Raw genomic sequence first — 115,343 nt, forward strand, 5'->3', positions numbered from 1 at the left:
GCATGCAGGATTGTAACTCCATTAGCTTTGTATCTAAGTACTTTGTTCGCTATTCTGGATCCAGCTTAAATGACTTGTAGAATAAGATTACATAGCAACAGCTTTTGGAATGCCTTTATTGAAAACTTATTCTTTTGTATGATGTTATAAGCTTGTAGGGCCAAATTTAATGTTGGGAAAGCTGTATTTTAAGGACCTTAATTGCGAATAAAATAATGGTGCAACGATAGAATATGTAATTTTTGGTTATCTTTGAAACTAATTTAAAACATAAAAAAACAATGAGTTTTTTCGCAGAAAAAAGACGAGAAGTGATGTTACACATCGAGGGCTATATGCTTGAGGTGATGGACACCTACTTGAAACCGATTGACACTAATTGGCAACCTTCTGATTTCTTGCCGGATTCAACCAGTGATACATTTTTCCAGGATATAAAACAGTTACGTGAGAATGCAGATGGGTTATCTTATGACCTTGTTGCTGTCTTAATCGGCGATACCATTACAGAAGAGGCTTTGCCTACTTATGAATCATGGTTAACGATGGTAGATGACATCACTAAAAATGAACAAGGTGGCTGGATGAAATGGGTGCGTCATTGGACTGCCGAGGAGAACAGACATGGAGACTTACTAAATAAATACCTTTATCTTTCAGGACGTGTTGATATGCGCCAGATGGAAATTTCCACTCAGTATCTGATTGCTGATGGATTCGATATAGGCACAGGACATGATCCATATAGAAACTTTGTATATACCAGCTTTCAGGAGTTGGCTACCAATATTTCGCACAGAAGGGTAGCTTCTATGGCTAAGAAAGATGGTGATGTTTTACTTTCCAGAATGTGTGGGGTAATTGCTTCAGATGAAGCTCGCCATGCGAAAGCATACAAAGACTTCATGGCTAAAATATTTGAAGTGGATCCAAATGAAGCAATGGTTGCTTTTGAAGATATGATGCGTAAGAAGATTGTTATGCCTGCTCATTTCCTTCGCGAAATGGGGCTTAAAATCGGACAGACCTTCGGTCACTTTACGGATGCGGCACAGCGTTTAGGCGTTTATACCGCAGTAGACTATGTGGAGATTATGCAACAACTAATTGAAGAATGGAAATTAGACAGTATGCGCGATTTAAATGAAACCGGAGAGAAAGCACGTGATTATATCATGGCTTTACCGAACAGGTTATTGCGTGTAGCAGACAGAATGAAGAATCCTACAATGGATTATAAGTTTAGCTGGATACATTCTTAAAATACCCATAGAAAACAAGAAAGCCTGAATATGATATATTCAGGCTTTCTTGTTTTTATTTCAAATTTAGGATAACCCGGTTCTTTTAGACAGATATCTACATATTTCTTCTGTATTGTCCACCAACTTCGTAAAGCGCATTTGAAATTTGTCCCAAAGAGCATATCTTACATACTTCCATAAGCTCTTCAAAGATGTTTTCGCCAGCTATGGCCGACTTTTGCAACTTTTTGAGTATAGAGGCTGTATGTTCAGCGTTTCTATCCTGGAACGTTTTTAATGCGGTAATCTGGTATTGTTTCTCTTCCTCTGTAGCGCGGATTACTTCTCCGGGAACAACGGTAGGAGAACCATTTTTGTTTAAGAAGGTATTCACCCCCACAATTGGATATTCTCCATTATGTTTTAAGGTTTCGTAGTAGAGACTTTCCTCCTGAATTTTACCTCGTTGATACATGGTTTCCATCGCGCCTAAAACACCACCTCTATCGTTGATACGTTTGAATTCCTGTAATACCGCATCCTCCACTAAATCGGTTAGGTCTTCAATGATAAATGCACCCTGTAATGGGTTCTCATTTTTTGCCAACCCTAATTCACGGTTAATAATGAGCTGAATGGCCATCGCTCTGCGAACAGATTCTTCTGTAGGCGTAGTAATTGCTTCATCGTAAGCATTGGTATGCAGGGAATTACAGTTGTCATAAATTGCATATAGGGCTTGCAATGTGGTGCGGATATCATTAAAATCAATTTCCTGTGCGTGTAATGATCTGCCGGAAGTCTGAATGTGATATTTTAATTTTTGTGAACGGTCGTTGCCTTTGTATTTGTTCTTAATGGCTTTAGCCCAGATCCGTCTGGCCACTCTTCCGATTACGGAATACTCAGGGTCAATCCCATTAGAGAAGAAAAAGGATAAGTTAGGAGCGAAATCATCAATATTCATTCCGCGGCTCAGGTAATATTCTACAAAAGTAAAACCGTTGCTTAAGGTAAAAGCAAGTTGAGATATGGGATTTGCACCTGCTTCTGCAATATGATAACCTGAAATTGATACAGAATAGAAATTACGTACTTTTTCAGTGATGAAATAACTTTGAATATCACCCATCATTCTTAAGGCAAATTCTGTAGAAAAGATACAGGTATTTTGAGCCTGATCTTCTTTAAGTATATCTGCCTGCACGGTTCCTCTGACCGTACTGATAGCGTAGGCTCTGATTTTCGCATAAACTTCTGCAGGCAATACCTGATCACCTGTTACTCCAAGCAACATCAGACCTAAGCCATTGTTGCCTTCTGGTAGTACACCACTATAGCTTGGTCTCTGAATCCCTTTTGATTTATACAGGGTATTGATTTTACCCTCTACTTCTTCCTGAAGGTTATGTTCTATGATGTATTTTTCGCATTGCTGATCTATGGCCGCATTCATAAAGAAACCGAGTAACATTGGGGCAGGACCATTAATGGTCATGGAAACTGAGGTGGATGCTGCACATAGATCAAAGCCGGAATATAGTTTTTTAGCGTCATCTAAGGTGGCAATACTGACTCCTGAGTTACCTATTTTACCATAGATATCTGGTCTGATATGTGGATCTTCACCATATAGTGTTACGGAATCGAATGCGGTAGAAAGGCGGTGTGCTGGCTGTCCCAGGGATACATAATGAAATCTTTTATTGGTTCTTTCCGGACCGCCTTCACCAGCAAACATACGTGTCGGGTCTTCTCCGTCGCGTTTTAGTGGAAAAACACCTGCAGCATAAGGGAATTCTCCAGGTACATTTTCTGTGAGTAGCCAGCGTAAGATATCACCCCAATCTTCGTAGCGGGGTAGGGATACTTTAGGTATTTTTAATTTAGATAAAGATTCATAGAATAAAGGTTGCCTGATTTCTTTATCACGGACTTTATAAACGAAGAATTCTTGTTTGTATTTGATTTTTGTATCTGGCCATTGGCGAATTAATCTTCTACATTCGCTATCCAGTTGTTCCTCCATATGTTGGTAAACATGCTGTAAGGCATCATTGATGTTTGCTGTGCCTGGAAGATCTTTATTTAACTTTTCTTCTTTAGAAAGCTGTGTTACGCCTTGTAGCTGATATAGCTTTCTGGCAATAACGCTTTGCTTTTCGACCCATTCATTATAGGATTGGCTGGCTTCAGCGATCTCTGCGAGGTACCTGATCCGGTCAGGTGGAATGATATAGATTTTCTCAGACTGCGTGGTGCTAAGTTCTATTTGTGCATTAAAATCGATCTTAGTTTTCTCTTTAATTTTATCCATAAGGGCAGAAAAGAGATTATTCATTCCAGGATCATTGAACTGGGAAGCCATGGTGCCGAAAACCGGGATGTCTTCGTCCTTTGCATCAAAGAGGTTGTGGTTGCGTTTGTACTGCTTACGCACATCGCGTAAGGCATCCAAAGCACCACGTTTATCAAATTTATTGATTGCTACCAGGTCGGCAAAATCAAGCATATCAATTTTTTCCAATTGCGTGGCTGCACCGAATTCCGGTGTCATCACATATAGGGAAACATCACAATGTTCTGTTATTTCTGTATCTGATTGGCCAATTCCAGAGGTCTCTACAATAATCAGGTCATATCCGGCAGCTTTGCAGATGTCTATACTCTCTTGTACATTTCTGGAAAGTGCTAGATTTGCCTGTCTGGTGGCCAGGGATCGCATGTAAATTCTTGGATTATTTATGGCGTTCATGCGAATCCTATCCCCAAGTAAAGCGCCACCGGTTTTGCGTTTGGATGGATCCACGGAGATAATGGCCATGGTTTTATCTTTTACTTCCATTAAGAAGCGCCTCACTAATTCATCTACCAGGGACGATTTTCCGGATCCGCCTGTTCCTGTAATACCAAGTACCGGGGCCTGATTTTTTATAGTTAGTTTTTTTAGTTCATCCACAAAAGCTTGTGCTCCTTCAGGATCATTCTCCGCAACAGTAATTGCCGAAGCAATGCTTTTTATATTCTTTTGGGGGATGGTTTTAAGTTCCCCATTCAGACTGGTTACAGTGATGTAATCTGTTTGCTCAAGCATGTTATTGATCATCCCTTGCAAGCCCATTTTCCGGCCGTCATCCGGAGAGTATATTCTTGTGATTCCATATTCCTGCAACTCTGCAATTTCCGATGGAAGGATCACACCACCACCGCCAGCAAAGATTTTGATGTGGGAAGAACCACGTTCCTGCAAGAGGTCATACATGTATTTGAAATATTCAATATGGCCTCCCTGGTAGGAGGTCATAGCAATTCCTTGTACATCTTCCTGAATGGCGCAGTTGACCACTTCTTCTACAGAACGATTGTGGCCAAGGTGTATGACTTCTGCTCCTGAGGATTGAAGGATTCGGCGCATGATGTTAATTGTAGCGTCATGTCCGTCGAATAAAGCTGCTGCAGTTACAAAACGTATTTTATTTTTAGGTTTATAAATCTTGATTTGCTCCATAGAATGGTTTTATAATTGGTAATCAAATGTAACAAAAAACGGGCTTAGGTGGTGAGCATAGCTAAATCAATACAAAAGTAGATGCATAAAAAAAGACCGCCGGGAATATTTGTTCCGGCGGTCTTTTAAATGTATTAATATGGTTAATCAATTACCTCTGAAACCTTTTTGGTTTGAAGATAAATGTTCCTCAATTTATTGGTGGGTTAGTTCTGTGATGGGTTCACCAACACAGCCACTAGGCATTTGTATGTGTAACATAGCAGCTAATGTAGCGGCGATATCTGTCATGTAATGTGTTTTATTAGTTTTTCCAGGTTTTACATTCCAGCCCATGAATACACATGGAATGTGGGAATCATAGGGATTCCATGAACCATGAGTTGTACCTGTTTTGCTACTGCTATCGAAATAATTTGATTGCAGGGTGAAATATATGTCTCCGCTTCTTCTGGCATTGTAACCATTGGCAATTCTTGTTTTGATCGGCTCAGGTAAGCTACTTGCTCCAACTTTATTTAAATCTACGGCATCCATAAAACCAGTTTGAGTTTTTAAGAACTCAATACTGAAAGCTTTAATTGCATCAAAGTCGGCTTTTGCATTTTTGATCAGTTTATGATCAAAATAGATTTGGTTATTCATCGATTTGATGACGGCTTTCTTAATGCCAAAGTTTGCCTCCAAACGTCCATTCAATTCTTTCATAACCGGAGCATCGTCAACTGTACCACCTGGTAATTTGTTTTCGGCCATGAAACCAGGTACATGTGCTGCGCCATGGTCTGCCGATAAGAAAAACAGGTAGTTTCCTTTACCTACTTTATTGTCCAGGTAATCGAAAAAATCTGCAAGGTCTTTGTCTAATCTCAGGTAAGTATCTTCTGCTTCGATAGAGTTAGGACCATATTGGTGACCAACATAATCCGTAGAAGAGCAACTTACGGCAAGAAAATCAGTAATGTTATCTTTTCCAAGATCTTCAGAAAGGATGGCTAATTTAGCCAGGTCTAAGGTCATTGTATTTCCATAAGGCGTACTTTTGATCATCTCATAGTTTTTTCCCATGTATAGTTTCAAAGGATGAGGGAAGGTTGGACTTTGTTCGCCTCTGGCTTTTCCTTCGTAGTTTTTATCGTCTGCTGTACTTTGAGTATAGGTTTCAATAGGATATAGGGTTGGCCAGTTTTTTTCATAAAACTTGTTAACCAGCTTGATTTTGTTGTAATCCTGCATCCATGTTGGCAGTTTAGTCATGTAATAAGTACTGGTAATCCAGTCGCCGGTTTGTCCGTCAAACCAATAAGCTGCATTCGCTGAATGCCCTGCCGGAAGGATAGAACCACGGTCTTTCATCGAAATACCAATTACTTTTCCCTGGAAGTTTGTTGCCAGACGAAGTTCATCAGTAATAGTGGTGGTCAACATATTTTTTGGAGACATCACTCCGGCCATTGTAGTACTGCCAACGCTGGTTACACTGGTGTCTTCCGCGCAATATACGTTGCGTCCTAATTGAGGATCGTACCAGTCGTTACCGATAATTCCATTGATTGCCGGAACAGAACCAGTATAGATACTGGCGTGGCCACAAGCAGTGTAAGTAGGGGTGTAAGGGATGAACGTGTTCTCTGCAGAGAAACCTTCATTGATTAGTCTTTTGAAACCTCCGGTAGAATATCTACTGTAATAACGGTAAAGATAATCCCATCTCATTTGATCGATTACCAGACCAACTACCAGCTTCGGTCTGTCGACTGATGCCGGGAAATCTTTTTTAGAAACAGCAGCTGTTTTCTTTTGTGCCATTGATACACTACAGGTAATAAGCAGTGCAGAAAATAACAGGTAAACTCTTTTCATTCTGTATTAGTTTAAAAGCAAAGATTCGTTTATCAATGAATAAACGAATCATATTTTGGTGTTAATGAATTTTTAAAGGTAGTTAATCGAAGTAGTTATTGACATTACTATTATGTAAAGATTTTATAGTACTTCAGCTACTACAAATGTACTTCCACCTATGAATACCAGGTCATTAGCATTTGCATTGTCTTTTGCCGCATGAAAGGCCAATTGGACGTCAGGAAAGACATCACCAATTAAATGATAATTTTTAGCTTGTTCTGCGAGCTCTGATGCTGGTAATGCTCTTTCTAATTCTGGCTGACAGAAATAATAATGTGCATCTGTCGGCAACAACTTCAAAACGCCACTTATGTCTTTATCTTTTACCATCCCGATGACAATGTGTAACTGATCATGAGGGGTATCATTGATGTTTTGCATGACTTCTGTAATGCCCGCTGTGTTATGCCCGGTGTCACAAATCACTAATGGGTTTTCGCTTAGGGTTTGCCATCTTCCTTGCAATCCGGTTAGTCCTTTTACATTCTTTAGCGCAGTATAAACCGCCGCCTCTTCAATTTGAAAACCTTGTTGTTTTAAGATTTGAATGGCTTCAATAACGGTCAGAATATTTTTACGCTGGTAAGCACCATTAAGGTCTGATTCCAAATGCGGATAAACCGGAATTTCTCCATTGGAGATTGCTACATCCAGGTATTTTCCTGTTTTTTGAAGCTGCTGAAGTTGTAATTCCTGGTCTGCAAAATAGATAGGACTATTGGTTTCTAAAGCTTTCTGAATAAATATTTTTTCAGTTTCCGTTTGCGTTTCTCCGATGACTACAGGAACACTTTTTTTTATAATTCCAGCTTTTTCAGTTGCAATTTCCTCCAGGGTATTCCCCAGTATATTGGTATGGTCAAGACTGATATTGGTAATCACGGAAAGTTCCGGGGTAATGATATTGGTAGAATCAATCCGACCGCCAAGGCCAACTTCGATGATGGCGATATCTACTTCCGCCTTTTCAAAGTGAGAAAAAGCCATGGCTACTGTGACCTCGAAAAACGAAGGTTGAAGTTCTTCCATTAAGCTTTTCTGGTCTTCCACAAAATCAATCACAAAAGCTTCGGGGATCATCTCCCCGTTAATTCTAATGCGTTCCCTGAAATCTTTGAGGTGAGGAGAGGTGTAAAGTCCCGTTTTGTATCCGGCCTGTTGAAGGATTGCCGCAAGCATATGTGAAGTGGAACCTTTGCCATTGGTTCCACCTACATGTATGGTTTTGAACTTATCCTGTGGATTTCCCAGTTGATCGCACATGGCGATAGTGTTGTGCAGGTCTTTTCTATAGGCTACAGGGCCAACACGAGTAAACATGGGTAGTTTACTGTATAAGTAATCGAGGGTTTGTTTATAGTTCATTTTGGAGTTCTACAAAGAATACCAGGGTTTTATTTTACCTTAAAATTGAATACTACCACACCGATTTGAACATCAGGGGCATTATCTGCCTGCGTTAAACGAGCGCCCATTACGGCTTCTTTACATTTTCGCCATAGCTCTCTGTCGTTAAGCGTAGTCCCTTTAACACCTGGTGTTGCATCGATTACTACACCACTTTTATTGATTTTTATCCTTACCGCAATTTTTCCGGTTTTCTGACCATCATCTTGTGGTGTAACTAAATTGGTGAATTTTCTAAGTGCAATTGGAGTTTCGCCAAATCCGGATCCGCCTTCGCCGTAATTATTGGCTAATGGATCACCATCTTTGTCGCCTTGATTTCCGGGAGTTGTACCGGTTCCATCACCGCCACCAGTACCTTTATTGGCTTTACCTTTATAAAGGGCATTTTGGTTGATGACAGGCTTTGCAGGTTTACTCTCTACCGTTGCAGTAGGAGCTGCTTTCTTAGTGCTACTTTTTGTGTTTACGCTAACGGCATCCTCGGTACTTTGTGTTACAATTTCTTTAGTACTATTTTCCTGGGTAGGCGTCTCCTTGGTAGGCTCTGCCGGAACCACTTTATCCGGTGCTTTTTGATTGGCATTCGGATCCGCAGAAGGTTCTTCAATACTGGTATAATCGGACCCCATTCCTGTTACAGAGGTTCCGTAGTTGACTACCATACCACCCATACCTGCTTCCACAGGAGGCTGGAATGACCCAATCACAATGAAGAAGCTCAATGCGATGAGGGCAATCATAATACCAGTAGAGATGGCTACTGCTTTAGGATAATTATTTTCTTCCTTTGGGTACGTCATTATTTCTTAGGTTCTACAGCGAGTACAACTTTAAGTTTTAATTTGTTAGCTACATCAAATACCAGCATGGTATTTTCGATGGAAACTCCTCTGGCTACGTATAATACGATAGTCAGATCTGGAGATGCTTTCTGGTAAGTTTCAATTGCTGCTTGAATACCTTCAAGAGATGTACGTTCTTTATCTACATAATAATTCAACTTTTCATCTATGGATACAGTAACAGTTTTCTGTGCAGCGGATTGTTGTCCGGATTCCGATCTTGGCAATAACAGTTTTACCACCTGAGGATTCACTGCGGCTGATGCCAGCAGGAAAAACAGCATGAGGAAGAACATGATATCATTCAGTGCGGAAGTATGAACCTCTACGGTTCCTTTATTTCTTTTACGTAGATTCATTATTTTCCTGGCTCCTCTAATAGATCGATGAACTCAATAGCGTCAGTTTCCATTCTTAAGATGATACGTTCTACCATCATGTTCAGGATATGATACAATACATAAGCGATAATACCGATGATCAAACCAGTTGCAGAAGTAATCATTTTAGTATAAAGACCACCAGAGATGGTTCCGATTTCGATGGCTCCTTTAATGGATACATCATGGAAAATAGTGATTACACCAATAATTGTACCTACGAAACCAAGCATCGGTGCAATACCGGCAATGATCCCAAGGATACCAATGTTTTTCTCCAGTTTAGATACTTCCAGTTTACCGTTGTTTTCAATTGCAGCTTCGATGTCTTTGATTGGGCGACCGATTCTTTTCAATCCTTTTTCCAACATTCTGGCAAGCGGAGAGCTGTTGTTTCTACATAAGGTAATGGCATTATCCAGTCTGCCTTCATGAATATATTGTTTAATGTGAAGCATTAGATTTGACTCTGTTTTAGAGGCTTTTCTGATGGTCAGGTATCTTTCAACAAAAATAACCAGGCCTGCAAATGCAAGGAAGGCCAGGGGAATCATTACCCATCCACCTTTAAAAAGTAAGTCGATGAAGTGTAGTTCGGGAGCTGCTGCAGTTACGGCTTGAGTGGCGTTATTAGCGGTATCAACAATTTGGTTAAGGCTATCATTAGCACCCTGTATTAATGCGATCATAATTTATAATGGTTTGTTTGTGTGTATGTATAAATCTTTAATGCCTAATTTTTTCTCCAATGCAGGTTTTTCCGCATAGGCACTGTTATAGTCATTAAACGTTGCAATGCTGATTTTTATTTTCTTTTTCCCTGGAACAGGAGGAATAGCCTTCGCATTTAATCCCAGCGTTTTCATTTGGGCAATAAAGCGATCGGCTTCTTTTTGATTGGCTACTGAGGCGCCAATAAGTTCAAAAGTAGTTCCGGTTTGCGGCACGGGAGCATTGGCCTGTGCAGCTTTAGGGTCATTAACTACGGCTGTTCCTGCAGGTTTTGCAGTTGCAAGCGTATCTTTTCTCAGCGTATCATTTAATGCTAAAGTATTCTTTAGGCTATCCGAAGAAGCGAGCGAATCGGCTGCTTGTACGGTGTTTTGGACAGTTATAGGGGCAATGACCGGATTTTTGCCCATTTTTAAAATGGGATCGAAAAGATCAGGGCGGATAAAATACCCGGCTACCAATCCAATAAGAATTAGTAAAAGTGCGATTAGGATTTTTAGATAAAGGGGTATCCCGGCTCTTTCCGCAGGCTCATCATTAGAATTATAGAAACCTCCGTTACTCAGGAGCTCTTTTTCAATTGCTGACGTTGGACTACTTACTGATATTGGAGGAATGATCGGAGGAATCGGCACATCAACAGTTTTACTGGCTTGTGCATAGATTTCGTTAATACTCGGACGAGTAACTACAGGTTCTTCAAATATAGCCTTTGGTTGCTCTTCGATATTTCCAATACTCTCAATTTCAGGTTGTGCAACTGGTTGTTTTGGTACTTCAACCTCTGCGATTTCTTCAAAAACAGGTTGTTCATCCTGCTCAGGAATTACCTCTTTTTCTGGTGTTGCCGGAAGTTCCGCTATTGCTGATAGTTCTGGTGTTGAAGGAAGTTCAGTGGATTCAACGATTTGTTCATAGGCGATGTTTTCTACTCCTTCATTAGTTAGCAATGCTTCTTCGTCTGGCAATGATTCTTCCTCTGTTACCTCTTCAATAACCGGAGGGATTGTTGACTCATCTCTAAGGTCAGCATTGCTGTTTTCAAGATCCAGCTGTTCTTCTGTCAGATGACGTTCTTCCTGTTGTTGCTCAGTTTCTGAGGCAGTTAGCGTATCATTGACCACTTCAGAAACTACTGGTGCTGAAAGTTCATCTTTGACAGGTGGTAAACCATAAAAATCAAAACCGAAGTTTTGATCATTTAAGGGCTTAAAGCTAAGTGTTCCTGAAGATTGATATAAAGTGCCGAGGGGCGCTAAACTGGCTTCCTGATGTTCATCAAGTTGTTTTTTTATTTCTTCAACAAACTGATCTACAAAATAACTGGCGGAGTCCGGAGATATATTTCTATGCTTACAGATATGGTCAATGAGCAATTTTTGCTCCAGTACTTCCGGATTGAAGTCCAGCACAAAGCTGGGCGGCAAAAAGGAATGTGTTGCTGCATCATACCTTCCCGGAGATTTCTTTTTATAGATCGTTCCAAGTCCGGGGATCCCAACCTCTTTACGGGTTTTAATAAGTACTGTAAGGTATGATAACATGTCCATTCTGGTAAAATTAAATTTTAATTCTATATCCACCAATTATTAAATCGAAAACCGCTTAGAAGGAATAAGTTAATCCTCCAAAGATGTTAGTTCCGATAGTTGGGTAGTAAAGATATCTGCTGTAAGAAGAGTTGAACAGGTTGTTTGCTCTTGCAAAAGCAGAAAACTTGTTGTTGATCTTATAGCTGGCACCAACGCCAAGATCTACAAAACCTTTAACACTTACAATAGTCTCATTTGATGGATCAGGAATTACATAAGGACTAGCCGGGGCAACGGTATATAATTTTGCTTTACTAGCATCCTGAATAGCTACCGAAGCATTTAATGCAATTTTATCTGTTACGTTAAATAATAAATCAGAAGTGATTCTCATTTGAGGTTTAAACCAACTTGCTGATTCCTGTGCTGGCTGGTAATCTTCGAAATTTAATTTACCAGTCCATTTCAATGAATTGCTCACCTGAACGGAGATTTCACCTTCTAAACCGGTCATTGTGGTGTTCCCAAAATCATAGATCACATCAAAGCGGCTAGGGTTTGCAAAGTTGTTTACGAATAAGGCCATATCAGAAATCTTCTTGTGATATACCCTGGCTTTGTAGCCAAATCCCGGACCACCTGTACCTTTGATACCAGCACTGAACGACAATTTCTCAACAGAGTTTTTGATGTCGATATTGGCATTCAGGAATGGATTTTCATCGCTGAATTGTTTTAAAGAATTACGGTTTACATCACCTTTAACTTCTGCAAACAATTGCAGGTAATCAGGAATCAGGGTTAAATCTGCAGTAACGGCAGGGAAGATTCTGCTTTTCGAGAAAGCACCAAATTCCTGTACGAAGTTAATTCCTGCATTGATTTTAACGCCATTGGCTTCTAACCTGATGTAAGGGTTTAATTTCAAAAGGTTATTGCTTACGCTGGTCAACGCATCTTTGGTGTTTCCAAATTCTGTTGAAGCGGCAAGACCTAAGTTGAAGCTGCTGATTCTTTTGTTCACATAACCATTTACAATGACAGAGTTTTCTTTGGCAGCATACTTATCATTCCATAGGTATCCGTTTAATTTAACGGCATAGCTTAAGGCATCCGGATCATCTGTAAACTTGTTTACAATTTCACCTTCTGCTTCAATAAAGCTTAAGGTTTGTTTTTCCGGGTTTAGGTTTAACTCTGGTTTTGCAGGGTTAAATCCATAGAAAAATAAACCATTTCTTTGGTAGTTGACGCGACCACTCATGGTCACAACCTCACCAATACTTCTTCCAAAAACGCTCAATTGTTGTTGGTTAACTTCTTGTCCTGCCAGCTTACCTTTCTGACCGAAGTGCTTAAAGAAAGCACCTGCCTGCAAAGCTTCATCTCTACCAAGGTTAATGTAAGCCTCACCGAGTACCGTAGTACGGATACCGAAGCCACCTTTCAGATAGTTGTTGATCAATTCTGTTTCTCTTTCTTTAGCTACCTGCTGTGCCTGTAGTTTATTGATGTCAGAATTTAGTTCCAGTTTCCTGTCGGTCAGACTATAATTGAATTTAGCTTTATAAGTCTTTACAGTATTTAAATCCGGACTTCTTCTCAGTTTAACGGCTTCTGCCAGTACTGGTTTATAAGGACGTACAACTTCAATTTCTTCCGTTACGGCTTTTTCTTCAGTTTTCTTATCAGTAGTTTTTGTATCCTGTGCCAATGCGTTTAGAGATCCGGCAGTCACAAAAAGTAGGGTGCTATATATTAATTTCGTCAATCTCATCGTGCTTGTCTTATTTAATTTTCTTTAATTTTTCCTTAGCAGTCGGTACAATATCATCTTTACCATCATAGTTGTCTATCAGGCTCAGTAATGTACTTTTCGCTTGTAAATTATCTTTTAATGCGACATAGTTGTCTGCTAAGAGGATGAAAGCTTTCGCCACCCAGTAATCATAAGAAGACATATTGTTGATCAGGTCAAAACAGGTTTTTGTAGAAGTTTTGTACTCTTTTTTTGCATATTGAATGGCAGCAAGATTGTATTTCGCTTCGGCAGCGGCCAGTGTTTTAGTTTTTTCTACCACATTGTTGAAGGCTTTTACGGCTTGCGTCGTATCTGCTTTCACTAAGTAAGCCTTACCTGCATACAGGTCAGAACTGCTTTTCTCTTCCTGTGAAGACTTATCAGATTCCTTGATCAAGGCTACATACTTGATCACATCATCCGGCATATTTAATGCACTGTAAGCTTTCAACAAGTTGTTGATGGCATAAGTATAATGCACTTTATAATCGGCAGTTGTTTCTAATCTTTTCAGGTAAACAATTGCTTCATTATATTTTTGTTGATCCAGGAATAACTTTGAGATACTCACTAATGAGCGTTCTGTATAATCACTGGTCCAGTCGTTCAGGATATATTCATAATCAGGAATCGCTTCATCAGGTCTTCCTAATTTCACCAATGATTCTGCTCTTACAAATTTGGCTTCTTTATCATGGATGGCTTTAGGGAACTTATCAAAATAAGCATTTACCGCTTCAAAAGCACCTTTCGCATCACCTTTCAGGTAACGGTTGTTGGCACCCTGGAATACGATGTTATCTTGCTCAGCAATAGAGAAATCACCGATAGGTGTAGTTTTGGCATAGCCGATGAAAGCTTCTGAATCACCTTTATCTACATAAATATTTTTAATAGATTCCAATGCTTGTTTGGCTTCTTCGCTACTTGCATAGTCGGCAATAACCTTTTTAAACGTTTCTAAAGCTGCATCATCCTGATCCTGGTTGTATTGAACCAAGCCGATGGTTACTAAGGCACGTGGCACATAACTACTGTGTGGATACTGGCTGATTAATGCAGTTAGGTCAGTTTTAGACTTGTCAAGATCACCTTTGTTGAAGTAAGTATAAGCAGTTTCAAAACCGGCATCATCCGCATAGTTTGACGTCGGGAATTGCTTCAGCAAACTCTGCATGGTATTGATCTTTTCATCGTTCTGATTCTCTAAGCCCTGAATCATTCCGCGTTGAAACAATGCGTAATCTTCTCCGGTTGCTTTGGAAGCGATGATTTTATTGTAGTTGACCAACGCATTGCCATAGCTCTTATTCACGAAATAAGAATCGGCCAATCTGATGGTTGCATCATTTACAGTTTTCGCATCCTTATCATTTCCTTTCAGGAAGCGTTCAAAATAGGCAGCAGCTTTTCCATAACGCTCATCTTCGAAAGCGGCATAGGCCAATGCATAATTTGCGAAGTTATAAACTTCAGTTTTATCGGCTCCCGGCATTTCCAGAAACTGTTCGAAAGTTTTCACTGCTTCTCCGAATTTTCTCAATTCGTAGCTGGCTTCTGCTTTCCAGTAAGTGTTCAGTGCATGGATTTCCTGATCTTCAGGGAACTTCTCTGAGCGCAGGAACATAGATAGTGCATTCGGGAATGCGCGTTCATTGTAGAACTCTAAACCTCTGAAATAAGTCACTTTCTGATAAGCTTCCTTAGCTTCAGGAGATTTATCCGGAATAGGCTCCAGAATATCAATTGCTGCCTGGTAGTTTTTGCTGGTTAACAGAATCTCTCCCAACAAAGTTTTGGCTTCATTCGATTTGCGCGATTTAGGGAATTGCTTCAGGAAACTCTGTGTAGATTCCAGTGCCTGCTGATTGAAATCAAGCTCATAGCTTAAGCGGGCATAATTTATCCATGCCTCTTCCTGTATGAACTTATCGAAATCAAGTCTTGAAGATCTAAAGAAGGCACTACGTGCTTTTTCTTTATTTTTCAATTGAATGAAAGAACGACCCAGCGTATACATACCACTTTGCAGGTACACATCATCTGTGTCTAGTTTTTCAAGAATTGCTACAGCTTCCTGGTATCTTTTCAGCTGAAACAATGAATAACCGTACTGATAGATAAACAAGTTGTTTTTAACTTCAGATTTACTTTTCGAATAGTATTCCTGGAAATACTTCTCTGCATTGGTATAATCAGATTTAGCGAAATAAGAGGCCGCAATCAAGCTAAGCATTTCTGCCTCATACTGTTGTTTTGTGGTCTTTAAAATAGGAACGGCATAACTGAGCACATCATCGTAGCGCTCATCCAGGTAATACATTGAAGTGATGTAATAAGGATAGCTTTCTTCGTAAGTAGGAGAGCCTTTCAACTTTTCAAAGTTGGCCAATGCAGTTTTATATTCTTTGTTCAGGTAATTGATATAGGCGAAATAATAAGTCGCACTTTCCTGATACGGAGATTTTTCTTTTTTAACAGCTTCAAATAATGGTTCTGCTTTTTCGATGTCTTTCAACATGAAATACGCGTATCCTTGTTTGAATTGATATTCCAGACGTTGTTTCTGAGAAAGGGTAGAAGGGTCAGTTTTTTCGAACCAATCTAATGCTTTTTGATAGTTTTCCTGAGCGAAATACGATTTACCAACATGGAAATAAGCAAGTTTAGTATTTGCATTTAGGGGATAATCCTTAATAAATTTCTGAAAAAGACTTTCTGCGTCGTTGTTTCCTAGTTCTAAAGCACAAACGGCAGCATAGAACTTCGCATTTTCTTTGAGCAAGGACAGTTCAGAATTACTTTCTTGTTGGGCATCTGCTTTTTGACGGGCTTTATCTACCAACCTAAATTGTTCGGCTGCTGCAACGTATTTTTCATTGTCCAGTAACTCCAGACCTGTTCGATAATTTTCATTGAGGTAAACTAGTCTGCTGGACTGCGCATAGCTAGTTGTAAAGCTACCTGCTAAGAATAGCGGAATAAAAAGGTATTTTTTCTGCATCTGGTTTCAAATATGGTTGCTACGAATATAAAAATAGTATTAGGTCTTGTCAGCATAAGAAACTAACAACTGTTGATAACACTGGCTTTAACGAAAAGAAAACAAGAATGTTATATAAAACTTTTCGAAGTTTTAATCTCTCTGAGAAGCAAGCAGATAAAGTACTGCCATTCTCACAGCAACACCGTTTTCTACCTGTTCAAGGATAATAGATTGCTTGCTGTCTGCGACATCACTGGTAATCTCTACGCCACGGTTAATCGGGCCAGGGTGCATTACAATGATTTCTTTGTCCAGGTTGTCCAGGATTTGTTTGTTTAAGCCATACATCATGGCATATTCTCTTTGGGAAGGGAAGTATTTGATGTCTTGTCTTTCCAGCTGGATGCGTAGCATATTGGCTACATCACACCAGTTTAAAGCTTTGATCAGGTTGTGTTCTACTTTTACGCCTAAACTCTCAATGTGTTTGGGAATCAGTGTAGTCGGACCGCATACCATCACTTCTGCGCCTAACTTTTGCAGGCAAAGAATGTTGGATATGGCTACCCTTGAGTGTAGGATATCACCTACAATCACTACCTTTTTACCTTCAATATCACCTAGTTTCTGGCGGATAGAGAAAGCATCTAAAAGTGCTTGCGTAGGATGTTCATGTGCGCCGTCTCCAGCGTTCACGATTTGTGCATTGACATGCCTGCTCAGGAACTGACCAGCTCCCGCATAAGGGTGTCTCATCACTACCAGGTCCACTTTCATGGCCAGGATATTATTTACCGTATCAATCAGCGTTTCACCTTTACTTACCGATGAGGAAGAAGCGGCGAAATTGATGGTATCAGCAGAAAGTCTCTTTTCTGCAAGTTCAAAAGACAGTTTTGTACGCGTTGAATTTTCAAAGAAAATATTCGCAATCGTGATGTCTCTCAAAGCAGGAACCTTTTTAATCGGTCTGTTGATTACATCTTTAAAATTATCTGCAGTTTGTAAGATCAATTCGATATCATTTCGGTTAATATCTTTGATACCTAAAAGATGTCGGGTTGATAATTTTTCTTCTGCCATGTTATTTAATGCTTTCTGATATTAAGATTACTTTGTCTTCTCCTTCTGTTTCTTTCCAACTCACTTTCACGTGTTGTGAATTTAAGCTGTCCACCTGCTGACCGATATAATCGGGTTCGATAGGTAGGTGCCTTGAAAAACGCCTGTCGATCAAGACCATGAGTTCTACCCGCGCAGGTCGGCCGTAAGCCAATAATGCATCCATGGCAGAACGTATGGTACGTCCGGTCCACAATACATCATCGATGAGGATTACGTTCATCCCTTCAATAATAAAATCTATGGTGTTGGCGTTGGCGGCAACGAGGCCGTCCTTCCTTCTAAAATCATCACGGAAGAAGGTAATATCAAGATTGCCTTTCTTTATCGTGGTTTTCTTAAGGATTTGGGACAGTTCATTTTGCACTCTATCGGCAAAATAACTGCCTCTTGGCTGAATGCCAATTAAAACAGTATTTGAAAAATCGTTATGGTTCTCAATTAATTGATGACAAAGTCTCTTAATTGTGATCTGGAATTTCTGACCGTCTAGCAGGGTTCTTTTTTGCATTGACTAAAGGATTGGTCAAATATAACAAAATGTTCCAACTCTGTAAAGTTGAAACGGGAATTTTTGCATCTGATTTGAGTAAATTCAACAGATTTCAAGCCTAAAACTCTTTAAGTGTCTTATTTATAAAACTATAGATTCCCCGCCCGAATTAAAATTTATCTTTGTCTGATTTCAGTAATGGAACAATGTTTGAATATTGATACTCTTTAAGGTAAATGCAGGCAAATGAATGAGAATAGGGAACATGGACTGATATTTTTTGACGGAATTTGTAATCTATGTAATCATACTGTGCAGTTTATTATCAAAAGAGATCAGCAGGATTATTTTCGTTTCGCCGCACTGCAAAGCGACGTTGCAAAAGATCAATTGACATTGCTAAATGACGGCAAGGATAAAATTGCTGCACATGAATCTAATCAGCAAACATTAAAGTCACCAGCGAATCAGGAGAAAGTTGTAGTGTCTAATCAGCAAGCGCTAAATACCATTGTCCTATTGGAGGGTGGGAAAGCCTATTACCGTTCTACTGCTGCACTACGTATAACGAAAAGGCTTGGCGGACTATGGCCAATGCTCTATGCCCTGATCATCATTCCATCGTTTATCAGAGATTTCTGCTATCAGCTGATTTCAAAAAACAGGTATCGCATTTGGGGCAGGCAAGAAAGCTGTATGATCCCATCGCCGGAGCTAAAATCAAAGTTTCTATAAAACGTACCTTCTGCTATACCTGATACCCATAAAATCATACCTCCTTAGCTGTTGTTTGAGTCTCTCCTGAAAAGCCGGGAAATTACGTTTCGACTTCGGACTCCACAGGACCTCAGACAATGCATCTAAGCGGGGAAACAGCATATACTCCACTTTCGCTGGATTTGTGATGTATTCCGTCCATAAGTTACCTTGTGCACCCCAGATGTATCTGGCTTCCGCAGGAGTCAGCACAGCAGGTACAGGTTCATAATTGTACACATCAGCTAATGGCAAAAATCTGGCAGCAGTTAAAGAATCGTCCTTTAAGAATTGGGAGTGATTGAAATACATAAAGTTCTCTGGTGTCATGATCACCTTATGTTTTTGTTTCGCAGCGGCGATTCCACCTTTTTCTCCACGCCAGCTCATGACGATTGCATTTGGTGCAAGGCCGCCATCTAAAATCTCATCCCAGCCAATAATCGTTTTTCCTTTACTATTCACAAACTTTTCAATCCTATGGATGAAGTAGCTTTGCAAACCATTTTCATCTTTTAAGCCTTTCTCTTTAATGAGTTGCTGAGAAAAGGCAGACTGCTTCCACCAGATCTTCGAACACTCATCTCCGCCAATATGAATATAAGGGGAGGGGAATAACGCCATTACTTCTGTGAGTACTTCCTCCAGAAAATTAAACGTTTGCTCAGAAGGGAGTAATACATTATTGAATTTATTGAAGATACCCCAGGTTTCTGCTACCTTCTTCGATAGTTTTGGGGTAGTACTCAATTCCGGGTAAGCGGCAAGCACGGCCATACTATGACCTGGCATTTCAATTTCCGGGATAATGGTGATATACCGGTCTGCGGCATATTTGATCACCTCTTTTACTTCGGTTTGCGTATAATACCCGCCATGTCTGATCTTGTCGTTTCCTTTTCCCGGATATAGCCCGATAATGGAACCATCCCTCCAGGCACCAACAGTGGTTAAGCGGGGATGTTTTTTGATCTCTATCCGCCATCCATGGTCGTCGGTTAAGTGCCAGTGGAAATAATTCAGCTTATGCATGGCGAGGTAATCAATGTATTTTTTAACAAAGTTTACATCGAAAAAGTGTCTGCTCACATCCAGGTGCATTCCACGGTAAGCGAAACGGGGATAGTCCGTAATGCTGACTGCCTTTGCCTGTAGAGGAACAGGCTTTGCGGAAGGAGGCAACAGCTGAATCAGGGTCTGAATTCCGTAAAATACACCTGCCGGCGAAGCGGAACGAATAGCTACAGACTGACTTAAAACATCCAGCATATATTTCTCCGGATTTTTGGAGGTGTTTTTTTCTATAATAAGTGCTGATTTAGCCAGACCAACTACCTGAGTAGGGTTTTGTTTAGTGATTAAAGCTTTAACCAGACTTTCCTGCGAAGGGTCCTCTCTGATCAGGTTGATTACATTCTTCCTGTTGGCATCGACCACTGTAGTCAGCGTTAAATCCAGTAAATAATGTTTTTTAATAAAGTTGATGAAGAATTCTGCCGAAGGCCGAAGACTGCTGTCGCTGATGAAAACCTGCGTACTATGATTGGCTATCGTAAAATTATCTGTTGTTTTTCCTGCTTTCATTTCCACAGGATTTGGGATGATTGCAGGAGCCTGGGCAATACTACTCAGCTGAAAGCAAAGCAGGCAGCTCAGCATTGAAATTAATATTTTCATAAAAGACGGGTAAAAAGCGGGGGTATTGATATCGGGGCAAAATAGCAAAAAAAAAGGCATCCCGTAATGGGATGCCTTTAATATATTAGCTTAAAAGATTATTTAGCTTTGTTTTTGCTTTCTTCACCTTCCATTTGCTCTTTTAATTGAGCAAGTACGCCTAGATCGCCAAGAGTTGATTTCTCAACTGAATCTTTAACTTTCTTAACTGCAGTGTTTGAAGCTTTAGCTTCTTTTTTCTTAGTAGCTCTTTCTTCAGCAACAGCTTCAGCTTTAGCCTCTTCCCAGATACGGGCATGAGAAACAACGATACGTTTAGCATCTTTGTTAAACTCAATGATTTTGAAATCATTAGTTTCTTCAGCTTTGATAGTTGTTCCGTCTTCTTTAGCCATGTGTTTAGTTGGAACGAATCCTTCTACACCATATGGTAAAGCAATAACAGCACCTTTATCAGTTACTTTAACAACAGTACCCTGGTGAATTGAATCTAACGTGAAGATAGTTTCAAAAGTATCCCATGGGTTTTCTTCCAGTTGTTTGTGACCTAAGCTCAATTTGCGGCTTTCAACATCTAATTCAAGAACAACTACGTCTAATGTATCACCTACTTTAGTGAATTCGTTAGGGTGGTTAACTTTTTTAGACCATGAAAGATCAGAGATATGGATTAAACCATCAATACCTTCTTCAATTTCCACGAATACACCGAAGTTAGTCATGTTTTTAACTACAGCAGTATGTTTGCTTCCGATAGGATATCTTTCAGCAACATTTTGCCAAGGATCTTGAGTTAATTGCTTAATACCTAAGCTCATTTTGCGTTCGTCTCTGTCTAAAGTTAATACTTCAGCTTCGATTTCATCGCCAACTTTCAAGAATTCTTGTGGGCTACGTAGGTTTTGTGACCAAGACATTTCTGATACGTGGATTAAACCTTCAACACCAGGAATGATTTCTAAGAAAGCTCCGTAATCAGCAACAGTAACAATTTTACCTTTAACCTTAGAACCAACAGCTAAGTTAGTATCTAAAGATTCCCAAGGGTGTGGAGTCAATTGTTTTAATCCTAATGCAATACGTTTTTTCTCATCATCAAAGTCAAGAACAACAACGTTGATTTTCTCATCTAAGCTTAATACTTCTTTTGGATGCTCTATGCGGCCCCAAGAAATATCAGTGATGTGAAGTAAACCATCAACACCACCTAAATCGATGAATACACCGAAATCAGTAATGTTTTTAACAGTTCCTTCTAATACCTGACCTTTTTCAAGTTTAGATACGATTTCAACTTTTTGGCTTTCTAAATCGTCTTCGATTAAGATTTTATGAGAAACTACTACGTTTTTAAACTCATGGTTGATCTTAACAACTTTGAATTCCATTGTTTTACCCACGTATACATCGTAATCGCGGATAGGTTTGATGTCAATTTGTGAACCAGGTAAGAAAGCTTCAACACCCATGATGTCAACGATAAGACCACCTTTAGTACGGCTTTTAACAAATCCGTTGATGATTCTGTCATTGTCAAGAGCCTCATTAATAGACTCCCATGATCTTTGGGTTTTAGCTCTTTTACGAGATAAAATTAATTGACCGTTTGCGTCTTCAGGAGCTTCCACGAATACGTCAACGGTATCACCAATTTTCAAATCAGGTGTATCACGGAACTCAGAAGTAGATACTAATCCGTCAGATTTAAATCCTACGTTTAATACTACGTCTTTATTGTTGATAGACACAACAATACCGCTGATGATTTCACCTTGGTTGATTTGATTGAAAGTATCGGTATACATGTCTTCAAACTTCTTACGGTCTTCATCAGAGTATTTTCCGAAAACTTTATCATCTGCATCCCAGTCAAAATCCTGATCAGGTGTTGCTAATGATGATTTGATCTTTTCGATCGACACTGAATCAGCTTCTGATTCAATGATCTCTTTTTCAGTGAGACGAGCGTCTGCACCTTGTAATTCGGCTTTTTTAGCCTCTAGTTCTTTTTCTGCTACTTGTTTTTTAGCCATTAAAATTTAATCTCCTTTTCCCGTGAGGGACTACAAAGGTATAAATAAAATAATTTAAAGAAAAGAATTTCGTGATAAATGTTGTTGATTTAGAAGAGATTGGACGGAAAACAGTCGTTTTGAACTACGTAGTGAACAAAATCAGACAGAATTCCGGATCAAAAAACAGGAAGAACATCTTAATCTTGTTCGGCAGGTAACCAAAGTATTTTTTGAAGGCGCTGGTGAAATGCGTCGCATGTTTATAGCCCATCTTTTCCGATACCTCAGACACGCGGGAATCCCCTTGAAGTAACATGGCTTTAGCCTGTTCCATTTTATATTGGTTCAAATATCCGTAGACTGTAGTACCATATGCCGCCTTGAATTGCTTCTTCAGGTTAAACTCGTTGGTGCCTACCATGTGTGCCAATGTTCTAAGTGAAAAGGGGCGGTCAATGTTCTGAATCAGAATTTCCCGGGCTTCCTGCATTTTATCCAGCTCTTCCTGCTTTAACCGGGGGGCCGGCTGTTGTTGCTGTAGCTCCAGTTGCGAAATTTTGATGGCCAGTAATTCGATCACCTTTGATTCTAAAAACAGGCGTTCACAAAAACCGGTATGCGGAGAGTTTTCTATCCCATTTAAAATTGCGTTGATCTCGGGGGTGATGTGCAGGTGTTGCTCAGAGAATAGTATAACATCGGGAGCGGAAGCTTCCTGTTGCGATTGTAAATGAATAGCGGCTGGATGATCTTCGGGTAAATACCTTGATAAAAAACCGGCACTCATCTCTACAGAAACAATCTCATTTGATTCTTCTGTAAAGCCTTCCTGAAAACAAGATTTTCCTGTGCTCCAGAGCAAATTATACTGCTGACTTTCCAGCAGGGGTAAGGCTGAAACTTGTCCATCCTCATCAAAAGATAATTTTCCTTTGAGTACGAATATCATTTGATAAGCAGCCTGATTTCCCTCTTCCTGGAGCAAAGAAAACCCTTGGTCTCCGTTTAAGGTAGCTTTTTTCTTTGAATAGCCTATAGTAAGATCCTTGGATCCGTAAAATGAACGGTCTTTTATTTCTCCTTTTGGCGTCATCTGTTCTCCCTTTTGCGTCATCGGCTACTGATATCTTTGCGGCGAAGTTAAAGTTATTAAGATTAAATCTTAATAAAATATCAAAATAATATTTACATGAACAAAAAAGCTACCCTAATTATTTTCCTGTTAACGATCTCTACGGGTCTCCTTGCTCAGGTAAGGATGATCACAGGGAAAGTGATAGATCAAAAGACTGGAGTAACCCTTCCGGGCGCAACCGTTATCCGCAAATCGACCAATGAGATAGTGAGCACTGATGCAGCAGGTAAATATAGTATCAACGCAGCAACCGGCGACTTACTGACCTTTTCCTACACTGGCTACGTTACCCTTGAACAAAAAGTAACTGCGGATAAAAATATCCTGAATGCCTACCTGGACGATTCAGTAAACCAATTGTCGGAAGTCATGGTGACTGGTGCTTTGGGGATCAAACGTCAGGCAAGAGAATTGGGAACCTCAGCAACGCTGATCACTAATGAAAACCTGAATCAGGGTAAAGTTGTCAACCCTTTACAAGGTCTGGCGAGTAAAGTAGCCGGGTTGAGAATCAATATGAACGATGCCACAACGGGTAAAACTGATCAGTTGGTGCAAATCAGACTTCGTGGTTCACGTTCCTTCAATGATGCTAAAAACAATCCTATATATGTAGTAGATGGGGTACCTGTTCCAGACATCGGACGCTTAAACCCGAATGATATAGAAAATATTACCGTCTTAAAAGGCGCAAACGCCGCTGCATTATACGGCTCAGAAGGCGTAAACGGTGCTTTAATGATCACTACTAAAAAAGGAACAAGAGGTAAAGGGCTGGTTAGTTTCTCTAATACCACTACTTTTTCAGACGTTCACCTGCTGCCGCCTGCGCAGACACAATTCGGACAGGGGCAAAATGGCGTGTATTCTCCAACAGAATATGAATCATGGGGACCGGCATTTGATGGCAGCATCAGAGACCTGGGCTTAAAACTACCAAATGGCGTACAGCCAACCGCTTTATATGCAACTCCTTCAAAAGACAACCGCCTGGACATGTTCCAAACCGGTAGAACTTTACAGAATGACCTGTCTTTTTCTGGTGGTGATGAAAAATCTACTTACTATTTCTCCGTTCAAAATGTAAATATCAAAGGGGTAATTCCAGGGGATAAAAGCTCAAGAACAGGAGCGAGGTTTAACGGGTCCAGAACTTTCGGAAAATTGAACACTTCTTATAATGTCAATTATATTGCTGCAAATAGAAATACCACACCAGATGGTCCATGGTATAGCACCTATGTGCAACCTGCAAATCTTGACCTTAATGGCTTGAAAAACTGGAGAGATCCAAATTCAGCAGCCAACCCGCTAAACTATTATACAGATGCTACCGCTGCAAAGAATCCATTTTTCCTAATGGATAACAATAGAAATACTTCAAATCAGCAAACCGTTAATGGTAAGATTGAACTGGATTATGAATTTACACCATGGTTTAGTGCAATTTACCGCATTGGATTGTATACTACTTCAGAAGATAGTAGAGCAACCACCAATAAACTAGCCTCTCCTTCAGGAAACAGGAATGTGAATGGTTCAGTAAATGATGGAAGCAACAATTTCCGCAGAGTAAACAGTGATTTAATCCTGAACTTTAAAAAGGACTTCGGAAAATTTACTACCCGATTATTGGTTGGACAAAACATCCGCATGGATGATTCTAAGCTGACTTCAATAGGAAGTGCCAATCTTTTATTCCCGGATTTATTCAACCCGGGGAGCCGTGCAGGTGAGTTAGATGGTACTGCTTCAATTACTAAATACAGAGCATTAGGTACCTATGGAGAGTTTACTGCCGGGTATAACAACTATTTGTTCCTGACCTTAACCGGTAGGAACGATATGGTTTCAGTATTGAGCAAAGAAAACCGCTCTTATTTCTATCCGGGTGTAAGTACTTCCTTTGTTTTTACGGAAGCTATCAAAGGGTTAAAAGACAGTAATGTGCTTTCTTTCGGAAAGATCTTTGCCTCTTACAACAGAACGGGTAATGTTACTTTAGATCCTTACAGTTTAAATAATGCCTATTCACAGATCAATGGTTTTCCTTTTGGCGGATTAGTAGGGTTTACACCTGGCTTAACCAGCCCAAACAGAAATATCAAACCAGAATTTGTGACTTCCTATGAAGTAGGGGCTCAGTTGGGCTTCTTCCAGGATCGCCTAAACTTTGAAGCTGCTTATGTATACTCAGATTCAGATGGTCAGATTTTCGATGCACCGATTTCAAGTGCTACGGGGTACAACAGTACCATTGTGAACGCAGGGAGATTGACCAACAAAATCATTGAATTGAGTGTTAGTGGTGATGTAATCCGCAAAGACGACTTCAGATGGAATGTTGGTTTTAACTTCACACATATTAATAATAAGGTGAAAACTATTTTCGGCGGACAGGAAGAATTCAGAATGTTCAGACAGGCTTATGCGGTAGTAGGACAAACTTATCCATTATTAAAGGTTAGTGATTACCAAAGAGACGATCAGGGAAGAGTAATTGTTGATGCTAAAGGTAATACAACTACCATAGCCGACAGCGCACCTCTTGGTACCATGGTTCCTCCTTATCAGATGGGCTTAAGCACCATGATTAATTTTAAAGGAATCAGCATCGGTGCTCAGTTTGATGCCCGTCTTGGTGGTTGGTTGTATTCTGAAGTGGTGCCGAGAATGTACACTGCAGGTACGCATCCAGCGACTACTGCTTATAATCGTGAACCTTTTATCTTCCCTAATTCTGTAATCAACACTGGCACCGCAGAACAGCCGGTATATGTAGAAAACACTTCAGTTTTCTCCAAAGGCGATAAAGCTTTTTGGGATGGACAGGGAAAAGTGCAAAGGAATACGGCTGCAAAGTCGGACTTCTTTAAGCTAAGAGAATTGAACATCAGCTATGCCTTGCCTAAAGCATTACTGGCTAAACAAAAAGTGATCCGAGAAGCTAGTTTTGGTTTGGTAGGCACCAATTTGTTTATCGTCAGACATAAGAGCAATACTTATGGGGATCCTGAATCCTTGTACAATCAAACCGATGGTTACCTGAGTTTCAGACAGATTCCTCCAACCAGAACGTTCGGTTTTAACTTGAATGTTACGTTCTAATTTATTAAAGATACACGCTGAAGAATAACATATCATGAAGAAAAGTATAAAAATATTCGTTTTTGCAGCCAGCTTATTCAGTCTGACTTCCTGCGAAAAATTCCTGGATGTGAATGACAATCCGAATGGTCCAACAGAGCAATATCTGATTTTAAGTGCCCGTTTACCTGGCGCTTTAATCAGCACTGTAAATCAGGAAACCGTACAAATCAATCAATTGGCGGCTTTCTGGGCAGGATACTGGGGTACCACAAGTGAAGCTACCAATCAGTTCTATAAAGAAAAGACCTATAATGGGGTGGCCATCCGCGGAACCAGAGACGGAATTCAAATCTGGGAAGGTACTTATAACACCTTATTATATTATCAATTGATCAAAGAACAGGCGCAAAAGGAAAGTGCGCCGTTTTATTCGGGAATTGCGAAGATCATGCAAGGCTGGCACTTTCTGCACCTGGTAGATATTTACAACAACGTACCTTTTGACGAGGCTTTGAACAGAACGCAGTATTTGCAACCAAAATATGAAGATGGAAAGATTGTATATGAAAAGTCTGTTCAACTGATTACCGAAGGGATTAATGAGATTAAAGCTGCTGCAGCAGATCAAAATCCAGGCAAAGCTGATATCATCTTTGGCGGCGACAAGCAATTGTGGGCTAAATTTGGAAATACGCTAAAATTAAGAGCGCTGATCCGCCAGTCGGAAGCAAATAATGATGCTTATATCACTACCGAGATTGATAAGATTAAACAGGAGGGAACAGGGTTTTTGGGCCTGGGAGAAAATGTAGCTACCAAACCAGGCTACATCAATTCTAAAGGGAAGATGAATCCTTTTTGGGAAACCAATTACAGAGGAGTTAATGCTTCTGCGACCAATCATGTGAGTTTGCGTCCAACCCAGCATATCATCAATATTTATAGTGTATTGAAAGACCCACGTCTGGCGGGTTTATATACCAGTATCGATGGTGCTTTTAAAGGTGTGATTTTTGGAAATCCTGTTGTAGATGAGCAATATGCAGCAAAGAAGACTTCTGCTTTTAAAGGACCAAATGAAAACAACGGAAAAGCAACAGGTCTATTCAAGAGCTTTGATCAGGCTTCAATTTTGATGGGCTCTTTTGAAAGTTTATTCCTTCAGGCCGAAGCGGCTAACAGAGGATGGATTTCCGGATCTGATCAGACCTTCTATGAACAGGGAATTGCAGAGTCATTCAAATATATGGAGGTAAATGCAGGACTATTTGCCGCATACAACGAGCAGGCGACTGTGAAATTAAGTTCAGCACCAGCAGATCAGCGTATAAAAAGGATCATTGAGCAAAAATGGTTAGCGCTAAACAGCATCAGCAGTCTGGAAGCATGGAGTGATTACAGAAGGTTGGGATTCCCGGAGATTCCTAATTCCTTATTGGCTCCTTCACCAGATGCAAGACCATTAAGATTGATGTATCCGGAATCTGAGCGCCAAACTAACGCTGCAGAAGCAGGTAAACAAGGTAATGACGAGGTTACCGTTGGCAAGATCTGGTGGAATAAATAAATCCGCATAAAATAACCACATCGTAACAAATCCGCAGGTATTAAGACTAAGTCTAAATAATTGCGGATTTGTTTTATATTTGTAAAAAATAGCCTTAATGAAACCAAATACACCTAAAAGCGCCTGGCAAAAAACACGTAAACTTTTTAACGACATCCATTTATGGATCGGATTAGCAAGCGGGATCATTGTGGTCCTGGTTTGTTTAAGTGGTACGCTGTATGTTTTTAATACAGAATTGAAGGAGATGGCGAATCCTGAATTGTATAAAGTAACGGCTCCGGCTGCTGCAAAAGCGATGCCTGTTGAATCACTGATCAAACAAGTAAAGGAAAGCACAGGAGGGAAAGTAGTTTCTATAAAAATCCCGGCTGATCCGAACAGGACTTACCAGTTTATGGTGAGGATGAAAGAAGGCGGGAAAGATAAAAAAGAAGGTAAGCTGGCCACTGCAGGAGCTGGAAATGAGCAAGCCGGAAAAGGAAAAGAAGGTAAAGAAGATAACAAACGGGAAGGAAAAGGAGATAAAGGAAAAGGTGGCAAGCCTGAAGAAGGAAAACGTCCTTCAGCTTTTGCGGTAAACCCATACACCGGGGAAGTAATTGGTAATATCTCTGAAGTGAAAGGTGCAACTGCTTCCTTCATGAAAACCATGTTTAGCCTGCACAGATGGTTGTTATTGGACAGAATAGAAAAACCGATTTTCGGCGAACTGGAAAACAGAAAGCTAGGAAGTTATATCAGTGGTGCCGCCACCATTCTATTTACGATTGGTGTAATTACCGGAATGGTGATCTGGTTTCCCCAAAGGATCAAATCATGGAAACAAGGCTTAAAGGTCAAATGGTCTGGAAGCTGGAAAAGAACGAACCACGATTTACACAATAGTTTAGGTTTTTACTCCTGTATATTTTTATTCCTGATGGGGATTACCGGTCCACAATGGTCTTTCCCATGGTACAGAGAAGCCTTAAGGAAAACTTTGGGTACTTACCAGCCAGAGGGATTTGAGCCGCCTAAAGACCCTGTTTCGACAGTTGTAGCGGGAGCCGCTCCTTTAAACCTGAGCGATTACCTTAAAAAAGCAGATGCAGCCTTACCTTATGAGGGAGATTATAGCATCAGCTTACCAAAAGATTCTGCTTCGGCCATTGCGGTTATGAAAAATAAAACAGGATTTTTTGCACCTGCCGCAGGTGATAAAGTACTTTTAGATCAATATACCGGTAGCGTACTTAAAACGGAAGTGTTTAAAGATAAGCCTTTCAACGAACGTGTTTCCGGTTCTATCAAAGCCCTGCATTTGGGTGATGTATATGGCATGTTTACCAAGATCATCTATTTTCTGGCCTGTCTTATTGCGACTAGTCTGCCGGTAACAGGTACTCTGATCTGGCTGAACAAGCTAAAAAAGAAAAGAAAGAAAAAGGTAAAGCAAGTACCTGCTATGCAGCTTTCGGCTTAAACTTATCGCGATAATCTTTAGGTGTCATTCCGGAGTTTTTCTTGAAAAGCTGTCTGAAAGTTTTCAGATCATTATAGCCGGAATCTAACATTACTTCCAGAATACTGAGGTTGGTTTGCTCTAAAAGCTTTTTAGCCGCCTCAATTCTGGTTTTTTGTAAATACTCAATCAGGGTATTTCCGGTAGCCTGTTTAAATCTGCGCACAATATTCCTCCTGCTGGACGGGATATGTTGCAGAATATCTTCAATGGTTACCGATTCTTTATACGCATTTTCAATGCTCAGCTGTGTTTTCGAAACCAGTTCATCACCATGATCTCTTACCGGATGAAAGCTGCCAAAATGGCTTTGCTGTTCCCTGTTCATATCAATAGAAAATATTTTGGCAATGTGAATTGCCGTATCACGGTTACAGTAATTGTGGATCAGCATCAGCATCAAATGAAAACTACTCGTTGCGCCGCCACTGGTATAAATTCCCTGGTCTACGGTAACCACCTTTTCCGGCTTAAAATAGACATCCGGAAAGCAGTTGGCAAAGGCACTACTGGCATTGACATGTGTAGTTGCACTTTTCCCGTTTAACAAGCCTGTAGCGGCCAGCAGAAAAGCTCCGGTACAAAAACTAGCCAGTTCTGCACCTTTCTTATATTGCTGTTGCAGCCAGGGCAGGTACTCCAGGTTTTGATGGATAGCCGTATTCAGGTCGGGATTGTCGAATGCAGGGATTAAGATGAGGTTTTGTTGTCCGGATTCGGATAGGGAAAGCGCATTGTATTTTTCAAATAGATTACCCTCCGGTGAAACAGCCGCGTTACGAATCAGGTTGATCTGAAAAAAAGGTGCCCTGCCGATTTCTTCATAATAATGGTTCACAGTATCAAACACATCCAGAATCGCGGCTACGCTTAGTAAACGGTATTTATTGGGGAGTAATAAAGCTACCTGTATCATGTAATTTACGTTTTAGAGGATGCAAATTAATAAAATATCTCTGCTAATCAAGGAGATAACTGTGGGGCTGAGTTCAGTATCTTAACGCTATAGCCAGAATCCTGCATTACCGTAATAACAGTTGGGGAGTAAAAAAGGTTTAGGGGGAGACTGATGTCTTTAGATCTTGTAACTGGTATCTCTTTTCTCTTCTGATAAAACCAGAAAGCTCTGTACACTGCCTACATTGGGTAATTTAGACAGTTTCCCACGTAGAAAATCATTGTAACCTTTCATATCCGGAGATACAATTTTCAGGATAAAATCGAAATTTCCGGTGATGTAATAACACTCTCTTACATCTTCGAATTGCACCACTTCTTTTTGAAAAGCACTCAAGGCTTCCTCAGAATGGTCATTCATCTGGATGTGGGTAAAGGAAATGATACTGTTACTGCTTTTTTGCAGGTCTACCAATGCGGTATATCCTTTAATATAGCCATTCTGTTCCAGCCATTTTACCCTTTCAAAGATCGGGGAAACACTTTTCCTTAACCTTCTGGCCAGTTCTTTATGCGTCATTCGGGCATCTTCCTGTAGCAGGCGCAAAATTCCAAGATGGGTAGGATCTAATTTAGACATATTTCAGGAAATAGATTTCTAGCTTAGTGTAGGTGTTTTACAAAGTAATCAGGGTCAAATATAGTATTATTTATTTTTTATGAAACATTTACGGCCTTTCAGCCTAAGGATAGTGTATAACATACCTTAACCCCTTAAAAAAGAAGAAAGTAAGGAAATTAAATTTTGCCATAGCACTACGGCTCAATTGCTACCCAAAAATTGTATGGTATAAAGCAGTCAAAACAGAAAAATTTGCTGAATGTAAACAGAAAATGAGATATCCGTTTTGACCTACCGAACTTTGGAGGTATCAACCAAAACCTATAACACAATGATCAAACACAATTTCGGTGCCGGGCCATGTATTTTACCAGCCAGAGTTTTAGATCAGGCAGCAGATGCTGTCAGAGATTTTAATGGCATTGGTCTTAGTATTTTAGAGATTTCCCATCGTACTCCTGAGTTTGAAGCTGTCATCAGGGAAACACAGGATTTGGTGAGCGAACTGCTGGGTGTGCCCGCAGATTACAGCGTGCTGTTTTTGCAGGGTGGTGCCAGTACCCAGTTTTCTATGTTAGCCATGAATTTTTTGCACCAGGGTAAAAAAGCTGCCTATCTGGATAGCGGATTTTTTTCTTTGAAAGCCATTAAAGAAGCATTGTTTTTTGGTGAGGTGGATATTGTGGCCTCTTCAAAAGATAAAAACTATTACTATGTTCCTGTAGGGTATCAAATTCCGGAGGATGCCGCTTATTTTCATTATTGCTCAAATAATACCATAGAAGGAACGGAGATGTTTAGCCACCCTGCTACCAATGTTCCGGTGATCTGCGATATGTCTTCTGATATTTTTAGCAGAGCGATTAACGTTGCAGATTTTGACCTGATCTACGCCGGTGCACAAAAAAACATGGGCCCCGCAGGTATGACTCTTGTGGTGATTAAAAACAGCTTGCTGGAGAAAATCGAGGTACAAGCGCCTTCTATGTCTGATTACCGCATTTACAGAGACAATAACTCTATGTTTAATACCCCTCCGGTATTTTCAATCTATGTAGCCATGCTTAATTTAAGGTGGCTAAAAGAAAAAGGAGGTGTACCACAACAGGAACTGGAAAACATCGCCAAATCAGGATTGTTATATGAGGAAATAGATAGAAACACCTTGTTTTATGGCCTGTCTCATCCAATCGACAGGTCCAGAATGAATGTGACCTTTAAAATGTATGATCCGGAGCTGGAAGCAGCATTCCTGGATTTTGCAGTAGCAAATGGGATTGTGGGGATTAAAGGATTTCCTTCTGCGGGTGGTTTCAGAGTCTCTTTATACAATGCATTACCGATATCGAGTGTGGAAGTACTCGTAAAATGTATGCAGGATTTCGAAGCGAAAATATTAAACCAAAAAGTATCATTAGAAAATAAAGTTACGGCATGAGACAATTAAAAATTGCACCATCCATTACCAATCGCGACTCCGAATCTATTGATAAATACCTGACTGATATCGGAAGAATCGACCTGGTGAATGTAGAGGAAGAGTTGAATCTGGCCAGAAGAATTAAAAAAGGAGATAAAGCAGCCCTGGATAAACTGGTGAAAACCAATTTGCGCTTTGTCGTTTCTGTTGCCAAAAAGTATCAAAACAGAGGTCTGCAGTTGGCCGATCTTATTAGTGAGGGCAACCTTGGCTTGATTAAGGCCGCAGAGCGATTTGATGATACCAAAGGTTTCAAATTTATCTCTTTTGCCGTATGGTGGATTCGTCAGAGCATCATGCAGGCATTGGCCGATCAGAAGAGAATGATCCGCCTTCCGGGAAATCAGGTACTTGGTATCATCAAAATAAATAAGGCGACAGATCTACTGGAACAGCAGTTAGAAAGGTTGCCTACTTATGAAGAGATTTCTGTGGCAACGGAGCTTTCTGAAGATAAGGTTTCCGATTATTTGTCGAGTGCCCCATTGTCGTTTTCATTGGATATGACGACCAATGAGGAAAGCGGTTTTAGTTTGCTGGACAGCCTCGCGAACACCAATGTGCCGAATACGGATGCACTCATGATGACAGAATCCTTAAGTGAGGATTTACAGCGGACCTTAGGCGTACTTCCGGAACGGGAAAAATGGATCATCACACTTTTCTTCGGATTGGACAACCATACTGCCCTGACCTTAGATGATATGGTGGAAGTTTTTAACCTGAGTAAGGAACGTATCAGACAACTAAAAGACAGGGCCCTGAAAACGTTAAGACAGCATTGCAGGACTCCGTATTTAGCAGAGTATTTTTAAAAAAAAAGACGACGTCTGGAGCAACGTCGCCTTTAATTAAGAAATAAATCTTGTACACCCAATAGGATTCGAACCTATGACCTACGGTTTAGAAAACCGTTGCTCTATCCAGCTGAGCTATGGATGCGTCCAATTTTTTTGGTGCGGCAAAGGTAGAAGTAAAAACGGACACCCGCAATAGCAGGTAGAAACAAATAATTCAGGGAGAACCAAGCCTATTTGCGCCTGGTTTTTTCTTTTAATGGGGATAAATCTTTGAGTTCTACTTTGCGGAAGTCAATCGGTTGGCCTTCACTTTGTAAGGCGATAAAACCGCTGCTCAATAATTTGCCGTCGATTTTGATCTTTGGATCATAATTGTTGGCTGTACCGCCGCCAATTTGTGGTTTAGAATATTGCAACACCGTATCTCCATTGATGATGTGTGTGATCAGCGAGTCACCTAATACAATCAGCTCGGCACGAACCCACTGGTCGCCATGATAAGTTTTTGAAGTTGAATTGAGACAGTGGGAGGAAGCAATTTTCCCCTTATAAACTACATTAGTTCCCGGTGAACACATATTTCCCGTAGGCCTTGGTTTGCCATCACCCAATCCCCCTAAAAACTGCATTTCTACAGAAATTGGCCAGTCTTGCTCTTTAGGCATCGTTCTTGGATCCTGAGAATGGAACATCACCCCACTATTTCTTAAGGTATAATCAGGTGCACCTTTCTGCAACTCTCCTACAAAACGATATTCTACTACTAAGTGATAATAGGAGTAAGGAACCTTATAGTATAAATGGCCAAATTGGTCGTTAAAGTCGCCATACTGGTCATATCTTACTTTTACCATGCCATCTTCCACGCGGAAAGTATTGCCGTAGTTCTCGCCAACCTCATGGTGCGCGATCTTTACAAACCAATCGTCGATATTCTTTTGATTAAACAGGGAGATCCACCCGTTTTTATTAGCCGCCGGGTTTAAAACGGGTTTCTTCGCAGCCAGATTTGAAGCTGGTTGCTTTTCCTCAGGGTTTGAAACCGGCTTTTTTACCGTGTTAAAGCTCAAAAAAAGGGCAGCGCAAGCGAGAGGAACAAGGAAGATTTTTTTCATAATTTGGTTCAGATTTGTGTGTGGTTGATCCCAAAATACAAAAAAAAGAGGATATCCATAACTGAATATCCCCTTAGGCTATAGTTCTTAACGAGGTGGTTAAGACTTATTTTTGTTTTGCTACAGGTTTAACAGCTGCTTTTGCAGTTGGTGCTGCTGCGGTTTTATTAGCTTCAGCTTTATGTGCTACTGCTTTTGCATGATGTCCTTTGTGAGCTGGTTTTGTAGTTGCAGCAGGAGTTTGTGCGAATGCGCCGAAAGTTGTTGCAACTAATGCAAGCGCTAAAATTGTTCTTTTCATGTTTTTAATTGTTTTATGTGATTTGTTAGATCAAAGTTGCTGATCAAACATGAAGATTTTATGAAGATTGATGCAGCACTATTATTTTTTTTGAAAAACAATGGTTACGCTGGTTCCCTTACCGGTTTCAGAGTCAATTTCGAGTTCTAGCTCATGGAAAGCAGCAATACTTTTTACAATGGAAAGCCCTAACCCATAACTGTCTTCCTTCTCCGACTGGAATTTTTCAAAGCGCTGAAAGGCATGAGAAACCTGATTTACTTCCATTCCCTGACCGGTATCTGCGATAACCAGCGCATAGTTGTCGCCAATAAAAGTATCATAAATCGTGACACTCCCGGAAGGAAGGTTGTATTTAATGGCATTATTTACAATATTCATTAACAAGGTATGGAACAAGGAGCGATTTCCTTTGAAAACATAGGACTGCGATAACTTGATGGTAAATGTGAGATCCATCATGGCCAGCCGGTGTTCCATTTCTTCATAAACTTCGGAAATCATTTCTTTCAGCACAATCGTATCAGGTTTTTTATATTGATTGTTTTCCACTTTGGAAATGAGCAACAGGCTATTGATAATGGACTTCAGGCGGTTCAGTGTTTTTAAACAGGCGAAAATTTTATTTTCTCCTTCCACACTTAACTTTTCATCATTCAAGAGGTTTTCCAGTCTGGTGTTTAAGATAGAAATCGGGGTGAGGAGTTCATGAGAAACATTGGCGATGAATTCTTTCTCGGTCAGGAAAAGATCGGTGATCTTATTCATCAGTGTGCTGATACTTTGGTCTAATATCCGGAAATCTTCCGTTGTAGTCTTTACCGGTTCATAATTGAAACTAATCGGATCATTTACCTTGTTGAGTTTCTGGTCAATGATCTGGTAAAACGGAGCTAGTAAGAATTTACTGAAAGCAAGGTCGCTGACCAGGGTAAGTACCACAGCGGCGAGCAGGATAAAAAAGGTGAAGACAGAAATGGTATGTTCCAGTTGGCCTACGGTGTTCATGGTTTCTCCTAGTTCCAGCAGGTATGTTTTTCCCTGGTAATTGAACTCGGCGCTCAGAATCTGGTATTCCTCCTGACTGCCTTCAATTTCCCGTGTCTCCTGACTAAAATGCTGTTTTAACTTCTGCTGGTGGTTGCTTTTTACCTCTTTTAGAATGATGTATTCCTCTTTTAGTAAGTTGTAATCGGTAAATGTTTTTTGTTGGGTCAGCAGGTCATTGATCGCCGTACTGGAGAGATTGGTAACCAGCTTGTTTTTCTTCTGGATCAGTCGCTGGTGCATGTGGTTCACTGAAATCCTGTTGATCGAGACCAGGATTAAAATTCCCATCAGGGTGATGATCGCCACCTTTGTAAGCGTATTGTATAACGCAAGTTTGAGTTGCAGCTTCATCTTTATGGGGCTTTATAGGGTCGAGTTGATCCGGTAACCAATACTCCTGACCGTTTCAAACCAGTCAATAGGCGCATGGACGGAAAGCTTTTTCCTTAAATTTTTAACGTGGACGTCTACAAAGTTCGAGTCGGAATTGATTTCAAGAATGTCACCCCATACATGCTCCGTCAGATTGATTCTCGAAATTACTCTGTTCTTATTCAATACCAGATAGTTGAAGATCTCAAATTCTTTCCCCGTCAGGCTGATCTTTTGTCCTTCGAAACTCAATTTATGATTTTTGATGTCCAGAATAAAGTGATGGATATTTACCTCATTCATTTCCAGTTTGTGTTTTCTTCTGATGATGGCATGCATTCTGGCCAGCAGCTCCGTCAGGGAAAAAGGTTTAGGCAGGTAGTCATCTGCTCCGGATTCCAGTCCTTTAACGCGGTCTTCCACATCGCCCCTGGCGGTTAGAATAATCACTGCATCTTCCCGGTCTTTTAACTGTTTAAACTGATGTAGCAATTCAAAACCATCGCCGTCAGGAAGGCCAAGATCCAGCAGAATGAAATCGTAGGTGTTCACAAATATTTTTTCTGCTGCGGAGGATTTCTTCCAGGCATGTTCTATCGTATAACCTTCTTTGCCCAGAAAGGTTGCGATTTCCAGCGCCAGGTTTTTTTCATCTTCTACAATCAGAATATTCATATGGCCAATATTACATAAAAAAACAATGATTATCAGGCATTAGATTTTCGAAAAAAATGGTTGAATTCAGGTAAATAAGGTCTTTTCTAAATTTCTATAATCCTGAAACAATATTGATACATAGGTTGTTGTCAAATCATAAGCGTCAAAAAAATCAGCATTGTATGATAAAGACTTCGATAATATCCATTAAGAATCTTCTTTCATCTGGTTAATCAACAATATCAAATAAACAATGAATATCAGTAAGAGGGAAGGGTAAGCAAAGTGATCGGGTATTCATTTTTATAGAAAGGAATAACAAACTATGATGATTTTATAAATACTTCATTTCCTTACCTTATGAAACTACAAAAATCGATCTTAACGTTTCTCCTGATCCTACCGGTTATCTGGTGTTCAGTTGCTTTTGGACAAACGGAACGGAACACTAAAGAACTGAAAAATGCTACGCTTCCTGACCTGATCGGCTATGCGCTCCTCAATCAACCGGGGGTGCAACAATCACTGATTGATGAAGAAATCGGAGAACGTGATATCAAATCGGCACTTTCAGGCTGGTTTCCTCAAATCAACGGTACGGCCACTTATAACAATAACCTCAAACAGCAAGTGAGTGTGCTCACCATGAACGGGGAGAGCCAGCAACTGGTACTTGGTACGAGACATACCTCCGCATTTACCTTACAGGCGGATCAGAAGTTTCTGGATGCCGGGTTAATTCAGGCTTCTAAAGCCTCGAAATATTACAGACAACAATATCAGCAAAACACAGAAAACACCAGGATTAATACAGTTGTCAGCGTAAGCAAGGCCTATTTTGATGTGCTCACCAGTATAGAGCAGTTAAAGATCATTAATGAAAATATCGCGCGATTAGAGAAACAACTCAAAGATGCGAAAGCACAGTATGAGAATGGCCTGGTCGACAAAACCGATTATCAGCGGGCGCAGATCAGTCTGAGCAATTCCAAAGCGGATAAAAAGCGGGCAGAGGAGTCGATCAAATACAAATACGCCTACCTTAAAGAACTGATCGGTTATGGCGGGGACAGAGATTTTAGCCTGAACTTTGATCAGGTAAAGATGGAAAATGAAATCCTGATTGATACGAATCAAAGAGAAACTTATGAGAATAGAATTGAGTATCGCTTACTGCAAACTCAAAGGGAATTGCAGCATTTAAATACCAATTATAATAAATGGTCTTTCCTACCCAACATCACCGGATTCATCAATTATAACTTCAATTACCTCAATAACAATTTCGGCGATCTCTACAATAAAAATTACCCGAGTTCTCTATTTGGCTTAAAATTGAACCTGCCAATTTTTCAGGGAACCAAGAGAATTCAGGAGCTTAAAAAATCACAATTGCAGGAGCAGCGGATAGACCTCGACCTGGTTAATGTTAAAAACCAGATTAAGAGTCAGTATGTGCAGGCGATGGCCACTTATAAAGCCAATCTGAACGACTGGAAAACAGCAGGCGCTAACGTGGAGATTTCCCGACAGGTTTATCAAACCATCAAATTGCAATATGACGAAGGTATAAAGGCTTATCTGGATCTGATGACTTCAGAAACAGACCTGCGTACCGCGCAACTCAATTATTTAAACTCTTTGTACAGTCTTCTTGCTTCCAGACTAGATGTACAACAAGCATTAGGCACAATTACCGTAAACCAATAAGCACTCAAATGAAGACGATTAATCACTTAAAACCAGGCATTGTTATTTTGGGGTCCATTTTTTTAGCGTCCTGCGGTAATGGAGATAAAGCTGCGCAACAGCAGGGAGGGCCGCCTCCGGCTACACCAGTATCAGTTTATAAGGTAGCTTCGGAGCCAGTCACCACAGTGGATACTTATCCCGGAATCGTAGTAGCCCTGGATGAGGTGGAAATCCGCGCACAGGTAGGGGGTTTTATTACTGCTATTTATGTGCGCGACGGACAAAAGGTAAAGAAGGGGCAGAAACTCTACGAAATTGACCGTACAAAATATCTGGCCGCTTACAATTCTGCGAAAGCAAATGTACAGGTCGCACAGGCCAATCGTGATAAGGCTAAAAAGGATGCGGAGCGCTATAAAAATCTGGCGGCTCAGGATGCGATTGCAAAGCAACGTGTGGATTACGCTTTAACGGATCTCGCCAATGCAGAATCGCAGGTAGCTGCGGCAAGAGCAACGCTTTCTGCGGCAAATAACGACCTTCAAAATGCAGTGATTGTATCTCCTTTAACCGGAACCATCGGAATCTCACAGGTGAAACCCGGGGCCCTGGTAGCACCCTCTTCTACGCTTTTAAATACGGTTTCTACCGGTAACCCGATTGCAGTAGACATCACCGTAAATCAGGGAGATATTCCGCATTTTCTCAAAATGAAGAACAACCCTCAGGCAGTAAAAGACTCTCTTTTTACCCTACAGCTGCAAGATGGCAGTCTGTATAAACGCCAGGGTAAGATTATTACGATAGACCGCGCCGTAGATCCTGCAACAGGAACGATAAGGGTTAGGATCGGTTATCCCAATGAGGATGGAAGGCTGATTGCGGGGATGACGGTAAATATGAAAGTATTGAATAAGTCTACAGAAAACGAATTGGTGATTCCGTATAAAGCGGTGATAGAGCAATTGGGGGCCTTTAATGTATATGTGGTAGCCGATAGTAATAAAGCGGAGCAACGTATCATCCAGCTGGGTAAACAATTTGATAAAAGTGTAGTGGTAAAAGATGGGTTGAAGGCTGGTGAACTGATCGTTTCCGAAGGTGCACAAAATGTAAGGCCAGGTGCCGTGGTAAAATTTTAAAAGAATTTCAAGCTTATGATCTCAGAAGTATTTATCAGGCGCCCGGTCACGGCCATCGTCATCTCCATCTTAATTGTACTGATTGGAACTATTGTCATCACTACTTTACCCATCAGTCAGTATCCAAGTATTGCGCCGCCAACGGTTACTGTTTCTGCAGCCTATACCGGGGCTGATGCGCAAACTGTGGAGCAAACAGTGACCACTCCCATAGAAAGTCAGATCAATGGTACCCCCGGGATGAAATATTTGTCTTCCAACAGTACCTCTGATGGTCGTTCTTCTATCACCGTCACTTTTGAGGTAGGTACAAATATTGATATCGCGGCATTAGATGTGCAAAATAGGGTAGGTATCGCAGAACCTTCCTTACCCGAAGCCGTTACCCGTTTGGGGGTGACCACTAAAAAAGCGAACAATGATATTTTGATGGTGGTCGGTTTGTACTCCCCGAATGGAACCTATGATGATAAATTTATCTCCAATTATGTCAATCTGTATGTAAAAGATGCATTATTGCGTGTTCAGGGGGTAGGAGATGTGCAGGCTTTTGGTCAGCCATTTAGTATGAGGATTTGGTTGGATGCCAATAAACTGGCTAATTATGGCCTTACACCTGCAAATGTTTCGGCAGCGGTGCAGGAGCAAAATACCAGAATTCCCGGAGGAAGTGTAGGTGCCCCGCCACAACATAATGCGCAAACATTCGAATTTTCAGTGATCCTGGATGGCGACCTGAATACGGTAGACCAGTTTAAAAATATTGTAATTAAAACCGGGCCGGATGGTTCTGTTGTTTTTCTGAAAGATGTAGCAAGAGTAGAATTAGGTGCGTTTAGCTATTCTATCAACTCTAAAGTGAATGGAAAAGTCGCTTCTTTGATGGTGATTAACCAAACCCCCGGAGGCAATGCCGTACAAACTGCTGATGGCATTCAACAGGCCCTGGAGGAACTCAAGAAATCATTCCCTAAAGATCTGGATTATACGGTTCCTTATGAAACGGTTACTGTGGTGAAAATGTCGATTGACGGGGTGGTGGATACTTTAATTGAAGCCCTCGTGTTGGTTACCCTGGTGGTGTTTTTCTTCCTCCAAAGCTGGAGGGCCACGCTTATACCTGTGTTGGCGATCCCGGTTTCTATCATTGGTACTTTTATCTTTTTCACCTTCTTCGGTTTCTCCATCAACGTATTGACGATGTTTGGCTTTGTACTTGCCATTGGTATTGTAGTGGATGATGCAATTGTGGTAGTAGAGGCTGTGCAGCATTATATGGATCACGATGGCTTATCGGCTCCTGATGCCACAAGAAGAGCAATGAACGACATTACGGCACCGGTAATTGCCATCGCCCTGATTTTGGCCGCGGTATTTATTCCGGTAGGATTTATTCCGGGAATGGTTGGACAGCTCTACCAGCAATTTGCCATCACCATTGCCGTTTCGGTATTGATTTCTGCTTTTATTGCACTTTCTCTTACTCCTGCATTGTGTTCTATCCTGTTAAAACCAATGAATTTAACGAAGGACTCGAAAGGCTTAAATAAGTTCTTCTTTAAATTTAATAAATGGTTTGCCGGAGTGACCCATAACTATTCTATGGGGGTTAAAAAAGCATTAAAGGCGATTCCACTGGTGATGATTATCCTGGTCTGTATTTATATTGGAACGGGTGGTTTATTTATGAAAAAGCCAACTGGTTTTATTCCTAATGAAGATGCAGGAATCTTTTTAGTCGGTGCGACTCTACCTGAGGGTTCCTCTTCGGTACGTACAGACGCATTTATAAAAAGGATCACAGACAGTGTACGTAAAAATAACCCTGAAGTAGACAATATCACCTCCATCAGTGGGATCAACATCCTGAACAGGTCTTTTAAATCTAATGCAGGTACTTTCTTTGTGCAGCTTAAGAACTGGGGCGACCGTAAAAAGGACGTGAACACCATTATGGCAGGATTGACCAAAGCCTTTGCCGGTGATAAGGACGGGAGTATTCTGGTGGTTGCGCCACCAGCAATTCCGGGCTTAGGAATCAGTGGTGGTTTTAGCTTGCAGATTCAGGAGAAACAAAGTGGAGACATTAAAGAGTTCGAAGCCAATGTGGGTAAATTCCTCGCTGCAGCAAATCAGCGACCGGAGATTGGCATGGCTTATACCTTGTTCAATTCAAGAACACCAAACTACAAGGTACATGTGGATCGGGATCTGGCCAAAAAGATGGGGGTTTCCATTGGGGCCGTTTACAGTACCATTTCGACTTATCTGGGTAGTAGCTATATCAATGATTTTACCAAATATGGAAGGAACTTCCGCGTGGTGAGTCAGGCAGATACCAATTACAGGGCAAATATTGAAAACCTAAAGCACCTTAGGGTGATGAATGCACAGGGTGTTTCCGTTCCGTTAAGTTCCCTGGTTTCTTATAAGGTGATCGAAAATGCATCCATCATCAATCACTACAACCTTTTCCGGTCTATAGAGATTGGCGGGGCTGCAAAACCTGGCAGTAGTTCCGGTGATGCCCTGAAAGCGCTACAGGAGGTAGCCGCTCAAACTTTACCTGCCAATTATGCTTATGATTTCTCCGGCTTGAGTCTGGAAGAAACGGAAGCAGGAAACAGTACGACGATGATCTTCTCCCTGATCATTGTTTTTGTGTTCCTGTTACTGGCAGCCTTATATGAAAGCTGGTCTGTTCCCTTTTCGATTTTGCTTTCAGTACCATTAGGTTTATTTGGGGCGATTCTGGCTTTAAGCTTCCTGCCAAAACTGGATAATAACATTTATGCCCAGGTGGGATTGATTACGCTCATCGGTTTATCCGCCAAGAATGCGATTCTGATTGTAGAGTTTGCGAAGGAAAGGGTGGACTGGGGGATGGAGTTGATTGCAGCAACAATTGAGGCGGTCCGGTTAAGGCTCCGACCAATTATTATGACTTCGCTGGCCTTTATCCTTGGGGTAATTCCTTTGATTATATCTTCAGGTGCAGGTGCGGTTTCCCGTCAGACTATTGGCTGGACGGTAGCTGCAGGGATGTTGTCGGCCACTCTATTAGCACTGTTTATTGTGCCCGTATTGTTTGTATTGATCACTAAACTGGCTTATGGTAAGAAGAAACTGGCCGAATTACAAGCCAGCTATAAACCGGAAGATCATAAGAATACCCTGCATGCAGAGGACGATTAAACCCTTAAGAACTTATCGCTTTAGAGCTGCGAATAAGGATTTTCCTAATCAATAAAAAAAAATGCCCCCATATTTTTGGGGGCATTTTAATTGAGCTGACCTTATTCTTTAATAAGAACAGGCTTTAGGGCTGATTATTTCCAACCACCACCTAATGCTCTGTATAGGTTTACTACAGATTGTAGTTTTTGCAATCTGTCATTTACACCACTCAATTGCGCAGCAAGTAAGCTTTGCTCTGAAGTCAGTACGTCTGTATAGTTTGTTGCAGAACTGAATCTCAACAATTCCTGTGTATAATCTACTGATTTTTGTAAAGCAGCAATCTGTTTTGCACGTGCATCTTCTTTCTCAACCGCAGTCTGGTAAGTGTATAAAGCATCCGATACCTCCTGACCTGCTACCAGTAATGTTTTCTGGAAGCTGTTTACTGCTTGCTCCTGAACGGATTTTGCAGTGGCTAGTCTGGCTTTGTTTAAGCCTTTGTTGAAGATTGGTTGTGTTAATCCGCCTAACAAATTGTAAAATACTGATTTGTCGAAGAAGTTTTTAAGGTCCAGACTTGACAATCCACCTGTCGCCGTAATGGTGAAGGAAGGATAGAAATAAGTACGGGCCAGATTCGTGTTTTCGAATGCGCTTCTGAAAGCAAATTCAGCACTTTGTACATCTGGTCTGTTTTCCAGCAATTGCGTAGGAACACCGATTTTTAAGTCGTTGGTCGGATTCTGATTCAGTAGTTTACCACGGTTAATTGGTCCCGGAGCTCTCGCCAAAAGGATGTTTAACGCATTTTCAGTCTCTCTGATCGTTCTTTTTAAATCAGGAATCGTTACTTCTGTCGCATATCTGCTGGCTTCACTTTGTACAACTGCTGCACCATTTACTACTGCACCTTCTTTTAAATGCTTCATCGTTTCTACACCAGCAATCCTGCTTTTTAAAGTCTGTTGGGTAATTTCCAACTGACTGTCTAAAGCAAGGAGTGTATAGTAGCCATTGGCAATATCAGCAATCAGCTGCGTTTGAATCGCTCTTTTTGCAGCATCGGTCTGGAAGTAAGCGGCTAAGGCTGCTCTTTTGGTACTGCTTAGTTTACCCCAGATATCGGCTTCCCAGCTGGTGCTCAATTGCGCTTTGAAAGAATTCGTCAGCGTATTGATATTGATCCCCGGAGGAAAGTTTAATCCAGCTTGCGACTGCTTATTCCTTGATGCATTCACATCAGCGGTTAGCGTGGGGAAAAATGCAGCTTTACTTTGTTGTAAGGTTGCTTTCGACTGTACAATATTCTGAACCGCATTTTTCAGGTCCAGATTTTGATCCAGGCCTTCCTGGATCAATCCCGACAATTGAGGATCAGCAAAAACACTTTGCCATGGCGTATTCGCCATGGTTGTGCTGTCTGTTGACGTTTGCTCACGAAAGAGTCCCGTCGTTTTTAACTCCGGACTTTCGTAAGGCTTAGTTACCCGGCAGGAAGCAAAAACGGTAGCCGCCAGTGCAAGGGTGAACATTTGTTTTTTATAGGATAAAATCATCGTTTCTCTTTAATAAATGAATTAATGCTGCGGTGCTTTCTTAGCTTTAGTCGGATCAATGGCGTCTTCGTCATCATCGTCGTAAGTCTTTAAATGTAATGGACCGCTGATTTTTTCCTGTAAGGTCTGGAAGATGATAAACAATACCGGAATCACAAATACCCCTAAGATCGTTCCGATAAGCATACCACCTACAGCACCTGTACCAATAGATTTATTACCTACTGCACCTGCACCGGTAGAGAACATCAATGGAACCAGTCCAAAGATGAAGGCAAAAGAAGTCATTAAAATAGGTCTGAAACGTGCTACCGCTCCTTGAATGGCCGATTGTACGATATCCAGTCCCTGACGTCTTCTTTCCAGCGCAAACTCTACAATCAAAATACCGTTCTTGGCCAGTAAGCCAATCAGCATGATGAGGGAGATTTGCAGGTAAATACTACTGTTTAATTTAAAGATGATCGAGAATAAGTAAGCTCCTGCCAAACCAAATGGGATGGATAGAATTACTGCAAATGGAAGGATATAACTTTCATATTGCGCACTCAACAGGAAGTAAACGAATACCAGACATAAGATAAAGATAAACACGGTCTGACTACCAGAAGCTAATTCTTCACGGGTAAGACCAGAGAAATCATAACCATAACCTGCAGGCAATGATTCTGCGGCAACTTCCTGGATCGCTTTAATCGCATCACCAGAACTGTAACCCGCATTTGGCGCACCTGTAACCGCAATAGAGCTGAAAAGGTTGAACCTCGAAATTGACTCCGGACCGTATACTCTGGTCATGTTGATGAATTCCGTGATTGGCGCCATTTCTCCTTTGCTGTTTCTAACAAATACTTTGTTTAATCCTTCCGGATTTTTACGGTAATTGGCATCTGCCTGAATCATTACACGGTATTGCTTACCAAACTGGTTAAAGTTGGAAGCATACAAACCACCGTAATAACCTTGTAAGGTGTTCAATACAGAGTTCACCGTAATTCCTGCTTCTTTACATTTTTCCAGATTCACATCCAGCATATATTGCGGGAAATTCGGGTTAAATGAAGTAGTCGCATATTGAATTTCCGGACGTTTAGCCAGGCTGGCCAGGAAATCAGAGTTTACCTTGAACAGTTCCTGAACGGTATGTCCGCCTTTATCCTGTACCTGGAACTCAAATCCACCACTCTGTCCAAATCCCTGGATCGTAGGAGGGGAGATGAAGAAAATACTCGCATCTCTGATACCTGCTGTTTTTTTGAAAAGTTCACCTATAATCTCCTCAATACCACGGTCGCGATCGCTCCAGGTTTTCAGTTTCAGAATTACCATACTGTAAGCACTACCCTGACCAGCAGTAAAGTTTTGCCCCACAATACGTAAGGTGTTTTTTACTTCCGGAATGGTGTGTGCCAGACTATCTACCTGCTTCGCGATGATCGTGGAGCGTTCCAGAGATGCCGATGGCGGTAAGCTGATATTGGCAAAAATAGTTCCCTGATCTTCCGAAGGAACGAAAGCTGAAGGTGTAGTTTTCATCATGAAAACCAAGGCTCCACTGAACAATACAATAGAAGCCAGTACAATCCATTTTTTTACAGAAAGGAACTGGATAGATTTTTTGTATTTGCTGGTGATATTGTCAAATGATACGTTGAAAGCCGTATAGAAACGTTGTACAAAGCTTTGATGCTTATGGTCGTCCGTATGTGGTTTCAATAATAAAGCACAAAGGGCCGGACTTAAAGTCAGGGCATTTACTGCAGATAAGATAATCGATATGGCCAGTGTAATACCGAATTGCTTGTAGAATACCCCTGTAGAACCTGTAATAAAGGTTACCGGAATAAATACCGCTGCCATAACCAGGGTAATCGAAATGATCGCTCCTGAAATTTCACTCATCGCATCGATGGTTGCTTTTCGGGCTGATTTATAACCATGATCTAATTTGGCATGGACGGCCTCCACCACTACAATCGCATCATCCACCACAATACCGATGGCGAGGACGAGTGCAAATAAGGTTAGTAAGTTGATCGTAAAACCAAATAAGTTTAAGAAGAAGAAGGTACCCACAATCGCTACCGGTACTGCTATCGCAGGAATTAAGGTAGAACGGAAATCCTGTAAGAAGATAAATACAACGATAAATACCAGGATAAAGGCTTCAATAAGGGTATGTATTACCTTCTCAATGGAAGCATCAAGGTTTTCATTCACATCCACCAGGTAAACATAGTTTACGCCTTTAGGGAAGTCTTTAGCCGCTTGATCAATGATCTTTTTAGATTCAATGATTACGTCTCTTGCATTGGAACCCGGAGTCTGACTAATCGCCATACCTACCGAAGGTTTACCGTTAGTGGTAATGTTAGAGGCATAACTTAAAGAACCCAGTTCTACTCTGGCCACATCCTTTAGTCGCAACAACTGGCCATTGCCTGCTGATTTAACTACGATGTTTTCAAATTCAGTCGCTTTAGTTAACCTTCCTTTGTATTTGATAACATATTGAAAAGCTTCGTCGCCGTTCTCTCCAAATTTACCTGGTGCCGCTTCAATATTCTGTTCCGCTAATGCAGCTGAAATATCTGAAGGAATCAGACTATACTGTGCCATTACATCTGGCTTCAACCAGATACGCATCGAGTAATCTTTAGATCCGAAAATCGTTGCATTACCTACACCAGTTACCCTTTGAATGGCGGGAACAAGGTTGATCTTTGCATAATTCTGTAGGAAAGTCTGGTCGTATGCCGGATTATCACTGTAAAGTGAGAAAATCAACAAATTACTACTCTGACTCTTGGTTACTGTAACCCCCGCTTGTGTTACCTCCTGAGGTAATAAACTGGTGGCTCTGGATACCCTGTTCTGCACGTTTACGGCAGCTAAATCGGGATCTGTTCCTACTTTAAAGAAAATGTTAATACTTGCAGAACCATCATTGGTTGCAGTAGAGGTCATGTAAGTCATGTTCTCTACCCCGTTGATTTGCTCTTCAAGTGGAATGATTACGCTTTTAAGTACCACATCGGCATTCGCACCCGTATATGACGCAGAAACCTGCACGGTAGGAGGGGCAATGTCGGGGTATTGTGAAATGGGCAACGCGAGCAGCCCTAATAGTCCCAGGATCACAATGATCACAGAGATCACTGTAGAGAGCACCGGGCGCTGTATGAATATCTTAAACATATATGGATCTTATTTTAAATCTGCGTAAACAACTGCATCGCTTACCGGGGAAACTTTAATCTGAGTGTCGTCTTTTAAAGTGGCAACACCTTCTAATACAATTTTATCACCTGCTTTCAGGCCTTCTTCCACCACAAAGTAAGTACCTGCAGTATTTTTCATTACGGTGATGGCAGTGCTTTTCGTTTTACCATCCTTATCTACTACAACTGCAAAACGTTTGTCCTGTAATTCAAAAGTTGCACTCTGAGGAACCAGAATAGCATCTTTAATCGCATCAGGAATCCTTACTGTAGCACTGCTACCGCTGCGGATCATACCTTTAGGATTAGGGAAACTTGCACGTACGTTGGCAGAACCAGTAGTGGTGTTGATTTGTCCGGTGATGGTTTGAATACGTCCTTTATGGTCGTACAAAGTACCATCAGATAAGATTAAAGAAACTTCAGGAAGTTTAGCCAGCTTTTGAGCAAGCGTCATACCACTGCCGTCTTTAAAGAAGTGAAGCAACAGTTTTTCATTAAATGCAAAATAAGCATATACGTTTCCTGTACTTGATACAGTAGTCAGGGGCTCGGTATTGGTCCCGCTCACCAAACTTCCCAAACGGAAAGGAATCGCACCTACTACACCGTCAACCGGACTGGTTACGGTAGTATAACCTAAATTGGTTCTTGCATTAGATAAGGCTGCTTTTGCCTGAGCCAGTGCGGCTAATTTTGCCTGGTAAGTATATTGTGCAGATTCTAACTCGTATTTAGATACGATGTCTTTTTCTACTAGTGGTTTTACTTTGTTTACCGCCATATTTGCAGCACTAACGTCAGCTTCTGCAGCTTTGATGCTCGCTGTAGCCGTACGTACTTCCTGCTCAAATTGTGGGGCATTGATTTTGAACAATGGCTGCCCTTTTCTAACTACGGAACCTTCATCTACAAAAATCTTCTCTACATACCCATCTACTCTTGGTCTGATTTCTATATTTTGCTGGCCCTGGATACTTGCAGGGTAATCTGTGTTTAATGTTGCACTACGTGGCTGCAACTCCAGAACTTTGTATTCTTTGACCTGTGCAGGGCCCGCCCCGGGGCCACCTTGCTTTGATCCGCTATTTCCGCATGAACTGATAATCATTAGTGCCGGAAGCAATAATAGTGATTGAATTGTGTATCTCATTTTTATGGGTATTGTTCTTTTTTGTGTTTTTAAATGGAAAAAATATATGTTGATTCTTAAGGGAAAATGGTTTCGTAGATCAGTTGTTTACGATCCTCCATCAAAGTCGCGTACTCTTCATCATTCATGCCAAATAACACCTTGTGAAGTGGGGCAGTAAGGAATGGATGTGCCATTAAGGAAAATAAATTAAGCATAAATTGCCTTGGGTCCATTTTCTTTAGCGTGCCTTTGTCCATTTCTTCCTGGACTTCCTCCATAAAAAGCATTACCTTTTTATGTCTGGCCTTCTTGGTATGGATATCTACATGCCTGTTCATTTCTGTAATGATGAACAATTGACGGTAGGGGTATTGGGCCGTTTCTTTGATGAATACCGAGATCAGGTTCCTGATCTTTTCTTTGAAAGGCATTTTGGATTCAAATACTTCATCCAGCGTGCAGACAAAGCCTTCCTGTGCTTCTATGAATACCTGATCAAACAGGATATCCCGGGAGCGGAAATAGTAATTTACGAGTGTACGGTTCACTCCGGCAGCATCGGCAATTTCCTGCGTGGTGGCATGTAATTTACCCTCCGCAAAAAACAGGTGCTTGGCCGTATCTTTTATTAATTGTTCCGTACCAGTGTCGCGAGTTGACATATACTTTTAAGTTTGACAAATTTGTTAAACAAAAGTATTAATCTTCCTTTTGAGTTAAAACATGGAATTGTAATGTTTGAGTTAAGGAGGGCTTTGTAACTGATTATTGACAAAAAAAAGGGCTAAAAGCCCTTCTGTATATGGTGATAATTACCTTTGCCGGTTACAATAATTAGGTTATTCTGGTCATTTTTACTGATTCCTGAAATTGGTTTGCCGGACTCCTATAAAAGAATTTGTCTTAATGTGGGAAATGAAGTCTTACCTGTTCCAGTGCAAAATCGAGCTGTTCCTGTTCGGTGATGTCGGTATTGTCAAGGATCACGGCATCTTCTGCACGGGTCAGCGGACTTTCTACACGGGTAGTATCTGCATAATCCCTGTGTGCAAGGTTTTCAAATACGTCTTCTAAGCTGGTAGAAGTATCACCTTTGCTTTGCATTTCTTTGAAACGGCGTTCTGCTCTGACCTTAGGATCGGCAGTCATGAAGAACTTTACCTGGGCATCAGGGAAAACAGTAGTGCCAATATCACGGCCGTCCATCACAATGTTTTTGGATTTGCCCATGCGTTGCTGCTGTTTCACCATGTCCTTACGGACAAATTTATTTGCCGATACTGCACTTACCGCTTCTGAAACCGGCATCTGCCTGATTTCTTCCGATACTTCTTCGCCATTTAACGTAATGTGCGATTGGTAATCTCTGGAATGAAAGTTTAGTTCTATATGTTGTAAGGCGTCTTTTACCGCTTCAGTGTCATTAATATCGACATGATTGCGGATAAAATAAAGCGTTACCGCACGGTACATCGCTCCGCTATCAATATAAATGAAACCTAGCTTCTTTGCCAATGCTTTCGCTAATGTACTTTTTCCACAGGATGAGTAGCCATCAATAGCTACAACCAGATTTTTCCTCATATAGGGCAAAGTTAGTATTTTAGGGAATTGTTAGCCCAATTTTTTTAAAATGGCTGATTTTCTTTAGCTACTTTTACCGGTATGTTACCCCATAAAGAAGATATCCTTAAAGTAGTCACCTTTAAAACCTCACGAAGCGGAGGTAAAGGAGGACAAAATGTAAACAAGGTTTCCAGTAAAGTCGAACTGATTCTCCACATTCCTTCCGCAGTTTTTTTTACGGAAGAAGAGCAAGCGCTCTTAATGGAAAGATTAGCCAATCGCCTGGATCAGGAAGGAAACCTGCACATCGTTTCACAGGAAGATAGAAGTCAGCTGATGAATAAAGAAAGAACTATTCTGAAACTGATCGCCCTGTTGAAATCTGCGCTGTACATTCAAAAGAAAAGAAAGCCTACCAAGACACCAAAATCGGTGATCAGGAAAAGGCTACAGGACAAACAGAGCGTTTCCACAAAGAAAATCTTGCGGAAACGTCCTGCCCTGGACTAAATAACTCTTCAGGGTTAGTTGAAACGGTAAAACATGCTGATACTGCCATATTGATGCGCTCTGGCTGTACTTTTTACCTCTTTGGTCTTGAAAATCATCCCGAAATCAAAGGTAAACCGCTGACTGCTGTAATTGAATCCTAACTGCTGTGCAAAAACAACAGGTTTAACCCCAAAAGTAACCGGACTGTTGTTGTTAAACATACTGCCTTGTATCGTGGCATCATAAGCCACAAAATTAAGCTGCGGTTTTGCATAAAAGAACAACTCCGATTTTACTAAATTCTTTGTTTTTGGTTGGTTCCCGATAACCGAATTGGTTGCCGCAGAATTGAACAGCTGGTTAATACGGCCTGCACGGAATAAAATTCCCGCCCCTGCACCACTAAAAGTAGTTCCAACATTGGCATAGCCCTCAAAAGAGAAATCAGCAGCCTGATCTTTAAAACGGTGTAGCAACCTGGTATATTGAGCAGAGAGATTCACCTGCATTTCTTCTTTAATCTGATAATCCCAGCCTCCCAGCTCATAGAAACCAACAGTGTTATGCAATAAGTCCTGACCTTTCTCCGCCAGGGACGACGGACCGGTTACCCCAACCTGTACGCTGGTTTTTATAATGCTTTCATTTTTATAGAACCAGTTCAGGCCGCCTTCTGCGTATAGGTAGCCCGCAAATGGACGGTCTTGTTTTGCCGGATCCGGTGCGGAACCAGAATAGGGGTTGTATATTTTCTGACCTGCCGAAATCTCAAAAATTTTCTTTTCCAGCTTTTCCGGAAGCTCAGTTTGATTTAAAGCATGGCGGAAATTAATAAACAAGCCATTGGTATAATAGCGGTCAGAGCCTTGCATGAGGTAAGAATCATTGTCGCTCTTAAAACCAAATTCATTTTTGAAGCTCTGTGCCGAAACCGGATTGATGGCTAAAAAGTAGATCAGGGATAGTGGGAGCACTGCTTTACAGATTGCTTTCATTATTATTTTTCTAAAAAAAAACTCCGGCGAATTTGCCGGAGTTGAATATCGTATTTTTTATCCTAAAAAGTATAACCAAGACTTAGACCACCGTAATAAGGCAGGAAGAAGTCTCTGCTGAAAACCGGACTTAAACCGATTCTGAAAGAGAAACCGCTATCTTCCGGTTGTACCCGGTAGAAAAAGCTCATAGTACCGATTACATTGCTTTCGTTTTTATTGAAAAGTACTTCCGAATTCCCACTTGTAGAGATATAAGTAGCACCCAATCCAAGTTCAAAGTACTTGCCGTTTTTTCCAAGCAGGTAGTTTAAAGATAAAGGAACCGTAGTTACCTTATCGCCATCTACAGAGAAGTAACCAATACCCGCGCGGCCTCCCAGACCATCTCTTTTATTGAAGAATCTGGAGTCATAGTTCGCTGTAAAAGTTAAACCCTGACCGCCCAGTTCAATAAATATGTTTTGTGCTCTCGAAACCGCAGGAGCAGTGCTGCTACTGGTATTACTGCTTTCCTGTGCGAAAAGCTGAGGGATACTGATTGCGGATAAAAGTAGTGTAATTGCTAATGTTATTTTTTTCATTATGGTTTGTCTGGTGGCGCAATATTAAGCAAAAACAGCCTAGTTTCCAATTGGCTTAATTTTAACACTCAGATCCTGCGCATCTTTTACCTTTTCTTTCATTAACGCCAGCTCAATTACTTCTTTCATCTCCGATACATAATGGAAATTCAGGTCTTTAATATAGCTTTCCTTGATTTCTAAAATGTCCTTTCTATTTGATTTACACAGGATGATGTCTTTGATATTGGCACGTTTCGCAGCAAGGATTTTTTCCTTGATTCCGCCAACAGGCAATACTTTTCCACGTAGCGTGATCTCACCGGTCATGGCCAGGTTCGATTTTACTTTACGTTGTGTAAATGCAGAGGTTAAGGCCGTCAGCATGGTAATACCTGCAGATGGACCATCTTTTGGTGTCGCACCAGCCGGTACGTGTACATGAATATCCCATTGATCGAATAAGGCATAATCAATTCCAAAAATAGCAGCATGTGAACGTAAGTAAGCTAATGCAATCACTGCTGATTCTTTCATCACCTCACCCAGGTTACCGGTTAAGGTTAATTTTCCTTTACCAGGGCTTAAACTCGCCTCAATAAATAAAATATCTCCACCAACCTGAGTCCATGCTAAACCAGTTACAACTCCGGCAACTTCATTACCTTCATAAAGATCCTTATCGTAGATAGGGGCACCTAAAATGCGCTCCACATCTTCTAAAGAAAGGTTTGGCTCATACGTTTCTTCCATCGCGATTTTAGTCGCCACACCACGTACCAATGAACCTATCTTTTTCTCCAGTCCACGAACACCAGATTCTCTCGTATAATCTTCAATTACTTTTTCAATCAGATTATTCTTAAGCGCAATGTCTTTGGTTTTGATCCCATGTTGCTCTTTTTGCTTAGGCAACAAGTATTTTTTCGCAATTTCAATCTTTTCTTCAATGGTATAACCATTTACTTCAATGATCTCCATACGATCCAGTAAAGCAGGCTGAATACTGCTCAATGAATTCGCAGTAGCGATAAATAACACATTGGAAAGATCATAATCGGCTTCTACGTAATGGTCGTTGAATGCTGAGTTTTGCTCAGGATCCAATACTTCCAGTAATGCTGAAGAAGGATCGCCTCTAAAATCAGAACCTACTTTATCAATCTCATCCAATACAAATACAGGATTTGCAGCACCGGCTTTCTTAATCGACTGAATAATTCTGCCTGGCATTGCACCGATATAAGTCTTTCTATGGCCACGGATTTCAGCTTCATCTCTGATGCCTCCCAAGGCCATACGCACATATTTGCGGTTCAATGCTTTCGCAATTGATTTTCCTAAGGAAGTTTTTCCTACTCCCGGAGGGCCTACCAAACAAATGATCGGGGCTTTCATGTCGCGTTTAAGCTTCAATACCGCCAGATACTCTATAATACGTTGTTTTACCTTTTCTAAGCCAAAGTGATCTTTGTCCAGTACACGCTGTGCACGTTTAAGGTCAAAGTTATCTTTGGTGAAATCATTCCATGGCAGGTCTAACAAGAGCTCCAGGTAATTGATCTGTATAGAATAATCAGGTGCTGCGGGATTCATTCTTCCCAGTTTATCCAGCTCCTTATTAAAATGTTCTTTTATTGGCTGATCCCATTTTTTCTTCTTTGCACGTAGCTGTAAAGCCTCGTATTCAAGGTCAGATGAAGAGCCACCCAGTTCTTCCTGTATGGTCTTTAATTGTTGATTCAGAAAATAATCCCTTTGCTGTTTGTCCAGGTCGGTGCGTACTTTAGATTGAATCTGGTTTTTCAACTCCAACATCTGAAGTTCCAGTGTCAATAGCTCCATCACCATCATTGCACGCTCACGCAGGTTGCCCATTTCCAGCATTTTCTGTTTATCAGAGACATCTGCGTTCATATTTGAAGAGATGAAATTGATTAGAAAAGAAGTACTTTCAATGTTTTTTAAAGCAATACCGGCTTCACTTGGAATGTTCGGCGACAATTGAATGATCTGCGAAGACATCTCTTTAATAGAGGCCACCATCGCTTTGAATTCCTTATCACTTTTGTGCTTCGATTCCTCGAACTTGCTGATGGTTACTTTAATATAAGGCTCGGATTGAACTTCTTCAATCAGGCGGAAACGTTGTTTACCCTGAATGATCACCGTAGTATTTCCGTCCGGCATTTGCAGCATCTTGATGATCTGCGCAACCGTTCCTACACTGTTAAGTTGTTCAAAAGTAGGATCCTCTATAGAAACATCCCGCTGGGAAACAACCCCAATGATTCGGTTACCTTTGTAAGCTTCTTTAATAAGCTTGATAGATTTGTCCCTGCCTACAGTAATTGGAATGACAACCCCGGGGAAAAGTACGGTGTTCCTTAAAGGAAGGATAGCCAGTATTTCCGGGGTTTCTTCATTGTTCATCTCGTCTTCGTCTTGTTGGGACATCAACGGGAAAAACTCTGTATCTTCATTTATAATGGGTAGTGCGTTGCTAAAATCAAAATGATCTTGTTTACTCATTTATTAAGTCTTTCTAAAATAAAAACGACAATCTGACAGTATGCCGTCTACGAAATTATTAATTATATTGTATTATCTATATTTTCAACTCCTGTGCCAAAAGAATGTTACTTCCTTTTCCCTGTTAAAAAGTCAGGAATAACGTAGGGTTAGAGAAAACAAGATGCGTAATTGTCTGACCTTTTTTGAAAAAAAATCAGAATAATTCTTCGGCTCATCATATTTTCATTTATTTAGCGTTTAAGAGAGATATTTGTAACTGGTATGATAGTTGCCTTCAAATACCTTTAAATTCCCCGGGCCTAAAAATTGTATCAATTTAATTAGGGGGAGGGAATCAAATCTAAATATATTTAATATTTTTAAATAAAACTTAATGAACTATTTCAAGCAAACCATCTTATTATTATTTGTCTTTTCTGCTCAGGTCGGTCTCGCACAAAACAGCGGCTACGATAAATTAGGTATGCAAGCCATGATGAAGGGGGATTATAAGGGTGCCGTTGGACAATTAGAGAAAGCGGATACTAAGAGTCCGAACAATGCGAATGTATTGAAAATGCTGGGATATTCTTACTTTCAATGTGGAGACTTCGAAAACTCAATCGCTACTTATAGCCGTTTGATTGTGGTGAAGCCTTCAGATTATTCTGCCTATTATTATAGAGGTAAAGCCAGATTGAACATTGCAAATGATCCAAAAGAGTCCTTGAGTCAAATGAGAGACAACTTTTATCTGTCCTCAATTAAAGATTTTACTAAAGCAATTGAGATAAACGGGGAAGAAGATATACAGTTGTTGCAAAATAGAGCATTGGCTTATAAAGATTACGCCATCTACAAATCTTATAAGATGAAGAAAGGTCCGGAAAAAGCAGCGGTAATCGCTTTATTCAACAACTCTATCGCGGATTTTCAAAAAGTATTGGTGGTGCAGCCCTTACGTAAAGACATTATCGGTTTAGTCGATTATGTTAAAGCACAGGTTGCCAGCATCAAATAAGAAAAGAATTTCACTTTAAAAGGACTTCTGCCTGCTATTGTAACCGCAATAGCAGGCATTTTTTTTATACGGTTTCCCCGTCAAATATTTCTACAAATTTGGAACGGCTCAATGGCTTAGTGAGGAAGTCTGTAACCACGGGGATGCTTTGAGAACGCTCCAGCTCTGATGGTGAGATTGATGAAGAAACGATGTAAATCTCAATTTTCTTACTCATCTTCGGCTCCAGTAATAAATACTCATCCAGGAATCCCCAGCCATCCAATACGGGCATATTCAAATCCAGAAAGATTACATCTGGCAATAAATCCGGCTGATCTGCACTCAACTCCAAATCTAATAAAGCTTTTTTTCCATCTTCAAAGACGGTTAGGTCGGTACTTAGATTGGCAACCTGCAACGTCTTTCTAGTTAAAAAAACGAAAATAGTGTCGTCATCTATCAGATAAAATTTTTTCATTGGATTATATTTATTGGTTGGTTATCATTCTGTTTAATTATACAATGCGATTCCGGTGATTTTTATCAGACTGCTGTTGCCATTCATTCTGGTGGCAAAGGCTGCTGGCCTTCCGCCTGGTTTACAATAGAGGCTATAGACTCATTCAATTGCGCTGTAGAGTCTTTTAACATATAAAGTAAATCCATATGGTCGCCATGTGGCTGTTGCAGCATCATTTCCGTTAAGCTCATGATATTCGTTAATGGGGCCCTCACTTTATGGCTCTGAATCCAGGCAATATCCTTTAAGTCCTGATTTTGCTTTTCGATCATCCGCACATAATTCATTCTTTTCGAGACATCTGTAGCTAATACCAGGCGTGCATCTATCCCCTCTATGTTCACAATTGTGGTGTCTATCTCTACCGGAAACAGCTTCCCGCTTTTATCCATATGGGTCAGGATTCCTGAATATTCCCTGGTTTTAATGGTACTAAAGATGTCCATCAGCTTGCTGATTTCAGAGGTAGGTCTGATCTTCGTGATGTTCATCGACATAAATTCTTCCTGGGAATATCCGTATTTCTTTACTGCGGCATCATTCACCTTCAGGAAATTGCCGGTAGTTAACTCGAAAATATACATGGGTACCGGATTGGCATCAAAAATATTCCGGTAATAGCGTTCCGAGGCATCCAGCTTTTTTACCAGCACCGCTTCTTTAACTCTGGTTTTTTCAAAGCCATTGAGTATGGTACTGATCATAAATACACTCACAAAGCTGACAAAAATGAAGTTCCAGGAATAGGCAATCCATAAAGGAAGGTTATAGGTATCGGATAATGCATTGGGGAAAGGTTTAAACTCGATGATGAGACCAATCAAAGCACAAATGAGGATATTGACGACTAAAGGAATGAAAGTGGCTTTTGTTGGAAAGATCATTGCCGTAAAAAAGGTGATGATCAGTAAGTACAGCGCACCAGGGCCATCAGAACCTACAAACAGCAGGTACATTGTCGCGATCAGGTATAGGAAAGCAACCACAAGGACCATCCTGTAATCCAGCTTAATTTTTCTATTTACTACAAAGCCCATAAGAGAAATGATAACAACCACCATAAATACCGGAAAGAATACTTTTCCATTGACGAGCTCATTTACCAAAAACAAAAGGACACTGATTATGCCTAATGGAAAGCAATACATAATCGTATCTCTAAATAAATTCAGCCTCCAGGGACTGATCCTGAAAAGCGTGAAATTATAATCAGCGGGAATAACATATAAAAATGTTTTCCTGTATTTGTTCAAGTATGACTGTATTGTTGCCATTTTTCAAGGGATCAAAGTCTTAACTGAATTTATACCGCTGATATGAATACATGAAATGAGGAATTTATTTCCCGAAATCTGACAATGCAGTTATCAGGTTGTATATAAACCATTTAGATGTAAGCCATAAAAGAGACGCTCTTGCTTGTATCAGACGTTTTGCTCGATAAACGCCTGATGTTTACAAGGAGAATAAGCCTATTATCATGCCAGGCCTTTTCAGGTTCCGGTATAGGAAATCCCGCTCCGGAAAGATTCCGAAGAGGGATTTTTGATCATTAAATTGTTAAGATTTGTGGAAATTCGGGATTTCCCTATTTGAATTTTCCGGTGATCCGGTAATTCTTTTCAGCAAGCAACCTGATCTGCTGGTCCTTTTTGACGTCATATAAACTATCCGGGAAATAGCTGAGCGTATCTGAAGAAGTGTACAAGGTATTTGAATTGCGGATCAGCACCTGAAGACCGTAAACCCGGCCCTTTCTTTTGATCACTTTTAGTTCTTTCACCGGAACTTTTTCATTGTTGGAAGTGTATAACTCCAGGGTATCCGTTTTCTTAACCTGGAACAGCCCTTTCCATGCCGATTTGTTAAGGTCGGCATCAGAGAAAATGCTCAATTCTTTTGGCCAGTCCTGAATCACCAGATCTTTGCTTTCCGTGGAATCATTGACAACCACTGTTTTATGAATCATCGGTTTCCCACGACTTAACCTGGTCGCTTCTCCGGCAAAATATCCTTTAAGATCGAAATAAGGATGTGCCTCCTTTTGTTGGGTAACGGCAGGGTCTCCACAGCCAAAACACAACAAAAGAAAAGCACATAATAACAAATTGTTTCTCATTATACCAGGCAATTACCGGTCATGATCGCTGGTTTCTCAATACCCATGATCTTTAAGATCGTAGGGGCGATGTCGCCAAGTTTTCCATCAGCGATGGTTTTATAATCATTGTCAATTAAAATGCAGGGAACAAGGTTGGTGGTATGGGCTGTATTAACCGATCCATCTGCATTACGCATGTATTCTGAATTTCCGTGATCCGCAAGAATGATGAAAGAGTAACCGTTCTCGATTCCTTTTTTTACCACGATCTCTGCACAGCTATCCGCAGTTTCTACGGCTTTAATTACAGCTTCAAAAACACCGGTATGACCTACCATATCCGGATTGGCAAAATTCAGACAAACAAAATCAGGCCAGCCGGATTCCAGCTCTTTACTGATGGCTTCTGTAATTCCTGCCGCACTCATTTCTGGTTGCAAGTCATAAGTAGCCACCTTTGGAGATGGAATAAGTATTCTCTTTTCGTTTTCAAACTCTAACTCTCTGCCACCAGAGAAGAAGAAAGTAACGTGAGGGTATTTTTCCGTCTCCGCAATACGGATCTGGTTCTTGTGGTTTTTCTCTAATACTTCTCCTAAAGTTTCTGTAAGATCGTCTTTGGTGAAAACTACCTTTACGTTTTCGAAATTTTCATCATAAGTTGTCATCGTCACATAGTACAATGGCAATTTGTGCATATCGAAATCAGGATAATCATTCTGGGTCAATGCCGCAGTAATTTCTCTACCTCTGTCTGTTCTGTAATTGAAACAGATCACGACGTCACCAGGTTGTATCGTTGCTACCGGATTGCCATCAGGCTGAGTAACTACAATTGGTTTGGTAAACTCATCCGTGATGCCTTCGCTATAAGATTGCTCAATAGCCATTACCGGATTGCTGGTAGGTTGTCCAACACCTTTAGTCATCAGGTCATAGGCAAGTTTTACCCTTTCCCAACGTGAATCTCTATCCATTGCATAATAACGGCCAATTAAACTGGCAATTTTACCTGTAGAACTTTCCAGGTGATGCTCAAGGTCTTTAATAAAGTTCAGTCCGGAATTTGGATCAGTATCTCTACCGTCTAAGAAAGCGTGTACAAAGACATCGCTCAATCCTTGTTCGCCGGCTGCATCGCATAAAGCTTTAAGGTGATTGATATGGGCGTGTACCCCTCCATCAGAAACCAATCCGATGAAATGAACCGCCTTATTATTTTGTTTAGCATGGTTAAAGGCATCCAGCAACACCGGGTTTTGGTGAAGCGTTCTGTCTTCTATTGCCTTATTAATCCTGCCTAGTTCCTGATAAACCACTCTGCCTGCACCTAAATTCATGTGTCCAACTTCCGAGTTTCCCATTTGTCCGGCCGGTAATCCTACCGCTACACCCGAAGCTTCCAACCTGGAATTAGGATAATTTTTTAATAAAGAGTCAAAGAAAGGAGTGTTGGCTGCATAAGCGGCATCGGAACTATCCTGGTTCCCGTAGCCCCAGCCGTCAAGAATAAGTAGAACTAATTTTTTATTATTCATCTTGAATTACTTTTAATATATGTCGTACGATTGTGTATCAATCTAACAAATATAAGCGTATTGTGTGTTTTTTTTGAGCCTAATTGTAATTCAACTGTAGTATCTTTGTTTTCGTTGCTACGGTCAATAATGGCATAATTTATGTAACATTGACTCGTTAGCTATATAGAGAATATGAAGCCCTTACTTTTTTTTACGATTCTATTTACCTCTTTTTCCTCTGCTATTGCTATTCAAAGCGATATTATTGACAATCTTTCCGGTTATTTTAAAGCAGGAAATGCTAAAGAAGTGGCTGTAAATTTTTCGTCCTCTCTGGAGCTTATCATCATCGATGAAGAAGATGTCTACTCAAAAGCACAGGCAGAACAGATCTTAAGGAATTTCTTTACCAAATATCCTCCTTTAAAATCATCGGTTATACATACCATTAATGCCAATCCGAACTTTAGATTTGGCATCCTTTTGCTACAGACTAAGAATGGGAAATTCCGCGTTTCCATCACCATGAAAAAATCTAATAATGCTTTTTTTATTACGGAATTGAGAATAGAGCCGGATAAATAATAGTAAAAATGCTATTTTTGGGTTTAATTTTAAGTTTTGGATAAGCAAATCATAGATCAATTCATAAAAAACGCTGTTGCCGAAGATTTAGGCGATGGAGATCATACTTCACTTTCTACCATTCCTGCCAATGCACAAGGCAAAGCAAAATTGCTCATTAAAGAGGATGGAATTATTGCCGGAGTAGAACTTGCAGTAGCGATTTTCAACTATATAGACGATAAATTAGTAGTCACAGTGAACATTACAGACGGTACAGCAGTGAAATATGGAGATATTGCACTGACGGTTTCAGGGAGTGTCCATGCTATTTTGCTGGCCGAGCGACTGGTTTTAAACTGTATGCAAAGGATGAGTGGTATCGCCACAAAAACCAATCATATCGTTGGCCTGCTGGCTGGATATTCTACAAAGCTGTTAGATACCCGCAAAACCACACCTGGATTAAGGTATCTGGAGAAATGGGCGGTTGTAATTGGTGGTGGAGTTAATCACCGTATCGGTTTATACGATATGATCCTGATTAAGGACAACCATGTAGATTATGCCGGTGGAATCGCTAATGCGATCAAAGCTGCCAATCAATATTTAGCGGATCAGCAAAAAGATTTGCAGATAGAGATAGAAGTGAGAAACCTTTCTGAGTTAAATGATGTTTTAACAAACAGAGGTGTAGACAGAATTATGTTAGATAACTTTAGTTTTGCGGATTTAAGAGAAGCGGTAAAGATAATTGATGGTAGATTTGTGACAGAGGCCTCTGGTGGAATAACCGAAGAAAATGTAGCCGAATACGCGGCTTGTGGGGTAGATTTTATATCTATGGGCGCTTTAACCCACTCTGTTAAAAGTTTAGACATGAGTTTGAAAGCATGTTAAACAACCTAATTCATCAGAATTTGATTCTGTTTTTTTACTATAATTGTAGTTAATGATTTCGGTCTATTCTATATCAGCAGTAATTTTAGCATATTTATTTGGGTCTATACCAACTGCGGTATGGCTCGGACAAGCATTTTACGGTGTCGACGTGAGGGAGTATGGTAGTGGAAATGCCGGTGCAACCAATACTTTCAGGGTATTGGGGAAACGTGCAGGGCTTGCCGTGATGACGATAGATATCGCCAAAGGCTATACCGCAACTAAACTTGCCTATTTTATAGGGCTATCCGTTACGGGGCCTCAAAACTCTTCTCAATTTATCAACTATGAACTTGCACTCGGAGTAACTGCTGTAATGGGACATTTGTTCCCGATATTTGCAGGCTTTAGGGGAGGTAAAGGGGTTGCCACACTTTTTGGAATGATTTTGGCAGTTAACTTTCCGGCAGCGATGTTTTGTGTTCTTGTTTTTGTAGTCGTGCTTTTAACGACCAAATATGTGTCTTTAAGCTCCATATGTGCAGGATTTACCTTCCCATTGAGCATTATATTCATTCTTCATTCTTCCATTAAATCGGAAGTATTGTATGGAATGTGTGTTTGTATACTTATTCTGGTCACACATCAAAAGAATCTTGAGCGACTCCTCATGGGCAAAGAATCCAAAGTTTACCTGTTTAAAAAGAAAACAACCTAAAACAAAGAATTCATGAAAGCTTTAAATTTAACGGTCATTGCAGCGGCGATGCTTTCCATCTCCTCGTGTTCCACTGTTCCATTAACCGGACGTAGCAGACTGAGTATTGTGAGTGAAAGTGAAATGCAGGGTGTGGCTGCTCAAAGCTATAGCGCTTTATTGAGAGATCCTAAAACTAAGGTGCTCAACAATGCAGATGCTGCAAGAGTGAAAAGAGTAGGGCAGAAAATTCAGGCTGCGGTTACGAAATATATGAATGCCAATGGTTATGCCGACCAGATTAATGGCTTCAACTGGGAATTTAACCTGATTGATAGTAAAGAGGTAAATGCCTGGTGTATGCCAGGGGGTAAAGTAGCTGTTTACAGCGGTATCTTACCAGTTGCGAAGGATGATGCAGGCTTAGCGACGATTATGGGGCATGAGATCGCACACGCGATTGCACAGCACTCCTCAGAAAGAGCTTCTCAGGCTACTTTAGCTCAGGCTGGAGGCAGTCTTTTAGGCGCAGCTACGGCAGGGAAATCTCAGATGGCTCAGTCCATCATCAACCAGGCTTATGGTTTGGGCGCACAAGGTTTTGTATTGTTACCAAACTCAAGAAAGCAAGAGCTGGAAGCGGATAAATTAGGACTGATCTTTATGGCAATGGCCGGATATGACCCTTCTAATGCAATCTCTTTCTGGCAACGTATGTCTGCGGCAAGTGCAGGTGCTCAAAAACCATCAGAGTTTTTAAGTACTCACCCTTCTGATGCAACACGTATCGCGCAGATTCAGCGACTTTTACCGGAAGCAAGAACCTATATGAACTCTACCACCGGGAAACCGATCAGATAGTTCGGATTTTAAAATATAATGAACAGGCTGTTACCTCCGGGTAACGGCCTTTTTAATGGGCTGAACTTTATTTTAAGCCGTTAGTGTCTGGATAATGGCGGATGCCTTCAACATACATTCTTCATACTCGTCATTAGCATTCGCAGCGTAAGTGATGGCGCCACCAACCTGGAAAGACAGGTGTTTGTTGCTTTCCTGATAAAGGATGCTGCGGATGATCACATTGAAATCGAACTCCCCGGCAGGGCTGATGTATCCGAAAGAACCGGAATAAGCCCCTCTTTTACTCAGTTCATACTTTTCAATGAGTTCCATTGCCCGGATCTTTGGCGCCCCTGTCATAGAGCCCATCGGGAAGGTATTCCTGATGGCCGCAATGAAATGTAAGTCAGGATCGAGCTCACAGCTGATGGTAGAAATCATCTGATGTACCTGTGGAAAGCTATAAATGCCGAAAAGTTCTTCCACTTTGACGCTTCCTTTTAAGGCACTTTTAGTAAGGTCATTGCGAACGAGGTCCACAATCATTACATTCTCCGCCTGTTCTTTTATATTCTCACTTAAGGCCTGTTTGATCTGTTCATCGGCAAAAGCCTCATTGCTACGTCTTGCAGTTCCTTTAATCGGCTGAGAGATCAGCTTGTTGCCGCGCTTGCACAGGAATCTTTCCGGACTGGCAGAGAGGATATATTTGTCATTGATTTTGAAATATCCGGCAAATGGGGTAGGAGACAGCGCATTGAGCTGTTCAAATACATATAAGGGATCGATCTCTGCGTTCCCGGCAAAGAATTCCTGACAATAAGTAACCTCGTAAATATCACCCCGGCTGATGTGTTGATGCAGCTGTTTAATTTTCTCTAAATAGCTGTTTTTATCCATTGTGGCCTGGATAGCTACAGGAGGGAAGGTTTTTGCAGCCGGGACTTCAAAATCAGCGATCTCTTCCAGCAGCTGCGGATCTCCAAGAATCACCTGTACCTGACCATCTTTCCAGGCGATCAGATATTTGGGGACAAAGAAAAATAAGGGAGGGAATTGATGAAAGTCCGGATGATTGGATTGCAACTGCTCGTTCTCGTTCTTCAGGTCGTAGCTAAATAAACCGAACATCCAGGTTTTATGCTGTTCGTAGAAAGCTTGTAAGGCTTCAAATGCGCCTCCAATTTCTTTAGAAAGCACCTGTGTAGCCCCTGCGGCAATGATAAAATCAAATTTCCCGTAAGGGTCGGTATAATTGTTGGAGTCTAAACAGCAGCAGATGTCAAAAGTATTAGCCCAATGCAGGGCTTTACTTTTAAATAACGATAATTCCAGATGGCTCATTTCGTTGCAAAGGTAACGGAAAAGCGGGTATAAAAAAAGGCGGCCATTGGCCGCCTTTAGGATATCAGAAAATAATTTCTAGATCAATTCTAAGGTTTGAACTCTATCTGGTCCAACAGAAAGATATTTTACCGGTACTTCCAGTTCTTTCTCCAGGAAAGCAATGTAAGAAGCAAGGTTTGCAGGAATTTCTTCTACTTTATTGATCTTGGTTACATCAGTTTTCCAACCTGCGATCGCTTTTAAAACTGGCGTAGGTTTTACAGAAATGATGTCGTATGGCATATAATCAATAGTTTCACCATTGTGCTCATAATGCGTACAGGCATAAATGGTATCAAAACCATCCAATACATCTGCTTTCATCATGATCAGCTCAGTTACTCCGTTTAGCATGATCGCGTATTTTAATGCAGGGATATCAATCCATCCACAACGACGGGCACGGCCTGTTGTTGCTCCGAATTCATGACCTACCTGACGTAGGTTTTCACCAACTTCGTCATCCAGTTCCGTAGGGAACGGACCACCACCAACACGTGTACAGTAAGCTTTGAAGATACCATATACATTGCCGATTCTGTTTGGCGCAATACCTAAACCAGTACAAGCACCGGCAGTAGTCGTGTTTGAAGAAGTTACAAATGGATAAGAACCAAAGTCGATGTCCAATAATGTTCCTTGTGCACCTTCTGCCAATACTTTCTTTCCTTCTTTAAGGAAACCATTAACATAATGCTCACTATCTACATGAGGAATGCTTTTGATAAACTCAATTGCTTCAAAGAATGCAGCTTCTTTTTCAGTCAGATCGTATTCGAATTCATAATGAGAAAGAATCTCTTTATGTTTCTCTACTAATTTGTTGTAACGTTCCTTGAAATCAGGAAGGGTAGTATCACCTACTCTTAATCCGTTACGACCGGTTTTGTCCATATAAGTCGGACCAATACCTTTTAGTGTAGAACCGATTTTGTCCTTACCCATTCTTTGCTCATTTGCAGCATCCAATAATTGGTGCGTTGGCAAAATCAAATGTGCTTTACGGGCAATAACCAATTTCCCTTTTGCGATCGGATCATGTCCGGCAGCTTTAAGGTTGTCTAACTCTCTTTTTAGAATGATCGGGTCAATAACCACACCATTACCAATAAGATTCATTGTTTTTTCATTGAAAATACCTGATGGAATGGTATTTAAAACAAACTTTTTGCCATCAAACTCTAAAGTATGTCCGGCATTCGGACCGCCTTGAAAACGAGCTATCAAATCATATTGAGGACTTAATACATCAACAATTTTTCCCTTGCCTTCATCGCCCCATTGCAGGCCCAGAAGCACGTCTACTTGCGTCATTATTTAAATTTGAAATATTATAAATTGGATATGTTAACTTGCATGTTTTATTTCGCTATTCTGATTGTTCATTGCATTCTTTGCAGTGCAATCGAAACAAACGCCATAAAGATTCAGTGAGTGGTGTTTAATTTCAAACTTCAGCAATTCACCAACCATACTCTGTATCTGATGAATACGCGGATCGCAGAATTCTACTACTTTCCCGCAGTCAATACAAATGATATGGTCATGCTGATGATAGCCGTAAGATTTCTCAAACTGCGCCATGTTTTTACCAAACTGATGTTTAGTTACCAGATCACAGGAAACCAATAACTCTAAAGTGTTGTATACAGTAGCTCTGCTAACACGATATTTTTGGTTTTTCATGTGGATATAGAGCGTCTCTACATCGAAATGGTCATCTCTGGAATATATTTCTTCTAAGATGGCAAAACGTTCCGGTGTTTTTCTCAGACTCTTATTTTCGAGGTAAGCTTCGAAAATTTTTCTTACTAACTCGCTGTTGTGGTTTGTAGACATAGTTTTTAAACTCCTTTCAAAGGTACCAATTTTTATATATACCTGTATGTTTTATTCGTTTTTTTAGGCATCAAAACGGGTAACAGCCGTTACGCCTTTTACTTCCAACAGATTTTTGATCAGGTTGTCTAAGTGTTCTTTATCATTTACATAGACCATAATTGAGCCATCAAAGATGCCATTATCTGTGTCGACGGTAATAGAACGCATGTTTACCTTGAAATCTCCGGAAATCACCTTCGTGATATTATTGATCAAACCTACGTCATCTATTCCGATAATATGCAATCCGGTTAAGAACGTGAGCTCCTGCTGACGGTTCCATTTGGCTTTGATCACGCGGTACCCGTAATTGGCCATCAGCTGTGCTGCATTCGGACAATTGGTACGGTGGATTTTGATTCCCTCATTTACCGTTACAAAGCCAAAAACATCATCACCAGGGATCGGATTACAACAGGCAGCCAGCGTGTAGTCGATCTTTTGAAGGTCTTCACCAATCAAAAGAATGTCAGACTCCGGTCCTTTTACTTTATTCAGTAAAGCTTCAATCTTTTGATTGTCGCTCTTCTCAGAAGAACCCCTGTTTTCAATCTCTTTTTCACTAGCCAGGTAATCTTTCAGGTCTTTCAACTCAATCTTTCCTTTCGCAACCGCAATGAAAAGCTCCTGGGTAGATGGAAGTTTGAAGAAGTAAGACAGCTTGTTCAGGTTGTCTGTATTGTAAGTGATCTTTAATGATTTCAACTTACGCTCCAGTGTTTCTTTACCCTGATCCGCAATTTTCCTTTTTTCTTCTTTTAATGAAGACTTGATCTTAGATTTAGCCTTGGCCGTCACCACAATATTCAGCCAATCTTCTTTTGGCGTCTGTTTACTCGAAGTGATAATCTCTACCTGATCTCCATTCTGTAATTTGTAGGATAAAGGAACCAGCTTATGGTTCACTTTTGCACCAATACATTTGGCACCTACATCGGTGTGAATTTCAAAAGCAAAATCTAATGCAGTAGCGCCCAATGGCAATTGAAGTAAGGCTCCTTTTGGGGTGAAAATGAAAATCTCATCAGAGAAGAGGTTCATTTTGAAGTCATCCAGGAAGTCTAAAGCATTTGCTTCCGGATTGTTCAACATCTCTCTGACTTTCATGATCCATTGATCCAGACCATTGTCATTGCTGGATTCTTTATATTTCCAGTGTGCAGCAAATCCTTTTTCAGCAATCTCATTCATCCGTTGTGTACGGATCTGAACTTCTACCCACTGGCCTTTAGGGCCCATTACGGTAGTATGGAGTGATTCATAACCGTTTCCTTTTGGAGAGGAGACCCAGTCGCGTAAACGATCCGGATTTGGACGGTATAAATCGGTCACAATAGAATAAGCCTTCCAGCAATCTGCTTTTTCATTTTCCGGAGCACTGTCCAGAATGATCCTGATGGCGAAAAGGTCATATACTTCCTCAAAAGGAATGTTTTTACTTTTCATCTTGTTCCAGATGGAATGGATGGATTTCGGGCGGCCATAAATATCGGCCGTCAATCCTTGTTCCGCCAGGATCTCATTGATTGGCTCCACAAATCTTTTGATAAATAAAGTCCTTTCGGCCTTTTTCTCATTCAGTTGTGTCGCAATGTATTTATAAGTGTCTGGCTCCAGATATTTCATGGAAAGATCTTCCAGCTCAGATTTAATGGCATATAATCCCAGGCGATGGGCCAGGGGAGCGTAAAGGTAAATGGTTTCTGAAGCGATTTTCAACTGCTTATGTCTGGGCATAAAGTCCATCGTCCGCATATTGTGTAAACGATCGGCCAGTTTGATCAGAATCACCCGCACATCATCCGCCAGTGTCAGTAACATCTTGCGGAAATTCTCCGCCTGTAAAGAGCTGTTGTAATCAAAAACACCGGATATTTTGGTCAGACCATCGATGATTTTGGCAGTTTTCTTACCAAATTCGCGCTCAATATCTTCCAGTGTGATGTCTGTATCTTCTACTACATCATGTAATAAGGCGCATACAATCGAAGTGGTTCCTAATCCGATCTCTTCTGCGGCGATCTGTGCAACAGCAATAGGGTGGTATATATAAGGCTCACCAGATTTTCTACGCATATTTTTATGGCTTTCCAATGCCATATCAAATGCCTTTCTGATTTCCTTTTTATCCCCCCTCTGAAGTGTTGGCTTACAGGCACGCAAAAGCGCACGGTATCGCTTCAGGATCTCTTGCTTCTCTGCTTCTAAATCAATCACTAGTGTGTTCTTCATCAATCTATAATTGTTTTTCGGTAAATTATCGGTTACGGATCGCGCTTCAAAGGGCAAATGAACCTAAAATTTTACTCAAATGCTAGTTTATTGCCCCTATACTTTTATTAATATAAGCTTTTTGTAAAGATCCTGTTGACATACACAATAATTCATCCAATTTTCAGTTTCTCTAATCGTTAATTGCTGTTCGTTCTTAACCGGTCATTTTGTGTAATGATCATTGGCATTCCATTTGTATAATTTACGCCGGGATGATAAGCTTTCCTGGTGAAAACTATATCTTAGACTTGTAATCAAAGTATATATTAAATTAGCCTTAACTTGAAGAGGTATAAATTTATGAAATTTTATAGGTTGTTTTTTCTGTCAATTGTCATGATTACAGCTGCTTCTGCTAAAGCGCAGACAAGTGATGCAACTGTGAAATACCCTGTATTGGGGAAAAACGACACCATTCGTGTGGCTTCTACCAATGAAGGTGGGGAGATGATCCCCTGGATTCCACTTAATGAGGTGGTGATCTATGCCTATCGTGTATTCAAGACTCCCGCAGATCGTGCTGCTTATAACCGTTTGCGTTACAATGTGATGAAGGTAATGCCTTATGCGCTGTATGCAAAGCGCAGATATGAGCAGCTGGAAAAAGACCTTGCGCTGGCAACCGATAAAAAGACACAAAAGGGCCTCGTTAAACAGTGTGATAAAGAGATCAAAGAGATGTTTAACAGAGAGATTAAGGAACTGACCATTTCCCAGGGACAGATTTTGACGAAACTGATCGACCGGGAAGTAGGACGCACCACGTATGAAATTGTAAAAGAAACTAAAGGAGGCATCACGGCCTTTTTATACCAATCAGTAGCCAGAGTAGTTGGCCATAACCTAAAAAGTAAATACAACCCATCTGAAGAGCGGGATATCGAGGCAATCATTCTTTCTTCCGGGTTTTACCAGTAAAATATGTCGGATCACCCAAAAAGTATACACCAGTTTAAGGTAAAATTAATCAGTGGAACAGAAAAGAACCTTTCAGATTATAAAGATAAAAACTTACTAATTGTCAATATTGCTTCGGCTTGTGGTTTTGTACCTCAGCTAAAGGAATTACAGCAGTTGAGGGAAGAACTGAAAGCTCAGGATTTTGAAGTGCTTGCCTTTCCTTCCAATGATTTCGGCAGACAAGAACCTTTAGAAGGCGCCGGAATTCAGGAATTCTGTGAGCTTAATTATGGGGTAGAATTCCCCGTCTTTGAGAAAACAATGGTCAGAGGAGCACATGCCCATCCATTGTTTAAATTCCTTGGAGATAAAAAACTCAACGGACACGTGTCCTCCACCCCAAGATGGAACTTCCATAAGTATCTGATCAATAAACAGGGGGAAGTGGTGGACTATTTCTTTCCCTTCACCAAACCATTGTCCACCAAAGTAAAGAAGAAGATCCAGCGATTGGGATAACAACAGGCCCACAATTTTTATACGTTATGAAATTAGATATATTAGTCCTTGCCGTTCACCCGGACGACGCAGAATTAGGCTGTTCCGGAACAATAGCAAAACACATTGCCCTCGGTAAAAAGGTGGGAATTATTGATTTTACCAGAGGTGAATTAGGTACAAGAGGCTCCGCAGAAATCAGAGATGCGGAAGCTGCAGACTCCGCAAAGATTCTGGGTATCCATGCCCGTGAAAATCTGCGTTTCAGAGATGGTTTCTTTACCAATGATGAAGAACATCGCCTCGCCATCGTCAGAATGATCCGTAAATATCAGCCGGAAATTATTTTAACCAATGCGCTCCACGACAGACATCCCGATCATGGACGTGCCGGCGATCTCAGTAATGATGCCTGTTTCTTATCTGGCCTTCCTAAAATTCATACCGAAATTGATGGATTGGTACAGGAAGCCTGGAGACCGAGATTGGTGCTGCAATACATTCAGGACAGGTATATTGAACCTGATATCATTATCGATATTACGCCTTATATTCAAATAAAAATTGATTCGATCAAGGCATTTAAAACACAGTTTTTTAATCCGGATCATGAGGAACAGGAAACTTATATCTCTTCACCGGACTTCTTCGACAGCGTGATTGGTCGTGCCCGTGAGTTTGGTAAATCTATTGGCGCTACTTATGGAGAAGGCTTTACTTCCCGTAAATTGCTCGGTGTAAATGACCTTTTCAATTTAAGCTAATTCTATTGCATATAGCGGCTCTTCTTTCCAAAGAAGGGCTTTTTTTGTTTTTTAACGGTGGATATCTTTCTTTTTCAAAAGCAGCCGTCTTCCTCAAAAACTAACAAAATCGTCTTTTTGATGTTTTAAATAGAAACAGCAAAATATGGCGAATATCTTTTCTTCCCTTAAAAATGCATACACGCTTTTTAAAAGTGTAGACTTCCAAAAACTGGAGGCCCTTTCTAAAAAGGTCGACCTGACTAAAATTGTAGATTCGGTATCCAATCTTGACGAGACACAGTTGCAAGGGCTCATGAAAATGATCGGAACATCGCATAAACAGCGCGAGCTTCCGCCTATTGAAGGTGATTTTTACCACCTCGGTGAGGAAGCTTTAAAAGCCGAAGACCGTGCCTTACAGCTTAAAGTAAGAGAATTTCTGGAGAGGGAAGTGAAACCTGTGGTCAATAAATACTGGTTGAAAGCAGAATTTCCTTTTGAACTGATTCCCGGAATTGCGGAGCTCAATATCTGCGGCCTGACCTACAAAGGATATGGCTGTCCAGATAAATCAAATTTAATGGAGGGTATTCTGGCGATGGAAATGGCCAGGGTAGATACCTCTATGTCTACTTTTTTTGGCGTGCAAAGCGGACTGGCGATGGGCTCTATCTATTTGTTAGGCTCAGAAGCGCAGAAAGACGAATGGCTGCCAGGGATGCAGCAGATGAAAACGATCGGGGCTTTCGGCCTGACGGAGCCGGAAGTTGGCTCAGGAGTAGCCGGCGGTTTAACCACTACGGCGAAGCGCCAGGGCAATAAATGGATCTTAAACGGGCAGAAGAAATGGATTGGGAATGCGACTTTTTCTGATGTTACCATTATCTGGGCCAGAGACCTGGATGATCAGGAGGTAAAAGGCTTTTTGGTCAGAAAAGGAACCAAAGGTTTTGCGGTAGAGAAAATGATGGATAAAATGGCACTCAGAATCGTGCAGAACGGACTGATCACACTAACCAATTGTGAGGTAGAAGAAGAGGACCGTCTTCAAAATGCAAATTCCTTTAAAGATACAGCGAAGGTGTTAAAGATGACAAGGGCAGGAGTGGCCTGGCAGGCGGTAGGCTGCGCCAGAGGAGCCTATGAAAGTGCGCTACATTATACACGGACCAGAAAACAGTTCGGTAAGCCCATCGCTTCTTTTCAATTGATTCAGAACCATCTCGTGGAAATGTTGTCTAACCTGACGGCCATGCAGACCCTTTGTTTCCGCTTATCGCAACTTCAGGATCAAAATCTGTTAACCGACGAGCATGCTTCTTTAGCGAAGGTATTCTGTTCCATGCGTACCAGAGATGTGGTGAGCAGGGCAAGAGAAGTAATGGGTGGAAACGGGATTTTACTGGAGTATGATGTGGCACGTTTCGTCGCAGATGCGGAAGCCATTTACTCTTATGAAGGAACTAAAGAAATTAATACTTTAATCGTAGGCAGGGCCATTACCGGCTTTTCTGCGTTTGTCTAACCGGGTTTTAAACGGATTTATGGCCGCCTTTATAAGAGAACCCTATTTGAAAGGGTATCTGGTTAAACTTGTATTGCCCATTGCGCTTTTTTCGAAAAGGGCAATACAAGCACCATTATAAGAAGGGTCAAAGTTAACTTTCCCCGGGCTTAACTGATTTGGAACCGCTGTACCTTTCATGAAGAAGTAAACTTTGGTATTTCCCCCTTTGTGGTGGGGCTTGAAATTACCATAAGTCTCCATTTCAGACCAGAGGGTGTCTTTTACGGTCACCGTAAATACGTATTGTATCGGGCCGGTATTGTTTTCGTTCCGGTAATGCGCCACCTCTTTAAACTCTCCTTTCAGATCGTCAATCCCCGGTTGGGTAAAGGTGCCCTTCATCATCCATCCCACTAACACTAAAATCAGTACACTCAGAAAAATATTAAACTTTTTATTACGCATTATAAAGTTGGTAAAATTTTATTCATCACCTCCATTCCTTCATCGATATGCTTTTTCTCTATGCAGAGCGATGGTCTGAAACGGATGGTCTGGTTTCCACAGCCTAAAAACATCACCTTGTTTTCCATTCCTTTCTGGACGAAAGCATTGCGCATTTCTTTGCTTGGGAAGTCAAAAGCACAAAGTAAGCCTTTTCCTCTTACATTGGTCACCTTATCATGTTTTTGAGCAAACTGCTCCAGATTTTCTTTCAGATACTGACCTACAACTGTTGCGTTATCGCAAAGCTGATCTTCCTCCAGGATCTGTAAAATCTGAGTAGAACGCACCATGTCTACCAGGTTACCACCCCAGGTGGAATTGATTCTTGAGGGCACATGGAAGACATTGGTTTCAATCTGATCCACTTTATCACCGACTAAAATCCCACATACCTGCATCTTCTTACCGAAAGCAAGAATATCCGGGCGTGCTTTTTCACTATAATGCTGGTGGCACCAGAACTTACCTGTTAAGCCGACACCGGTTTGAACCTCATCATAAATCAAAAAGGCCTCGTTTTCATCGGCAAGGGTTTTCAGTTGAATCAAAAACTCTTCGCGCAAATGGTTGTCGCCACCTTCCGACTGAATCGGCTCTACAATGATCGCACAGATGTCATCTTTATTTTCTGCAAAAGCCTGTTTAATCTGTGCAATGGATACTTCTTCTGTCGAAATTACTTTCTTTAGGTTTTCATCCTGCAAAGGAAACCTTACCGTAGGTACAGAAACCCTTGGCCAGTCGAACTTGGCAAACCATTTGGTTTTATCAGGCAGTGTATTCGTTAAACTAAGTGTATATCCTGTCCGGCCATGAAAGGCTTTTTCAAAATGAAGGACTTTAAAACCTTTCTCTTCTTTATACCCTTTGGCAAAGTTCTTTTGAACTTTCCAGTCCATCGCTACTTTAATGGCATTTTCAACGGCTAAACCACCACCGGCAATGAAAAAAGCATGAGGGAGGTAGGAAGGAATCCCAATCTTAGAAAAAGTAGCTACAAATTGCGCGTACTGTTGCGTATAAACATCAGAATTGGAAGGGTTGGATAATGCAGCCAACAACAGGTTTTTCTTGAATGCTTCATCATTGATCATTTTAGGGTGGTTATATCCCAAAGGAACAGACGCAAAACAAGTAAAGAAATCCAGTAAATTTCTTTTGTATTTCGAATCGTAGATGTAAGCGCCCTGGCTTTTCTCTATATCATAGGTGAGGTCATAGCCATCTGCTAAAATATGTTTGCTTAAAGTCTCTTTTACCTGATCCGGACCTACAGTTAGTTGATACATAAAATCTATATTTTGGTGTAATCAAATTTAACAAAATGTGCCAAATAAACAAATGCAGGCGGTTTTTGGTCTGAAAATGTAAAATCATACTTTAGATCGTTTAAAGTATGATTTTGGTATGGATTGGATTCTGGTCTAACAAATGTTTTTGTTTTTTTTTAAGTGGTTTCATCTTTTAAGCCCTTTCCCCGGAGAATCTGAGGGATACATTTTTCGACCCTTGATTCCCGGGTTTTCGACTGCTTAGGTGCAGAAAAGTAAAGTAAGTAAGCGCGTTGCCTTCCTGGTGTCAATGCTTCAAATGCAGTCTTCAATACCGGAATTGCTGTTAATTTATGTTCAAACTCCTCAGCAACGGGGAATGCTGTCGTCTTTTTTAAAGCCACTTTCAAGCCTGCTTTTTCCAGTTCAATAGCTTCATAGATATAGGCTTTCAATATGGCCTTTTGCTCAACAATTTCCAGAACATTTTTAAAGCGAGCCTGGCGAGCCGCTTGTACATTCTTCGTTTGTTGGATTAAAATGCCATGAGCATCATTTAATAAGGCTCCTTTGAAAAATAAAAACGCACAATATTCTTTAAAATCATGGATTAAAACAATGTTTTTTCCATTTAAACTATAGCAGGGGACGCCCCATTTCAATTCTTCATTAAGGCCACAGTCCAGAGCGATCAATCTCAATTGCTCCAGTTCCTGCTGCCAGGTTTGGGCTTTGGTAAAATAAAAGTCTACCTTCGGGTTTCTATGGTCAGTTGTCATAAATTTTATCTTTTTTGAAGATTTAAACCCTTAACGAACCACGGAATCCTCTGGCGGCATAGTAAGAGTCTGCGCCATTGTGATACTTGAAAACATGATCATAACGTCTATCCCCAAATATGGCGCCACCGAGTGCTCTGATCTCTGCAGGTGTTTTCAGCCAGGTTGAGGTTTTTAAATCGAATTTTCCCAGCTTTTGTAGGTCCCGATATTCCTCTTCTGTTAAAATCTCAATGCCCATCGCTGTTGCCATATCAATAGCGTTATTTTTCGGCTTATGTTCTTTCCTTGATTCCAATGCTTCATAATCGTAGCAAATACTTCTGCGACCTTTAGGGCTTTCTGCTGCGCAATCATAGAAAATGTATTCGCCTGTTTTTGTATCATAACCAATGACATCCGGTTCACCACCAGAGATCTCCATTTCATCCAGCGACCAGAGTTTTGCAGGATCAGCTTCCAGTTTTGCCTGTACTTCAGCCCATGTTATACCCTTATGGCGGTTGTTGTTTTTCTCAAAACGGTCCTTTAACGTTTTAAGTAACTCTTCACGTTGTACTGTCGACAACTCCTTTTGATTGCTATTCATGTTGGTTCTGTTTTTATCGATGAATTGAAATTAATTTTCTATCCTCAGCTCTGAAATACCAGGATAACACGGTCAGGATAAGCAATAACAATGAAGGGAATATTTTGTTCAATGGATTACCCGATGCAATCTGTGAAAATATCGCTCCCGACATTGCAAAGAAAAACCCTGCATATGCCCATTCTTTTAGTAAGGTGAATTTAGGAATTAGTACGGCTATCACGCCTGAAATTTTCCAGATTCCCAGTAGGGTCAGGAAATAAACAGGGTAGCCCAACTGTGTGATGTTATCGACTTCGGCTTTTACTTTTAATAACTGTACTGTTCCTGTGGATAGCATTCCCAGGGCAAGCCAGAGCGTAGCAATCCAATAAATGATTTTATTTCTCTTATCCATGATCGCTTATTTTAATTTGTTGGCAATGTCCTGCAATCGGTTATGTGCCCTATTCAGGCCGGGAGCAAAACCTAATTTCATCATTTGATTTCTGAGTGCAACTGATCTGTAGACGATATGCATGCTGAGTTTACTGGTGGTAGGGCCAAGTTTTTCAAACTCCAGGAACTCCAGCTGAGTCTCAAAAGGCGAATTCTCCATTTCAAATGTCCGCGTGATTTTTTGGTTTGGAATACACTCATGGATTACCCCATTGGCCTGAAAGACCACCTTCCCGGTTGCATCGCTGGTTTCAAACCGGTAACTACCATGATTTTCATTTTCTAGTTTGATCACTTTCGTTCCCATCCATTGCGCCACAATTTCGGGTTCCACATAAGCTTTAAATAGCAAGTCCAATGGCAAATCAAATTCCCTGGTGATTACTAATTCCTGTTTGCCATCTTCGGCATGAATTTTTGTTTTCTGTTCCATGTTATTCGCTTTTATATCCTTTCATGATGTTTTCTAATTTGTTGAAACGCTCTTCCCACATCTTGCGGAATGGTTCAATGTAATCGGCCACTTCTTTCATTTTTTCCGGATTAATATGGTAGTGAATTTCCCTGCCGTTTTGCTCCTGTTTCAGCAGTTCGCACTCGCTGAGTATTTGCAAATGCTTTGAAACCGTTGGTCTGGCCGTATCAAAGTTGGCTGCTATGGCTCCGGCACTCATGGATTGGGAGGCAAGCAATACCAGTATGGCTCTTCTGGTCGGATCTGCCAGGGCTTGAAATACGTCTCGTCTTAAATTCATCGTGTAGCTATTTGACTACTAATTTACGTGTAGTTATTTAACTACGCAAATCTTTTTTTTGCTTTTTTAAAACCTAACTTATTTTGTATTTGGTTGTTGTACAGTGTGATGTTGCTTGTTACTGCCCTCCGTGTGAACAAGATATTGCTTTGTCAAAATCGAAAATTGGAGAAACCATTCTTTCCTGTGCTTGTTTTTAGGGTTTAAGAAAACAAGGTAATTGTGGAGGGATTAAACCACAAAATCCGATTATTTGAATCAATTGTCAAATTTAAAGATCCGATTAAGGAAAAATCATCAATTCTTTAACTCAACTCAATAATTATGCAAATTGAAGTAAAAGAACCTGGAACAGGGGTGTTGTTACACCTGGACGCGAAACCTGAAAACTATCAGGGAAAGCATGGAATGAGGATTAGATATCCAAATGGCGCTAGTTTTTTTATCATAGCGCAATCCGGAGCCTGGCGCTCTGCTGATCATCACCATGTGGCCCCAAGATTCCTCATCAATATCGGCATGGCGCTAGAGGGAAGAACGCTCAGTGAACAGGTGATCGATCCCCTGAATATTTAACCCTTCAAAGAAATGAGTCTTACTGAATATAAGAAGAAACGTTCTTTTAAAGCCACATCCGAACCCGAAGGCGGAAAAGGAACAGGGGAAACCTTGCGGTTTGTTGTTCAGAAACATGATGCTTCCCATCTTCATTATGATTTTCGTCTGGAAATGGAGGGGGTCCTGAAAAGCTGGGCCATTCCAAAAGGTCCATCTACGGATCCTGAAATCAAGCGACTGGCGATGATGGTGGAAGATCATCCTTATGACTATCGGAATTTTGAAGGTATAATCCCTAAAGGACAGTATGGTGGAGGAACCGTGATCGTATGGGATGAGGGGACGTATACTCCTTTTGAGCCTGAATCTACTGACTTGAAAAAACAGGAAAAACAAATGCTCCATCAGTTACATAGTGGAAAGCTTCATTTTGTACTCAACGGCAAGAAATTGAAAGGCGCTTTTGCCCTGGTAAAAGCTTATGGTAAAGGGGATAATTCCTGGTTGTTGATGAAGCTGGACGATAAATATGCGAAAGCAACAGACGTACTTTTAAAAGACAAATCGGTCATCTCCGGGAAAAGTATTGTGCAAATGGAAAAGCAGCCGGATCAGGTTTATGGAAAGACTAAAAGGCCAAAAGATAAAGCTGTAGATCCTGCTGCTGAAAAAATCAGTAAAGTCCTGAAAAATGAAAGCAGCAATATCGAACCTGCTGGAAACAAAGTTCAGCGTTTGCTGAATAAAGCCGTTAAGGCCCCTTTTCCTGATCAGGTTGAGCCTATGTTGGCCACCCTGGTGGATGAACCTTTCGACGAACCCGGTTGGCTTTATGAAGTCAAATGGGATGGCTATCGTGCCCTTGCTTTTCTTCATCAAGCTGAAGTGGAACTTAAATCCCGCAACGATAAATCTTATAAGGATAGGTTTTACCCCATCTGTGAGGCCTTGAAGGAATGGGGAATAAATGCGGTTATTGATGGGGAAGTAGTGGTTTTAAATGAAAAGGGCAGCGCTGATTTTGCGGCCTTACAAAACTGGCATAGCGACGCTGATGGAGAACTGGGGTATTATGTTTTTGATATACTATGGTATGAGGGCTACGATCTGAGCGGGCTGCCGCTGTTGGACCGGAAAGCAATTCTTGCGGAACTTGTGCCTCCCGGATCAGCTGTGTTAATAAGTAAGTACTTTGAAACTTCAGGCATTGCTTTTTTGGATGCGGCAAAGCGTGCCGGATTGGAGGGGGTCATGGCAAAACGAATGGATAGCCGGTACCGTAGCGGAAACCGAAGCGAGGATTGGTTAAAGATCAAAGCCAATCATCGTCAGGAGGTGGTAATTGGAGGTTTTACTAAAAATGAAGATAGTCTCAGGCCTTTTAGTTCGCTGTTGGTCGGGGTTTTTGAGAAAGGGAAATTGCGCTATACCGGAAAGATCGGCACCGGTTTTAGTCTTAAAAGCCAGAAGGAAATGATGGAACAGTTTCAGCCCTTAATTATAGCGGAACCGGTGTTTGCCAGGGAGCCGGATGTGAATAAGACCAGCCCTTTCCGATACAATGCTCCGAAAGCAGTGGCCACCTGGTTAAAGCCAGAACTGATCTGCGAGGTGAGTTTTACGGAAATGACAGCAGATGGCGTCATGAGACATCCTTCTTTTGAAGGAATGAGAGGAGACAAAGCTGCGGAAGATGTACTCATGGAAAATGCAGCAGACACGGATAAAGTGATTCATAAAAATAATATGGAAGCAACGAAAGAGAAAGCAGGCAGAAAAGGAGCTCCAAAAACGTTGCTCATTCCTGAAGAAGAAACACAGGTTAAAAAAATAAATGGACACGCTTTGACATTCAGTAACCTGAACAAAGTATTCTGGCCGCTGGAAAAGATCACTAAGCGTGATTTAATCAACTATTACCATCAGATCGCCCCTTTTATATTGCCTTACCTGGTAGACCGGCCCCAGTCTTTAAATCGTTACCCTAACGGAATTACCGGCAAAAGTTTTTACCAGAAAGATGTGACAGATATGGCCCCGGAATGGTTGCACACTTATTTGTACCACAGTGAAGGTAATGATGCTGATAAACACTTTCTTTTGGGCGATGATGAAGCGAGCTTGTTGTATATGGTTAACCTGGGCTGTATAGAGCTCCACCCCTGGAACAGTACCATTCATAAACCAGATCATCCAACCTGGTGTATCCTGGATCTGGACCCTGATAAAACTTCTTTTGAACAGGTGATTCAGGCTGCGCAGGTCACTAAAGCCGTTTTGGATGATATGGGGGTCCCTTCGTACTGCAAAACGAGTGGCTCTACCGGTTTACATATTTATATTCCAATGGGCAATAAATATACCTATGAGCAGAGTAAAGAATTTGCCAGGATCATTGTGACGCTTGTTAACAGAGCGCTACCGGAGTTCACCAGTCTGGAGCGGGTAGTGGCTAAACGAAAAGGTAAAATGTACCTTGACTTCTTGCAAAACAGGGCTCATGCGACTATTGCAGCCCCATATTCACTCCGTCCGAAACCCGGTGCAACTGTTTCCATGCCACTGCATTGGGAGGAACTGAAAAAAGGCTTGCAAATGAAAGATTTTACGATTTTCAATGCAGTAGCCAGAGCACATGAAATGGGAGATATTTTTAAGCCGGTATTGGGGAAAGGAATCGACCTCATGGCCATCATTAAAAACAATAAAAAGGAGGATGTGTTATTGAAATAGTATCATTAACCAGTTTTTTTTAATGAAAAATTAACAAGATGGGAAAGATAGAAGAACCCTGGGAGCCATTTGATATTCAGGTCCTGATTGAAGGTCAATGGGAAAGGTTATTAGTGATCCCCGATCGGGAAGACCTAAGGTATGAGTTGTTTGATCAGGAAACATCCATTGGCCAGGTATGGCCGGAGGAAACTGCGCAAGGTAAGGTTTGGTGTGCAGAAGGTTTGATTGCCAAAGAATTGGTTGATCAGGTTGGAGAACAAATTGATCAGTATTATTTAAATAAACCTGAATAAGAAAACCTAAAACTAACTGATATGAGATCTATCTGGAAAGGCGCTATTGGATTTGGTTTGGTGAATATCCCTGTGAAATTATTCTCAGGAGTGCAAAGTAGTAACCTGGATTTAGATATGCTGGATGAAAGAGATCATGCCAATATCAAATTTAAAAGGGTAAATGAGAAAACAAAGCAGGAGGTGCCCTTTGATCATATTGTTAAAGGTTATTATTTGAAAGATCGGTATGTCGTGTTAAATGAGCATGATTTTGAGGAGGTTAAACCTGAGAAAACGAAGGTCATAGAAATTGAAAATTTCGTAGACCTGACGGAGATTAACCCGGTGTACTATGAAACTTCCTATTTTGTCCAACCTGAAATGCAAGGGAAAAAAGCGTATGCATTGTTGCTTCAGGCGCTAATGAAGTCCAATAAAGCAGGAGTTGCACGCTTTGTGCTGCGTAACCATGAAAATCTTTGTGTACTTCATCCTCTGGATGGAATTATTGTGGTGACAAAGATTCGTTTTCAGGAAGAAATACGCGATACGAAAGAGGTTAAACAAAAGGAAGAGATTACCATTAACCCTAAGGAGTTGTCAGTGGGGATGGCTTTAATCAAGCAATATACTGCCCCTTTTAACATTGACAGTTTTAAAGATGATTATTCAAAAGAGCTGTTGAAGATCATAAAAGCGAAAGCTGCCGGGAAACGGGCAACAGTTAAGAAAATCAAGCCCAGACAAGCGGCCAGCGATGATCTCTACGAACAGTTGCTGGAAAGTTTGAACAGGGCATAGTCTTTTTTTTATAATTTCCCATCAAAAACGACCTGCTGTTTAAGTTAAACAGACCGGGGTTGGTTAACTTAATCTTAAAATTTATTTTTCTGCTTTTCAAGCGGTTTTCTGTGGAATCCGGCGCTGCCAGCACCGTGTAGCATCCGCTATCTGTTTTGCTATTGTTTTGCTACTGTTTTGCTTTTCTTTTGCTCATGTATTGCCAAAGCAAAACGAAAGCAAAACAATAGCAGTATAAAAGCAGTTTTATAATTGAACTATATATGAATTGTTAGTTAATTATGTTTAATTTTAAGTAGTTGTTAATCAGTTAAGTTTATCGTTATGGGAAGTGTAACAGGAGGTGCCTTTGGGACCTTTACAGGAAAAGTAGGAGATGTTGTCGGTTATGTCAGGTTGGGTAAGCCTTGTGTTCGTAATGCACCTAAAAAATCAACAAAACCGAGATCATCGGGACAGTTGAATGTCAATCAGAAATTTCAAATGGGCAGAAAATTGATTTCCCATATGAAAGAATTCATTAATGTGGGGTTTAGAATTGCTGCATTGGGAACAGGTAAAACGGCACAAAATGTGGCCAGCTCCTGGAACATTAAAGAAGCAATTACCGGAGTGCATCCGAATTTCGTGCTGGATTACAGTAAGGTCCTGTTGAGTAAGGGAAATTTACCAATGGCAAACCAACCAGTAGTTGAATACATTTATCCAAACTTGAAATTTCAATGGAGGGTAGCTGCAGATCTGGATTCAAAACATGAAAGAGATCAGGTGATGCTGCTGGCTTATCACCCTTTATGGGAGCGGAGCTTTAGTGTTTTAAGCGGAAACAGAAGAAATGTTGGGCAAGAGGAGCTATACCTGATGTCCATGGCTGAATACCGGAACAGGAGCATCCGTCCTGAAGATGATTTTGTTGAAACTTATATTTCATTTATTTCTGACGATAGGAATGAAGTTTCTGATAGTATTTATCTGGGAAGGGTATACCTTACTTCAGCTGTTCAGGGTTAAAAGAATTTATCCTTCATACCAAGGATTCCCATAAGTCCGCCGGTGTGAAGGGCAACAATTTTCTCTCCTTTCTTAAAGTAGCCCTTTTCGGCCAGATCATAAATGGCATACATCATTTTTGCCGTATATACCGGATCAACCAATACCCCCTGACTGCTGATAAAGGTTTTCATGAAATCAATCAGTTCGGGTTTTGTTTTCGCATAACCTCCAAAATGATAATCTGTATGCAGGATCAATTGATCGGTATGGCCGAGGTAATTGAAAATCTCTTCAGCTATAAATTCAGCACCCTTTAGTGCTGGTACCACATGTAAGGTAGTTTTTAAGCCTTGCGTATGGATGCCTTTTAGCAGTCCGGCTGCGGTAGTTCCGGTCCCTGCGGCACAAAAAATATGGTCAATATCGGTTGGAAGTTCGCTGATAATCTCCGCACATCCGATAACAGCTTCCATACCAGCCCCCCCCTCGTCAATGAAAAGAGCATCCTGATCAGTACCAAAATGGTGTTGAAACAAGCTTTTTTTGTCTTTGTAGCTGGTTCGGTCGACAAACATCAGGCTCATTCCAAAAAGCTGGCAGAGCATTAACATTTCATTTTTCACGACCTCTCCGCGCACAAAAGCAGTAGATTTCAGCCCTGCCCGGGATGCTGCGGCAGCAGTAGCGAGTAGGTGATTAGAATAGGCACCACCAAAAGTAACCAGATGGTGCTTATTTTCAGTCCGGGCTTTCGATAATAAATATTTTAGTTTACGCCATTTATTCCCTGAAATATAAGGGTCAATCAAATCATCTCTTTTGATCCAGAGTTGAGGAAGTAGGGGATGTTTTAATTGTTGCAGTGGGCTATGGATATCTGTAAACATGTTTGCAAATATATAAGCCTTTTTTTAAGCGAATGATTAAGGCTTAAAATAGATCATTTTTAATAAGTAAGGAAAGAAATTTAGAATGATCTTAACGTTCTGAGTAAAGTTTTTCATAATCCTGTAATTAGTTTAACCAACCTGGTTCATAGCAAGTTTATCAGCCATTTTAAGCGTGTGAACACGGATAAAGCGCTAAAAATTTGCGGTAGGTAATTGCTATGCCTGTTATCAAAAAGCAGACCAAATTATTTTTTTTCAATTATGTAATTGTTAAAGATTAGTTTTGCAGTATGGAACCATTGTTATAGATGGCTTTCCTAATCACATACAGACATAGATTTCATGGAAAATAGCAGCGAGGTGCAGGAATTAGAAGAGCAGGATTTATACGAACATTTTAATATTGTTGTTGATAAAGGACAGTCTTTATTAAGGGTAGATAAGTTTTTAATGGGGCGTATGGAAAATGCTTCCCGTAACCGTATTCAGAACGCTATTGAGGCTGGAAATGTGCTGGTTAACAAGGCTACGATTAAGGCGAGTTACAAGGTGAAACCTGAAGATGAGATCTCTATCGTGTTCCCTCATCCGCCAAGAGATACGGAAGTTTATCCGGAAAATATTCCATTGGATATTGTTTATGAAGACAATGATTTGTTGGTGGTGAATAAACCAGCAGGAATGGTGGTACATCCTGGATTTAATAATTACACTGGTACATTAGTGAATGCTTTAGCCTACCATTTTGAAAATTTACCGCAATTACCGGGAAATGAAGGTAGACCAGGATTGGTTCACCGCATCGATAAAGATACTTCGGGCTTGTTGTTGATCAGCAAGAACGAAATTACCATGACTAAACTGGCGAAACAGTTTTTTGACCACAGCATTACACGTAAATATATTGCGATGGCCTGGGGTGATATTGAGGAAAATGGTACCGTTACGGGATATATTGGTCGCAGTTTGAAGAACAGAATTGTGATGGATGTATATGATGATGAAGAAAAAGGTAAGTGGTCGGTAACACATTATTCGGTTTTGGAGCGTTTAGGTTATGTAACCCTAATCAGTTGTCAGCTGGAAACGGGCCGTACACACCAAATCAGAGCGCATATGCAACACATCGGACATCCTTTATTTAATGACACCAACTATGGTGGTGATAAAATATTAAAAGGAACGACGTTTAATAAATACAAACAGTTTGTACAGAATTGCTTTAACATGATTCCTCGTCAGGCTTTACATGCACAAACTTTAGGTTTCATTCATCCTACAACTAAGGAATATATGGAATTTGAGGCGCCTTTACCAGCTGATTTTGATTCGGTATTGAACAAATGGAGAAACTATATTGTCGAGCCTTCGTAAATGCAACAAGAATATATTTTACATAATGACGAGTTCGTAGCGGCAAACCACCCTGTTATTGGGGTGGAAAACCGGGCGTTCAGATATGGAGATGGCCTGTTTGAATCTATGCGTATGAACAATGGAGTGCTTAAGTTTCCGGAGCTACATGCTGATCGCCTAAAGGCTGGTATGAAGGCTTTGAAGATGGATGGCGCTGAGCTGATGGACGAATATTTCTTGAAACAGAAAACAGCAGAACTCTGTAAGAAGAATAAACTGAAGGATAATGTGCGGTTCCGCTTGTCGGTTTACAGAGCAGGCGCAGGTTTATATACACCGGATAGCAATAAGTCCGGCTATGTACTGGAAGCTACTGCGCTTCCTCAAAGTACATACGACCTGAATAAAAAAGGACTGATCATTGATGTTTATGATGAAATCACCAAGCCTGTAAATAAGCTTTCTAACTATAAAACCACCAATTCCTTATTATTTGTAATGGCTGGTTTGTATAAGAAGCAGTATAACCTGGATGAGGCTTTTATTTTAAATCAGCAGGGTTTTCTGTGTGAGAGTATCAGTTCCAATATTTTTGTGGTGTACGATAAGCAGATTTATACGCCTGCCTTATCAGAAGGTTGTATTGCCGGCGTGATGCGTAGTGTGGTGATGGGAATGGCTAAAAGCCATAATATCCCATTAACCGAAGCTCAGATTAATCCGGAAGTGTTGAATGCGGCCGAAGAGGTCTTCATCACTAACGCAACCGGAGGGATCAGATGGGTAATGGGATATGGCAGGAAACGTTATTTCAATGAAATCTCCAAGCAGTTAAGTGCGAGATTAAATGAAATGTAAAAGAGAGGCGTAAGGGGTTTACAAACGCATACCCCTTAAAAATTCTTCTACTGTCATCCGTTTTTTACCTTCATATTGAAGATCTGTTAGTTTGATATAGCCATCTTTGGCGGCAAATTTCAGGTAAGTCTTTCCATCTGACAGGAATTTTCCTACTGCAATGTCCGGTGTTTCATTGTCCAGCTCCGCTTTAAATACTTTCAATGTTTTTTCACCGAGTTTAGTATATGCGGTAGGATACGGGCTTAATCCCCGGATCAGATTGTAGACTGTCCTTGCAGGCTGGTCCCAGTTAATCAGGCAATGTTCCTTAAATATTTTTGGTGCATGTTTCAGCGAATCGCTTTGAACCTGTGCCTGTTCTTTATAATTTCCTTCTTCAATTGCTTTTACGGTCTTCACCAATAGGCCTGCACCTACGTTCATCAGCTGATCATGTAGTTCTCCGGCGGTTTCGTCTTCGCCGATAGCCACGCGCTCAGAGAAGATCACATCCCCTGTATCAATTTCATGTTTCAGGAAAAAGGTAGTCACGCCACTCTCTTTTTCACCATTGATGATGGCATGATTGATCGGTGCAGCACCACGGTATTGAGGCAATAATGAAGCATGAAGGTTAATGGTTCCTTTGGCAGGCATATCCCATACCATTTCGGGCAACATGCGGAAAGCAACCACCACTTGTAAATCTGCTTGTAAATCTTTTAATTCCTGAATAAATTCAGGATCTTTCAGCTTTAAAGGCTGTAATACTTTTAATCCTTTGGCTACAGCGTATTGTTTTACGGCACTTTCCTGAAGCTTCTGACCTCTTCCGGCAGGCTTGTCGGCAGCAGTAACCACCCCCACTACATTAAATCCTGCTTCTACTAAAGCATTTAAAGAAGCTACGGCAAAATCGGGCGTACCCATAAAAACTAATCTCATTGTCCATTGTTTTAGGCGACAAAAATAACTAAAAAAATCGCGCTTATGTTATCCAATTGTAGGGTGTAGTGTCTTTAAAAACCGAATTTCGGTGGTTTATGGAGGCTAACAGTCAGCATACCTGTGATATACCAGAAAGTGCCGGCCGCTGGTTTTTGAAAGCCCTGAAAAAGAAACAGGCCCTGAATGATTCAGAGCCTGTAACGATATGATTGATTTTCTTGTCTCACTCTTTTGGTGCCTTTTTAACCGGATGAACGGGTTGTTCGCCCTCTTCTCTTTGTTTAGCGGGGTTTTTAAAGTCGGCTTCTTCTTTTTGATAATCCTTGTCTTCCGGCTTTTTCACGACTTTATCGCCTTCCGGTACTTTATCTTTTGGAATTTCCTCTTCATAATTGCTACCCGGTATATCGCTTTTCTTTTTCGCTTCGCTATTCATCATCTGGTTATTTTAAAGGAATTGTTAAGGGTATAACAAATATTTCTTACGCATTGTTTTGTAACGCGTTAAACCAGGTTCCCAACTCGCCCGAATCTCTTTTTCAGATTTTCCGGCAATGATTTGTTGCCTCAGACTCGTGTCACCAGCAAGTTTATCAAAATTATTCATTTGATTGCTGAGTTTGAAATTGAAGAAATCTGCTTTATTAGGCGAAGCCTGATACAATTCGATCAGCCAGTTTAAGTTTAAGGTTTTACTGCTGCGGATCTTTTCTGTATCGTAATCTCTCAGGTCTAGTCCGTAACAAACTTTATTTTGAAATATCGGTGTTTCTGCCATCCCTTTGATGCTTTTCGGCGTAAAGCTAAAGCTGTATCTGCCTTTTAATGCGGGAGCGCCAAGTATGGTGAAAGGGTATAAAGTACCACGACCGTGATTTAAATAAGTACCTTCAAACAGACAGGTAGTCGGGTATAGCAAAATAGATTGCGCGGTATTCAGGTTGGGCGATGGTTTTACAGGGAGCTCATAAGGGAGGTCGTGGTTGTAATTGGCCACTTTAATGATTTTGATTTTGCATTTCAGCTTATTCTTTAGCCATCCTTCTCCATTCAGCATTTGCGCGTATTCTCCAACGGTAAGTCCATGGACAATAGGGATGGGTTGTAAGCCGATTCCGGAAACTAATTTCGGATCAAGGATAGGGCCGTCGATATAGAAACCATTAGGGTTTGGACGATCCAGGATCAGTACTTCTTTGTTTTGTGCGGCACAGGCTTCCATTACATGTTGCAGCGTATTGATATAAGTGTAAAAACGCACGCCTACATCCTGAATGTCGAAAATCATGACATCTACATCTGCCAGTTCTTCTTTGCCAGGGGTAGAGTGCTTGCCGTACAAGGAAACCGCTTTAATCCCGGTTTTGGTGTCTATTGCATCGTTAACATGGATTCCGGCACTGGCATTTCCTCTGAATCCATGCTCCGGTCCGAATATTTTCACAATGTTGACGCCCAATTTCAGCAAACTGTCCACAGTAGTTTCTGTCCCGATAACTGAGGTTGGGTTGACTACCATACCTACGCGTTTACCTTTCAGATAAGGCAGATATTTTTCCGTTTGTTCCGCTCCGGTACGAATGTCGTTTTCTTGAACCTTACCTTTATGCTGCGGTTTTTCTTTGGCTTTCTTTTCTGTTGCTACAGTCGCGGTAGGAGCAGCAGTGGTACGATGACCAGCTGCGCAGGCGGCTAAATTCAGGCTAAGACCTGCGAGTAAAAGAAAGGAGGAACGGGATGTTTTCATTGGGAAATTGTTTGGTGATCGCTTGTTATAGAAGGATAAAGATAAGAAAATTGAGGTATGATCTAAATTAGGCGGATGTAAAGAAATATAGGTGTCATGATGATAGAGATAGGTAGGTATCATGATGCTAAAGATTTAAAGATACTTATGTATTTGTATGTTTTGATGTTTAGATATCTTTACATCAGAAATCTACGTTCTTTAGGGCTCCGGCTGGATGTATTGGAATCCTGGTATCAAGATATCTATCTGATTATTGCTTTGGGCCAGCTTTTTTCCGGTAGGATTCAGGGGTGTAGATATCAATATATCCAGGGCTTTGTTGTGCTAAAAGCCAATAGCTAAAAGCCGCCTGGTATTCATAGCGTATTCAGCTGATATTTAAAGTGGTGAAATTCACATAATATTTGCAACTTTATCGCTGTAAAAATGCAGTAGGCGTATTTTTGCTAAGTCACTATTTATAGCAAAAGTTTGAACATAGAATATTTCATAGCAAGGCGTATAGCCATCAAATCTGAACGTACTTTTTCTAAGCTGATTGTTCGCATTGCAATTGCAGGCGTCATGCTCAGTTTAGCGGTCATGATGCTTTCTGTAGCCATCATTAAAGGATTTAAAACAGAGATTCAGGAAAAGGTGAGGGGCTATATCGGTGATGTACGCATCTTCAAATTCGACCTGAACAATTCCTTTGAGCAGACACCTTTTGTTCCGGGAGCGGAAACGCTGGAGCATTTAAAGGCAAATCCTAATGTGGCGTTCTTCCAGTCTTATGCCACAAAACCCGCCATCATCTCTGTAAACGATGAGGTGGAAGGGATAAACTTTAAAGGGATCGATAAAAGTTTCAACTGGGATTATATCAGAAAACACCTGGTCAGCGGAAACGTGATCAATTTTGCTGATAGTGCACAGGCGATGAAAGAGATTATGATCTCTCAGTTTACGGCAAACCGGCTGAAACTGAAAACCGGTGATGATTTTATTATGTACTTCGTTCAGGATCCGCCAAGAAACAGGAAGTTTAAAATTGTTGGGATTTATGCGGTTGGCGTAGAGGAAATCGATAAAGGATTTGTGCTGGGCGACCTGAATGTGATTCGCCGCCTGAACAACTGGGGACCAAATGAGATTGGTGGATTGGAAATCCGGATTAAAGACTTTTCTAAATTAAAGGAAGTTTCTACCGGTATATATGAGAATCTGGAGGTGAACCTCAGGTCCGAATCTGTGTCTGAATTTTTTCCGGCCATCTTTACCTGGCTTTCTTTGCTGGATGTCAATACAAGAGTCTTGCTGATTCTGATGATGATTGTAGGGGTGATCAATATGATTACCGCATTGCTGATCATGATTCTGGAACGTACCAATATGATCGGGATGCTGAAGGCTTTTGGAATGACAGATTATAGTGTCATCAAGATTTTCCTGTACAATGCCGTGTATCTGGTAGGTATAGGTTTGTTGTTAGGGAATATCCTCGGGTTAGGGTTGGGCTTTATACAAAAATACACCCATGTATTTAAATTGGATCAGGGCTCATATTACTTGTCTTATGTACCCGTAGAGCTCCACTTTGTAGATGTTTTGGTCTTGAATATAGGGATCGTAGTGATCTGTTTTGTAGTACTGATACTTCCTTCTTTACTGGTGAGTAAAATCTCTCCGCTAAAAGCGATCAGATTCAAGTAGTTTGTTTGTTCATGGCTATTGATTTGTTGGATCAGGGTTATTAATTTGTTTAATATTCAGTACTTGTGTACTGCTAAAATATAGCTTTATGAGGTCTTTCCGGCCTTATAAATAGAGAAAATTGAAATATGGAAGCAACAGTAAAAGAGAAAAAATCCAGTGTTTTTAGTCTGCTGAAGCCTTATCGTGGAATGATCTATCTCTTGATCTTCCTGGCATTGCTTAGTAATGGGGTCAACTTATTGTTGCCTAAATTGATTGCAAACGGGATAGATGCTTATACGGCAGGTAACTTCCTGATCAGGCCGGTGCTGATTGAGTTTTCCGGGGCAATCCTGCTGATATTTATCTTTACTTATTTACAGAGTGTGGTGCAGACTTATGCTTCGGAGCGCGTGGCTAAAGACCTTAGAACGCAACTTTCTGACCAGATTTCCCGCCAAAGTCATGCTTATATAGAAAAGGCGAATCCTTCAAAATTACTAACCAATCTTACTGCCGATGTAGATGCGATTAAGTCTTTTGTATCGCAGGCCATTGTTTCTATCGCCTCCTCAATTTTCCTGATCGTAGGTGCGAGTATCCTGTTGTTAGGTTTAAACTGGCGGTTGGCTTTGGCTGTAATTGCCATCGTACCGATTATCGGAACTGCCTTTTATCTGGTATTGAATAAGGTAAAACCTCTGTTTAAAAAGAGCAGAGAGGTGATCGACTGGCTCAATAAGGTAATCAATGAAAGTATATTAGGAGCTGCATTGATTCGCGTGATCAATTCCCAGCAACTGGAATATGGTAAGTTTTTATCCGCAAATGCGCAAGCCAGAGATCTTGGATTGGCAATTCTAAAGTTGTTTGCAGGCTTAATTCCACTGATTATTTTTGTTGCCAACCTGGCCGGTTTAACAATTCTGGCCCTTGGTGGTCATTTTGTGATCCAGGGAACGATGTCCTTAGGAGAGTTCGCCGCTTTTAACAGCTACCTGAGTTTACTGATTTTCCCTATTCTGGTGATTGGTTTCATGAGTAATGTGATCGCGCAGGCCACCACTTCCTATAAACGTATTGAAGGGGTCTTGAATATTCAGGAAAGTCCTCCGGAAGGAAAAATTACCGAATTATTAAAAGGAGCGATTGAATTAAAAGACGTTTCCGTGTCTTATGGACAGAAACCGGCTTTAAAAAACATTTCTTTTGCTTTGGAAGCAGGTTCTAAAACGGCGATCATCGGCCCAACAGCGGCAGGGAAATCACAATTACTATATATCCTTACCGGATTGATTCTTCCGGATACCGGGGAAGTTCGCTTTGACGGGCATGATATTAAGGCGTATAATCCTGAAGCTTTTCATCAGCAGGTCGGTTTTGTGTTCCAGGACAGCATTATCTTCAACATGAGTATCCGGGAAAATATCGCATTTAGTGATACGGTAACGGACCAGTCGCTGGAAAAAGCGATCGCTACTGCGGAATTGCATGATTTTATAACCGCATTACCGGATCAGCTGAATACAATTGTTTCTGAGCGGGGATCTAACCTTTCCGGAGGACAAAAACAGCGCATCATGCTGGCCAGAGCATTGGCCGTAAATCCTAAGGTTTTACTACTCGATGATTTTACTTCCCGCGTGGATCACCATACCGAAAAGAGAATATTAGAAAACGTGCAGCAGAATTATCCGGGTATCACTTTATTGTCGGTGACGCAGAAGATTGCCGCAGTTACGCATTACGATAAAGTGATTGTATTGATGCAAGGCGAAATCGTGGCACAAGGTAAACATGAGGAACTGCTGAAAACCAGTCCGGAGTATGTTCAAATTTTTAACTCACAACAGAGTACCAGCAATTATGAATTACAATCTTAACCAGAATAGTGGCCAGGAAGAAAAACAGTCAACTTTTCAGGCTTTAAAAAAACTAATTCAATTAATTTCTGAGGAAAAGAAAAACCTGTGGATGGCCTCAGGAATTATTCTTTTGAACTCTTGTTTGCTGTTGATGGGGCCCTTATTGATCGGACATACGATTGATGCTTATATCAGGACCAAAGATTATCATGGTGTACTGGTCTTTACCGGGATTATACTAAGCATGTATCTGCTGGCTTTCTGTACGGGATATTTCCAGACAAAATTGATGGGTGGTGTGGGGCAACGAATGTTGTACACACTGAGGAATGCGGTTTTCAATAAGCTTCAGGAGCTTCCTGTGGCTTTTTTTAATGAGAATAAAGCAGGGGATCTGATTTCCAGAGTAAACAATGATACGGATAAGATCAACCAGTTTTTCTCGCAGTCGCTGATGCAGTTTATTGGCAGTATTGTAACCATGACGGGGGCCGGTATTTTCTTATTGATGATCAATTTTGAGCTTGGTGCTGCGGCCCTGGTTCCGGCATTGCTGATTCTGATCTTTACCGCACTGGTATCCCCATGGGTGAAAAAAAGAAATGCTTCGAACCTGAAAAGCGTTGGTGGGATGAGTGCCGAAATTCAGGAGAGCCTGAATAATTTTAAGGTGATCATCGCCTTCAACAGAAGAGACTATTTCCGAAAAAGATTTGATGAGGCGAACCGCCATAATTATAAGACGGCAATAGGTGCAGGTCTGGCCAATAATATTTTAATGCCGGTCTATGGATTGTTCTCCAGTATGGCACAATTGATCGTGTTGCTTTTCGGTATTTACCTGATTTCTCAAGGGCAGTTTAGCATTGGACTGTTGGTGAGTTATTTTTCTTATGCTACCAATTTCTACAATCCTTTAAGACAACTGGCCGCTTTATGGGCCAATTTCCAGGTAGCTATGGCGGGCTGGGACAGGATTTCTCAGATTTTATCAATGAAAAATGACCTGCAACAACTAAAAGGAAATACTTTAACGTCTAATGCTTTGCTGGAATTCAGGAATGTCCACTTTTCTTATACTGTCGATAAGGAGATTCTACATGACATCAGTTTTAGCCTGGAGAAAGGTAAAACTTACGCGCTGATTGGTCCTACAGGTGGGGGTAAAACGACTACAGCTTCCTTGATTGCACGTTTATACGATGCGACGGAAGGAACGGTTTTACTGAGCGGTAAGGACATTCGTTCTTATACTCATGAGGAACGTGCGGCTAAGATTGGCTTCATCCTGCAAGAGCCGTTTTTGTTTACAGGAACGGTAAGGGATAATATTCTATATGGCAATAGCAGGTATAAAGATTATACCAATGAGCAGTTGGAAGAGGTGATCAGGGAAGCGAATTTAGATGCTTTACTGGCCATTTTTGAAAATGGACTGGATACAGCAGTTACTTCCGGATCTGATAACATTAGTCTGGGACAAAAGCAGTTGATTGCCTTTATGAGGGCGGTGTTAAGGAATCCGGAATTGCTGATTCTCGATGAGGCGACCGCTAATATTGATACAATTACCGAGCAGTTACTGAGTGCTATTCTTAAAAAACTACCTAAAGAAACTACACTGGTGATCATTGCACACCGTTTAAATACCATCGAGAATGCCGATGAGATCTTCTTTGTAAACTCCGGAGAGGTGACCCGTGCAGGGACACTTGATCATGCGATGGACTTGTTGCTGAAAGGTAAACGGAAAAGCTAAACGGGCATTGCTGCCCGTCTTTCAGGTTAAAAATGAATTTTGATGAGCAGATCAATTGGCTACTAAAACCCTTTTTCCTGCATTTTCTTTGCTAATTGTTCCCCTAATTTCATGCCCCATTGCTGACCTGCGGCCATGGAATCCTGTAAGATAAAAGGAGTTTTTTCTGCAAACTTCCTTCCGGTAGGCGTATGATAGAATTTAGTGATGTCTTTAAGTTCAGCTTCAGTAATGTGTTTTTGATAGATTGGAAGCAACAGATCGAATAGATCTTCCTGAGCGGATTTAATAAAAGTAGCTTCAAAATCCTGCCAGAAAGACTCAGGGGCAGTGGTTTTTTGAGATTTCAGCATTTTTATGGTTTGTACAATTGCTACCTTATAGGATTCAGCAGAACCTGAAGCATCCATCATTTCTTTTAGACTTACTTTATAAGAATTGTTATCCTGTCCAAAGGAAAACATAGTGGTACTAATTATTAATGCAAGTACAAGTAGCGGCTTTTTTATCGTTTTTAACCTATTTTTCATCCTTCAAATTAAAGGCTATTATCCGATATTTCCACTATTATGTTTCCCGAATTATAAAAGGCTACAGACCTCAATTAAATATTACGTAAATTTGCAGAATAATAATATTAATAGAGAAACTGTGTCATTAGAGAAATTAAAACTAAGCAAGCAACTGGTAACGTCAATGACTGATGCCGGATATATATCTGCAAAAGAGATTCAGGCAAAAACAATGTCAAGAATTCTTGGCGGACAGGATATCATCGCTGTTGGTCCTGAAGGTTCAGGAAAAACGACGAACTATGTGCTTGGGGTTCTAATGCGCCTGAAATACAGCACAGATGAAGCGCCAAAAGTGCTGATCCTTGTTCCTTCAATGGAAAAGGTATTAGAGGTGATTGAAGAATTTGAGAAGCTAAATAAAAATAAAAACCTCCGTATTATGGGTTTATACGGAAACGGAGGAACAGAACAGGATGTACTGGATCTGGTAGATGGCGTGGATATCGTGGTGGCGACGCCAACAAGAGCACGTGCTATTTATCTGAAACTAGGTTTAAACCTGAGTAAATTGCAAATGTTCATCGTAGATGATGCGGAAGTGATTGTGAAACAAGGTATGCAACTTCCGGTTTGTGAACTGGCAAGAAGCGCAGGTAAATGTCAGCACCTGATCTTTACAACTGTTGTTCATGAAAAACTGAATAATATGATTGATCAGTTCCTACATTTTCCCACTACTTTAGAAGTGGAAGATCTTGGTGAAAACCAGGCGGATACACATGAACTGATTTTATACCAGGTTCCTAATCATAAAACCAAAGTGAATTTACTTAACCTCTTGTTGAGAGATGATGAGGTATTTGATAAGGTCGTGGTTTTTGTAAATACACGTTTAACTGCTCAGAAGTTGGGTAAAAGTTTGCATTCTGCAAGACCAGGTGATATTTCAGTGTTGAATCCACTGTTCTTTGATGAAGATGGATTTGACCATATTGAAGATTTTAAGGAAATTCCTGAAGCCAGAGTATTAATCGTTGCCAATGAGGGTACTGCTAGTCTGGACCTTTCCGGCATTCCTTTTATATTCCATTTCGAAGTTCCTGAGCAAAAGGAAACTTTCCTAAGCAGGGTTTTGAAAACCGGAGAGGAAGATGTAGTCGCAATTACTTTTTCGACTGATATGGAGCTGGTAGAAGTTAAAAAGATTGAGCAATCCGTTGGTAAGAAGTTAACAGTTATGGATTTACCAGAAGGATTGGTGATCGATAAGGTTGCAAAAACAGGTGGTATTGATAAAAGCAGAATTGTTAAGGAGAAGAATGTTGCCCCTAATGGCGGTGGCGCTTTCCATGACAAGAAAGAAAGTAATACGAAAGATTATAACTATGGTATCGGCCAGAAGGCTAAAATGACCATGAAAAAGAAACATGGTTAATTTAAAACCCTGTTAAAATATTTAAGCCCTTAGTTCTGATTAGAATTAAGGGCTTTTTTTATTGTAATTTCGAATTACCAGGGAACTTTCGGCGCTGTCGTTACTCTGATTGATTAAACTTTCTTGGCTTCATTCCAATACACATCCATTTCGGCAAGAGTCATATCCTGTAGCGCTTTACCATTTTCTTTGGCTTTACTTTCCAGGTACTGGAACCTCTTAATGAACTTCTTATTGGTTTTTTCCAGTGCATTTTCTGGATTGATATTGATGAAGCGGGCATAATTGATCAAAGAAAACAGCAGATCTCCAAACTCTTCCTCTGCCTTTTCTACATCTATGGCCTCATTGTCTTTGGTGTTGTATTCGTTTTTAAACTCCTGAAGTTCTTCTTCTACTTTATCCCAAACCTGAGTTTTATCGTCCCAGTCGAAACCAACACCTCTGGCTTTTTCCTGAATGCGACTGGCTTTAACCAGGGAAGGTAAGCCCGCCGGAACACCCGCCAACACCGATTTATTGCCTTCTTTAAGTTTAATCTGTTCCCAGTTGCGTTTTACATCATGTTCATCTTTGACTTCCACATCACCGTATATGTGCGGGTGACGGTTAATCAGCTTATCACAAACACTGTTAAGTACATCAACAATTGTAAAGTCATTGGTTTCAGACGCGATTCTGGCATAGAATACCAGGTGCATCATCACATCTCCAAGTTCCTTTTTTACTTCTTCCAGATCACCTTCAAGGATGGCATCCGACAATTCGTAGGTTTCTTCAATCGTCAGGTGACGAAGGGTTTCCATGGTTTGTTTTTTATCCCATGGACAGTCGGTACGAAGGGTATCTAATACGGTTAACAACCTTTGGAAGGCGGTTGCTGGATCAGCAGCCGTTACTGGGGCGATATGATTGGGCATTATTATGTGTTTTATTTAATGACGTTAAAGGTAATCATCATTGTGGTTAAAAAAAGAACAACCAGGCCGGATAAGAAGATAATATCTGCTGTTTTTTCCATTCGCAGGTTCTCGCCTGCGGGTTTTCCCATGGAAATAAAAGAGAGGATACAGCTGGTCATAAACAATAAAATGGCCAATGCTGTAGTCTCATCAATCAAGGTAACATCCTGCATTTTGGAAACCTTAATCGAGGTTAATACAATAAAACAAAGCCCTAAAAGGTTGGCTGAAGTATTTAAAATATGTGGGGAACGATTTTCTTTCATGAGGTCATATCCTGCGCTAAATTTATTCCTGTTCTTCTAATTTGATGTTCTTGCTGAGGCGGTAAACTTTCCTTTTCTTATGCGGTTTATCTTCTCCACCAAGAAGGATTCCCCAGGGTTTTAAAGAATCCACACGGTCGAATATGATCTTCAACATGGCCAGATAAGGGATGCATAAAAACATCCCTGAAATGCCCCAGACCATTTCCCCGATGACGATTCCGATAAAAGCAAACAAGGCGTTGATCTTTACTTTAGAGCCAACTACCAATGGCATCAATATGTTTCCATCTACGGCATGAACAGCAATAAAGGCAACGATCACCAGCAATACCTTGGTGGCACCGGCAGTGGCAAAGGTGATCAGCACACTGATCACTAAGGCACTAAATATCCCGATATAGGGGATGATGTTAAATATTCCGGTGATTAAACCCAGTAAAACTGCGTATTTCACGCCCAACAACCAAAGTACCAGCATCATTAAACTGGTTACAATGACCATTTGCAGGAATAATCCGGTGATGTATTTCTTGATGATGTATTGAATTTGTCTGACGATTTCACTTACCTTTTCTGTGTGTTGTTCTTCAAACACGGAGGTTAAAAAGCTGAACAATACCCTTCTGTAGTTTAGCAGGAAGAAGGTGAACAGCAGCAGGAAAAAGAGGAATAATAAAGAAGTGGAGAGGGTGAGTAAGGTTGCGCCCACAAAAACAGCGCTGGTGGACAATACTTTTGAAGCCCCTTCTTTCACGTATTCGATCTGTCTTTGTGCATTAACGCCAAAGTTAGAAGAGATCCACTGTTGCAGCTCATGGAAGGAGGTTTCTCCTTGTTGTTTTAGTAAGGGCCAGTCTTGCCAAAGATCTGTCAGCTGGTTGATCAGGAAAAACAGGATGCTGCTGATCACAGCAATCATCAGCACTACGGAAATGATCGAGGCCATACTTCTTTTTAAGCGGCATTTCTGTTCCAGAAAATTGGCCATTGGCAATAGTAAAACAGCCAGTAAAAATGAGGTAAGTAAGGGGGCCAGGATCGTTTGTCCTAAAATGGCGAGGTATCCTAAAGAAATAATAGAGAACAGTACTATCGCTAATTTAGTGTTAAATGGTTGAGTGAAACTGTTCTTCATATCCGTTTTTAGGTGTTAAGATGAGCGTAATTTAGTAATTTACACCTAAAGACAAATGCCTTGCCAAATATTCTTTAGCAAGGCATTTCCGGAGATGTCTTATTCTTTTTACAAGTAGGCCGGATTATTTCCAGCTACTTGCTTCGTCCAAAATAGCCATATCTTCTACATTCAATTTTAGCATCGCTGCTTTTTTAAGGTCTTCCAACTGCGAAAGGCTTGTTACACTGGCAATAGGAGCAGTTATTGAAGGGCGGGCAATCAGCCAGGCCAGCGATACGCTTGCCGGTGTGGCATTGTATTGCTCAGAAACTTCATCTAAAGCTTTCAGGATTTTGAAACCTCTGTCGTTCAGATAATTTTTAATCCCACCACCACGCTGACTTTTATTTAAGTCGGCTTCTGAACGGTATTTTCCGCTTAAGAAACCACTGGCCAAAGCGTAGTAATTGATCACACCGAGTTTATGCTCCAGCGCTACCTCCTCCAGGTCTTTTTCATATCCTTCACGGGAATACAAATTATATTCCGGTTGGAAAGTCTGGTATTTTGGGAGACTCAATTGCTGAGCGGTTTCCAGGGCTTCTTTTAAACGCGCTGCGGAGTAGTTTGAAGCGCCAATCCAGCGGATCTTTCCTGCTCTGATCAGCTCATCATAGGCTTCCAGCGTTTCAGCGATCGGTGTATTCGGATCGTCGTAATGACTCTGATAAAGGTCTATATAATCTGTTTTTAATCTTTTCAGGGAAGCGTCTACGCCTTCCAGGATGGTCTTTTTGGAAAGAGATTTCCCATTGCCCATATCCGCGCCGACTTTGGTAGCAATGATCACTTCAGTGCGGTTTTTTCTCTTTTCCATCCAGTTACCGATGATGGTTTCAGATTCTCCACCGGAGTTGCCTGGATTCCATCTGGAATACACATCTGCGGTGTCGATAAAGTTGAAACCGGCTTCGGTAAAGCCGTCTAATATTTCAAAGGATTTAGCTTCGTCTATGGTCCAGCCAAAAACATTCCCGCCAAAAGTGATCGGGTATACAAATAAATCGGAGTTGCCTAATTTTCTTTTTTCCATTGCCAGCTATCTGTTGTTCTAATTGTTCGATGAACGTCTTTAATGATTTTTAAGGGCGTATCTATTTAACACCAAAAAAGAAGAAATTGTTGTACAACCGATAATTCAGCAATGGAAAATGACATTAGTTACAATTTCGTTCCCCTAAGCATTTCTCTTTTACCGGGTGCACCAGGCAGTTTTTCGATGGTAAAACCATTGCTTTTTAAGGCACGTTTTAATTTTCCGGTGATGGCATAAGTCACAAAAGTTCCACCGGGTTTCAGGAAGCTACAGGTATGAGCAATGATTTCATCCGACCACATTTCCGGTTGGTGTTGTACGGAAAAGGCATCATAGTAAACGAGGTCAAATGTAGCAGGAGCTTGAAACTGATCCAGGGTGGTATGTGGGATAACTAATTCCTGACCAGGTAAAAGTTCTACCGGTGCTTTTAGCGCCTCTATATAATTGTTTTCTAAACTATTCCAGATGTTTTCAGGAACATATTGCTGATAACCGGTAGATTTCAACGCTTCCGGTTCTAAGGGGAAAGCCTCTAATCCGGTATATTTAAGTTCCAGGTTTTGTGCTACGGCAAGTTCCAATGTCAGCAGGAAGTTCAGTCCCGTACCAAACCCGATTTCCAGAATGGAGATTTCGCGTTGGTTGGCAGCTACGTGCTTTAATCCAGCTTCAATAAATACATGTTTACTTTCTTGTAAAGCACCATGTTTGGAATGATAATGTTCGCCAATTGTTTCGTTAAATAGCGTGTTGGAGCCGTCGGCAGTTAAGGTTATAATATTCATTTTTACAGAAGAGCGGCAAGTTTATGGATGAAACCGCAAGATAATGTTTTTTAAATGGTGCTGCCGAAGCTTTTGTGATTCTTAAAAAGGTTTGTAGCTTTAAGCATCAATTGTAATCATGGATATAGAAACTTTTAGAACCTACTGCCTTAGTTTAAAAGGTACCACCGAAGGCATGAAATGGGACCACCTTTGTTTCATGATCGCGGAAAAACTGTTTGTGATCATTGATCTGGAATTGGGAAGCTTCTCGCTGAAATGTGATCCGGAAGATTTTGATGCACTGGTAGGAAGACCGGGGATTGAACAGGCATCACATATGGCGAAAAGGCAATGGATCAAAGTTAGTGGACTTGAGGTCATGCCGGAAGAAGAGCTGAAAAGCCGTATTGCAATTTCCAGAGCATTGATCATGGCAAAGCTGAGCAAGAAAGCACAGGCCTTGTATATTTGATAACAGCATAACGGTTAAAGAATACATCAGCAAAACCTTAGAGGTAACAAGCTGAATATTATTACTAAATAAAAAGCGCGGCCTCCGGTTAATGGAGGCCGCGCTTTAGGTTAAAGGCAGATTTGGATTACCACATCCTGATTCTGTCTTCTGGTTTTTTATACAATTTATCACCTGGTTTCACATCAAAAGCTTTATACCAGGCATCCATATTTACAGGTGCGCCAATCGTTCTGAATGGACCAGGAGAGTGTGGATCTGTTTTGATCAGTTGTGCTGCGGTTTCATCCAGGACATTTCCTCTCCATACCTGCGCCCAGGATAAGAAGAAGCGTTGGTCAGGTGTAAAACCATCAATTTTATCTTCAGTCTGTCCTTGTTTGGTTAATTTAAAGGCAGTATAAGCTGCATTTAAGCCACCAAGGTCACCTATGTTTTCGCCCATGGTTAGTTTCCCGATCACGTGAACGGTATCCAATACGGTATAAGCATCGAATTGCTCGCCAAGAGCCTTGGTTTTTGCTTCAAATTTAACCTTGTCTTCCGGTGTCCACCAGTTGCGTAAGTTTCCGTCTTTGTCGTATTGACTTCCAGAATCATCAAAACCATGCGACATTTCATGACCGATAACAGCACCGATACCACCATAATTTACGGCATCATCGGCATTAGGATCGAAGAAAGGGAACTGAAGAATTCCGGCAGGGAACACAATTTCATTCATTGTTGGACTATAATACGCATTTACAGTAGGAGGGGTCATCCCGAAACGGGTACGGTCTACCGGTTTACCCAGCTGAGTAACCATCTCATTATAGCCCCATGCACCAGCATTACGTAGGTTTTGCAGGTAAGTAGTACGGGTAATCGTTAAACCTTCATAATCTTTCCATTTGTCAGGGTAACCGATTTTAGGAACAAAAGCATTTAATTTTTCCAGTGCTTTTCCTTTGGTCACATCGCTCATCCATTCCAGGTTGTTGATTCTGATCTCAAATGCTTTTCTAAGATTCGCAATTAATTCTGTCATGCGGACTTTTGCATCTGGCTTGAAATATTGAGCCACATACAACTGTCCCAGCAATTCACCAACGGTACCATCGGTAAGCTGCGACATGCGTTGCCATCTTGGGGTTTGTATTTTCTGACCGGTTTGTGCCTGTGTAAAGGCAAAAGAAGCATTCACAAAAGGGCTGCTCAGGTTAGATGCCGCCGATTTTAACACGTTCCACTCCAGGTAGGTTTTCCAGTCGGCCACAGGAACAGTTTTTAACATGCCGTCCAGGCTGACAAAGAATTTAGGTGAAGAAACGAGGATCGTATCTTGTCCGTTGACCTTAAATTTAGGGAGCATAGTTGCCCAATTCAATTGAGGGGTAGTTTTGCTAAAGTCGGCAACGGTAAATTTATTGTAGGTTTTATGCGGATCACGCATTTCCACTCTTGCCATTTGCGCTTCTGCCAGTTGTTTTTCAATGGCCATCACGGTAGCGGCTTTTTTCTTTGCTTCGGCAGGACTGTTACCAGTTAGCGTAAACAACGTAGTCATGTACTTATCATACGCTTCTCTGATTTTTACACTTCTGCTGTCATCTTTCAGGTAATAATCACGGTCAGGTAAGGAAGTTCCTCCCTGTCCAAGCTGTGGCATGTATTTGTTAACGTTTTTTCTATCCTGGCCAACATAGAAGCTGAACATAGGTGAAGCCAGGCCGGTGGTTCTCAGGTAAGCAGCATGATCTAGAATACCTTGAAGGTCTCTGATCTGCTTGATTTTTTCCAGGTCAGCCTTAATCGGCGTATAACCTAGTTTCTCAATGGTTACGCTGTCCATCGCAGCGGCATAAAAATCGCCTACGCGTCTTTTTACAGAACCTGCGGGAGCGGATTTGTCGGCTGCTGCATCTTCTACCAATCCTTTTACGGCATTGATATTGAAGTCGCGGAGCGCATTGAAGCTTCCCCAACGTGTTTCTTTAGCAGGAACAGGGTTGTTTTTGATCCAGGTGCCACTGGCATATTGGTAGAAATCATCACCTGGTTTAACGGTAAGATCCATATTTGCAGGATCGATGAATTTCATCGGTGCTTGCGCATTTGCAGTGTAGCTGGCAGCCACAATCCCCAAAGCAGCAAAATAGCTTTTCAGTTTAGTAGTCATAAATAGTTAGTTAGTAGCGGAGGGAAAGAATTATCTCCTTATCCTTCATTGTATGAATGTAGGAAATCGCTGGAAACAAACCATATATCTATTAAAAATATTACTTATTGAACCAGTAATATAACTTGGCTAAACCTAGTCTCCTGAATATTACCCCCGTAAATAGAACTATCTTGATCGCTTTCATGTCTTGGGTTTTTATATCTATTTAACATATTTTAACACAATTTATTGTGTGATGCTACGAAAATTATGATATAAGGGCCCCGAAGCTTTTTGTTTAGGACACTTTTTTAAGGCGTTGTCGCTGACCGATATATAAGCCCAGAACCACCAGGAAGGTTCCGCATATGGTGTACCAGGTGATCGGTTCATTCATCAGCCACCAGGCATAAAAGAAACCGAATAGCGGACATAGAAAGAGCCATAACGAGGCTTTTACAGTATCGAGTTTCAAGAGGAAGAACCAGCAGATCAACCCGATCACGGAAACGGCAAGACTCAGCCATAATACGGAATACCAAAAAGTAGCATCCGGCTGGAAGGATTGTAAATCGCCAAAAACAAGGGTTACAGGGAGCAGGAAGAGGCCGCCGAGGGTAACCTGCCATCCGTTGATCAATAGATTTGGTAAGGTCCAGGTAACCCTTGCATAGTAAACGCTGGCAAAAGAAACGACCACCATACTGAGCATAAGCAAACCTATTCCCATCAGACTGGTACTTTGATTTCCTAATAATGGATAAGTGGCGAAAGCGATTCCTGTCATCCCAAGAACGATACTTAATATTTCTGCTGCGGAAGGTTTTCTGCCCATCAGCCAGGAAGAAAAAAGAACAATGAGTAATGGATTGGTGGAAACGGCTAAACTCCCAATCCCTGCAGCGGTGAACTTCATGGCATAGACATACAGTCCAAGGTATACCGCGGTATTGAGGAAGCCAAAAATGGCCAGTTGTCTCCATTCCGTCGCATTCGGCAGACGGTAGACTTTATCTTTGCTGATCCCATAACAATAGCCCAGTAACACAATTCCCGCCAGGAAAAAACGAAGATTGGCCAGGATCAGTGGTGGTGCAGATCGTACCCCGAATTTAGTAGCTACGGATGCAGATGCCCAAAGCATTGCAAATAATACCCCGATCCCAATCGTCTTTATTGTCCCTTTTGTCATTTCGATTTAAACCTAAGAAAATTGCTGATTTTTTGAAAGCTTTATAGCTTAAGAAAGCGATAAAATACTTTTTAGTCGCCTTATTGTGCAAGAACTTAATGAAAACTTAACGGTTATGGTGCCGGTACTCTTTTTCCATTCCTTTACTTTTGCATTTAAATTTATATATTGTATCACCAAATAAATCAACCTAAGACCATTTTTATTGAAACAGCTAACAGACCTGGCATTGCTGGCCTTATTGAGAGAAGATGATAATGACGCGTTTAATGAGATCTATTCGCGCTATTGGGACGTGGTTTATGCAATTGCCTGTAAGAAGCTGAACAATAGGGAGGAGGCGAAAGATGTGGTTCATGATTTATTTATGGTGATCTGGCTGAAACGCCATTCTTTAAAAATTACCACCACCTTTATCGGGTTCATCTATACCATTTTAAAAAATAAGCTGACTGATCTCAATCGCCGCCAAACTTTACGCGTTAAACACGATGTAGAGTTTTTAAAGATCAGCGAGGAGACCGATCATTCGCTTTTCGAACAATATACGGCTAAGGAGATGGCCGGTCATTTGAGACTGGAAATCCAGAGCATGCCAGATGGGATGCGTAAAGTTTTTCAAATGAGCAGAGAAGAAGAACTTTCTGTAAATGAGATTGCCGGCCGACTCTCTATTTCTTCTCAAACGGTAAAGAATCAAATTACCAGCGCGCTGAAAAGACTGCGTATCAAGTATCCATTCCAGTGATAAAAAAAAGATAATTTTCTCATAGTACCTCTTCGCGCCTCGTTCGTTATGTATTTAGTATATGAACGAAAAAGAAAAAAACGAGCTGTATAAAAAATTCGGGATTCATGACCCTGGGGATGTTTTTGAAAACGAACAGGATAAAGAACACTTGAGTCAGGAAATCCTGGAGCGTATCCAGGCAACTAAAGAAATCCAGCAACGGCAGCAGCATAGCCTCAAATTAAAAAGAAAGAAAACAATGCTGACTATGGCTGCGGCTATTGGTTTCATTTTGATTTCAACAGGTTTGTTGTTTTTCCATCCATTTAATGACGACAATTACCTCACGGTTACGGTTCCAAAAGGGGAGACCAGACAATTGGTTTTGCCGGATGGTTCTACAGTATGGCTAAATTCTGCCAGCACATTTAAATACCCAAAGAAATTCGGAAAGAAAAGAATGGTCTACCTGTTGGACGGGGAAGGCTTCTTTGATATTGTACATGATGATAAGGTTCCATTTGTAGTAGAGGCTTCCGGAATTAAGACCAATGTATTGGGAACTTCTTTCGTGGTGAAATCTTATCAGGCATTGTCTACCATGAGTGTGGCTGTGGTAACCGGAAAAGTTGCTGTAAGTGACGATCAGAATCAGACCAGTGTATTAGAGAAAAACGAGGAGGTGGTATATAATAAAGATCACCGGAAACCGACTGTACTCAAAGTAAAAGCCATGGAACGTAAGGCCTGGAATAATGGCAATGTGATCCTGAACGCAGCTTATTTTGAAGACCTCGTACTCGCCGTAGAAAATGCCTATCAGGTAAAGATTAAATATGATCAGCAGAAATTTAAAAACTGCCAGAATAGTATTCGCTTCAATACCAAACAAAGCTTAAGGGAGGTGTTAGACCTCATCAAGTTAATACAAGGAATTACTTACCAGATTAAAGAAGAAAAGGAGGTGCTTATAACAGGTAGCGGATGTAATTAATCAGTCAATAGTATTTAAAAAAGAAGATCAGTATCTGCTCTAACAGATACTGATCAGAATGTACAGCAATTGGGTAACTCTTCGAAAAATTCTCCAGATGGCCGTGCTATGTTTCAATGAAATTTTAAAACGAATAAAAATATGAAAAAAAACATTACTACACTAATTCTTAATATAATGAGAGTAGGATTAATAGTGTTTGCCACATTGCTAGCTTCCGCCGGAACCATGTTTGCGGAAACGACTTTTAGTCAGGGGCTTAAAAATGTCAAGGTGAGTGTTCACCTGAAAGGCGAATCTTTAGAAAAAGCAATAGAGAAAATCAGTAAAACCAGTAAACTGGATTTTTCTTATAATAACAATGAATTAAGAAAGGTGAAAGGGATTGAAATGGAGGTTTCTGGTAAACCTTTAAATGAAGTATTATTTCAACTATTGAATGGTACTCCTTTTTCTTACCGGGAATCTGAGAATAATGTGGTGATTTTCAGGAGACGTGATCAGGATGCCCTGCCAACTTTATCCTGGATAAATGAGGCCATTTTAATCAAAGGGACGGTGACGGATGAAAAAGGATTGCCTATTCCAGGTGTATCTGTGCGCATTATGGGGACACCGAAAGCAGCCACTACCGACGGAAATGGTAATTACCAGATTGAAGCAGGTTCGCCGGCAGATGTATTGGTGTTTAGTTATGTTGGCCTCAGCGAGCAAAAGGTGGTAATTGGTACCCGCAAGCAAATCAATGTCGTTTTGAAAGACGATGATAAGTTCCTGAATGAGGTTGTGGTGGTGGGTTACGGTACGCAGAAAAAAGTAAACCTGAGTGGTGCTGTGGATGGTGTTTCCGGCAAAGATCTGGAAAACAGACCGATTACCAGTGTTGGCGCAGGCTTACAAGGCTTGATTCCCAACCTGAATATCACCATTTCCAACGGACAGGTGAACAAAGCTCCTAAATTTAATATCCGTGGATTTACTTCCTTAAATGGTGGTTCTCCGTACATTTTGGTAGATAACGTACCCTATACCAGTGAGGAACTGTTGGCTTTAAATCCGGCAGATATCGAGAATGTAACCGTATTGAAAGATGCTGCATCGGCAGCGATCTATGGGGCCAGAGGTGCTTTCGGTGTCGTATTAATTACTACAAAATCAGCTAAGAGCGAAGATTTAAAAATAAATGCTAATACGTATTATGCGATTAGACAGCTAGGTAAAGTACCGGATATTGTGACCGACCCATTGAAAGTAATGGAGTATAAACATGATGCTGCTTATCCTTTGTACGATTTGTATCCGGAAAACATCAGGGAATATGCCAGACAACGTTCGGCCAACCCGGCACTACCTACAGTGATTGTTTCTCCATCGGATCCGAATGCCTGGATGTATTATGGAAGTACGAACTGGATGGATGAGGTTTATAATTCTACTGCGCCAACGTATAATGCCAACCTGAATATCTCCAAAAAAGACGATAAACTGAGCTATTATATGTCTACGGAGTACTTTAGAAATGAAGGGATGTTTAAATATGGTAATGATAAATACGACCGTTACAACCTTCGTGCTAAAGCAGATTATAATTTGTCAAAATGGTTAACAATTGGGAATAATACTGCTTTTAATACCAGTACTTATGATGAGCCTTCCTATAATGGATCAGGGTTCTTTCATAATGTAAACAGACAAAGTTCGTTGGATGTGCCTGTTAATCCGGATGGCAGCTGGACTTCTACCGGAGCTTCCCTATTGGGGAAAATGCAAAGTGGAGGCCGCAGGGTAACCAGGACCAGTAATTTCCAGACTACTTTTACCGCAAAAGCGGCGCTTATTAAAGATGTATGGGACTTAAAAGCAGATGCAACGGTACGGAAAATTGATACTACCGGAAGATCTTTTGATCTTGCGATTCCTTATAAAGCAGGGCCGAATGCTGCCATTAGCTATAGTGGTAATGTAGCCGGATCTGCCACAAATTCGGAACGCCACCTCAGACAAAATATTTATAATATCTATACCGATTTCCACAAAACTTTTAATGAGAAACATTACCTGCAGGTGCTTGCTGGTTTCAATCAGGAAACCAGAAACTGGAGCTATGGTTATGCAAGTCGCTCCAACTTAATCAGCGGTACATTGCCATCTCTTAACCTGGCTACCGGTGCTATGGATATGGGGGAAAGTATGGAAGAATGGGCGGTTAGAGGTTGGTTTTATCGATTCAACTATATTTTTGACAACAAGTATATCCTGGAATTGAACGGCCGTTACGATGGTACTTCTCGTTTTCCTTCGGATGACCGATGGGGCTTTTTCCCTTCTGCGTCTGTGGCCTGGGTAATCAGTAATGAAAGTTTCTTTAAGCCGGTAGCGGAAAAATTAAAGATCGATTTGTTGAAATTCCGTGCTTCTTACGGTGCTTTGGGTAATCAGGATGTAGGCGCTTATTACTATATCCCAACGATGAAAGCCGGACAAATCGGCCAGATTCTGGACGGTAACAGACCCACAACTGTAAATCCTCCGGGATCAGTAGCTCAGAGTTTAACCTGGGAAAGGATTTCTACGATGAATTTTGGTGGAGACATCAGTATGTTTAAAAATAGATTGGACCTGACTTTTGATGCCTATACGAGGTATACCAAAGGAATGCTGACTAAAGGAAAAACCCTTCCGGGAGCTTTTGGCGTATTAGAACCTAAAGTAAATGCCGCAGATTTGAAAACTAAAGGATGGGAATTGAGAATCGGATGGAAAGACGGTTTTATGGTCAACAACAGTCAGCTGTACTATAATGTTGGTTTCAATATGGGTGATAGCCGCAGTTATATCACCAAATTTGATAACCCTAATGGCTTGCTTAGTGATTATTACGTAGGACAACAAATTGGCGAAATCTGGGGATTAGAAACAGAAGGTTTCTTCCAGTCGAAAGAAGAATTAGCCAGTCATGCAGACCAAAGTGCAGTTGGTGCCGATGATACCGGATATAAGTTTGATGTAGGTGATTTAAAGTTTAGAGACCTCAATAACGACGGTAAAATTAATAAAGGAAAAAATACGGTTGCCGATCATGGAGATCAGAAAATTATAGGAAACAGCGAGGCCAGATACCAGTATGGAATCGATCTTGGTGCCGGATGGAAAGGCTTCGATATCCGTGTGTTCTTCCAGGGTGTAGGTAAAAGAGATTGGTACCCTGGTGCGGGTAACCATTACTTCTGGGGTGTATATGCGCAACCATGGACCAATGTGCAGGTGCATAACCTGGATCGCTGGACTCCGGAAACGCCGAACGCTTATTTCCCTCGTGTGAAGGCTTACATCGCCGAAGACGCTACAGAATTGGGAAATCCACAAACGAAATACCTTCAGGATGCTTCTTACCTGAGGTTAAAAAATCTTACCCTCGGTTATACAATTCCAAAATCGTTAACCAACAAGTTGAAAATGGATAAGCTTAGGGTGTACTTCAGTGCAGAGAATATCTTTGATGTTTCACACATCAAAGCCAGGCTAGACCCTGAAGGATTGGATGGCGCGATTTATCCTTTCCAAAAGACCTATTCTGTTGGTTTAAACCTTAATTTTTAACGCAAGAAGGATCATGAAATTACAAACAACTTATATCCTTGCATTAGGATTAATGACCATAGGGCTGACTGCCTGCAAGAAGGACTTCCTGCAAAGGAACCCACAAACTGAAATTACTGAGGGTGCATTTTTTCAATCACCAATAGATTTGGAGACTTATAGCAATGGTTTTTACGGCCAGATTAGTGCCAGCTATTCAGATATCAATTCCGACAATATTTCCAATTATAACGCAGATGGGGAAGTTGATATCATGTTAAGAGGGAGTATATCTTCCTCTAATATTGGTGGCTGGGACAAAAAGGACTGGGAAAATTTAAGAAAAATCAACTTCATGTTGGATCATATCGGACAGGTTAAAGGTGATCCGGTCCTGATCAAACACTTTGTTGGAATCGCTAAATTTTTCCGCGCTAACTTCTACTTTGAGAAAATAAAGAAATACCATAATGTACCCTGGTATGGCCATGTATTGTCGGAAACTGATCCTGATTTGTACAAAGGACAAGACCCAAGAGCATTGGTGGTAGATTCTGTTTTAAGCGATCTGAATTATGCGGTAGCCAATATCAAAGATGATTCAAAAACAAAAGCTGCGAATACCAGGGTCACCAAATGGGCGGCATTGGCTTTATTATCGAGGTTCTCTTTGCATGAGGGTACTTTCAGAAAGTATCATGATGAAATCGGATTAACGGGTGATTATCAGCGCTTCCTGGATGCAGCAGTTGCCGCTTCCGACAAGATCATGAAAGAGGGTGGTTTTACTTTAGTGAGTACTGGTAATGGTGCGCTGGATTATAGATCCCTGTTTGTAAGCCCAAGTCTGGCAACGAACAAGGAAATGATCATGTGGGCGGATTATAATAAGGAATTAAACGTAGGAAATAATAGCCATACGGTATTGGATTATACCTGGTCATTGAGCAGAAATCTGGCAGATACTTATTTGAAAAAAGATGGTACGCCTTTTACCTCAACTCCAGGATATAATACCAAGGTGTATACGGAAGTTTTCGCAGACCGTGATCCGAGAATGGCTGAAACAATTATTAACCCGGGTTTTAGAGGAGCAAGTACTATTGATGAGCCTTACCGGATCAAACCTACTTTAGGTGGCTACAATCAAATCAAGTTTTATCCTCGTGATCCTGCGCTCAGATTAGGTTGGGAGATGAATTATACGGGGTTGCCGATTTTCAGATATGCAGAGATCTTATTGATCAATGCAGAAGCTAAAGCAGAAAAAGGGAATATCAATCAGGGAGACCTTGATCAGACGATTAACCTGTTACGTACCCGGGTTCAAATGCCTGCATTAACGATGAGTGTTGCTTTAGACCCTGTTTTAGCCGCTGCTTATCCAAATGCAAGCGGTGCAGTATTGCTCGAAATCCGTCGCGAGAGAAGGGTAGAAACCGCTTGTGAAGGTTTCCGTTTCAATGATTTAATGCGTTGGAAATGCGGTAACTTATTCCAGGATAGTCAGCAGGGAATGTATGTTCCTGCATTGGGTGGCCTGGATGTAACCGGTGATGGTAAACCTGATATTGCGATCCTGCCTTCTCCGGATGATGAATCTTCTATTGCCAATATTCCAGCTGTGGAAAGAGACAAGTTGTCTAAATATTACCTGAAAGATAAAACAGGAAAAGATCAGAATTTCTACCTGACCAATGGTACTTCAGGCTTCATCGCCTTTACGAGAGACAGAGATCAGCCAAGGAATTTTATTAGTCCTAAATATTATTACCGACCGATTCCAATTGGAGAAACTGTAGTTAACCCGCAGTTGAAACAAGTTTTTGGCTGGTAATGTAGCAAAGAACTTGCGGGTAGTTTAGCAAAGAAAAGGTAGTTTAGACCTGTAATTTAATGCCCTCATCTAGCAGCAGGTTTAAATACCTGCTGCTTTTTTAATGAGCGGAAGCAAGCTTTAATGATACGAACCACACACAATGATCATAAACACTAAAATGAAACCCTAATGAGATTAATTTTTACAGTAGTTTTTGCTTTCCTGGCCTCGGCTGCGGGAGCGCAATACAAAGGAAAAGTTTTCCTGGATGAGAATAAAAATAAGACCTGGGAGAGCGGAGAAAAAGGAATGAAAGGCGTTTCCGTTTCCGACGGACAAAACGTGTTGAAAACCGATGCAGAGGGTAATTTCTCTTTACCAGGACATGCTAAAAACCGCTTTATATTTGTAACTGTTCCTGCCGGATATAAATTATCTGCAAAGCATTACCTTAAAATTGAGGATAAGGTAGCTGCTTATAACTTCGGACTGCTTCCTGACCCAACCAGCGCTGGTTCTTCGGTGAAGATGTTGCAAATTACCGATACCGAAACTTTTAAATACAACGACTGGATTGCCAATCTGAAGAACTTCTCTAAGAAACAGGATGTCAGTTTTATCGTCCATACGGGTGATATCTGCTATGAGAAAGGACTTAATTTCCATGCCAGTCAGGTAACTCCGGAAGCATTGGGAAAACAGATTTTTTACTGCATTGGAAATCATGACCTGGTTAAAGGTGCTTATGGTGAGGAGCTGTTTGAAGAGCTTTTTGGGCCGGTATATTATTCATTTGATGCAGGACCTGCGCATTTTATCGTTACGCCAATGCGTTCGGGTGATGTACAACCATCTTATACCGTGGATGAGGTCATTAGCTGGATGAAAAACGACCTTGCTGCCACCGATAAAAATAAACCGGTGATCATTTTTAACCATGATCTGTTAACTTATAACGACCAGTTTGTGTTGAAAGGAAAAAAGGATTCCATCAACCTGAATGAAAATAATCTGAAAGCCTGGGTTTACGGTCACTGGCACAATAACTTTGTGAGAAAGAGTGATAAAACCGGTATCCAGTATGTTTCTACCGCTTCTCCAAGCATGGGCGGAATTGACAATTCTGCCGCTCAGTTTTTATCCATAGAAATTGATAAGGATGGCGTTAAAGAAATCAAGCCTCATTATACGTATTTGCATGATCATTTGGTGGTAAACAGCCCTAATGCTTCGGATATGGTATTGGTAAAAGATGGTCAGCTGATGATTAGTGCCAATATTTACGATTCTGAAACTACGGTGAAGTCAGCGAAAAGTATCATCTATGATGAGAAAGGAAACCAGATTGCTACTTCGCCATTAGTTGCAAACACAGATTGGAGCTGGTACGGAAAAGTGCCTGTCACTAAAATGAGTAAAGGGAAAAGTTATACGATTCAGACGGAAGTAATTTATCATGATGGCAGGGAGTATATTCAAAAGCAAGCTTTTACTATGCCTTTAAATACGCCATCAGGAAAGATTTCTGGTCTTGATAAAGCGGGTTCCTTAGCCTTAAAATGGGTAAATAACATTAAAGGTAGCGTTTGGAAAGCTAGTCCGATCCTCGCCGGGGGCAAATTATTTGTCGCCACCATTGATGATGCAAACAACCTGAAATGTGGGATTACTGCTTTAGATCCTGCAACCGGCAAAATCCTATGGCATTATAAAACCCGTAACTCTGTGAAAAATGCCCTTTCTTATGATGGTGGTATTGTTTTAGGCACAGATATGGAAGGTTTTACCTATGCTTTAAAGGCTGCTAACGGTACATTGATCTGGAAAAAAGACCTTGGAATGAAAAGTCTGCCGGGCTATATTTCTGGAGGTATTGTCGATAAAGGGATTTATTATACCGGTTACGGATCTTATTTGCAAGCTTTAGAAGTGGCTTCCGGAAACACGATCTGGATCAATAAAGACTGGAATGGTGGCGAAGGTACGCCAGAGAAAATGACACTTGCAGGAGAGGTTCTGATTACCGGAAGTAACTGGCAGAGCTTGTTTGGACACGACCGTAAAACAGGGAAATTACTTTGGAAAAGAAGTGACGAAGGTCTTCGTTTTAGAAGCAGTACCGGGATTTATGCAGGCGGAAAAGTGTACATCACGGGCTTAAATGCCATATTTATTCTTGATCCATTAACCGGAAAGAACATTGGTAAAATTGAAGGTACCTATGATTTTAAAGTAATGGCAACTCCGTTAATCACTGATAAGTACCTGATTATGCCTACTTCAACAGATGGGGTGGTAGCTTATGATTTGAAAACATTAAAAGAAGTCTGGAACAGGCCTACCGGTAATGCATTGGTATATTCTGCTCCTTATACAGGCCCTGAATCCGGCACTGTAGAAAGTACTGTCGTAAAATATGGCAATCAGTTATTATTTGCTGCTTCTGATGGTCATTTATATATGATCAATGAAGATTCAGGAAAAGTACTGCAAAAACTAAACCTTGGTGCACCGGTATTTGCCGATCCTGCCATAAATGGAAAACAGCTTTTCCTGGCAGATTTTGCAGGCAATGTATACGGCTTTGAAATAAAGTAGCTTATGTTGCAATGTTGTTGCAGTCTACCGGGGATACCTGGTTAATTGCTACATTTGGGCCATCAATTATAAAACAATGAAGAAATTTATCTTACTATGTCAGTTGGTGGCCCTTTCATTTTATGGAATTGCCCAGAATAAAATGCTGACCATGCAGGACGCAATGAGTAATGCACGTACTACTCTTGCCCCTGAAAATTTATCTCAGCTACAGTTCATTTACGGAACGGAAAACTATGTATATGCTAAACGTCAGGCTAATGGCCCGGTATGGATGTCAGGGAGCTTTAAAGCAAAAGAAGAACAAGCCCTTCTTTCTCTGGGACAGTTAAATCAAAAGTTAAGAGCAGCTCAACAGGACACCTTAAAGTCTATGCCGGTGATTCAGTTTAACCAGGGCGCAGATTGGATTATGAACGTTAAAGGGGCTAAGGTGGCCTTTAATCCTGCTAAAAACACTTTTAAAACGTTATTAAGCGCAGAACTTGCTTCAAAAACTAATGTGGAAGAGAGTAAAGCCGGTTATGTGGCTTACCTGGATAAGTTCAATCTTTTTGTTTCTAATGGAACAACGACTGAGCAGGTAACTACCGATGGTACTGCGGATATCGTGTATGCTTCTTCTGTTCACAGAGAGGAATTCGGGATTTCAAAAGGAATTTTCTGGAGTAACAGTGGTAAGCTATTGGCCTTCTACAGAATGGACCAGCGTATGGTAAGCGATTACCCGATCTCAGATTGGACAACCCGTCCTGCAAAGAATGTCAATATCAAGTATCCGATGGCAGGTGATAAAAGTCACCATGTAACGTTAGGGGTGTATAATCCTGCTACAAAAGCAGTGGTTTACCTGAAAACCGGCTTGCCGGCAGAACAATACCTGACCAATATCGCCTGGAGTCCGGATGATAAGTCTGTATTTATCGCGGTATTGAATCGTGAGCAGAATCATATGAAATTAAATCAATATGATGCCCTAACCGGTGATTTCGTTAAAACAATCTTCGAAGAGAAAGATGAAAAATATGTAGAACCTTTAGTGCCTATGTTGTTCCTTAAAACTGATCCTTCGAAATTTATCTGGCAAAGTAACCGTGATGGATGGAATCATTTATACTTATATGACCTAAAAGGAAAAGTCCTGAAACAATTGACGAAAGGAAATTGGGAAGTAACAGAAGTGAAAGGCTTCAATCCTAAGGGCGATAAGTTGTTTTATGTGTCTACAGCAGAATCTCCAATCACAAGAAACCTATATTTATTGGATCTAAAATCTGCTAAATCCAAGCGCATTACTCAAGGTTTTGCAGTACACAATACACAAATTAGCAGCACTGGAAATACCGTAATTGATAGCTACAGCAGTCCGGAGTTACCTAAAGTGATTCAGCTGGTAGAAGTGGCGACGGAAAAAACCAAAGTATTGCTGAAAGCGAAAAACCCACTTGCAGATTATGCAACGGTAAACTCATCGATCTTCACGATTAAAAGTGATACCGGTGATGACCTTTATTGCAGCCTTTATAAACCTGTAAACTTCGACAGCACGAAAAAATACCCTGTAATTGTTTACTGGTATGGCGGTCCGCATGCTCAATTGATCACAAATAGCTGGAATGCCGGTGCCGGTGATTACTGGTTCAGATATATGGCGCAACAAGGTTTTGTAGTTCTGACGATGGATACCCGCGGTAGCGATAACAGAGGAAAAGCTTTTGAGCAGTCGATGTTTAGACATGCTGGCGCTGTTCAGCTGGAAGATATGAAGAAGGCAGTAGGTTACCTGAAGTCTTTACCTTATGTAGATTCGGATAATATGGGCTTATTTGGCTGGAGCTTTGGCGGTTTTAGTACCGTTAATGTGATGCTGAAAGCACCAGGTATGTTCAAAGCCGGTGTTGCTGGTGGTCCGGTAATCAACTGGAACTTCTATGAAGTGATGTATACAGAACGTTATATGGATACACCTCAGGAGAATCCTGAAGGTTATGCAGAAACAAATTTATCTGACCATGTCGGTAGTCTGAAAGGTAAATTACTATTGATCCATGGGGTGCAAGACCCGGTTGTTTTACAACAACACACCGTAGATTTCATCAAACACGCTGTTGATAAGAATATTCAGCTGGACTATATGATTTATCCAGGTCATGAGCACAATGTGATCGGTAAAGATCGTGTACATCTTTATCAGAAAGTCACAGATTACTTTATGCAGAATCTGAAAAAGTAGTATTTTGAAATTAATACTGCTAAAAAAATCGGGTTGTACTTTTCGGTCTCAAAATCTTTTGAAAAAAAGATTTTACAGGCCCTCAAAGCACAACCCGATTTTTTTTATAATTAAGTTTCCTGGTGGTGGAAGTTAAATTGCAGGATGTTTATTGTTTTACTTTTTGGCGTTATGAGGGAGGTTTATCTGAAAATAAGGGATGCTATGAAATGCGATGCTTTGTGAATTCGTGCCTTTTAAGGCTATGAGGGCCGCTTAAAA

At 40.9% G+C, this 115,343-nt stretch carries 92 protein-coding genes, 1 tRNA gene and 1 pseudogene; 38 read left to right on the forward strand and 56 right to left on the reverse strand.

Annotated elements, in window-relative coordinates; translation table 11 throughout:
- Positions 1-281: 281 nt before the first annotated feature.
- Positions 282-1,262, forward strand: coding sequence for an acyl-ACP desaturase (locus OQX61_RS10620; protein ID WP_182960312.1), 981 nt, complete (start codon positions 282-284; stop codon positions 1,260-1,262).
- Positions 1,263-1,359: 97 nt separating this feature from the next.
- On the opposite strand, the gene OQX61_RS10625 is transcribed toward OQX61_RS10620, so the two are convergent.
- The 11 genes from OQX61_RS10625 to pyrR all read right to left on the reverse strand — a co-directional run bounded on the left by OQX61_RS10625 (position 1,360) and on the right by pyrR (position 17,976).
- The gene (locus OQX61_RS10625) at positions 1,360-4,752 is read right to left on the reverse strand and encodes a methylmalonyl-CoA mutase family protein (protein WP_265841646.1); all 3,393 of its coding nucleotides are present in this window, start codon (positions 4,750-4,752) and stop codon (positions 1,360-1,362) included.
- Positions 4,753-4,947: 195 nt separating this feature from the next.
- Positions 4,948-6,615, reverse strand: coding sequence for an alkaline phosphatase PafA (pafA, locus tag OQX61_RS10630; protein ID WP_265841647.1), 1,668 nt, complete (start codon positions 6,613-6,615; stop codon positions 4,948-4,950).
- A gap of 123 nt (positions 6,616-6,738) precedes the next feature.
- Positions 6,739-8,025, reverse strand: coding sequence for a folylpolyglutamate synthase/dihydrofolate synthase family protein (locus tag OQX61_RS10635; RefSeq protein WP_265841648.1), 1,287 nt, complete (start codon positions 8,023-8,025; stop codon positions 6,739-6,741).
- A 29-nt stretch (positions 8,026-8,054) separates the two neighbouring features.
- Positions 8,055-8,870, reverse strand: coding sequence for an energy transducer TonB (locus OQX61_RS10640; RefSeq protein ID WP_265841649.1), 816 nt, complete (start codon positions 8,868-8,870; stop codon positions 8,055-8,057).
- Positions 8,870-9,271 carry a biopolymer transporter ExbD gene (locus OQX61_RS10645; RefSeq protein ID WP_265841650.1) on the reverse strand — a complete coding sequence of 134 codons (402 nt, stop codon included), beginning with the start codon at positions 9,269-9,271 and terminating at the stop codon, positions 8,870-8,872. The genes OQX61_RS10640 and OQX61_RS10645 overlap by 1 nt, the downstream gene beginning before the upstream one ends.
- Positions 9,271-9,981, reverse strand: coding sequence for a MotA/TolQ/ExbB proton channel family protein (locus OQX61_RS10650; RefSeq protein WP_265841651.1), 711 nt, complete (start codon positions 9,979-9,981; stop codon positions 9,271-9,273). Before OQX61_RS10650 ends, OQX61_RS10645 begins: the two co-directional genes overlap by 1 nt.
- Positions 9,982-9,984: 3 nt before the next feature.
- Positions 9,985-11,574, reverse strand: coding sequence for a hypothetical protein (locus OQX61_RS10655; RefSeq protein ID WP_265841652.1), 1,590 nt, complete (start codon positions 11,572-11,574; stop codon positions 9,985-9,987).
- A 55-nt stretch (positions 11,575-11,629) separates the two neighbouring features.
- Complete coding sequence (locus OQX61_RS10660; RefSeq protein WP_265841653.1) at positions 11,630-13,333, reverse strand: TonB-dependent receptor; 1,704 nt, start codon at positions 13,331-13,333, stop codon at positions 11,630-11,632.
- Positions 13,334-13,343: 10 nt separating this feature from the next.
- Positions 13,344-16,361, reverse strand: a complete 3,018-nt coding sequence (locus tag OQX61_RS10665; protein WP_265841655.1) for a tetratricopeptide repeat protein — start codon at positions 16,359-16,361, stop codon at positions 13,344-13,346.
- Positions 16,362-16,493: 132 nt separating this feature from the next.
- Positions 16,494-17,426 carry an aspartate carbamoyltransferase catalytic subunit gene (locus OQX61_RS10670; RefSeq protein ID WP_265841656.1) on the reverse strand — a complete coding sequence of 311 codons (933 nt, stop codon included), beginning with the start codon at positions 17,424-17,426 and terminating at the stop codon, positions 16,494-16,496.
- 1 nt (position 17,427) lies between these two features.
- A complete protein-coding gene (pyrR, locus tag OQX61_RS10675) occupies positions 17,428-17,976 on the reverse strand; it encodes a bifunctional pyr operon transcriptional regulator/uracil phosphoribosyltransferase PyrR (RefSeq protein WP_265841657.1) in 549 nt (182 codons plus the stop codon).
- A 228-nt stretch (positions 17,977-18,204) separates the two neighbouring features.
- Between pyrR and OQX61_RS10680 the strand changes: the two genes are divergently transcribed.
- Positions 18,205-18,693, forward strand: a complete 489-nt coding sequence (locus tag OQX61_RS10680; RefSeq protein WP_265841658.1) for a DCC1-like thiol-disulfide oxidoreductase family protein — start codon at positions 18,205-18,207, stop codon at positions 18,691-18,693.
- Here the strand turns inward: OQX61_RS10680 and OQX61_RS10685 are convergent.
- From OQX61_RS10685 to OQX61_RS10695, 3 genes are all read right to left on the reverse strand, one after another.
- The gene (locus OQX61_RS10685; protein WP_265841659.1) at positions 18,688-20,391 is read right to left on the reverse strand and encodes a beta-N-acetylhexosaminidase; all 1,704 of its coding nucleotides are present in this window, start codon (positions 20,389-20,391) and stop codon (positions 18,688-18,690) included. The genes OQX61_RS10680 and OQX61_RS10685 overlap by 6 nt on opposite strands.
- A 98-nt stretch (positions 20,392-20,489) precedes the next feature.
- Positions 20,490-22,424, reverse strand: coding sequence for a 30S ribosomal protein S1 (gene rpsA, locus OQX61_RS10690; protein ID WP_265841660.1), 1,935 nt, complete (start codon positions 22,422-22,424; stop codon positions 20,490-20,492).
- Between the two features lie 124 nt (positions 22,425-22,548).
- A complete protein-coding gene (locus tag OQX61_RS10695) occupies positions 22,549-23,520 on the reverse strand; it encodes an AraC family transcriptional regulator (protein ID WP_265841661.1) in 972 nt (323 codons plus the stop codon).
- Between the two features lie 75 nt (positions 23,521-23,595).
- Here OQX61_RS10695 and OQX61_RS10700 point away from each other — a divergent pair, with 75 nt between their 5' ends.
- The 3 genes from OQX61_RS10700 (at position 23,596) to OQX61_RS10710 (ending at position 29,663) form a co-directional block, all read left to right on the forward strand.
- A complete protein-coding gene (locus OQX61_RS10700) occupies positions 23,596-26,649 on the forward strand; it encodes a SusC/RagA family TonB-linked outer membrane protein (RefSeq protein ID WP_265841662.1) in 3,054 nt (1,017 codons plus the stop codon).
- A gap of 34 nt (positions 26,650-26,683) precedes the next feature.
- On the forward strand, positions 26,684-28,198 hold the full coding sequence (locus tag OQX61_RS10705; protein ID WP_265841663.1) for a SusD/RagB family nutrient-binding outer membrane lipoprotein: 1,515 nt from the start codon (positions 26,684-26,686) through the stop codon (positions 28,196-28,198).
- A 97-nt stretch (positions 28,199-28,295) separates the two neighbouring features.
- Positions 28,296-29,663 (forward strand): PepSY-associated TM helix domain-containing protein, encoded by a 1,368-nt coding sequence (locus OQX61_RS10710; RefSeq protein WP_265841664.1) that lies wholly within the window; start codon positions 28,296-28,298, stop codon positions 29,661-29,663.
- On the opposite strand, the gene OQX61_RS10715 is transcribed toward OQX61_RS10710, so the two are convergent.
- Both OQX61_RS10715 and OQX61_RS10720 read right to left on the reverse strand, forming a co-directional pair.
- Positions 29,644-30,618 (reverse strand): helix-turn-helix domain-containing protein, encoded by a 975-nt coding sequence (locus OQX61_RS10715; RefSeq protein ID WP_265841665.1) that lies wholly within the window; start codon positions 30,616-30,618, stop codon positions 29,644-29,646. The genes OQX61_RS10710 and OQX61_RS10715 overlap by 20 nt on opposite strands.
- A 159-nt stretch (positions 30,619-30,777) precedes the next feature.
- Entirely contained in the window at positions 30,778-31,239 is a 462-nt protein-coding gene (locus OQX61_RS10720; RefSeq protein WP_265841666.1) for an Lrp/AsnC family transcriptional regulator, read from the reverse strand.
- 316 nt (positions 31,240-31,555) lie between these two features.
- Between OQX61_RS10720 and serC the strand changes: the two genes are divergently transcribed.
- Both serC and OQX61_RS10730 read left to right on the forward strand, forming a co-directional pair.
- A complete protein-coding gene (serC, locus tag OQX61_RS10725; protein WP_265842153.1) occupies positions 31,556-32,659 on the forward strand; it encodes a 3-phosphoserine/phosphohydroxythreonine transaminase in 1,104 nt (367 codons plus the stop codon).
- Positions 32,656-33,516, forward strand: a complete 861-nt coding sequence (locus OQX61_RS10730; protein WP_265841667.1) for an RNA polymerase sigma factor RpoD/SigA — start codon at positions 32,656-32,658, stop codon at positions 33,514-33,516. Before serC ends, OQX61_RS10730 begins: the two co-directional genes overlap by 4 nt.
- 53 nt (positions 33,517-33,569) lie before the next feature.
- Here the strand turns inward: OQX61_RS10730 and OQX61_RS10735 are convergent.
- The 5 genes from OQX61_RS10735 to OQX61_RS10755 form a co-directional block, all read right to left on the reverse strand.
- Positions 33,570-33,643: transfer RNA gene (locus OQX61_RS10735), tRNA-Arg, on the reverse strand.
- A gap of 88 nt (positions 33,644-33,731) precedes the next feature.
- Complete coding sequence (locus tag OQX61_RS10740) at positions 33,732-34,616, reverse strand: DUF1080 domain-containing protein (protein ID WP_265841668.1); 885 nt, start codon at positions 34,614-34,616, stop codon at positions 33,732-33,734.
- Between the two features lie 106 nt (positions 34,617-34,722).
- Entirely contained in the window at positions 34,723-34,917 is a 195-nt protein-coding gene (locus OQX61_RS10745; protein WP_265841669.1) for a hypothetical protein, read from the reverse strand.
- Positions 34,918-34,998: 81 nt separating this feature from the next.
- On the reverse strand, positions 34,999-36,318 hold the full coding sequence (locus OQX61_RS10750; RefSeq protein WP_265841670.1) for a HAMP domain-containing sensor histidine kinase: 1,320 nt from the start codon (positions 36,316-36,318) through the stop codon (positions 34,999-35,001).
- 12 nt (positions 36,319-36,330) lie between these two features.
- Positions 36,331-37,014 carry a response regulator transcription factor gene (locus tag OQX61_RS10755; RefSeq protein WP_265841671.1) on the reverse strand — a complete coding sequence of 228 codons (684 nt, stop codon included), beginning with the start codon at positions 37,012-37,014 and terminating at the stop codon, positions 36,331-36,333.
- Between the two features lie 342 nt (positions 37,015-37,356).
- Between OQX61_RS10755 and OQX61_RS10760 the strand changes: the two genes are divergently transcribed.
- Genes OQX61_RS10760 through OQX61_RS10770 form a run of 3 tightly spaced genes read left to right on the forward strand, consistent with a single transcriptional unit; the run spans position 37,357 to position 43,025 of the window.
- Positions 37,357-38,706 carry a TolC family protein gene (locus tag OQX61_RS10760; protein ID WP_265841672.1) on the forward strand — a complete coding sequence of 450 codons (1,350 nt, stop codon included), beginning with the start codon at positions 37,357-37,359 and terminating at the stop codon, positions 38,704-38,706.
- Between the two features lie 8 nt (positions 38,707-38,714).
- On the forward strand, positions 38,715-39,830 hold the full coding sequence (locus OQX61_RS10765) for an efflux RND transporter periplasmic adaptor subunit (protein WP_265841673.1): 1,116 nt from the start codon (positions 38,715-38,717) through the stop codon (positions 39,828-39,830).
- A 15-nt stretch (positions 39,831-39,845) separates the two neighbouring features.
- A complete protein-coding gene (locus OQX61_RS10770; RefSeq protein WP_265841674.1) occupies positions 39,846-43,025 on the forward strand; it encodes a multidrug efflux RND transporter permease subunit in 3,180 nt (1,059 codons plus the stop codon).
- Between the two features lie 134 nt (positions 43,026-43,159).
- Here OQX61_RS10770 and OQX61_RS10775 read toward each other — a convergent pair whose 3' ends face one another.
- From OQX61_RS10775 to cmk, 5 genes are all read right to left on the reverse strand, one after another.
- On the reverse strand, positions 43,160-44,566 hold the full coding sequence (locus OQX61_RS10775) for an efflux transporter outer membrane subunit (protein ID WP_265841675.1): 1,407 nt from the start codon (positions 44,564-44,566) through the stop codon (positions 43,160-43,162).
- Between the two features lie 21 nt (positions 44,567-44,587).
- Positions 44,588-47,764, reverse strand: coding sequence for an efflux RND transporter permease subunit (locus OQX61_RS10780; RefSeq protein WP_265841676.1), 3,177 nt, complete (start codon positions 47,762-47,764; stop codon positions 44,588-44,590).
- A 9-nt stretch (positions 47,765-47,773) separates the two neighbouring features.
- On the reverse strand, positions 47,774-48,940 hold the full coding sequence (locus OQX61_RS10785; RefSeq protein WP_265841677.1) for an efflux RND transporter periplasmic adaptor subunit: 1,167 nt from the start codon (positions 48,938-48,940) through the stop codon (positions 47,774-47,776).
- Between the two features lie 56 nt (positions 48,941-48,996).
- The gene (locus OQX61_RS10790; protein WP_265841678.1) at positions 48,997-49,584 is read right to left on the reverse strand and encodes a TetR/AcrR family transcriptional regulator; all 588 of its coding nucleotides are present in this window, start codon (positions 49,582-49,584) and stop codon (positions 48,997-48,999) included.
- A 241-nt stretch (positions 49,585-49,825) separates the two neighbouring features.
- Positions 49,826-50,506 carry a (d)CMP kinase gene (gene cmk, locus OQX61_RS10795; protein WP_265841679.1) on the reverse strand — a complete coding sequence of 227 codons (681 nt, stop codon included), beginning with the start codon at positions 50,504-50,506 and terminating at the stop codon, positions 49,826-49,828.
- A 123-nt stretch (positions 50,507-50,629) separates the two neighbouring features.
- On the opposite strand from cmk, the pseudogene OQX61_RS10800 reads away from it, so the two are divergent.
- Positions 50,630-50,998: pseudogene (locus OQX61_RS10800) on the forward strand (peptide chain release factor-like protein); the annotation flags it as partial.
- A gap of 14 nt (positions 50,999-51,012) precedes the next feature.
- Here the strand turns inward: OQX61_RS10800 and OQX61_RS10805 are convergent.
- The 3 genes from OQX61_RS10805 to lon all read right to left on the reverse strand — a co-directional run bounded on the left by OQX61_RS10805 (position 51,013) and on the right by lon (position 55,070).
- On the reverse strand, positions 51,013-51,975 hold the full coding sequence (locus OQX61_RS10805) for a lipid A deacylase LpxR family protein (protein WP_265841680.1): 963 nt from the start codon (positions 51,973-51,975) through the stop codon (positions 51,013-51,015).
- A gap of 62 nt (positions 51,976-52,037) precedes the next feature.
- Positions 52,038-52,559 carry a hypothetical protein gene (locus OQX61_RS10810; protein WP_265841681.1) on the reverse strand — a complete coding sequence of 174 codons (522 nt, stop codon included), beginning with the start codon at positions 52,557-52,559 and terminating at the stop codon, positions 52,038-52,040.
- 39 nt (positions 52,560-52,598) lie between these two features.
- The gene (gene lon, locus OQX61_RS10815) at positions 52,599-55,070 is read right to left on the reverse strand and encodes an endopeptidase La (RefSeq protein ID WP_265841682.1); all 2,472 of its coding nucleotides are present in this window, start codon (positions 55,068-55,070) and stop codon (positions 52,599-52,601) included.
- A 376-nt stretch (positions 55,071-55,446) separates the two neighbouring features.
- Here lon and OQX61_RS10820 point away from each other — a divergent pair, with 376 nt between their 5' ends.
- Complete coding sequence (locus tag OQX61_RS10820; RefSeq protein WP_265841683.1) at positions 55,447-56,073, forward strand: tetratricopeptide repeat protein; 627 nt, start codon at positions 55,447-55,449, stop codon at positions 56,071-56,073.
- 64 nt (positions 56,074-56,137) lie between these two features.
- Here OQX61_RS10820 and OQX61_RS10825 read toward each other — a convergent pair whose 3' ends face one another.
- The 4 genes from OQX61_RS10825 to gpmI all read right to left on the reverse strand — a co-directional run bounded on the left by OQX61_RS10825 (position 56,138) and on the right by gpmI (position 60,214).
- Positions 56,138-56,533, reverse strand: coding sequence for a response regulator (locus tag OQX61_RS10825; protein WP_265841685.1), 396 nt, complete (start codon positions 56,531-56,533; stop codon positions 56,138-56,140).
- An 83-nt stretch (positions 56,534-56,616) separates the two neighbouring features.
- A complete protein-coding gene (locus OQX61_RS10830) occupies positions 56,617-57,849 on the reverse strand; it encodes a PAS domain S-box protein (RefSeq protein WP_322973568.1) in 1,233 nt (410 codons plus the stop codon).
- Between the two features lie 314 nt (positions 57,850-58,163).
- Entirely contained in the window at positions 58,164-58,694 is a 531-nt protein-coding gene (locus OQX61_RS10835; protein ID WP_265841687.1) for a hypothetical protein, read from the reverse strand.
- The gene (gene gpmI / locus OQX61_RS10840) at positions 58,694-60,214 is read right to left on the reverse strand and encodes a 2,3-bisphosphoglycerate-independent phosphoglycerate mutase (RefSeq protein WP_265841688.1); all 1,521 of its coding nucleotides are present in this window, start codon (positions 60,212-60,214) and stop codon (positions 58,694-58,696) included. The genes OQX61_RS10835 and gpmI overlap by 1 nt, the downstream gene beginning before the upstream one ends.
- A 174-nt stretch (positions 60,215-60,388) precedes the next feature.
- On the opposite strand from gpmI, the gene OQX61_RS10845 reads away from it, so the two are divergent.
- The 4 genes from OQX61_RS10845 to OQX61_RS10860 are packed head-to-tail and all read left to right on the forward strand — an operon-like array spanning position 60,389 to position 63,200.
- Positions 60,389-60,781, forward strand: a complete 393-nt coding sequence (locus tag OQX61_RS10845; protein ID WP_265841689.1) for a DUF4783 domain-containing protein — start codon at positions 60,389-60,391, stop codon at positions 60,779-60,781.
- A gap of 36 nt (positions 60,782-60,817) precedes the next feature.
- Positions 60,818-61,660, forward strand: a complete 843-nt coding sequence (gene nadC, locus OQX61_RS10850) for a carboxylating nicotinate-nucleotide diphosphorylase (RefSeq protein WP_265841690.1) — start codon at positions 60,818-60,820, stop codon at positions 61,658-61,660.
- A 52-nt stretch (positions 61,661-61,712) separates the two neighbouring features.
- Positions 61,713-62,360 carry a glycerol-3-phosphate 1-O-acyltransferase PlsY gene (gene plsY / locus OQX61_RS10855; RefSeq protein WP_265841691.1) on the forward strand — a complete coding sequence of 216 codons (648 nt, stop codon included), beginning with the start codon at positions 61,713-61,715 and terminating at the stop codon, positions 62,358-62,360.
- 12 nt (positions 62,361-62,372) lie between these two features.
- Positions 62,373-63,200, forward strand: coding sequence for a M48 family metallopeptidase (locus OQX61_RS10860; RefSeq protein ID WP_265841692.1), 828 nt, complete (start codon positions 62,373-62,375; stop codon positions 63,198-63,200).
- Between the two features lie 72 nt (positions 63,201-63,272).
- On the opposite strand, the gene OQX61_RS10865 is transcribed toward OQX61_RS10860, so the two are convergent.
- The 4 genes from OQX61_RS10865 to OQX61_RS10880 all read right to left on the reverse strand — a co-directional run bounded on the left by OQX61_RS10865 (position 63,273) and on the right by OQX61_RS10880 (position 68,681).
- Positions 63,273-64,526, reverse strand: coding sequence for an anthranilate synthase component I family protein (locus OQX61_RS10865; RefSeq protein ID WP_265841693.1), 1,254 nt, complete (start codon positions 64,524-64,526; stop codon positions 63,273-63,275).
- Positions 64,527-64,604: 78 nt separating this feature from the next.
- Positions 64,605-65,882 carry an adenylosuccinate synthase gene (locus OQX61_RS10870; protein ID WP_265841694.1) on the reverse strand — a complete coding sequence of 426 codons (1,278 nt, stop codon included), beginning with the start codon at positions 65,880-65,882 and terminating at the stop codon, positions 64,605-64,607.
- A gap of 33 nt (positions 65,883-65,915) precedes the next feature.
- Positions 65,916-66,407, reverse strand: a complete 492-nt coding sequence (locus tag OQX61_RS10875; protein ID WP_182960211.1) for a transcriptional repressor — start codon at positions 66,405-66,407, stop codon at positions 65,916-65,918.
- A 63-nt stretch (positions 66,408-66,470) separates the two neighbouring features.
- Positions 66,471-68,681, reverse strand: a complete 2,211-nt coding sequence (locus OQX61_RS10880; RefSeq protein ID WP_265841695.1) for a bifunctional (p)ppGpp synthetase/guanosine-3',5'-bis(diphosphate) 3'-pyrophosphohydrolase — start codon at positions 68,679-68,681, stop codon at positions 66,471-66,473.
- Between the two features lie 342 nt (positions 68,682-69,023).
- Here OQX61_RS10880 and OQX61_RS10885 point away from each other — a divergent pair, with 342 nt between their 5' ends.
- The 4 genes from OQX61_RS10885 to OQX61_RS10900 all read left to right on the forward strand — a co-directional run bounded on the left by OQX61_RS10885 (position 69,024) and on the right by OQX61_RS10900 (position 72,392).
- Positions 69,024-69,641: a DUF4294 domain-containing protein gene (locus tag OQX61_RS10885; RefSeq protein ID WP_265841696.1), complete on the forward strand. Its 618-nt coding sequence runs from the start codon at positions 69,024-69,026 to the stop codon at positions 69,639-69,641.
- Between the two features lie 3 nt (positions 69,642-69,644).
- Entirely contained in the window at positions 69,645-70,142 is a 498-nt protein-coding gene (locus OQX61_RS10890; RefSeq protein ID WP_265841697.1) for a glutathione peroxidase, read from the forward strand.
- A gap of 26 nt (positions 70,143-70,168) precedes the next feature.
- Positions 70,169-70,885, forward strand: coding sequence for a bacillithiol biosynthesis deacetylase BshB1 (gene bshB1 / locus OQX61_RS10895; protein ID WP_265841698.1), 717 nt, complete (start codon positions 70,169-70,171; stop codon positions 70,883-70,885).
- Positions 70,886-71,030: 145 nt separating this feature from the next.
- Positions 71,031-72,392, forward strand: a complete 1,362-nt coding sequence (locus OQX61_RS10900; protein WP_265841699.1) for an acyl-CoA dehydrogenase family protein — start codon at positions 71,031-71,033, stop codon at positions 72,390-72,392.
- A gap of 42 nt (positions 72,393-72,434) precedes the next feature.
- Here the strand turns inward: OQX61_RS10900 and OQX61_RS10905 are convergent, their stop codons facing one another.
- The 7 genes from OQX61_RS10905 to OQX61_RS10935 form a co-directional block, all read right to left on the reverse strand.
- Positions 72,435-72,839 carry a hypothetical protein gene (locus OQX61_RS10905; RefSeq protein ID WP_265841700.1) on the reverse strand — a complete coding sequence of 135 codons (405 nt, stop codon included), beginning with the start codon at positions 72,837-72,839 and terminating at the stop codon, positions 72,435-72,437.
- Complete coding sequence (lat, locus tag OQX61_RS10910) at positions 72,839-74,170, reverse strand: L-lysine 6-transaminase (RefSeq protein WP_265841701.1); 1,332 nt, start codon at positions 74,168-74,170, stop codon at positions 72,839-72,841. Before lat ends, OQX61_RS10905 begins: the two co-directional genes overlap by 1 nt.
- Positions 74,171-74,328: 158 nt before the next feature.
- Positions 74,329-74,931, reverse strand: a complete 603-nt coding sequence (locus OQX61_RS10915) for a DUF1801 domain-containing protein (RefSeq protein WP_265841702.1) — start codon at positions 74,929-74,931, stop codon at positions 74,329-74,331.
- A gap of 22 nt (positions 74,932-74,953) precedes the next feature.
- Entirely contained in the window at positions 74,954-75,520 is a 567-nt protein-coding gene (locus OQX61_RS10920; RefSeq protein WP_265841704.1) for a DUF4256 domain-containing protein, read from the reverse strand.
- 13 nt (positions 75,521-75,533) lie between these two features.
- A complete protein-coding gene (locus OQX61_RS10925) occupies positions 75,534-75,917 on the reverse strand; it encodes a DoxX family protein (protein WP_265841705.1) in 384 nt (127 codons plus the stop codon).
- Positions 75,918-75,923: 6 nt separating this feature from the next.
- A complete protein-coding gene (locus OQX61_RS10930; protein WP_265841706.1) occupies positions 75,924-76,391 on the reverse strand; it encodes an SRPBCC domain-containing protein in 468 nt (155 codons plus the stop codon).
- Between the two features lies 1 nt (position 76,392).
- The gene (locus OQX61_RS10935; RefSeq protein WP_265841707.1) at positions 76,393-76,713 is read right to left on the reverse strand and encodes a metalloregulator ArsR/SmtB family transcription factor; all 321 of its coding nucleotides are present in this window, start codon (positions 76,711-76,713) and stop codon (positions 76,393-76,395) included.
- Between the two features lie 324 nt (positions 76,714-77,037).
- On the opposite strand from OQX61_RS10935, the gene OQX61_RS10940 reads away from it, so the two are divergent.
- From OQX61_RS10940 to OQX61_RS10960, 5 genes are all read left to right on the forward strand, one after another.
- The gene (locus tag OQX61_RS10940; protein WP_265841708.1) at positions 77,038-77,289 is read left to right on the forward strand and encodes a hypothetical protein; all 252 of its coding nucleotides are present in this window, start codon (positions 77,038-77,040) and stop codon (positions 77,287-77,289) included.
- Positions 77,290-77,301: 12 nt separating this feature from the next.
- A complete protein-coding gene (ligD, locus tag OQX61_RS10945) occupies positions 77,302-80,004 on the forward strand; it encodes a DNA ligase D (protein ID WP_265841709.1) in 2,703 nt (900 codons plus the stop codon).
- Between the two features lie 38 nt (positions 80,005-80,042).
- Positions 80,043-80,300, forward strand: coding sequence for a hypothetical protein (locus tag OQX61_RS10950; RefSeq protein ID WP_265841711.1), 258 nt, complete (start codon positions 80,043-80,045; stop codon positions 80,298-80,300).
- A 21-nt stretch (positions 80,301-80,321) separates the two neighbouring features.
- Positions 80,322-81,083, forward strand: a complete 762-nt coding sequence (locus OQX61_RS10955) for a Ku protein (protein WP_265841712.1) — start codon at positions 80,322-80,324, stop codon at positions 81,081-81,083.
- Between the two features lie 324 nt (positions 81,084-81,407).
- Positions 81,408-82,094, forward strand: coding sequence for a DUF6266 family protein (locus OQX61_RS10960; RefSeq protein ID WP_265841713.1), 687 nt, complete (start codon positions 81,408-81,410; stop codon positions 82,092-82,094).
- On the opposite strand, the gene OQX61_RS10965 is transcribed toward OQX61_RS10960, so the two are convergent.
- The gene (locus OQX61_RS10965; protein ID WP_265841714.1) at positions 82,091-82,963 is read right to left on the reverse strand and encodes a pyridoxal-phosphate dependent enzyme; all 873 of its coding nucleotides are present in this window, start codon (positions 82,961-82,963) and stop codon (positions 82,091-82,093) included. The two genes, OQX61_RS10960 and OQX61_RS10965, sit on opposite strands and share 4 nt — an antisense overlap.
- A gap of 345 nt (positions 82,964-83,308) precedes the next feature.
- Between OQX61_RS10965 and OQX61_RS10970 the strand changes: the two genes are divergently transcribed.
- Together OQX61_RS10970 and OQX61_RS10975 are read left to right on the forward strand one after the other, a co-directional pair.
- On the forward strand, positions 83,309-84,340 hold the full coding sequence (locus OQX61_RS10970; RefSeq protein ID WP_265841715.1) for an RluA family pseudouridine synthase: 1,032 nt from the start codon (positions 83,309-83,311) through the stop codon (positions 84,338-84,340).
- A complete protein-coding gene (locus OQX61_RS10975) occupies positions 84,341-85,180 on the forward strand; it encodes an aminotransferase class IV (RefSeq protein ID WP_265841716.1) in 840 nt (279 codons plus the stop codon).
- Positions 85,181-85,198: 18 nt separating this feature from the next.
- On the opposite strand, the gene fmt is transcribed toward OQX61_RS10975, so the two are convergent.
- From fmt to OQX61_RS10990, 3 genes are all read right to left on the reverse strand, one after another.
- Entirely contained in the window at positions 85,199-86,107 is a 909-nt protein-coding gene (fmt, locus tag OQX61_RS10980; protein ID WP_265841717.1) for a methionyl-tRNA formyltransferase, read from the reverse strand.
- A 226-nt stretch (positions 86,108-86,333) separates the two neighbouring features.
- Positions 86,334-86,549, reverse strand: coding sequence for a hypothetical protein (locus OQX61_RS10985; RefSeq protein ID WP_265841718.1), 216 nt, complete (start codon positions 86,547-86,549; stop codon positions 86,334-86,336).
- Positions 86,550-86,570: 21 nt separating this feature from the next.
- Positions 86,571-87,857, reverse strand: coding sequence for a DUF1343 domain-containing protein (locus OQX61_RS10990; RefSeq protein ID WP_265841719.1), 1,287 nt, complete (start codon positions 87,855-87,857; stop codon positions 86,571-86,573).
- A 474-nt stretch (positions 87,858-88,331) separates the two neighbouring features.
- Between OQX61_RS10990 and OQX61_RS10995 the strand changes: the two genes are divergently transcribed.
- From OQX61_RS10995 to OQX61_RS11005, 3 genes are all read left to right on the forward strand, one after another.
- Positions 88,332-89,552: an FtsX-like permease family protein gene (locus OQX61_RS10995; RefSeq protein ID WP_265841720.1), complete on the forward strand. Its 1,221-nt coding sequence runs from the start codon at positions 88,332-88,334 to the stop codon at positions 89,550-89,552.
- A gap of 128 nt (positions 89,553-89,680) precedes the next feature.
- Positions 89,681-91,417, forward strand: coding sequence for an ABC transporter ATP-binding protein (locus tag OQX61_RS11000; RefSeq protein ID WP_265841721.1), 1,737 nt, complete (start codon positions 89,681-89,683; stop codon positions 91,415-91,417).
- Entirely contained in the window at positions 91,401-93,158 is a 1,758-nt protein-coding gene (locus tag OQX61_RS11005) for an ABC transporter ATP-binding protein (RefSeq protein WP_265841722.1), read from the forward strand. Before OQX61_RS11000 ends, OQX61_RS11005 begins: the two co-directional genes overlap by 17 nt.
- A gap of 62 nt (positions 93,159-93,220) precedes the next feature.
- Here the strand turns inward: OQX61_RS11005 and OQX61_RS11010 are convergent, their stop codons facing one another.
- The gene (locus OQX61_RS11010; RefSeq protein ID WP_265841723.1) at positions 93,221-93,622 is read right to left on the reverse strand and encodes a DUF2059 domain-containing protein; all 402 of its coding nucleotides are present in this window, start codon (positions 93,620-93,622) and stop codon (positions 93,221-93,223) included.
- 187 nt (positions 93,623-93,809) lie between these two features.
- Here OQX61_RS11010 and OQX61_RS11015 point away from each other — a divergent pair, with 187 nt between their 5' ends.
- A complete protein-coding gene (locus OQX61_RS11015; RefSeq protein ID WP_265841724.1) occupies positions 93,810-95,108 on the forward strand; it encodes a DEAD/DEAH box helicase in 1,299 nt (432 codons plus the stop codon).
- A 113-nt stretch (positions 95,109-95,221) separates the two neighbouring features.
- Here OQX61_RS11015 and mazG read toward each other — a convergent pair whose 3' ends face one another.
- The 5 genes from mazG to mnmD form a co-directional block, all read right to left on the reverse strand.
- The gene (gene mazG, locus OQX61_RS11020) at positions 95,222-96,028 is read right to left on the reverse strand and encodes a nucleoside triphosphate pyrophosphohydrolase (RefSeq protein WP_265841725.1); all 807 of its coding nucleotides are present in this window, start codon (positions 96,026-96,028) and stop codon (positions 95,222-95,224) included.
- Positions 96,029-96,039: 11 nt separating this feature from the next.
- Positions 96,040-96,336: a hypothetical protein gene (locus OQX61_RS11025; RefSeq protein WP_265841726.1), complete on the reverse strand. Its 297-nt coding sequence runs from the start codon at positions 96,334-96,336 to the stop codon at positions 96,040-96,042.
- Positions 96,337-96,358: 22 nt separating this feature from the next.
- On the reverse strand, positions 96,359-97,474 hold the full coding sequence (locus OQX61_RS11030) for an AI-2E family transporter (RefSeq protein ID WP_265841727.1): 1,116 nt from the start codon (positions 97,472-97,474) through the stop codon (positions 96,359-96,361).
- 124 nt (positions 97,475-97,598) lie between these two features.
- On the reverse strand, positions 97,599-98,549 hold the full coding sequence (locus OQX61_RS11035) for an aldo/keto reductase (RefSeq protein WP_265841728.1): 951 nt from the start codon (positions 98,547-98,549) through the stop codon (positions 97,599-97,601).
- A 128-nt stretch (positions 98,550-98,677) separates the two neighbouring features.
- A complete protein-coding gene (gene mnmD, locus OQX61_RS11040; RefSeq protein ID WP_265841729.1) occupies positions 98,678-99,340 on the reverse strand; it encodes a tRNA (5-methylaminomethyl-2-thiouridine)(34)-methyltransferase MnmD in 663 nt (220 codons plus the stop codon).
- A gap of 118 nt (positions 99,341-99,458) precedes the next feature.
- Here mnmD and OQX61_RS11045 point away from each other — a divergent pair, with 118 nt between their 5' ends.
- Positions 99,459-99,794 (forward strand): MmcQ/YjbR family DNA-binding protein, encoded by a 336-nt coding sequence (locus tag OQX61_RS11045; RefSeq protein WP_265841730.1) that lies wholly within the window; start codon positions 99,459-99,461, stop codon positions 99,792-99,794.
- A gap of 127 nt (positions 99,795-99,921) precedes the next feature.
- On the opposite strand, the gene OQX61_RS11050 is transcribed toward OQX61_RS11045, so the two are convergent.
- Together OQX61_RS11050 and OQX61_RS11055 are read right to left on the reverse strand one after the other, a co-directional pair.
- Positions 99,922-101,955, reverse strand: coding sequence for a M13 family metallopeptidase (locus OQX61_RS11050; RefSeq protein WP_265841731.1), 2,034 nt, complete (start codon positions 101,953-101,955; stop codon positions 99,922-99,924).
- 280 nt (positions 101,956-102,235) lie between these two features.
- Positions 102,236-103,129: an EamA family transporter gene (locus OQX61_RS11055; protein ID WP_265841732.1), complete on the reverse strand. Its 894-nt coding sequence runs from the start codon at positions 103,127-103,129 to the stop codon at positions 102,236-102,238.
- A 205-nt stretch (positions 103,130-103,334) separates the two neighbouring features.
- On the opposite strand from OQX61_RS11055, the gene OQX61_RS11060 reads away from it, so the two are divergent.
- The 6 genes from OQX61_RS11060 to OQX61_RS11085 all read left to right on the forward strand — a co-directional run bounded on the left by OQX61_RS11060 (position 103,335) and on the right by OQX61_RS11085 (position 115,082).
- Complete coding sequence (locus OQX61_RS11060; RefSeq protein WP_265841733.1) at positions 103,335-103,877, forward strand: RNA polymerase sigma-70 factor; 543 nt, start codon at positions 103,335-103,337, stop codon at positions 103,875-103,877.
- Between the two features lie 61 nt (positions 103,878-103,938).
- Positions 103,939-104,853: a FecR family protein gene (locus tag OQX61_RS11065; protein WP_265841734.1), complete on the forward strand. Its 915-nt coding sequence runs from the start codon at positions 103,939-103,941 to the stop codon at positions 104,851-104,853.
- 177 nt (positions 104,854-105,030) lie between these two features.
- On the forward strand, positions 105,031-108,453 hold the full coding sequence (locus tag OQX61_RS11070; RefSeq protein ID WP_265841735.1) for a TonB-dependent receptor: 3,423 nt from the start codon (positions 105,031-105,033) through the stop codon (positions 108,451-108,453).
- A gap of 13 nt (positions 108,454-108,466) precedes the next feature.
- A complete protein-coding gene (locus OQX61_RS11075) occupies positions 108,467-110,269 on the forward strand; it encodes a RagB/SusD family nutrient uptake outer membrane protein (protein WP_265841736.1) in 1,803 nt (600 codons plus the stop codon).
- Positions 110,270-110,440: 171 nt separating this feature from the next.
- Complete coding sequence (locus OQX61_RS11080; protein WP_265841737.1) at positions 110,441-112,849, forward strand: PQQ-binding-like beta-propeller repeat protein; 2,409 nt, start codon at positions 110,441-110,443, stop codon at positions 112,847-112,849.
- A gap of 76 nt (positions 112,850-112,925) precedes the next feature.
- On the forward strand, positions 112,926-115,082 hold the full coding sequence (locus OQX61_RS11085) for a DPP IV N-terminal domain-containing protein (protein WP_265841738.1): 2,157 nt from the start codon (positions 112,926-112,928) through the stop codon (positions 115,080-115,082).
- The last annotated feature ends 261 nt before the right edge of the window (positions 115,083-115,343 follow it).

Source organism: Pedobacter sp. PLR, from assembly GCF_026239675.1.
Taxonomy (GTDB): Bacteria; Bacteroidota; Bacteroidia; order Sphingobacteriales; family Sphingobacteriaceae; genus Pedobacter.

Bases quoted from the DNA above. Each gene is read 5' to 3' on its own strand.
- OQX61_RS10670 (WP_265841656.1), bottom strand. From the start codon at position 17,426: ATGGCAGAAGAAAAATTATCAACCCGACATCTTTTAGGTATCAAAGAT.
- OQX61_RS11075 (WP_265841736.1), top strand. From the start codon at position 108,467: ATGAAATTACAAACAACTTATATCCTTGCATTAGGATTAATGACCATA.
- OQX61_RS10645 (WP_265841650.1), bottom strand. From the start codon at position 9,271: ATGAATCTACGTAAAAGAAATAAAGGAACCGTAGAGGTTCATACTTCC.
- OQX61_RS11055 (WP_265841732.1), bottom strand. From the start codon at position 103,129: ATGACAAAAGGGACAATAAAGACGATTGGGATCGGGGTATTATTTGCA.
- pafA (WP_265841647.1), bottom strand. From the start codon at position 6,615: ATGAAAAGAGTTTACCTGTTATTTTCTGCACTGCTTATTACCTGTAGT.
- OQX61_RS10770 (WP_265841674.1), top strand. From the start codon at position 39,846: ATGATCTCAGAAGTATTTATCAGGCGCCCGGTCACGGCCATCGTCATC.
- OQX61_RS10705 (WP_265841663.1), top strand. From the start codon at position 26,684: ATGAAGAAAAGTATAAAAATATTCGTTTTTGCAGCCAGCTTATTCAGT.
- OQX61_RS10835 (WP_265841687.1), bottom strand. From the start codon at position 58,694: ATGAGAAACAATTTGTTATTATGTGCTTTTCTTTTGTTGTGTTTTGGC.
- OQX61_RS10930 (WP_265841706.1), bottom strand. From the start codon at position 76,391: ATGGAACAGAAAACAAAAATTCATGCCGAAGATGGCAAACAGGAATTA.
- OQX61_RS11050 (WP_265841731.1), bottom strand. From the start codon at position 101,955: ATGACTACTAAACTGAAAAGCTATTTTGCTGCTTTGGGGATTGTGGCT.
- OQX61_RS10720 (WP_265841666.1), bottom strand. From the start codon at position 31,239: ATGTCTAAATTAGATCCTACCCATCTTGGAATTTTGCGCCTGCTACAG.
- lat (WP_265841701.1), bottom strand. From the start codon at position 74,170: ATGTATCAACTAACTGTAGGTCCGGATCAGGTAAAAGAGACTTTAAGC.
- OQX61_RS10990 (WP_265841719.1), bottom strand. From the start codon at position 87,857: ATGAAAACATCCCGTTCCTCCTTTCTTTTACTCGCAGGTCTTAGCCTG.
- OQX61_RS10830 (WP_322973568.1), bottom strand. From the start codon at position 57,849: ATGGCAACAATACAGTCATACTTGAACAAATACAGGAAAACATTTTTA.
- OQX61_RS10925 (WP_265841705.1), bottom strand. From the start codon at position 75,917: ATGGATAAGAGAAATAAAATCATTTATTGGATTGCTACGCTCTGGCTT.
- OQX61_RS10620 (WP_182960312.1), top strand. From the start codon at position 282: ATGAGTTTTTTCGCAGAAAAAAGACGAGAAGTGATGTTACACATCGAG.
- OQX61_RS10890 (WP_265841697.1), top strand. From the start codon at position 69,645: ATGTCGGATCACCCAAAAAGTATACACCAGTTTAAGGTAAAATTAATC.
- OQX61_RS10775 (WP_265841675.1), bottom strand. From the start codon at position 44,566: ATGATTTTATCCTATAAAAAACAAATGTTCACCCTTGCACTGGCGGCT.
- OQX61_RS10765 (WP_265841673.1), top strand. From the start codon at position 38,715: ATGAAGACGATTAATCACTTAAAACCAGGCATTGTTATTTTGGGGTCC.
- OQX61_RS10660 (WP_265841653.1), bottom strand. From the start codon at position 13,333: ATGAGATTGACGAAATTAATATATAGCACCCTACTTTTTGTGACTGCC.
- mazG (WP_265841725.1), bottom strand. From the start codon at position 96,028: ATGCCCAATCATATCGCCCCAGTAACGGCTGCTGATCCAGCAACCGCC.
- OQX61_RS10665 (WP_265841655.1), bottom strand. From the start codon at position 16,361: ATGCAGAAAAAATACCTTTTTATTCCGCTATTCTTAGCAGGTAGCTTT.
- OQX61_RS10885 (WP_265841696.1), top strand. From the start codon at position 69,024: ATGAAATTTTATAGGTTGTTTTTTCTGTCAATTGTCATGATTACAGCT.
- OQX61_RS11085 (WP_265841738.1), top strand. From the start codon at position 112,926: ATGAAGAAATTTATCTTACTATGTCAGTTGGTGGCCCTTTCATTTTAT.
- OQX61_RS10650 (WP_265841651.1), bottom strand. From the start codon at position 9,981: ATGATCGCATTAATACAGGGTGCTAATGATAGCCTTAACCAAATTGTT.
- OQX61_RS10825 (WP_265841685.1), bottom strand. From the start codon at position 56,533: ATGAAAAAATTTTATCTGATAGATGACGACACTATTTTCGTTTTTTTA.
- OQX61_RS10960 (WP_265841713.1), top strand. From the start codon at position 81,408: ATGGGAAGTGTAACAGGAGGTGCCTTTGGGACCTTTACAGGAAAAGTA.
- OQX61_RS10625 (WP_265841646.1), bottom strand. From the start codon at position 4,752: ATGGAGCAAATCAAGATTTATAAACCTAAAAATAAAATACGTTTTGTA.
- rpsA (WP_265841660.1), bottom strand. From the start codon at position 22,424: ATGGCTAAAAAACAAGTAGCAGAAAAAGAACTAGAGGCTAAAAAAGCC.
- OQX61_RS10940 (WP_265841708.1), top strand. From the start codon at position 77,038: ATGCAAATTGAAGTAAAAGAACCTGGAACAGGGGTGTTGTTACACCTG.
- pyrR (WP_265841657.1), bottom strand. From the start codon at position 17,976: ATGCAAAAAAGAACCCTGCTAGACGGTCAGAAATTCCAGATCACAATT.
- OQX61_RS10920 (WP_265841704.1), bottom strand. From the start codon at position 75,520: ATGAATAGCAATCAAAAGGAGTTGTCGACAGTACAACGTGAAGAGTTA.
- OQX61_RS10790 (WP_265841678.1), bottom strand. From the start codon at position 49,584: ATGTCAACTCGCGACACTGGTACGGAACAATTAATAAAAGATACGGCC.
- fmt (WP_265841717.1), bottom strand. From the start codon at position 86,107: ATGAGATTAGTTTTTATGGGTACGCCCGATTTTGCCGTAGCTTCTTTA.
- OQX61_RS10965 (WP_265841714.1), bottom strand. From the start codon at position 82,963: ATGTTTACAGATATCCATAGCCCACTGCAACAATTAAAACATCCCCTA.
- cmk (WP_265841679.1), bottom strand. From the start codon at position 50,506: ATGAGGAAAAATCTGGTTGTAGCTATTGATGGCTACTCATCCTGTGGA.
- OQX61_RS10935 (WP_265841707.1), bottom strand. From the start codon at position 76,713: ATGAATTTAAGACGAGACGTATTTCAAGCCCTGGCAGATCCGACCAGA.
- OQX61_RS10710 (WP_265841664.1), top strand. From the start codon at position 28,296: ATGAAACCAAATACACCTAAAAGCGCCTGGCAAAAAACACGTAAACTT.
- OQX61_RS10730 (WP_265841667.1), top strand. From the start codon at position 32,656: ATGAGACAATTAAAAATTGCACCATCCATTACCAATCGCGACTCCGAA.
- OQX61_RS10685 (WP_265841659.1), bottom strand. From the start codon at position 20,391: ATGAAAATATTAATTTCAATGCTGAGCTGCCTGCTTTGCTTTCAGCTG.
- OQX61_RS10905 (WP_265841700.1), bottom strand. From the start codon at position 72,839: ATGCGTAATAAAAAGTTTAATATTTTTCTGAGTGTACTGATTTTAGTG.
- OQX61_RS10900 (WP_265841699.1), top strand. From the start codon at position 71,031: ATGGCGAATATCTTTTCTTCCCTTAAAAATGCATACACGCTTTTTAAA.
- OQX61_RS10950 (WP_265841711.1), top strand. From the start codon at position 80,043: ATGGGAAAGATAGAAGAACCCTGGGAGCCATTTGATATTCAGGTCCTG.
- OQX61_RS10750 (WP_265841670.1), bottom strand. From the start codon at position 36,318: ATGAAGCTGCAACTCAAACTTGCGTTATACAATACGCTTACAAAGGTG.
- OQX61_RS11065 (WP_265841734.1), top strand. From the start codon at position 103,939: ATGAACGAAAAAGAAAAAAACGAGCTGTATAAAAAATTCGGGATTCAT.
- OQX61_RS11030 (WP_265841727.1), bottom strand. From the start codon at position 97,474: ATGAAGAACAGTTTCACTCAACCATTTAACACTAAATTAGCGATAGTA.
- plsY (WP_265841691.1), top strand. From the start codon at position 61,713: ATGATTTCGGTCTATTCTATATCAGCAGTAATTTTAGCATATTTATTT.
- OQX61_RS10915 (WP_265841702.1), bottom strand. From the start codon at position 74,931: ATGACAACTGACCATAGAAACCCGAAGGTAGACTTTTATTTTACCAAA.
- ligD (WP_265841709.1), top strand. From the start codon at position 77,302: ATGAGTCTTACTGAATATAAGAAGAAACGTTCTTTTAAAGCCACATCC.
- OQX61_RS10715 (WP_265841665.1), bottom strand. From the start codon at position 30,618: ATGATACAGGTAGCTTTATTACTCCCCAATAAATACCGTTTACTAAGC.
- OQX61_RS10640 (WP_265841649.1), bottom strand. From the start codon at position 8,870: ATGACGTACCCAAAGGAAGAAAATAATTATCCTAAAGCAGTAGCCATC.
- OQX61_RS11010 (WP_265841723.1), bottom strand. From the start codon at position 93,622: ATGTTTTCCTTTGGACAGGATAACAATTCTTATAAAGTAAGTCTAAAA.
- OQX61_RS10635 (WP_265841648.1), bottom strand. From the start codon at position 8,025: ATGAACTATAAACAAACCCTCGATTACTTATACAGTAAACTACCCATG.
- OQX61_RS10805 (WP_265841680.1), bottom strand. From the start codon at position 51,975: ATGAAAGCAATCTGTAAAGCAGTGCTCCCACTATCCCTGATCTACTTT.
- gpmI (WP_265841688.1), bottom strand. From the start codon at position 60,214: ATGAATAATAAAAAATTAGTTCTACTTATTCTTGACGGCTGGGGCTAC.
- OQX61_RS10880 (WP_265841695.1), bottom strand. From the start codon at position 68,681: ATGAAGAACACACTAGTGATTGATTTAGAAGCAGAGAAGCAAGAGATC.
- OQX61_RS11000 (WP_265841721.1), top strand. From the start codon at position 89,681: ATGGAAGCAACAGTAAAAGAGAAAAAATCCAGTGTTTTTAGTCTGCTG.
- OQX61_RS10810 (WP_265841681.1), bottom strand. From the start codon at position 52,559: ATGAAAAAAATAACATTAGCAATTACACTACTTTTATCCGCAATCAGT.
- OQX61_RS11025 (WP_265841726.1), bottom strand. From the start codon at position 96,336: ATGAAAGAAAATCGTTCCCCACATATTTTAAATACTTCAGCCAACCTT.
- OQX61_RS10680 (WP_265841658.1), top strand. From the start codon at position 18,205: ATGAATGAGAATAGGGAACATGGACTGATATTTTTTGACGGAATTTGT.
- OQX61_RS10845 (WP_265841689.1), top strand. From the start codon at position 60,389: ATGAAGCCCTTACTTTTTTTTACGATTCTATTTACCTCTTTTTCCTCT.
- OQX61_RS11080 (WP_265841737.1), top strand. From the start codon at position 110,441: ATGAGATTAATTTTTACAGTAGTTTTTGCTTTCCTGGCCTCGGCTGCG.
- OQX61_RS10785 (WP_265841677.1), bottom strand. From the start codon at position 48,940: ATGAGATACACAATTCAATCACTATTATTGCTTCCGGCACTAATGATT.
- lon (WP_265841682.1), bottom strand. From the start codon at position 55,070: ATGAGTAAACAAGATCATTTTGATTTTAGCAACGCACTACCCATTATA.
- OQX61_RS10760 (WP_265841672.1), top strand. From the start codon at position 37,357: ATGAAACTACAAAAATCGATCTTAACGTTTCTCCTGATCCTACCGGTT.
- OQX61_RS10700 (WP_265841662.1), top strand. From the start codon at position 23,596: ATGAACAAAAAAGCTACCCTAATTATTTTCCTGTTAACGATCTCTACG.
- OQX61_RS10870 (WP_265841694.1), bottom strand. From the start codon at position 65,882: ATGACGCAAGTAGACGTGCTTCTGGGCCTGCAATGGGGCGATGAAGGC.
- OQX61_RS10655 (WP_265841652.1), bottom strand. From the start codon at position 11,574: ATGGACATGTTATCATACCTTACAGTACTTATTAAAACCCGTAAAGAG.
- OQX61_RS10985 (WP_265841718.1), bottom strand. From the start codon at position 86,549: ATGATGAATAGCGAAGCGAAAAAGAAAAGCGATATACCGGGTAGCAAT.
- OQX61_RS10740 (WP_265841668.1), bottom strand. From the start codon at position 34,616: ATGAAAAAAATCTTCCTTGTTCCTCTCGCTTGCGCTGCCCTTTTTTTG.
- OQX61_RS10745 (WP_265841669.1), bottom strand. From the start codon at position 34,917: ATGAAAAGAACAATTTTAGCGCTTGCATTAGTTGCAACAACTTTCGGC.
- bshB1 (WP_265841698.1), top strand. From the start codon at position 70,169: ATGAAATTAGATATATTAGTCCTTGCCGTTCACCCGGACGACGCAGAA.
- OQX61_RS10975 (WP_265841716.1), top strand. From the start codon at position 84,341: ATGCAACAAGAATATATTTTACATAATGACGAGTTCGTAGCGGCAAAC.
- OQX61_RS11005 (WP_265841722.1), top strand. From the start codon at position 91,401: ATGAATTACAATCTTAACCAGAATAGTGGCCAGGAAGAAAAACAGTCA.
- OQX61_RS10970 (WP_265841715.1), top strand. From the start codon at position 83,309: ATGGAAAATAGCAGCGAGGTGCAGGAATTAGAAGAGCAGGATTTATAC.
- OQX61_RS11070 (WP_265841735.1), top strand. From the start codon at position 105,031: ATGAGAGTAGGATTAATAGTGTTTGCCACATTGCTAGCTTCCGCCGGA.
- OQX61_RS11035 (WP_265841728.1), bottom strand. From the start codon at position 98,549: ATGGAAAAAAGAAAATTAGGCAACTCCGATTTATTTGTATACCCGATC.
- OQX61_RS10875 (WP_182960211.1), bottom strand. From the start codon at position 66,407: ATGTCTACAAACCACAACAGCGAGTTAGTAAGAAAAATTTTCGAAGCT.
- OQX61_RS10755 (WP_265841671.1), bottom strand. From the start codon at position 37,014: ATGAATATTCTGATTGTAGAAGATGAAAAAAACCTGGCGCTGGAAATC.
- OQX61_RS10955 (WP_265841712.1), top strand. From the start codon at position 80,322: ATGAGATCTATCTGGAAAGGCGCTATTGGATTTGGTTTGGTGAATATC.
- OQX61_RS10695 (WP_265841661.1), bottom strand. From the start codon at position 23,520: ATGACGCAAAAGGGAGAACAGATGACGCCAAAAGGAGAAATAAAAGAC.
- OQX61_RS10860 (WP_265841692.1), top strand. From the start codon at position 62,373: ATGAAAGCTTTAAATTTAACGGTCATTGCAGCGGCGATGCTTTCCATC.
- OQX61_RS10865 (WP_265841693.1), bottom strand. From the start codon at position 64,526: ATGAGCCATCTGGAATTATCGTTATTTAAAAGTAAAGCCCTGCATTGG.
- OQX61_RS10780 (WP_265841676.1), bottom strand. From the start codon at position 47,764: ATGTTTAAGATATTCATACAGCGCCCGGTGCTCTCTACAGTGATCTCT.
- mnmD (WP_265841729.1), bottom strand. From the start codon at position 99,340: ATGAATATTATAACCTTAACTGCCGACGGCTCCAACACGCTATTTAAC.
- OQX61_RS11045 (WP_265841730.1), top strand. From the start codon at position 99,459: ATGGATATAGAAACTTTTAGAACCTACTGCCTTAGTTTAAAAGGTACC.
- OQX61_RS10820 (WP_265841683.1), top strand. From the start codon at position 55,447: ATGAACTATTTCAAGCAAACCATCTTATTATTATTTGTCTTTTCTGCT.